Below are 115,343 nucleotides of genomic sequence, written 5' to 3' on the forward strand. Positions count from 1 at the left end.
AGGCGGTGGTTGTGGGGTTGCCCCGATGCTGCATCTTTCACGGGAAATGAAAGCCCGGGGACTATCTCCCGTGGTATTAATCGGAACACGCACGGATAAAGACATTCTTCGTAAAGAAGAATTTGAAAAATACGCTTCGGTATATTATACTACCGAGGATGGTTCTTTCGGGGAAAAAGGATACGTGACTCAACACTCTATACTGAACGAATCGTTTGACCATATTTTCTGTTGCGGTCCAGAAGTGATGATGAGAGCAGTTGCCGGTTATGCCAATTCTAAAAATATAGAATGTGAAGTATCTTTGGAAAACACGATGGCGTGTGGAATCGGGGCTTGCTTGTGTTGCGTGACAGACACGAAGGAAGGTCATAAATGTGTGTGTACGGAAGGTCCTATTTTTAATATAAAAGACTTGAAATGGCAGATTTAAGCATCAATATCAATGGTTTAGCATTAAAGAATCCCGTGTTGACAGCATCCGGGACATTTGGTTACGGGACAGAATTCCAGGATTTTATTGATCTGGAACGTTTAGGTGGGTTTATTGTAAAAGGTACTACGCTTAAACATCGTGAAGGAAATCCTTACCCCCGTATGGCAGAAACTCCTTCCGGTATGCTAAATGCCGTGGGATTGCAAAATAAAGGCGTCGATTATTTTATCGAACACATTTACCCGACGATCAAGGATATCAAGAGTAATATTCTGGTTAATGTTTCTGGTTCCACGGTGAGTGACTATGTCGCAACCGCCGAGAAAATCAACGAATTGGAGAATATTCCCGGAATAGAGTTGAATATATCGTGCCCGAACGTGAAAGAAGGTGGCATGGCATTCGGAACTTCCTGTGCATCAGCTTCAGAAGTCGTGAATGAAGTCCGAAAGGTGTACAAGAAACATCTGATGGTAAAGTTATCGCCGAACGTGACTAGCATACAGGAAATAGCCTTAGCGGCAGAGGGGTCCGGAGCCGATTCCGTTTCCTTGATTAACACGCTGATGGGAATGGCGATTAACACGAAAACGAGGAAACCGGTTTTAAGCACAATCACCGGGGGACTGAGCGGTCCTTGCGTGAAACCCGTGGCTTTGCGGATGGTGTGGCAAGTTGCCAAGGTGGTAAAAATACCGGTAGTCGGTTTGGGTGGAATTTGTAGCGCTACTGATGCGATAGAATTTTTACTTGCTGGGGCGTCTGCCGTTCAGATCGGTACGGCAAACTTCATTGACCCGATGGTAACCGTCAAGGTGATCGACGGGATTAATGACTACTTGGATCAGAATGGTTTCACGTGCGTGCGGGATATTATCGGTCTGATTTAATTTGAAATCTAGTGCCTGGATTTTTTTCATGATGAAAAAATAGAGAAGAGAATACGGTAGGTTCGAGATGAAATGAGGTTTCCCCGGTAAAACTCAGATTCAGGAAAACCTGAATAACAATTGACCATTCCGGTGTTATTCAGGTGGTGGTCTGGAGTTATAATGATGTTGTAGCCTGTTCTCACCTTATTCTCTTCCTATTTTCTTCCCGTTCTAAAGCCCACTCATGTAATCTTCAAAACTCCCATCTTCAAAAAATAGAACAATCCGTTTGATTTTCTTTGTCGGAGATTTGGCAATAGTTCGGCTGATAACCTCTATTTCTGATTTTTTTTCTTTCTCACGATTTTGAGAATCGGAGTGTCCTTGGGGTTCATTAAAATCAAATAAAGTTGGTTCTTCAGGAATTATATTTTTTTCTTTAGGAAGAGAGGATGTATACATAGATCCGTTCCCAGTGATTAACCAACCTAAATCTATATCCGGAAAGGTTTTTGCGATATTATTGATAATGTCGAATCCCGGTTTATTTCTTCCGGCTAGGATATGAGATATGGTCGATGCATTTACGCCGATCAATGCAGCAAATTTAGTTGCTGTCAATCCTTTTTGCTCTATTATTTGATTCAATCGTTCTTGCATAACTCTCTCCTTTTGTAAAATCTTGCATTACAAATGTAATGTTTCTTGTTGAGATTTCAAAATTACATTTGTAATAACATATATTTACAGATGTAATCAGAAAACTTGGATGTAGAAATGTAACATCCAAGCATCACTCCTATTTGTTTAATAGCCAGTCGCTTTTATTGTATTTACAATATTACAGCTTTAATCATCTTTCATTTGATTATAAATATATTAATATACAGTGTTTTAAATAACATCTCTACATTGTGACTATCTTTTACTAAAACTTTACTCAACACTTGTAATACACTGGAGTATAATAATATAAACATTCAAGTTTACATTTATTTACAAGTACTTAGGAATCGATAAAGACGAAAGAAGCGAATTTACTTGAATGGTTACAATAGAATATGTTGTGTAAAATATTGGTTTTTAGTATATTGATTTACATTGTTTATAAAAGTTAATGCGTAATTACCGCCATCATCAAGTACTTTTATTTTCCTACTCGACAAATGCTTGATTTCAACTTTATCAAGTATTTATACATTACAAATGTAATGTTATCGAGCGATGTTATGTCTTTTACAAATGTAACAAACGAGAGCTTTGTTATCTGCATTAAAAACTTTACATTTGAAACAATAAAAAATCTAGTCATGACTATACAAGAAAAAATTACCGAATTAAGGCGGATCATGCGACGCGAGAATATTACCGCATACATCATATCCGGCACAGACCCTCACAATAGTGAATACCTTCCAGCTCCCTGGCAACAGAGAAAATGGATTTCCGGTTTTACCGGATCATTCGGAACCGTGGTTGTAACAACTGATGACGCTGGCTTATGGACGGATACAAGATATTTCATTCAAGCGGAACAAGAATTGGCAGGTTCCGGCATCACGTTGCATAAATTACGTATCCCGGGAGCAGTGGATTACCCACAATGGTTGGCAGAAGTATTGGAACCGGATTCCAAGGTGGGTATAGACGGTTTTTGTATGTCCGTGAGTGATGTCCGTAATTTAAAAAATACCTTGGCTCCTAAAAACATCACGATACAGGAACAAATTGATTTACTCGGGGAAATGTGGCTGGATCGTCCGGCTCTTCCCGTGGGGAAATTATTGCGGCTGGATTTAAAATATGTCGGGGAATCGGCAAGTGAACGTATAGCCCGGGTTCGTCAATTTATTACCGCTCAAGGTGGTGGCGCCATGTTATTTAGTTGCCTGGACGAAATCGCCTGGATGTATAACATTCGTTGCAATGATATATCCTACAACCCGTTGGCGATTGCCTACGCAATTGTCGAGCTGGAGAAATCCCATTTGTTTATAAAGTTAGACAAGATTACCCCGGAAGTACAGAAACAATTGGAAGCCGATGGAATAGAATTGCATGATTATCATCATCTGTTTCTATTCTTGGATGAACAAGATAAAGAGAAGAAATTCCTGGTAGACACGAACACGTGTAATTATGCTGCCTACAATCGATTGGTAAAGCGTTTTGACACGAAAGAAGCGGAATCGCCTATTCCTCTAATGAAATCGGTGAAGAATGAAACCGAATTGGCAGGATTCCGGTTGGCTTGCAAAAAAGACGGCGTGGCGTTAACGAAATTCTTTTACTGGCTAGAAAAAACTCTGGCGGAAAGGACAATTACAGAAATTGAAGCCGCAGAGCAACTCACGAAATTCAGAGCGGAGAATGAAGGATATATGTCCGATAGCTTTGACACGATTTCTGCTTATGGAAAGAATGCAGCCCTTCCTCATTATTCAGCGACTCCTGAACGGCAATCGGAATTGCAACCTAGAGGATTGTATTTGGTGGATTCCGGGGCACAATATATACATGGTACCACGGACGTCACGAGGACTATGCCCCTAGGTGATTTAACTCGCTTGGAAAAAGAGGATTACACCCTGGTATTAAAAGGAATGATAGACCTTAGTATGCTGTATTTTCCTAAAGGTTCAAAAGGATGCAACATTGACATAGTTGCAAGGTTGCCTTTATATATGAATCTTAGAAATTTCGGGCACGGAACCGGGCATGGTGTTGGTTATTTCCTTAACGTGCACGAGGGACCGCAATCTATACGACCGGATCTGAAAAATCAAGAGATGCTTCCGGGCATGGTCACTTCCAATGAACCGGGATTATACCGGGAAGGATCACATGGTATCCGTCACGAGAATTTGATTGTCTGCCAACTGAAAGCAGAGAATGAATTTGGAGAATTCTATCAGTTTGAAACGATCACACTCTGTTATTTTGATACCTCCGCCCTTTTAGTTGAATTGTTGACTAAGGAGGAAATCAAATGGTTGAATGATTATAACGAACGGGTTTATCAAGAAGTGGCACCCCATTTGACGGATAAAGAAAAGAAGTGGCTGAAAGGAAAGACTTCAAAAATATAATCCATAAAAAAACGCCTTACGAATGCAAGGCGTTTTTTCATTAATGCAAATCATTCTCTTGTATAAGATGCAAATTGATCGCCTTCTTGATAGACTAGATTGCCACTATTTGATGAAATAATGGCAACAGTTATCAAATAATAATTCCCGGCTTGTGCTATTTTACTATCAATACTTGACTTTTCTAAAGTGAGTGCTCCCGTAGAAATCTGAGCTTCTGTATACTCCTGGATAGTCGCAAACTCAAAAAAAGTGGCATCTAAAGAACTTTTAGCAACGACTAAATATGCTGTAGCATTTTCCACCTTATTGAATTCAAAAGTAAGTTTATTATTGCTGTAATTAATACTTCCTTCCAATTTATTCTTCATAGTTTGAGAACTTGAACTAAAAGATGCAGAAGTTTGAGCTTGCTCACCTTCAACACTTGTAGCAGTCACCACGTATGTTCCAGTCGGAAAATCTGTAGAAGATGAAATAATAGAAGTTTGCCAAATATAACCATAATCGTCAACTTTCCCCATTATCATAGTTGTTCCTCCGGAAACGGTGCAATTGGTTATTTGCTCGTAATTATATCCTCGAACAAAAATTAATGGTGTAAATTTACTACTGTATGTTGCTTCTTCTCCATCAACTCCAGGAATCTTAGTTACCTCCTGTTTAACACACGCCCCACCATAAATCTGAAAATCAGGATCATCACTCTTCAGGCAAGACGTCAAAGAGAATATTGCTGCAAATAAAATTAAATACTGTTTTAAATTTAGAAATGTTTTCATTTTAGCCGTTTTTTATAGTTTAAAATATTCGTAATCACATTTGGTTTTTGAAATCACACTGCGAATATTCGCAAAAAAACAATAGGATGCAAAAAAAACGACGGCTTTTTAGCTAGTAATGATTTTTTTTTATTTTTTCGCGTAACGAACGCAACCATTCGCGTAATACTGCATCTAAGAAATAAGTTATCAATGTGTAATTTGGACAAAATAGTCGAACGATGTAAAAAAGGAGACAGAAAAGCGGGAGAACAACTTTATCATATGTTCTCTGCTAAAATGTTTGCTATATGCATCCAATATTCCAAATCACGCGAAGAGGCTGAAGATAACTTACAGGATGGTTTTATAAAGATTCTGGAGTCTATTGGACAGTACACGGGGAAAGGATCTTTCGAGGGATGGATGAAACGTATATTCATTAATACCGCACTGGAGAAATACCGGAAAAACCGTTCGTTGCAGGTTGTCGAAGAAGTTCCTGATGTAGTGGACGAAGACGATGTTGGTGACGATTTGAGCATTCCGCCAAACGTGTTGTTTGAGTTTGTCAATCAATTACCGGAAAAGTATCGGTTGGTTTTTAACTTGTATGTCATGGAGAACATGCAGCACAAAGAAATCGCCGCGATGCTGGGTATTTCCGACGGTACGTCAAAATCCAATCTGGCACGGGCAAAAGATATTTTGAAGAAGAAGATAAATGCATACTTGAGAGATGAGTGAGAATTTAGAGAAATTATTTAAGAATGCCTTGGAGCAAGTCTCCGTCGAGCCTCCGGCACGGGTATGGGAAAGGATTGATTCCCATTTCGTGATGAAGCAACGACGCCTGAGGCGTATTTATACATATAGTGGGGTTGCTGCCGCAATCATTTTACTATTATGTATTACTTTTTTAATTCCTGACAAACAAACAGGCATATATCCTCTCGCTCCTGTTGCAACTCTCAATCCAATTGATAACTCTCAGAATGAAAATCAAATATTAGCATTTACTTCTACCCCCCGTTCAATCCCGGCTATCACTCGGAAACGGGAAATTCGCTTCACCGAAACGGATACCAGGATGCTCGTTCCCGTGCAACTTAATATGTCGTCTTTAGATGACTTGAGGGTAGAGCAGCCCGAGAAAGAATTGAAAATGCCGGCTGTTCGCGGTGATTTTATCCCGCTCGTGAATGGAAATGCGTTGGAAAACCAAAAGAAATATTTAGCTTTATTGGGAGGGCATGAAATTGTTGAGAATGCGCCTAAAGTAAAACCCACGAAAGAAGAGAGAATATTTATGGTTGGAGGTTATATCTCTCCCGGATATTCTTCGGGAAGTTATCACGTTAATAACGAGAATGCTCGTTCCGCCCAATATGATAACAGCCAGATGACGGGTATCTTCAATTTAGGTGGAGGGTTGACTTTCGCCGTGAAACCTTCAAAACGTATATCTATTGAAACCGGGTTGGGATATTCTAGAATGGGACAAAAGACATCGGATGCACAAGTGTTCGTGCCTCGTGGAGATATGGTCAGTTACACGACTAATACACACGCTTATACCCCACTTGGTAACGTGAAAAATCAAGCAAAAGCAACCGTTTCGACTTCCGAGAATTATTTGTCTTTAAAGGGTGATCAGGATGAAGAAGGAAGTATTGAGCAGCAATTCGATGCAATCGAGATCCCCTTGGCTTTCCGCTTCCACCTGAACGACAATAAAATCCGATTTAGTATTCTAGGTGGTTTAGGGGCAAGCTTTCTCGTACGCAATCATACTTACGTGAATTACAGCGGTAAGAAAGAATTAATGGGAGAAGCCGAAGATATTCGAACATTCAATATAAGCACAAACGTAGGCTTGGGGATCGAGTATCCATTATCCAAATCAATCCGTCTGAAACTAGAGCCGGGATTCAAGTATTATTTACAATCTCTTAGCAAAAATAGCAATATTGATTTCAAGCCATACTCCTTCACGTTCTCAACAGGTATCGGGATAAATTTCTAAAGTTCGTCTTTGCCGTTGCAGGTTAATATTTCCGATTTAAAATTTCACTGGCTATAATCGCCTGGCGAATATCGAATTCAAAATGATTATCGGTTGTGTTGTTTTGTTGCTTGTTAGACAATTCTTGTTCTGCCTCTTCAAGTAAAATTGAAGCTCTTTTTACGCGGGATTTCCGGCTTTCCTGTTGCATCTTTTCCAGCATGGCGTAACGTTCTTCGTCAGTACGTCCGAAACCGGTGATGCTTTCCTCCTTTTCTTTTTCCATTTTTTCGGAAAGCTCTTCGTTATGCCACACGGGTTGAAAAATCTCTTCCGGCTTGAAGATTTCAGGTTGTTGGGTGATAATAACCGTATCGTCTTCCGATTCATCGAAGAACTCTTCCGGTTGATGTACTTCCGGGTGTGTGCCTTTTGCCTTTTTTTCCTTGGCGGATTTAATTAACCCCAGTGCACTGGCACCCAGAGTCAGTGCTATGTAAATAATTAAGTCAAGACCGTTATCACTCATAATATCAGTATATAATTGGCTTTTTAAGCCTCTCGTGGAACCTAAAATTTTATCAAATATACGTATTTTTTGAACACCCGGAAACGATCGACAGAAAAATATTGCACGAAACCATTTTTTATTTAATAAAATACTATTCTTTTTTTTACCTTTGTCAGCAAAGTAATATTACGTTCATACTTAAAAACAGAATATCCGGATGAGAACGAAAAGAGCATTAATCAGTGTATTTGACAAAAGTGGGATTGTTGATTTTGCTAAATCGCTAAATTCTATGGGTTGGGAAATTATTTCTACCGGAGGCACATCCAAGAAGCTAAAGGAAGAAGGAATAGACGTGAAAGATATTTCAGATATTACCCGATTTCCAGAGTGTTTTGACGGTAGAGTAAAAACTCTCCACCCGAATGTTGAAGGAGGTATTTTAGCCATCAGGGACAACGAAAAGCATCAGCAGCAAATGACCGAGTTAGGAATTGAACCTATCGATATGGTCGTTTGTAATCTATATCCGTTCAAGGAAACTATTTTAAAAGCAGGGGTTTCCCACGAGGAAATCATTGAAAATATTGACATCGGTGGTCCTACCATGATTCGGGCTGCCGCTAAGAACTATCCTTTCGTGACGGTAATTACCGATCCGGAGGACTATGGCAAGGTGATAGAAGAACTTCAAGCACATGGAGATACTTCTCTCGAGATGAAAGAATTATTAGCAGCGAAAGTGTTTATTCATACTTCACACTATGATGCTCTAATTGCCAACTATTTTTCAAAGAGATTGAATATCCAATCTCCGAAGACGCTGACGCTGACTTACGAGAAAAAGCAGGATCTTCGTTACGGGGAGAATCCCCATCAATCTGCCACGTTCTACACGCAAGTGCAGGAAACGGAAGGCACCTTGCCGGGAGCCATCCAATTGCAGGGAAAAGAATTATCTTATAATAATATAGGTGATACCGACGGGGCGTTGGAAACGTTGAAGGAATTTGACGAACCGACTATCGTGGCAGCCAAACACGCCAATCCTTGCGGGGTCGGGAGTGCCGACACGCTGGTGGAGGCTTTCAAAAAAGCGTACGAGGCTGATCCGGTATCTATTTATGGCGGTATTGTTGCCGCGAACCGGGAAATAGACAAGGCTACAGCGGAGGCGATGGCTCCCGTCTTCTTGGAAGTGATTGTAGCACCCTCCTTCTCTGAAGAAGCACGGGCTATATTCGCGAAGAAAAAGAATTTGAGATTATTGCAATTATCCGATATTACCAAGAGGGATTACACGTATCCGAAAGCGAAGACCGTTCTGGGCGGACTGTTAATCCAAGATATGGATTTACAGCTTCTGGGCGGAGAATTGCAGTACGTGACGAACCGTCGTCCGACAGAGAAAGAGTTAGAAGACATGTTGTTCGCGTGGAAAATCGTGAAACACACGAAATCAAACGCTATCGCGATAGCGAAAGACAAATGCTCGACAGGAGTCGGTCCCGGACAAGTCAGCCGGATATGGGCTTTAGAGAATGCTATCCGTCAGGGAGGTGAACGCATCCCGGGCAGCGTGATGGCATCAGATGCCTTCTTCCCGTTCGCTGATTGCGTGGAAGCCGCTCACAAGGCAGGTATCACGGCGATCATTCAACCCGGCGGGTCTATCCACGACCAGGATTCGATCGATGCGGCGAACAAATATAATATTGCGATGATTTTCACAGGAATGAGACACTTCAAACATTAATTTAGACTATGGGTTTGTTTTCTTTTTTAACACAAGATATAGCGATAGACTTGGGAACGGCAAATACCATTATCATCATGAATGATAAGATGGTGGTAAACGAGCCTTCCATCGTGGCTATCGACAAAAAGACTGAAAAAGTAATTGCCATCGGCGAAAGAGCTCGCCAGATGCAGGGTAAGACACACGAGTATATCAAGACCATCCGTCCTCTACGTGACGGAGTGATCGCGGATTTCAACGCCGCGGAACAGATGATCCGGGGAATGATCAAGATGGCAAACGGGAAAAGTAAGTTCTTCTCCCCGTCCCTGCGCATCGTGGTATGTATCCCCTCGGGAAGTACTGAGGTGGAATTGCGTGCCGTTCGCGACTCGGCAGAACACGCCGGGGGACGTGACGTGTACATGATTTACGAACCCATGGCTGCCGCCCTGGGTATCGGCTTGGACGTGGAAGCCCCGGAAGGAAACATGATCGTGGATATAGGTGGTGGTACTACCGAGATTGCCGTGATCTCCTTGGGCGGTATCGTGACGAACAAATCTATCCGCATTGCCGGTGACGATCTAACGGACGATATTCAAGAATACATGAGGCATCAGCACAACATCAAGATCGGTGAGCGTACTGCCGAGGAAATCAAGATCCATGTAGGTTCGGCACTTTCCGAGCTGGACGAACCGCCAGCAGACTTTGTGGTGCAGGGGCCCAACCAGATGACCTCGCTTCCGGTAGAGGTGCCCGTCTCTTATCAAGAAATAGCACATTGTATCGAGAAATCCATTTCCAAGATAGAGATTGCCATTCTTGCCGCGCTGGAACAAACGCCGCCGGAATTGTATGCCGACATCGTGAACAAGGGTATTTATCTTGCCGGAGGTGGAGCATTGCTCCGCGGGTTGGACAAACGGTTGACCGACAAGCTGAATATTCCGTTCCATATTGCCGAGGATCCGCTTCGTGCCGTGGCTCGGGGTACGGGTATTGCGCTGAAGAATGTAGATAGGTTCTCATTCCTTATAAGATAGTGATGTGAAAGAGATTATAAAACTTATATTAAAGTACCATTTTACTATAATTTTTATACTCCTGGAAATCGTAAGTTTCTCTCTGATTATTCGCCATAACGAATATCAGAGAGAAATTTTCTCGCAAAATGCCTCTACTCTATTCGGGAATATCTCGTCGATGACTACCGACGTGAAAGATTATTTCCGGTTAAAGGAGATTAACGAAACCCTTGCAAACGAGAACATTCAATTGAAGAAACGTTTGGAAGCGATCGAGGTGTTAAGGGATACGGTTGTCAGGGGCACGATTGTACAGGATAGTCTACCCGTTTACGATTACACCGGGGCGAAGGTGGTGAACGCTACTTTCAACCGGATGAAAAACTACATCACGATAGACCGGGGGCGAAAAAACTTCATCGAGAAAGAGATGGGCGTGGCTTCACCGGACGGGGTCGTGGGGTTAATTCAGGATATAAGCGAAAACTATTCTATCGTTATCCCATTGGTCAACGTGGCTTCGAGAGTATCAGCCAAGATAAAGAAAAACAATTATTACGGTTCCATGCAATGGGATGGCGATAATTACCGTTATTCTTACTTGAACGATGTCCCCTATCACGTGGAGGTAACCGAGGGAGATACGATCGTGACCTCCGGGCTTTCCAAGATTTTCCCGGAAGGCATTGTCGTGGGTTACGTGGAATCGGTAGACAAGGAAACGGCTAATTTTTTGAAAATAAAAGTGAGATTAGCGGTTGACTTTAAACGCTTGAGTCACGTGTACGTGATCGATAATGACAAGAAGAACGAGCAAAACCTGTTAGAAGCCATAAACTATCATGAATAATGTAAATTATCTGATCCATTTACTGATTTTATCGATTCTTCAGATCGTGATCGTGGATAATATCCACCTTGGCTCTTATTTCTATATCAATATCTACATTCTTGCCATTTTCATTCTGCCATACAAGGTGAAAGGTATACCATTACTTCTATTCGGGTTCCTCTTGGGATTCCTGATGGACTTGGCGGACAACACGGTGGGGATTCACGCGGCAGCCTCTACTTTCTTGGCTTACATCCGCCCTCGCCTGCTGTTACTGACTTCTACACGGGAAGAGTTGGATGAAGCGCACGGGACGTTGCGACTAGAAGATTTCAGGTGGTTTCTAAAATATTCTTTTCTATCCACCCTGTTTTTCAATATAGTCCTAGTCTTCGCCGAGGCTTTCACTTTTAATGATATAGGCATCACGATTATACGGATTATTTTGAGTACCTTTATCTCCATGCTGTTCATTTTGCTTTACTATTTTATAGGAATCAAGAAGGTACAGCAATAAAATCGTATTTTTCAACAGAATAACAGGATATTGGCATGAATAAGTTCGGGTACAGGAAAGAGATCATATCAGGGATCATTATAACGGTGTGTGCCATATATATATTGCGGTTGTTCTACTATCAAGTGATAGACGACACCTACAAAATTATGGGGGACAATAATTCTCAACGCACGGAAACTCTCTATCCGGCACGCGGATTGATTTATGATCGTAACGGCAAACTTTTGGTTGACAACCAGGCAGCCTACGATCTGCTCATTATCCCGGATCAGGTGAAAAAGTTCGACACGTTGGAATTAATTTCAATCTTGGACATCAGTAAGGAATACTTGGAAAAAGGCATACAGAAATGCAGAAGTTATGCCCGCTACAAGCCTTCCATATTGATTTCACAGATCACCGGAGACAAATACGCTATTCTCCAGGAAAAGCTATACCGTTATCCGGGTTTTTATACCCAAACTAGAACATTGCGGAAATATAACGTGAATCACTCCGCGGATGTCTTCGGGTATATCAGTGAGGTTTCGCAGGAACAAATCACCAAGAATCCTTATTACGCTCCCGGGGATTATGTCGGAATGAGCGGGCTGGAACGCACTTACGAGGAACACCTGCGAGGAACTAAAGGCAAGCAGATCGTGCTTGTTGACAATAAAAACAGGAAACAAGGGTCTTTTGCCGACGGGGAATACGACGAAGAAGCTATCGTCGGGGAAAACCTGCATACCACTTTAGATATCGATTTGCAAGAGTACGCGTACCAATTGATGCGGAATAAAAAAGGAGGTATCGTGGCAATAGAACCGAGCACGGGCGAGATTCTGGTAAAAATGTCCAGTCCGGGATATGACCCGCAACTCATGGTCGGGCTGGAACGGGGAAAAAACTATTCCAAATTGCTCAATGACCCTTTGAATCCCTTGTTCGACAGAACGACCATGGCACAATATCCCCCGGGATCTATATTCAAGACGGTTCAAGCCCTTATCGGGTTACAGACAAAAGCCATTACCCCACATACGCAGGCGACGTGTAACGGGGGGGCTTATATCGTGGGAGGCAGATTCATGAAATGCCACCACCATAGTTCGCCCGTGGATTTGGTTGCGTCTATCGAGAACTCTTGCAACCCGTATTACGTGAATGTTTTTAAACGAGTTTTGGAATTACCGGAATACGGCAGCGTGCGCAACGCTTACAATGAATGGAGAAATTACGTGACATCCTTCGGTTTTGGAAGTAAGATATGTCCCGATTTCTCGAATGAGGTTTCGGGAGAGATATACACGCAAGAGAAGTATGACAAGGTGTTCAAGACGCAAAAATGGTACGCCTCGTACATCATTTCCCTTTCCATCGGGCAAGGAGAATTGCTCATCACTCCCATTCAAATGGCAAACCTGGCAGCTGTACTGGCAAACCGGGGATATTATATCACCCCCCATATCGTGCGTCCACTGAATGATTCATTGGCTGGGCGCATCGAGAAACACCAGATTCCTATCGACCGGAAATATTACGAACCGATCGTGGAAGGGATGCAAATGGTTATCAAGGGAGGAACCGGACGCCGGGCACAAGTGGATTCCATCACGATGGCGGGAAAGACCGGGACGGTACAAAATCCTCACGGGGATGACCACTCCGTGTTTATTGCCTTCGCCCCAGTCGAGAATCCCAAGATAGCCTTAATCGTGTACGTGGAGAACGGTGTATGGGGCTCCCGTTACGCGGCGCCCATAGCCGGTTTGATGATCGAGAAATACTTGAAAGGGAAGATTTCCGACAAGAAGAAGCCTCTTGAAAAGGAGATGTTCGAGGCAAATTTAATCAAGAGTGAAAACCTTAAAAATAACGAGAAAGGCGATGAATAGCAGATCCAACAAATTACTGGCAAATCTGGATTGGGTTGCCATCCTTTTATACGTGTTGCTGGTGCTTATCGGATGGATAAACATATATGCTGCCGTTTACGATGAAAATCATAGCAGTATCTTGGATATATCGCAAAAGTATGGCAAGCAACTAATCTGGATCGGGGCGGCTTTCGTGCTTGCATTCCTGGTTCTGCTCACGGACAGTAAATTTTATTCCTCTTTCTCTTTAGTCATTTACGGGTTCATGGTTGCCTTGTTGATAGCCGTTCTGCTATTCGGCAAGGAGGTGAAAGGCTCGCGTTCGTGGTTCGGCTTTGGGGATTTCGGATTCCAACCTGCCGAGTTCGCTAAATTCGCGACCTGCCTGGCTCTTGCCTATATCATGAGTCGCCACAACTTCAAGGTCATGCGTTTTTCTAGCCTGCTCACGATCGGGATTATCATACTCGTTCCGGCAGGACTTATTATCTTGCAAAACGACACGGGGTCGGCACTCGTGTACAGTAGCCTTATCTTCGTGTTGTTCCGGGAAGGATTGTACGGTTCCATCCTGTTACTTTGCTTCGTGGTGGCGGTCATATTCATTATCTCGTTGCTCTACACTCCTTTTACGGTATTGATGATTATTATCGGCGGCACGCTTATTGCATTCTATTATTACCGCCATGACCTCAAGGAACTCTTTTATCTCATGGTCTTTATTGCCGGGGGATTTGGGGTGTTCGCACTGGTGAAATGGGCTTTTCACTTGTCTATTTCAGAATATTATATGCTACTGATCGTGTATATCATCACGAGTATTGCGGTCTTGTACCCGATATACAAGCGGAAAATGAAGCACATGATCACTTTGCTTTTTGTTTCCTGGCTTTGCGTGGGAGCTTCCCCTTCGGTAGATTACGCCTTCAACCATTTGCAACCCCACCAGCAAGACCGTATCAATGAATTATTGGGAATAAAAGTCGACCCTAGGGGTGTCGGCTACAACGTGATTCAGTCTAAGATAACTATCGGTTCCGGTGGATTTGCCGGGAAAGGTTTTTTAGAGGGGACACTGACAAAATTCAATTTCGTACCGGAACAAAGTACCGACTTTATTTTCTGTACTGTGGGCGAAGAATGGGGATTCCTCGGGAGTTCGGCTGTTATATTGTTGTTCATGGCTTTTATCTTGCGTATCATCAATATGGCTGAACGCCAGCGTTCGGCTTTTTCCAGGATATACGGGTACGGGGTCGCCTCCATCCTATTCTTCCACCTTGCCGTGAACATCGGCATGACTATCGGCTTTGCCCCAGTGATCGGGATTCCTCTACCCTTTTTCAGTTACGGGGGATCTTCCCTTTGGTCGTTCACGATATTAATTTTCATCTTCTTGAGATTAGACGCAAACAGATTGCAAGTATTCAGGTAAAATTCTTGCGGATATTCAAGGTTTTTAATACTTTCGTTCCCAAATGAAATAAACACGAAAAGGATGAAAACATTAATTATCAACATAAAGCAACTCGTTCAGGTTGAAGAAGAACCGCGTAAATGGGTGGCTGGTGCCGATATGGCAAAACTAGGTACGATTGACGATGCCTACCTCTTGATTGACGGCGACCGTATCGAGGCTTTCGGGAAAATGAGTGAATTGAACCAGGATGATATATACGAGAATGCCGACACGGTGCAAGAAGTCGATGCCACGGGACGCCTGGTATTGCCCGCCTATTGCGATTCGCACACGCATCTCGTGTATGCCGGAAGCCGCGAAATCGAGTACATCGACAAAATCAAGGGGCTCTCTTATGAAGAAATCGCCAAGAGGGGCGGCGGAATCCTGAATTCAGCCGAACGTATCCGCAAAGCGTCCGAACAGGAACTGTTCGACTCGGCGTATGCTCGCCTGCAAGAAATCGCCTCGCTGGGAACCGGAGCCGTGGAAGTCAAGAGCGGTTACGGTCTGGATACCGAGAGCGAACTCAAGATGTTGAGAGTCATCCGGCGCTTGAAGGAAGAAACTCCTTTAACTATAAAATCCACCTTCCTGGGGGCTCACGCCGTACCGCTGGAATACAAGGGACGGCAAACCGAGTACGTGGATTTAATCATCAATGAAATGATCCCCGCCGTGGCGGCTGAAGATTTAGCCGACTATATCGACGTATTCTGTGACAAGGGATTCTTCACCGTGGAGGATACAGACAGGATGCTGAACGCCGGAATGAAGTACGGAATGCGTGCGAAGATACACGCTAACGAGCTGGATTACTCGGGTGGTATCCAAGTCGGGGTTAAATACAACGCCCTTTCCGTCGATCACCTCGAGTACGTGGGTGAAGAAGAAATAGCCGCCTTGAAGGGAAGCGAAACGATGCCGACCGTGTTGCCGGGAGCCGCGTTCTTCTTGAATATGCCTTATTCTCCCGTGCGCTCCATGATCAATGCCGGGTTACCGGTTGCCTTGGCATCCGATTTTAACCCGGGCTCCTCTCCTTCCGGAAACATGAAGTTCGTGATGTCACTCGGTTGTGTCAATTACAAGATGTTGCCGGAAGAAGTGATAAACGCTACCACGATAAACTCGGCATATGCCATGGGTGTCGAAGACGAACTCGGCAGTATCGCCGTGGGCAAGAAAGCTAATTTCTACATCACAACCCCGATCACGGGTATTGAGTATCTCCCCTACGCTTACGGAAGCGACTTGGTGGAAGCCGTATTTTTGAACGGGGAACAAATCTGACACGCTATGCCGTATTCGCATTACAAGAAAATATGGATCCGGAAGGCGTACAGGATACGCTACCCTTAGTTGATTTTAAATTTAATGATTTTAGATTCGAGTAGTGTAGTATTTAATTTATTGTAAATTTCAATTTAAACAAGGATATGAAAAAATTAATAGAATGCGTTCCGAATTTCAGTGAAGGGAACGATATGCATATTATTGACCAGATTACGGCAGAAATTAAAGCTGTTGAAGGAGTTAGTCTGATTGACGTGGATCCCGGCAAGGCAACGAACCGCACGGTAGTAACCATGGTAGGTACGCCGGAAGAAGTTTGCGAGGCCGCTTTCCGTGCCGTGAAGAAAGCCTCTGAACTGATTGATATGAAAAAACATAAAGGAGCGCATCCTCGTTTCGGGGCTACTGACGTGTGTCCTTTAGTGCCCGTGTCAAACATCACCATGGAGGAAACCGTGGAATACGCCCGTGCTTTGGCAAAACGTATCGGGGAAGAATTGAATATTCCGGTATATTGCTACGAGAACGCCGCTTTCACGCCGGAGAGAAAGAATCTGGCTACTTGCCGTGCCGGAGAATACGAGGCTTTGGGCGAGCGTTTGAGCAGCGAGCAATGGCATCCGGATTTCGGTCCCCGTGAATTGAACGAGTGGACAGCCAAGACCGGGGCAACAGCCGTGGGAGCCCGCAATTTCCTGGTAGCCTACAACGTGAACTTGAATTCCACCTCTACCCGCCGCGCTAATGCCATTGCTTTCGACGTGCGCGAACGCGGACGTGCCAAGAGAGAAGGAAATCCTATTACCGGGAAGATCGTGAAAGACGAGAATGGTAAAAACGTGATGATCCCCGGAACGTTGAAATCAGTAAAAGCTATCGGCTGGTATATCGAGGAGTACGGAATCGCCCAAATCTCCATGAACTTGACGGACATAAGCGTAACCTCCGTGCACGAGGCGTTCGATGAAGTATGCCGCAAGGCGCAAGACCGCGGTATTCGTGTAACGGGTTCCGAGTTGGTGGGTGTAATTCCATTGAAAGCCATGTTGGATGCCGGACGTTACTTCCTGCGCAAGCAACAACGCTCTACCGGGGTTTCCGACAAGGAATTGATTAAAATAGCCGTGAAATCTTTAGGTCTGGATGAACTTTATCCTTTTGAACCGAGAAAGAAAATCATCGAGTATATACTGGAAGACGAGATGAATCAGGGAAAGAAATTCCTGATCGACATGAACCTTCGCGAATTTGCTGACGAAACGGCTTCCGAGTCACCCGCACCCGGAGGTGGTTCTATTTCTGCTTACATGGGGGCTTTGGCTTCTTCCCTCGCCACAATGGTAGCCAACCTTTCCTCGCACAAGCGCGGTTGGGACGAACGCTGGGAAGAATTCAGCAATTGGGCTGAAAGAGGAAAAGCTTACCAGGTTGAGTTAATCAGAATGGTTGACGAGGATACTAACGCCTTCAACCGTATCATGGATGCCTTCAGCTTACCCAAGAAATCGGAAGAAGAAAAGGCTGCACGTCATCAAGCCATTCAGGATGCAACCAAGTTCGCTACCGAAGTGCCTTTCAAAACGATGATGCTCTGTTACGAGTGCATGGAAGTCGTGAAAGCTATGGCTGAAATCGGTAACCCGAATTCCGTAACCGACGCCGGGGTTGGTGCTTTGGCTGCCCGTTCCGGGGTTATCGGAGCATTCCTCAACGTGAAGATCAATGCGGCAGGCTTGGACGACAAAGAGTATGCTAACGATATCATTTCCAGAGCTGAAAGAGTGGTTGAAATGGCAAAACAAATGGAAACCGATATTTTAAATATTGTGAACTCCAAGATTTGATTCAAGTAAATCTATACATAAAAATAGCTAGTTCATTATGAACTAGCTATTTTTATATCAAGCTACCGAGGTAATCCCCGAGAGAACCCGGTGTGATAAGGGAGAAATCCTAAGTTAACTTTGGTACATTTTCGGTACAACTTCGGTGCAAAGACCTTCACGAGCATCCGTGAGGCATCTTTGATTGGCGAGTATTTCGTGAAAGTGAGATTATTTCCCCCTTTCTTCTCCCTCGTTACCCTTTCTTCTCCCTCGGACAAGGACACTTTCCGCTATTCCCGGATCTCGAATTGTTTGCTTAAATCAACCGCTGAAATATACCCTTCGTGGCGGAAATACTCCTTCCCGTTCCTGTCAAGTAGTACTTGAGCCGGGATCGTCACGATGCCAAAATGCTTCACGATATCTTTATTCTCGGGAAGTGTCACGTTAATAAACACGGCATTTACTTTACCCACGTAACGTTCGCGTACTTCATCCAGGACTTTTTCCATAAGTTTGCAGGAATGGCAGGTAGTTGCCCCGAACTCCAGGAAAGTAATCTGGTAATCACTGCCGTTCCGGTTGTAATTGTATCGCCGGGCAATCGTATCGGCTATCGCTTCATTTTTCTCAGTCGTACTATTTTTTACCTGCATCCCCGAGAGGAAACGACTGATATTCCCCCTTAGAAGAAACAAGCTTCCCAGTAACACGAGAATACTGATAACATATATATAACTCTGAACACGTGCTTTCATTATTAATTCATTTAAAGTTCACCTGGCATTCGCTGATTATATCTCCTCTTGATCAAGAACACAGTATAAAGATAGCATCTTCGCTACAACATCGATGATTTCCCATCATGGTACGTTTCAACTCTATATTTACCCCGAAAATAATCAAGACAAGCCATAGCACAAGGGCAAGCTAACGTTTTTCCTCTCCCGTGTATATCGCATCCAGATTATATTCTACCACCGGAAACCATTTTCGGGTTCGGTTTGCTATTCGCACCAAAGCAAGCATAACCGGCACTTCAACAAGCACCCCGACAACAGTCACCAAAGCTGCCCCGGATTGTAAACCGAATAAAGAGATCGCCATCGCAACAGCCAACTCGAAGAAATTGCTCGCCCCGATCATTCCGGCAGGAGCCGCAACCTCGTGCGGGAGTTTCCACCATTTAGCCCAACCGTAAGCGACAAAGAAAATCAATATCGTCTGGATAACCAGGGGAATCGCGATCAATATAATATGAAACGGATTGCCCAAAATGATTTTTCCTTGAAATGAAAAAAGAATAACCAAAGTCAGTAATAAACCTCCCATGGTGAGATTATCGAAACGCTTCACAAAAACATGATTAAAATACGCTGTTCCACGCCTTTTTATAACGGTCACACGGGTGATTATACCTGCCAGAAGCGGGATAACCACGAAAAGGATGACAGAAAACAAAAGCGTATCCCACGGTACGGCGATCCCTCCCACTCCCAGCAAAAAAGCCACAAGCGGGGCAAAGGCAACGAGTATAATCAAGTCATTGACGGCTACTTGAACAAGCGTGTAAGCGGCATCCCCCCGTGTCAGGTAGCTCCACACGAATACCATCGCCGTACAGGGGGCAGCCCCCAGCAACACGGCTCCCGCGAGATACTCACCCGCCAGGTCGGCAGGGATAAAAGTCTTGAAAATCACGTGAAAGAACAAGTAAGCAATAGCAAACATGGTGAATGGTTTGATCAACCAATTCGTCATGCAAGTAATCACGATCCCTCTCGGGCGACGCCCGACATTCCGCACGCTGCGAAAATCGACTTTCAACATCATCGGGTAGATCATCAACCAAATAAGGATAGCCACGGGAATAGAAACATTAGCGTACTCGAAACGGCTTAATGTTGCCGGCACCGCGGGCAGCCATTGCCCGACAGCGATGCCGACCACGATACAGAGGGCGACCCAAAGTGACAGAAATCGCTCGAAAAACTGTATTCCTTCTTTATTTTTCATACGTGCGTATTTATAGATTTTGCCATTCTACCAGGGCGGTGTTATTCCCGGATAATTCATTCACCTTCCCGATCCACCCCAATTCACTCGCCGCCTTCGCCTGCAAGAAAGGATTTGTTGTCCGTGTCAAGGATAAACAGGAGTTCACGACCCACCACTTGTTGTGAATTCCGGCACGATGCAAATCTTGTTGCAGACGTTCCGCCTCGAACACGGGCGTGGCTTCGGGCAAGGTCACGATCACGACTTCCGTTTCGTCCGGGTTACGCAATCTGGGCAGGAGTTTGGCTACTGCCCCGGAAATTTTCCCGTGCTTTGTCACGCACCTCGTTTTTGTAGGCTTCCAATACTTCGGACTCGTCGATTTTGCTGACCTCTATGCCTTCACGTGTCACTATATCGTAATTAAGATGATTCGCCGGGTCGGTCGTCGTTAGATGAACCTTTGCCCCAAAGGAATTTAACCCCATTGCGATTCGGGTCGCCAGAGTTGTTTTACCGACACCGCCTTTCCCCATGGTGAAAATGACCCGCTTACCGGAAGTGTATAAATCATGCACGAGATCATCCAATCTCTTCCCTCCTTCCAAAGGTTTGTAAGGAACCCCGAAGAGGAGGTCGTCTTCGGAAAGCATCCGGCGAATGGCGGCAACATTCGAGAGGTTATAAGACCGGAGTGGCACGCTGTACGCGGGAAAGCCTTTCAACGTTTCGGGCATCCCCTGCAATGCTTCCTGTTGACGGTTTCGTAACTGGCAGGAAATATCATCCCGTTCGTCCGCTTGTTGCAGCACGCCGTTGACAATCAAGAATTGATTCTCGATACCCAACAATTGCAACTCTCGGGAAGAACGTGCCGCCTCCTGCAAAGGCGATTTGTCCGGACGGCTGACAAGCACGAGGAGTGTAGTCCCCGGATCGGCAAGCGTCTTGACGGCTTGTTGATAGACTCCTTTGCGCTCTTCCAACCCGGATAATTGTCCCAGGCAGGATGCCCCGTGAGTACTCTCGTTGATAAAAGTACTCCACGCGGAAGGAAGTTGTAACATTCTCAAGGTGTGACCCGTGGGTGCCGTGTCGAACAGGATATGGTCGTACCTCTCCTGCTTTTCCCGGTCGGTGATAAAATCGGAGAATTGATTGAAAGCCGCAATCTCCACCGTGCATGAGCCGGAGAGTTGTTCCTCCATGTTGCGAATCACGCTTTCCGGTAGCTTTCCCCGGTAAGGAGCGATCACGCTCTCCCTGTATTCGGCGGCAGCTTGCTCCGGGTCGAGGTTTACAACCGTTAATCCCGGAACACCGGAAATGTCCGTGCCGTGACCGTTCAATTCTTGTTCGAAAACATCCTGTAAATTCGACGCAGGATCGGTGCTAATCAGCAATATTCTCTTGCCCCTGTCAGCCAACCCGACGGCAGTGGCACAAGCGATGGACGTCTTTCCCACGCCGCCCTTGCCCGTGAAAAATAAATACTTCGTGAGAGCAATTTTCGTTATATCCAATGTTTCCATAATCAATTGTTTATTTCCGGTATATCGTTCAAATTAATTCCTGTCCATTCACTTAACTGGTCTGTGGTAGGGTAACTGCCCATCACCTCGATCTTGTTATCTACCAGCGTCACGGGCAATCCGTCTACCCCGTGTTCCATCAGGTAATCATTGACGATTTTGTTTGACACGTACAATTGCGGTTCGTCCCTCAAATTATGGCGGGCAACCAGTATTCCTTTCCGTTTCAAAGTTTCAAGAACCACCGCTATCCGGAACAGTTCCGGGTTTATATTCGGACCGCACAATCCCGTGGGACAGCACATGGCTGGGTCAAAAATTTCTATTGTTTTCATATTCTATTGTTTTAAAAATAATACATTACAGCATAATAAATTCCGACAAGAATAAACAGTATCGCCACCACGCGGTTGAACCATTTCTGGAAAACCTGTACCCGGTTGTAGAATTTCCCGAGCCCGGCAACGCTATACGCCAATATCCAAGCCACGGTAATCACGGGCAGACCGGTTGCCACGGCATACACGGCAGGCAAAAGGTAACCGCCCGCCTCGGCGGCAGACAGGGGGATCAACATCCCGAAATAGAAAACCCCGCTCGTGGGACAAAATGCCAGCGAGAAAAGTACACCTAGCAACAACGCTCCGGTTCCCCCCTTTCGTTTCCAGTTGCCTCCACCGGAGAAACCGAATTTAGGCAGATTCAGGCGGTTACCGAAAAGCATGAACAACCCCACGAGTATTAAAGCCGGAGCCACCAACATCTCCCCGTAACGGCTGACCGCTTTTTGGATGGCAAACATACTTGCCCCCTCCCGGAGAATTGATATGAGGACGACACCCAGTGCCGTGTAAGCAATCACCCGCCCCAGCGTGTATAGGATGCCACCCCAGAATATCCGATGGCGGCTCTCGATATCTTTGCTGATGTACCCGATGGCTGTGATATTCGTCGCTAGCGGGCAAGGACTTACAGCGGTTAATAGCCCCAGGATAAATGCCGTGAAGATCGGAACATGACTGTTTTCCAGAAGTGAGTGTAAAAATTCCATACCCTTTTTTATTTGAGTTGTTCTTCAATCTTCTTTTTCACCCTTTCTTTAAATGTCGCGGGCGAACCCGTGGCATGGGTAAATGCAAATTCGGTCATGTTTACCGGCGTTTCTTTGTTCTCTTTCCATTTATTAATAAAGAGCGACGACCAGGTAACCTCGTACTTGTCTGCTAACACTTCATTTTCTTTTTCAGAAATATCGATAGTCTTGTAGATCACTCTGCCCTCTTTCAATTCCTTGGCAAACAGCGAATCCACCACTTCTTTTGAAAGTTTCTCGATCGCATTGCAGGTGAGGCAGCGTTGCTTCCCGTGAAAATAAAGCACCTCCACCCGGTCTTTCCTTTCTTGATGGGGTGAATCGGTTGTCTTCGACTTTTTAGTATTGCCACAGGCAGTGGCAATCAAAACAATACATACATACAATACTGCCTTCATGCCTACTCTTGTTGGGTTAATACTTGTTTTACTTCACTTAGATTCAGTACTTTCCCCACGGAAACTACTTTCCCGTTCACGACTAAAGCCGGAAGTCCCATGACCTTGTATTCCATGATCTTCAAAATGTCTTGCTCTTTCGCCAGTGTTGCTTCCAGCGCCAATTCCGAGATTGCTTTCTCTACCGTCTTGTACAGCGTGGTGCAGTTCGGACACCCTGTTCCTAATACTTTAATTTCCATTTTCATCTTGTTATTGAATTAGCATAAACGTATTTCGTCGAATTACGAACATTGTATTTAAAAAAAGAGTGCAGTTATCCGCAGCACGTCTTTTTTGTCTTGCATTCACAAAAGAAATTCGTGAATAATTTGCTTGCTAACGCCCAGTTTTCCCGATTGATACAATACTTCACCTTGGGTGTTTCAATCTCTCCCTGTATTAAACCCGCCTCTTTCAACTCCTTCAGATGCTGGGAAACTGTCGCTTTCGCGATAGGCAGTTCCTCGTGAATATCTCCAAAATAACAATTCTCCTGACTTGCCAAAAAATCGAGTATCGCCATTCTTGCCGGATGCCCCATCGCTTTGGCAAAGCGGGCAATCTGTGTTTGCTCGTTCGTGTACTTCTTATCTTCCATTCTTTTATATTGTTTGTTGTTCGCAAACTTACGAACAATATATGGAAATTCCAAATAAAAGCGTGGAATATACACTTACCCCCTTTTCATGAAGGTATCGAAAAAGGAATCCCGGTATGTGTTCCCTATCGCAATCTCGTAATTGCGGATAAAGATGTCGTTATTGTCAAAGGAATCAATATGATTGGTATTCACGATATACGACTTGTTCACCCGCAGGAAATCTTTTTTAGGCAGAAGTTCGTAAGTTGTTTTCAGATTCATCCGGGTAATGATACGCTGGTCTTCCAACTGGATAATCACATAATCTTTCAGTCCTTCGATGAAAAGTATACCCTTGAAATTCACCTTAAAGTAACGGCGATCCGACTTCACGAAGAAAAAGTCATTTTCGATAATTTCGATATTTTCCTTTTCCTCCTGCAACAAAAGTGCATGGTATATCATAGCTTTATCGACAGCTTTCTGAAAACGTTCGGATTCCACGGGTTTCACGAGATAATCGATAGCGTCCACCTCGTAACTATCCAGAGCGTACTCCGTGTAAGCCGTCGTGAAAATAACTAAAGTCCTTCGGGGAATGGTTCGGGCAAATTCGATTCCCGTGATTCCCGGCATTTGTATATCCAGGAAGACTAGGGCGACCGGGTTCACCTCCATGAACCGGGAGGCAGCCAAAGCGTTGCTAAACGTCCCCACTTGTTTTAATTGAGGGGTTCCTTCTATCAATAATTCTATGGCTTCCCGTGCTAACGGTTCATCGTCTACTATAATACAATTCATAATGTCAAGTGTAAATTAACGGTGTACGTTTTTTCGTCTTCCTGGATCTTTAGTGAATAGTCACCCGGGAATAGTAGTTCTAAACGGCGACTTATGTTTTTCAGTCCTAACCCTCCCACTCCATCGCATTCCGGAGCTATGGCTGGCTTGGAATTTTGCAGGTTATTGTCTTCCACCTCGAAAGAAAGATAAACGAAGGACTTATTTTCTGCGTCCAAGTTGTGCTTCACGGCATTTTCCACGAAAGGGATAAACAGAAGGGGCGGTAACCAAACTTGATCTGTCTTTCCTTCCTTGAAAATAAAAAACTCGAATTTATCCCGCCGTATCTTCTCCAGATTCAAGTAATCGTTCAAGAATTGAATCTCTGAATTTAGCAATACTTTCTCTTTCGCACTGTCGTTTATCTGGTAGCGTAATAAATCTTTCAAGCGGAATAGTACCCGGGAAGCCTCTTTCGGGTTTTTACGGATCAGCACGTTGGCGTTGTTCAACATATTGAATAGGAAATGAGGATTAATTTGCTTCTTCAAGAATTTCAACTCCGACTGTAAAGTAGAGGAAGCCAATTCATCCACCCTTTGGTTATAACCGATCCAATATTTTATTAGCAGCAAAGTGGATGACCCGAACGTAAGCAACCCGATCGAGATCATCGAAGAAAAGATGTTCAACACGATATACGGTTCTTCTTCGGGATACATCTCATTGAAGTGATAAAAATAGCTCTGCAAAATGGAAATGAAAACGACTGACAACAAGATCAAGCCGACCACGGATAGTATGTAACTGAAAATGCGGTCTTTCATCAGATAGCGAGGTGCCAGAAGGTAAATATTACAATACACGTCTAAATTAAGTATGAAATAAAAACCGATAAAACAGTAAAAACGTTCTCGGGTGGCGCAAATTTCTCCCGACAGATCGGCAAAGACACTTGACGAGATACACATGATCGTCAGTTGTAACAACAAATGCCGATACACCCGGTATCTGGGAGATAACAAGAAATCGGGGATATTTTTATCTATCTTGTTTATCATGATTCGGCTTGTTTTAAAGTCAGTTGAATGGAATGTTCCGTGAAGGATAAAGAATAATTCGTCTTGTACAGGAAAGACAGGCGTTGTCTTATTCTTGAAAAATCGCCTTCCCCGGGAGTCGCTTCATTGTCATGATTACACGAGAATTGCACTTGCTCCCGGTCTGCATTGAATACCAAATGAATAGAGTTCCGCTTGTCCTGTTTGTACACTTGCATCACGCACCATTGGACGAAAGGGATAAACAACAAAGGGGGAATAAACAACCGTTTGACCGCACCCTCCGATGATATTTCATACTCGAATTGTCTGGAATACATTTGTTCGAGCGACAAATAATTCGCCAAGAAATGGATCTCGGCATCGAGCAATACCGTGTTGCGGCTGCAATCGTATAGCTGGTATCTCAATAGTTGACTCAATTTGAATAACATACGAGAAGACTCGTCGGGCTTCTCCTCCGCCAGCCTCCCCGTCTTATCCAAAATATTGAATAATAACTGGGGATTCACTTGTTCTTTCAACTGCTCGACTTCCGATTGGATGTGCATTTTCTCCAGCTGGCTCACGTGTTGGTTTTCCTGCATCCAATGTTTCAACAACACGGTGATCGCCCCTCCTGCCAGACAGAGCGAAATCGTGCAAAAAGAAGAAATATTGTTTACCCAAGTAACCGAACTGAAATAATCTATTCCCGTTTCACCGAGCAACGAACGGGTAATATCTTCGATTGTGTTTTGAACCCACAAAAGCCAAATCACCGAAACGGAAATCCCGATACCATACAACATATATTTCTTTTGAATCAGGTATTTGGGTATCAACACGTAAATATTATAATAGGCAACTACCAGGTACGTGACAAATACCGACAAAGCTATCAAGTATAATTTACCACCCAACACGGGAATCCCGTGTTGGAAAATAACGTATATTTGATTAAAGGAAACTGAAGCGAGAGCCATGATCAGAAGAGTATGCCGCCACACTCGGGCTTTCGGGCTTATCAATAGATAATGCAGCAACTTCTGTCCCCTCGTGTTTATATTCATGGCTCGATATTTCTTCACTTTCATAGGTACAAATGTACGATCTTATTTTTTACAAATTCCTAAAATTCCAATTTATAACTCAGGTTAGGCAAAGAAGTAGCTTCTCTCAACGGCTTGATCTCTCCCGTTTTAAAGTTATAGTCATGCCCGTAAAATTCCTTACAACCGGTCGCATTCAGCCCTTTTAAAGCAAACTCGTGGGACACCTTTTTCTTGTTTATCTTGTAACTGATCGTGTAGTTGACCATGAACATGGGTGAGAATTGCTTGGAGAAAGCCTTCGTTTCATCGTATTGTACCACCTTATCCGAGTCGGCAAGCGTGGATGCCCAGTTTATCGGGCTATAACGGTCGCCTCCTTGTATGGTCATTTTCAAGTTGATACCGAGGATATTCTGCTTGTTCTGCCCTACCATCCATTCCTTGCCTCCCAGGCAATTGACAATGAACAGGCGATTGTACTTCGTGTCCCGCCATTTCCCATCACCCCCTCGGTATTTGGAACTGAAAAGCGAACCGGACACCATGTAATAAACTCCATCATTCAAGTATCTTTCCAGCGTGACGTCTACCCCTAAATTGCGTCCTTTTCCCTTGTTTACCAACGCATCCTCCACGTAGAAGTCCACCCGGTTCAACACGGAATAGGAACTATCGGCAATCACCGGAATGTTGTATAAATATTGAAAATAAGGCTCTACCTTTAAATTCAGATTATCAGATAACCTGCAACCGTATGAAAGCATCACGTGGTGCGCCTTCGAGAAATCTAGATTCTTGTTCACGGACCCCGTTCTCGTGCTTTGGGTACGCACGAAATAAACATCCATTTTCTCCATCCGGCTGTGCATACCGTAAGCCAAGGCAAATGAAGTTTTGGGAGTTGCCTGCCATTTTACCCCCGCACGAGGTTCCAGCGTCCAATGATTATTCAAGGCAAGCACTTGCGCATTAAGTCCCACGTTCAAGGTCATCCGGTCGCTCAACCCGATAGACGAACTCGTGTAACCCGCAATCAGACTCGTGTTCCCGTCCCCCTTGGATATCAATTCCAAAGGTTGCATCACGTGCGGCGACAAGTTCATTTCCATGTCATAATACATCTTCGTGAAGGAAAATCCGGTCTTGCTGGTAAATCGGGCACTGAATTTCCGGTTCAGTACGGTTGAAAAAATCAGATTCGTGTTATTCCGGTTCAGATCGAGGTTCGGATACTTTTCCAGATCGAAATCATAGAAATCGACAAATCCTTCGTGCCTGAAATAGGTGGCGGCAACGGTCGTCTTCAGTTGCGTGTTATCATTAAAGAAATAACCATGCGTGATCCCTCCTGCCGCCATGTATTGTTTCGTGCTACTTTCCATTTGATCGCCGAGATATTCCCATTCTTCCGTGTCTTTCTCGAATTCATTTTCGGATTTGTCCACGAGCCCGGTGCCCCACACGGAGAAAGTACCCGCTTTCCGTGTCGGCAGATTGAACTTAAAGTTCAAGTCCTGGTAATCCAATATTCCCCCGAAATCCACGATACCGGCGTTCTCCAGTATTCCTGTCGTGGAATAACGGTAATTGAATATATAAGAGGAATTATGCCGTTTGGTCAAGGGACCCTCGGAGGCAAAATCCAAACCGAGCAGAGCGACCTGTATCGTGTTCTCCATGTTCTGGTTATTCCCGTTCCGTAATTTCATATCGAAGACTCCCGACACGGCATTACTGAATTCGGCAGGGAAAGCCCCCGAGAAGAAATCCGAGTTACCTAATACCAGGCTGCTCAAACCGGAAAGGATACCTCCCCCCAGAATCGACAAGTCGGCAAAGTGATTGGGATTCGGGATTTCCACGTCCTCCAATCTCCACTGCAATAAATGAGGCGCATTCCCGTGAATCGAAATCCCGTTCGTCGACATTCCGGGCGATACTCCCGCGAAAGAGCTCACCAGCCGTGCCGGATCGTCCATCCCTCCCGCGTAACGGCTTGCCTCTTCCACGCTAAGCATCCGAGCCCCCGTGGTCGCCATCTTATTCAATGGTTGCTCCTTATTTAACCGGGGAAGTACCGTCACTTCGCTCAATTCCTGAATAGCTTCTTTCATGAGTATATTCAGGAATACTCCTTTGGAAGAAGTCACCAGCACTTCCTTGAACACGCTCGATTCATACCCCACGAATGATGCTTGTATATCATGCCGCCCGACAGGTACATTTTTAATTATAAAGTGTCCCAAACTATCCGTGATCGCCCCCATTCCCGGCTTTCCCAAGAGTGCTACCGATGCGTAAGCGATCGGATACCCCGAAGCTGCATCTACAATCATTCCTCGCACGGTCTGGGTCAATACTTTCCCGTTACCCTGCCCGAAAAGGACTGCTGGTGCAATTAAAAATAAAAAGAGTATTGTAAATTTTGTAACTCGTGTAATAACTTTTGTCTTTCTCATAATCGGCTTTTATTAATTCTGCACCAAAAATAAAGACAAGACAAAGGCACTTTCGGAAGAATATACCAAACCTCCCGATTCGGATACCAAACCGGGAGATTTGTATAGATTATATATTTTGTTATTTAAAAATACGCACCCTTTCCTCCAACGGTTTAAACTCTTTTGCCCCGGGTTCTTGCGACGGAACACCAAAAGGCATTTGTGCGATCAACTCCCAATTTTCGGGTAACCCCCATTCTGCGATAACGGCTTCGTCAATCAACGGGTTGTAATGCTGTAACGATACCCCGAATCCGGCATCCTCCAACATAGTCCAAATAGCTAATTGGTGCATGGCAGACGTGTGTTGTGACCAAACGGGGAATTTCTCATGGTATGTCGGGAAGGCTTTTTGCAATCCTTCCACAATTTTCCGGTCTTCAAAAAAGAGTACCGTGCCGTATCCGGCTGCAAATGACGTATCGATTTTCTGTTCGGTTGCCTTGAATGCTCCTTCGGGAACAATCTTACGAAGCGTATCTTTCACGATATTCCATAATTTCAAGTGTTGCTCACCCAAAAGCAAAACAACTCTCGTGGACTGGGAATTAAATGCGGAAGGGACATTCTTCACGGCAAACTTTACTATATCTTCAATCTCGTTATCTGTGATTAACGACTTATTTGTAATAGCGTAATAACTTCTTCTATGTGCTAATGCTTCTTTCAATGTACTCATAACTCTCTTTTATATTGTTTTTCACAATATACGATTTTTTCACAAAAAAGTTAAGCCTTTCATGATTAATCTTTCATTCAAAGTAAACAATATAAAAATTGCCCAAGTATATTCATCACGTATACTTGGGCAAAAATCAACGACTTAAACAAGAAGTCGAAACTTAGAGAAGGCTGTAAGCACAAGTCACTCCCGCCATAACAATAGCAACCATACTCATCAATTTTATCAAAATATTCAAACTCGGTCCGGAAGTATCCTTGAAAGGATCGCCCACGGTATCTCCAATCACAGTAGCCTTGTGATTATCAGAGCCTTTTCCGCCCAGATTACCTTCCTCAATATATTTCTTGGCGTTATCCCATGCGCCTCCTGCATTAGCCATAAAAATAGCAAGCACGAACCCGGAACCCAAACCACCAGCCAATAAACCGATCACTCCCGCAACACCAAAGATAAGTCCCATTGCCACGGGAACAATGATTGCCAGTAACGACGGAAAAATCATCTCGTGCTGTGCCCCTTTCGTGGAAATCTCCACGCATTTAGCGTAATCCGGTTCAGCCTCTCCGGTCATGATTCCTTTAATTTCCCGGAACTGGCGACGTACCTCGTTCACCATCTTTTGGGCGGCACGTCCCACGGCATTCATCGTCAGACCACAGAACACGAACGCCATCATGGAACCGATGAAAATTCCAGCCAGCACGTTCGGATTCATTAAAGTAACATCATAATGAATCATAAAATCCTGTAAAGTTGCATCGGCAGTTCTTACCGTGTTTTCCCCAATCGTAAGTACTTCCTCTCCCATACGCAACAAACCGATTTTGATTTCCTCGATATAAGATGCAATCAATGCCAATCCCGTTAATGCAGCCGAACCGATAGCAAATCCTTTACCTGTTGCGGCGGTCGTGTTACCTAAAGCGTCCAAAGCATCTGTACGGTGGCGCACCTCTTCTCCCAAGTGACTCATTTCCGCATTGCCCCCGGCATTATCGGCAATCGGTCCGTAAGCATCCGTTGCCAAGGTAATCCCCAGCGTAGAAAGCATACCCACTGCCGCAATACCTACACCGTACAACCCCATGGGCATATTGGCGAAATCAAATTGAGCCGCAAACAGGAACGAAAGTACAATGCCCACCACGATCGTGAATACCGGAATAGCTGTCGAAATCATCCCCGTCCCGATACCTTTGATAATCACAGTTGCAGGTCCAGATTCCGAACTCTTGGCTATATCTTGCGTGGGTTTATAAGCGTGTGAAGTGTAATATTCGGTGCCTTTACCGATAATAATACCTGTTATCAACCCTACAATCACGGAACCACAAATCCAATAACTCATTCCTAAAAGGTAAATCACTAGAAAACTGGCACCCACGATCAGAATAGAACTGACATTTATACCCCGGTCAAGAGCCCTCAATAACTGTTGTTGAGAAGCCCCCTCTTTTGTTTTCACCAAAAATATACCCAGCAACGACAAGATAACACCGAAAGCGGCTATCAACATCGGGGCAAGAATGGCATTAAATTGCATATCAGCTTCGAGACGGAAAGCGGCAGCACCCAAGGCAGCCGTGGCTAGGATAGAACCGCAATATGATTCGTAGAGGTCTGCCCCCATTCCGGCAACATCACCCACGTTATCACCCACGTTATCAGCAATCGTGGCAGGATTACGAGGGTCGTCCTCCGGTATTCCGGCTTCCACTTTTCCCACTAGGTCAGCACCCACGTCAGCCGCCTTCGTGAAGATACCTCCACCCACTCTGGCGAACAATGCCTGCGTAGAAGCCCCCATCCCAAAAGTCAACATTGTAGTCGTGATAACAATGGCTTTCTCTGTTGAAGTAGCTTCCTCTACAAAATAATCGAGCAACAACCACCATAATGAAATATCCAATAGCGCCAATCCTACTACTACCAAGCCCATTACCGCACCTGAACGGAAGGCAACCTTCAACCCGTCATTCAAACTTCTGCGAGCCGCATTCGCCGTTCTTGCCGAAGCGTAAGTGGCTGTCTTCATCCCGATATAACCGGCAAGACCGGAAAAGAAACCACCCGTCAGGAATGCACACCATACCCAATGATTTTGCAAGCCTGGACCGTAAGCCATCCAGGCAAAAATCAGACACAATACCAAGAACACGATACCCACGATCCGGTATTGTTGCCGCAGGTAAGCCATAGCCCCTTTGCGGACGTGTCCGGCAATTCGTTTCATCGTATCGGTTCCTTCCGACTCTTTCATCATCCCCTTAAAGAAAATCCTCGCGAACAGGAGGGCGATAATAGCACACGCAGGTACTATCCAAAATAGATTATTCAACATGGTATTTATATTTTGTAGTTAGTATAAATCATACAAAAAATACTCATCAAAATTTCAATGAACCTTGATGAGTAAAAGTACAAATAAAAACCGAAAAATTATTCTTCGGTTTCCGTTTTTTTTACAAAATTTTTAGATCTCGGCGTATAGTTCAAACGGTTCCGCCCCCGTGATTTCTACCTCGTAAAAGTCCCCGATTTGTAATGGATCAATGGAAGTAACAAATACTTCCTGATCCACTTCGGGTGAATCATATTGCGTACGCCCGACAAAATACTCTCCTTCCTGTCTATCAATCAAAACGGTAAGCTTCTTCCCGATCCAATTTTGATTCAATCGAGAGGCTATTTCCAATTGCCGATCCATTAACTCTTCGGCACGTTTGTTTTTAACCTCTTCGGGGACATCATCCTGATAATGTTTGTCACAATAAGTATCGTCCTCGTGCGAATACGGAAATACCCCCAAACGTTCAAATTTCATGGTTTCCACGAAATCAATCAATTCCCGGTAATCCTCTTCTGTTTCTCCCGGGTGTCCTACCATTAACGTCGTCCGTAAGGCAATGCCCGGTACTTCTTCCCGGATTTTACGAATGAGGTCTATGGTTTGTTGTTTCGTCACCCCTCTTCGCATCTGTTTCAGCATATGATCGCTACAATGTTGCAGGGCAATATCCAGATACTTGCAAACATTCTTACGCTCCCGCATCACGGGTAAAATCTCCATCGGGAAACCAGCCGGATAAGCATAATGCAATTTGATCCACTCGATTCCCTTTATATCGGCAATCCGGTCTATTAATTCCGCAAGCCGATTTTTCCCGTATTTATCAATCCCGTAATACGTGATGTCCTGAGCCAGCACCAATAATTCCTTTACACCCTGTTTCGCAAGGCGTTCCGCCTCGTCAACAATCTCTTCAAAAGGACGGGACTTGTACTCTCCTGTCATGATCGGGATGGCACAATAAGAGCATTTACGATTACATCCCTCCGATATTTTCAAATAAGCATAATGTGGCGGGGTTGTCAAATGACGTTCATTCCGTAGTTTGTCGTCATATTCTTTCCCGAGTTCCGTCAAAATGCCTTTCCAATCGAATTTCCCGAAATAAGCATCCACTTCCGGGATCTCTTTTTGTAATTCCGGTTCATACCGTTGCGACAAGCATCCCATAACAAATATCTTGTCTACTTTCCCTTCCTTCTTCAATTCCACCTGCTCCAGTATCGTGTTGACAGATTCCTCCTTGGCGTCCCCGATAAAACCACAAGTATTGATTACAACAACTTTAGCCTTTGAATTTTCAACATCCACTTCAACACTGTACCCCACTTTTTCCAGTTGCTTCATCAGTAATTCCGTATCCACCAAATTCTTGGAACACCCCAGGCTTATAATATTCACTTTCTTCATGCTAGATTCTAAATTTGGACGCAAAGGTAACGTATCCGAACGGAAATCCGAAGACTTTCCGTATCTTTGCCGAAGAATTTAGCAAAACTTTATGAACTACAATATACAACAATGGTTGCCGACCACCAAGAAAGAAGTGGAACTGCGGGGATGGAACAGTATCGATGTCATTCTCTTTTCCGGGGATGCTTACGTGGATCATCCATCGTTCGGGGCGGCTGTTATCGGGCGATTGCTGGAATCATTAGGACTGAAAGTAGCTATCGTGCCACAACCTAACTGGCAGGACGATTTAAGGGATTTCAAGAAGTTAGGTAAACCGAATTTATTCTTTGGTATCAGCCCGGGATGCATGGATTCCATGGTCAACCACTACACGGCAGCCAAACGCCGCCGTTCCGACGATGCTTACACACCCGGCAATCGTAATGGGGCACGTCCCGATATGCCGACGATCGTTTATACACGCGTATTAAAAGAGTTATTTCCGGATACACCCGTTATTATCGGGGGAATAGAAGCATCGTTACGCCGTTTCACGCATTACGATTACTGGAAAGACACGCTCAAACCCTCCATCCTTTTCGAGAGCCGGGCGGATATGCTCGTGTACGGCATGGGGGAAAAACCGATTACCGAAATCTGCCAAATGTTGCAGAAAGGCATTCCGTTTCAAAGCCTCACGAATATTCCCCAAACCTGCGTGTTACGGGGGAAGAAAGAAAAATATGCCACGAACAAAAAATGGCAAACCATCACGTTAGCCTCTCACGAGGAGTGCTTGACGGATAAAAAGAAATACGCCACCAACTTCCGGTACATCGAGGAAGAATCGAACAGTATCCATGCCGCCAAGCTGATACAACCCGTTGCAGACAAACTAATCATCGTGAATCCTCCTTACGCACCCATGACCACGGAAGAAATAGACACCGTTTATGATCTCCCGTTCACACGGCTGCCTCACCCGAAATACAAGGATAAAGAAATTCCGGCATACAACATGATTCGGCATTCGATCACGCTACACCGCGGATGTTTCGGGGGATGTGCTTTCTGCACGATTTCAGCCCATCAAGGGAAATTCATTGCTTCCCGTTCCGAGCAATCCATCATGCGGGAAGTGGAACACGTGTGTGAGATGCCGGATTTCAAGGGAACTATATCCGATCTAGGCGGACCATCGGCAAATATGTATTCCATGCGGGGGAAGGATTCGGGAATCTGCGAGCAATGTAAACGTCCCTCTTGTCTACACCCGGCCGTGTGTAAAAACCTGAACACCGACCATTCGCGGCTTTTAGCCTTATACTCGAAAGTGCGTAAAGTCCCGGCCGTGAAACATTGTTTCGTGGGATCAGGCATCCGTTATGATCTCATCATGCACCGCACGGGCGATCGGAAAATAGACACGGCAAACCGGGAATATCTAGAAGCAGTCATCAAACATCATGTTTCCGGTCGCTTCAAAGTAGCCCCAGAACACAGTTCTGACAACGTGTTACATTTGATGCGCAAACCCTCGTTCAAGCTTTTCCGGGAATTAACTGCCCGCTTCAACGCCATCAACCAGAAGGAACACTTGAAACAACAAATCATACCTTATTTTATATCTTCCCATCCGGGATGCAGCCTCTCGGACATGGCAGAACTTGCGATCGACACGAAGGAATTGGATTTCCGCCTGGAACAGGTACAAGATTTCACCCCGACCCCCATGACCTTAGCCACGGATATGTACTATTCCGGGCTTCACCCCTATTCCCTGCGCAAAATACAATCTGCCAAGACGGAAACTGAAAAGAAACGCCAAAACATCTTCTTTTTCTGGTATAAACGGGAGTTCAAGAATGAAATTATCGGTATTCTAACGAAACTGAAAAGAAATGATCTCGTAAAACGGTTATATTCAAATAAAAATAGATAAATATTTATTATTTCACGATTAATCATTAACTTTGAATCATATAATATAGATAAACGAATATGCGCTATTGTATCTGGATAATGTTATTTTTCATATTCACCTCATGCTCACACCATAAGGCTGTAAAGAGCAATCAAAGGGGAATGGATTACATTACCCGGGAACAACCTAGAAAAGCGTTGGAGGAATTTAATCAGGCGATTACTTTTGACCCCAACTTTTTCCCTGCTTACTACAATCGAGCGGTTGTACTGGCAAACTTGAAACAACCCCGGGAAGCCTTGAAAGACATGAATTACGTGATTGCCAATGTTCCCAACCACGTGATGGCGTATTACAACCGGGGGATCATCCACGAAAATTTGGGGAATGCCACTTTAGCCATTCAAGATTACAGCCACGCGATCAATCTGCAACCTGACTTACTGGAAGCCTACCATTATCGCGGGATTGTACGCTACGGCATGAAGGACTTGGACGGAGCTTTGGCTGATTACGAGAAAGCTATCTCGCTAGGTTTGAAATCTAGTGCCGTGTTCTTTAACCGGGGAGTCATCTTCCACCAGAAAGGGCAGTTAAGCAATGCTATCGAGAGCTATTCTCGTTCGATACAAATAGATCCGTCGAATGCAAGGGCTTACTACAATCGTGCTATATCCAAATTAGTGGTCGACAATTACAAAGAAGCCCTTGAAGACCTGGAAATCTCGAAGCGTTTAGGATACATGAAGGCTGCCGAGATAATTACCCGATATTACAGTAACTAATCCTTACCCCACTCCAGCCTCTCAAAAGCTCTCTCGCAAAGATGCCTTGTTCCATAGGGACATTTTTCAGACGGTCTTTCATTACTTTTTATCTTCAAAAACCAAGGTTTCTTTATTTCCCGCTTCACATCAATCCAGACATCGCTGAATTCTTCCTCGGTAAATCCTAAATTCGAAATCAAAAACTTGTTATTTACCGCTTCTTCTAAATACTCCGCCAACCTATCCAATAAAAGATACTGCACGTAACCTCTCCTTTTCCCTATCGTGTGTTTCAAGTACAGGTAAATAATTTCTCCCCCGTATTTATAACCACCACCGCGTTCTCCTTTAATCAATAAATCTTTAACTACAATCTGAGTTGCTTCCAATAATGACTCATCCCATTCTTCCCGGCGCAATTCTTTCAGCATATTCCCTTGTTCGACACAATCCCACATGATGAGATCCGATGCATAAAATCTCTGGAAACCATGCCTTACACACCATTTGCGAATTTCTTCCCGTTCCGACTCGTAAAGCAGCAGCATCACGGCTAAAGCTCTCCCGAAACCACATAAGGGTTTAATGATATCCACGAGAATAATATCCCATATGGGTGTCATTTGCATCAAAGCCTGACCGACATAATAAGTAAATTCATCGTGCCTACCCATTGTTTTCAGTATCGTCAGGTTCTCGGGGTCACGCATTACACCTAATAAAATAATGCCTAATTTGACAACTTCCCGATCCGGGGCTTTCTCTACCATCCAGTGTACTAATTCCACTCCAGCCTGTTCATACGGCAATTCCCGGGAAGACAATTCATCCAAAAACTCATCCCAGTATCCGACAATAGGATTATCCTTCAACGTGTTGTAAAATTTAATTTTATCCTCCATCTTACCCCGCTGGGAATAACTTGCGAATAAATCTACCAACCGTTTTATAAACTTCGGGTTGACTTCTTTTTCCGGATTGGCATACAGATCCCAATAATCATCACAACCGGGATCATAGTATCCCATATCCATTCGCATGGGAACATTGTCCGGCAAATCTTTGTCGTCACCCAATATAATACCTTTACCCTTTTTCAAATTTTTCTTCACGTACTCGTACAAAGGTTCTCTTCCCTCCCACGGTAATTTTTTATTTTCAAATCCCTGTTTCATAATCCTCCGCAATTAAAATTCACACCCGTTTCAGACATACCTCAAAGTTATAAAAAAGAAACAAAATAACAAAAAAGAGGGCTAAGTAAATCTTAACCCTCTTCCTTCTCGGGGAAATATTTTTTATTGTTGAGGTGTCGTCAACTTAGCCATAGCATCTTTCACCTCCTTTAAAACTTCCGGAGCTTCCACATTTTTCGGGTCAGCACTCATAGCCTCTACCAAAAAACCTTGTGCTTTCTTAAATTCAGCCATTGCTTTTGTTTTCCCTGCCTCGTATTTATCATTCTCCTTGTTCGCGAAAGGAGTAGCTTCTTGAAGGATAGCGGCACCGTTATTGAAATACAAAGTACCTAAACTTACCAATCCTTGAGCTTTAAATCCTTTATCGCTCATGTTGGCAATCTTCTGGTAATTCTCGGCAGCCTTAGCGATATTATTCGCTTTTTGGAACTTTTGTCCTTCTTTCAAGAAATAAACGGCGTATGTTCTCATCAAACCTGAATTTTGCCCGGGCGTAGCTTTAATCCCGGCTTCTAAAGTTTGCAACATTTGTTCAACCTTCCCCTGTTTCTTTTGGGAATCTGCTTTCCCCGCGTAAGAGTCTTTCAATTTATAATTATTTTTGATAGACATATCAAAATACTTCTCGGCTGAAGCATAATCTTTTAATTTGTTAGCACAAACAGCCACGTTATAAACAGTAGCATCATCTTTAAACTCAATTGCTTTCAAATAATTTTCCCAATTCGTGAATGCTTCCTTGTAATTTTTTGCCTTCCACGCTGCATTTCCGGCATTCTTTATTTTACCCGCTTCTTCCACTGTTGTTTGTGCAGCTAGTTCTCCCACAAAAAAGCTTACTAGAACAAATAAAAGTAATTTTTTCATAATCCTCTGAGTTTTGTATTTTACGTGATAAATTTCATTATTTATGCCCCTAAGGTAACACTCTCTTAAGAAAAATCAAAAGCCTCTTAACTTATTTTTCACATTTATGAGTTCATTTTACGCTATCTTGTTGATAAAGAAGCGACAAAATTTTCTTCAATCCGAGCTCATCTTCCCGGTCAAATGCCGCTAACTGGTCGCTATCCACATCCAAACAACCAAAAATCTGCCCGTCCCGATCTCTTAAAGGAATCACGATTTCGCTTTTGGAAGCAGCATTGCAAGCAATATGTCCCGGAAACTCTTCCACGTTATCCACGATAACCGTATCCCCGGAATTGATAGCCGCCCAACAGACTCCCCCCTGCCGCAATTTCTGGCAAGCCACCGGACCTTGATATGAACGCACGATCAATTCGCCATCGATCAACACGTACACTCCCGTCCAAAAGAACGATTGCATCTTATGATGCAACACCGCCTCCATCGTTGCCAGACGAGCCCAAACATCTTCGGTAGTCCGTATATATTGCTGGATTTGATCGTACAGCCGATCATATTTAGCTAGTTTCCTTGATTGTTCCATTATAAATTTATGATTTACGAATTACGATTTATGATTCAGATTTTCAATCGTAAATCTAAAATCATAAATCGTAAATAAAGATAATTTTACAGGTTTTGCAACACATCCACCAGATGGCTCCACCACATTTCCACGGTCTTGATATTTATCTTTTCATCCGGGGAATGTACGCCTCGCAAGGTGGGTCCGAAAGAAACCATATCCATATTCGGGTATTTTTCCAAGAACAGACCGCATTCCAACCCGGCGTGAATAGAACGCACGATAGGTTCTTTACCGAATAGGCGTTTGTATGATTCAACAGCCACCTTAACCACGGGAGAATTCGGGTTCGGAGCCCATCCGGGATACCCCTCGCCATGTTCCACCTCGGCACCCGCCAACGTGAACACGGATTCCACCATATTGGCAATATTGAATTTCTCTGAATTCACGTCACTACGTTGAGAAGTCGTGATCAGGATATTATTCGGTTCGTTAAATCTCACTGCAGCCAGATTAGTTGAAGTTTCCACCAACCCAGGCATTCGGTAACTCATCGAGAATACACCATGAGGACAAGCATACAATGCGTTCAACAAAGCATTACTGCTTTCCGAAGTCAATACCTGTGCGGGAACCTCCTGAGATTCCAGAGTCAATTGCAAACCCGGCTCGGTAATTTTCCACACGTTCTCCATTTCTGCGGCATATACATTCAGATCTACCCGCACGTTTTCACGATACTTGTCGTCAAAAGTAATCACGGCAAAAGCCTCACGAGCAATGGCATTCCGCAAGTTTCCTCCTTCAAGGACAGCTACTCGAACCCCGTATTTCGCGTTCAAATCCCACACGAAACGATTTAATATCTTGATGGCATTTCCTCTGCCTTTATTAATATCGTCGCCGGAGTGACCGCCTTGCAATCCTTTTACCTGGATTTTCACGGCGAAAGAATTTGCCGGAGTTTTCTCCGTGTCATATTTCATATTAATAACGGTGTCGATTCCCCCGGCACAACCGATGAACAACTCTCCTTCATCTTCAGAATCCAGATTCAAAAGGATATTTCCGCTCAGGAATCCCGGTTTTAACGCGAAAGCACCCGTCAATCCGGTTTCTTCATCTACCGTGAACAAGCACTCGATAGGACCGTGAGCTATATCCGTGGAAGTCAAAACAGCCATCTGTGCAGCCATACCGATTCCGTCGTCTGCCCCGAGGGTAGTTCCCTTGGCTCTAACCCATTCTCCATCCACGTAGGGCTGTATCGGGTCTTTGTCAAAATCGTGTACCGTATCGGAATTTTTCTCGCACACCATATCCATATGCGCCTGCAATATCACGGTGGGAGCGTTTTCCCGTCCTTTGGTAGCCGATTTCGTGATTAATACATTTCCGGCATCATCCCTTTTTGCCGATAATCCGTGTTTGCTTGCCCAATCCAACAAATAAGCTATAATCTTCTCTTCCTTCTTGGAAGGACGGGGAACTTGACAGATTTCTTCAAAATATCCCCAAACTGCTTCCGGTTTTAATCCTTGAAAAACACCCATAGTAATTTTAGATTTTAAATTTATGATTTTAATCGCTTTTCTTCATTTTCAATTGTTTCATTGTACATTCAATTTCTTCAACACCCAAATGGCAGACTTCAACTCTTGCGAAGACAGGGTGAAACTCATGTCCGTGTGCACCTGCTCTTCAATCCGCTCCAACGCATGACGAGATTCGAGTCCTTTTTCCGTCAACACGACAAAATTGTTCCGCTTGTCTTCCTTGCACATTTTGCGTTGAACGTATCCCCTTTTTTGCAAAGTATTCAGCAATTTCGTAACATTATACTTGTCTTTTTGCAGTAATTTGGAGATAGTCTGTTGATTCACGTTATCTTTCTTCCACAGCACTTGCAGAAGTTCGTATTGCTCCCGGCTGATGTCAAACCCGGCATTCAAGAAACTGCGATTCAAGATTTTCGTGTAACCCCTTTCCGCCTTGCTCAAGAGAGCTACTAATTCACTAAGTTCCGTCATAGTCGTTGCATTTTATACTATGCACAAACTTAATTATTTTTTTTCGAAAATAAATGCTTCAAGCCATTTAATTCATCGCGAATTACTTGATGATCTTCCCATTCTCGTAATAATGCTCCGGCGACAAGAAAGAAAAACAGACATCGCTATCCGGGTATCCGGCATCCCGCAAGCACTTGTAAATAATCTCTGCCACAGCGTCTTGTTGCTCTCTAGGACGTTCAAAATACTCCACTTTCACGAAAGGATACGCTTCCAGATGGTCATTCCCCGTAACAAATGACGAGTTCATCACTTCCAGCACGACAGTTTCCCTCGGACACCCCAAGGTATTCACAATTTCGGAAATCAACCGCTCGCCCACCCGAGCCAGTTTCTCTTTTTCTATGGCATGAAATCTCAAAAAAGGCATAAAATATCAATCCTCCATTTTCAATTGTTTAAAGAACCATTCCGCCGTGTCCCGTACCTTCTGCACCACCTCGTTCAGCGGCAACGGCATCTGTCCCCCGGCGGCATTCAAATGTCCTCCCCCGTTAAAATATTCCTTTGCCCAGGTATTGACAGGAATATTTCCTTTCGAGCGGAAAGACAGTTTCACCTTATCTTTGCGCTCCGTGATCTGCACGGAAACCAGTACTTCCTCTATGGATAACGGGATATTTACCAACCCTTCCAGATCACCGTCTTTATAATTGTACACGTCCAATTCCTGCAACGTGATCGGAATCACGGCAACCGGGAAGTGCTCGTCTATCGTGAGTTTATTCAAAAGGCAATTCCCCGTAAGCCTCAACCGGGAAAGCGTGTTGCGCTGGTAAAGCTGCTCGTGGACGTAATCTTTGTCCAGTCCCAACGCCAGCAAATCGGCAATCACCCGGTAGGTTTCGGGATGGGAAGAATTATGGCTCAACCCGCCCGTATCCGTGGAGACCCCGGCATAAATAGCGTTAGCTATATCCGTGTCGATCATCTCTTTGCCCCATATCCCGGAGATCACGTTATACAACAATTCGCAGGTAGAAGAAACACTCGTGTCTGAAATCCGGTAAGTCACATCGTCCGGGTCGGGATGATGGTCTATCATAATCGTTTCACCCCTGAATTCCCGCACGAAAGGTTCCAGATCTCCTTCCCTCGCGATGGTGTTGTGGTCAAGCATAAATAATATATCCGCCTTCTTCAGCCATTGTTTACACTCCTTCGGTCTGTTCTGAAAAGAAATGGCGTCGGGAATACGTTTCAACCATTTCAAGTAATCCGGTATATAATCGCACGTCATCAATTGCGCGTGTATTCCCGCTTTATCCAACACTTGCCACAAGGCAGAACATGAACCTGCCGCATCCCCGTCAGGTGAAATATGAGGTATAATAACAACATTCAAATGATCAACTGCCAGTCTTTCTTTTATTTTATCGATAACATCTTCGTGCATTCCATGTAATTTTCTAGTTCTCGCGAAAATACGAAAAAACTGCATTTATTACGTGTAATTCACAAAGAAAAGAAACGGAATGTAACTTTACGATATAGCTATCGGTCACACCCGGGCTGATACGTTCTATCCATTATCGGTAACACGATAGAGGGATATTTTCTAAACATTTCCGGTGTTATTTCATTATTTTCCACATTCTTTACCAATTCAGGAAATTCACGGAAATGAAATTTCATCACTTTTTTCATATTGGGTATAATACCATCTGTATCATCCCAATAAGCTTTAGCAACTCCGAATCTTTCAAAAGATAAAAATAACGCCAAATATAAAGAATCGTAGTCTGTCTTGGAACCATCGTGTGATCTATGTAAGGCATCGCATACCCTTTTATATTGTCTCCTTCGTATATAAGACGAAGAAAAACAGGCTTCTGTACGGCTTTGGATTTTTTTGCAAAAGATTAGGCAATTTCGTTTGATACACAAAAATATATAATTACATGTTATATATTATAATAATGCATAGGTGAAAGCATAAAAAACATTCAATACGGCTTGCTATCCTACCACCTCGGATTTCGTTTCTCACCATTTCACGGAGGCTGTTTTGCTGTTCTTTTTCTTTATAAACATGCAACACTTTCAAACACCCCGATCCTATTATGTCCGACAAACCAATTTGTACGCTATTCCAATAATATTTTTACCTGTTGTAGCTTTATCATACAAAAAAGAAATTTAAGATTTAGAGCAATTGAAAATATTCTGCCTCGCAAGAATATTAATCCAAGTGGTTATAGCTGTTTTTGTGGCTACTCATCAAAAATGAAAAATGGTTAGTCTGCGAAATTTCAAAAGCAAACGAACGCTACAAAGAAACACTTTAAAATAGCCGGAACAAACAGCACCTTTAACCGTGTCTTCTCCGTATTTCATGGCACTCAAGTACTGATTAACTACTGATCAAATATTGATTAACTATTCTCTTGGCAATAGATGATCAATACTTAGTCAATATTCAGTCAATAGATATGTGCCGTGAAACACGGAGATGACATGGTTCAATTCACTATCATTCTCGTCTCGTTTCACGTATTCACTAACTAAAAGTCATAAATAGTTTTCGGCGGAGAGGTTTGGACTACAGAATAACCGCTGAATATGACCGCTTGCCGCCATTTCATTGACGGGAAGATGATGCAATACGCCATCATCGACAAGGGCAATGCCGTCGCACATCCTGAATGCCACCTCAAGTTCGTGGGTGGAGAACAACGCGCATTTATCTTCTTCATGCACAAGTTTGCGCAGCAATGCCACAACCTCATAACGGTTAGGCATATCAAGGAATGAGGTCGGTTCATCAAGCAGGATGATTGGGGTATCTTGTGCCAACGCACGGGCTATCATGATCCGTTGGCATTCGCCGTCGCTCATTTTATCCATTGTGCGGTTGGCATAATCGCTCATGCCGACGGACGCAAGTGATTTCACAACAATCTCCTTATCCCTCTCTTGCAAGCTGCCTATCCAATTGGTGTATGGAGCACGGCCAATGGAAACGACATCCTCGCATCTGAGATTAGCTATGCGTGTGAGCTCTGTGGTGACAAAGGCTATTGTCTTTGCCAGTTCGTTAGGAGTCACTGTTTTTATATTCTTCCCGTCAAGCAGTATTTCTCCCGAATACCGATGGTTAAGTCCAGCAATGGCTCGAAGAAGCGTGGATTTTCCTGTACCATTCCTGCCGATAAGGGCTGTCAGTTGTCCTTTTTTGAAAGTAGCACCGACCTTGTCAAGTAGCACCCTCTCCCCGTAACCGATAGAAAAATGGCTCAATTTTATCATACCGTCATGGATTTATTGCGTAACACCACCCATACCACGATAGGAATGCCTAAAAGTGCGGTGATGGCGTTAATAGGCAAAGTGAATATTTTGGATATCAGGTCGCAGAGTAAAAGTACGGAAGCACCTGTAAGTATGGTACCGGGTACGAGAACCCGGTGGTCGCTGTTGCGGAACAGCATTCTTGTCATATGAGGCATGGCAAGTCCGATGAATCCTATTGGACCGCAAAAGGCGGTTACCGTTCCGGTCAGTAACGTGGTCGACAAGAACAGCATGGTGCGAGAACGTCTGATATTAAGTCCCATCGTGACGGCATATTCCTCACCGAACAGTAGCAGATTGAGCGGTTTGATGATCACTACGGCAAGCAGCAGTCCGGCAAGTACCGAGGACACAAGGACAAGCAGTTGTCCAGAGGTAACATCACCCAATGACCCCATCGTCCAGATGACAAAAGCCTTCAGTGCCTCCTCCCTGCTGAAATACTGCAAGATTTGCACGACAGCTCCCACTCCCGACGAGAACATCATGCCGAGAATCAAAATGACCATAATGTCCTTAATACGATGTCCCACGAAAGCGATTACCATCAGTACGATTCCAGCTCCTATCCATGCGGCTCCGGCAATCCCTACCGCCGAACCGACTCCGGCAAGCACCACAATGGCCACCCCTAGGCTTGCGCCAGAACTGATACCCAGAACGTATGGCCCGGCAAGAGGGTTGCGGAAAAGCGTCTGCATTTGAAGTCCGCTCACTGATAACGCAGCTCCGGAAAGTAAGGCTACAACGGCTTTGATAAGTCGAATGTTCAGAACAATCTTTGCCGTGGCTCGGGAACAGTCGCCCCCCGTCAGTGCGGTCCACACATTCCCCAACGGTATGCTGACTGCCCCCACAGATAGGTCTATGCAAAACAATACAGCTGTGAGGATAATCAGTGCAAAAATCATTATAACTGTTTGTGGATGCATTTATTTTAATTGCTTATAATACACGAAATCTTCCTCCACCAGTTCCGGATGGAATATTTTCACGAGGTCACGCAATAGGATGTCGGGGTTGACAACGGCCGACTCATAATAATCGTTGCCTCCCGCGGCATTGGTGCGGGCATTGTTGTTGTAAACATGTCTATCGCAAAAACAACGTGTGTCGATGAACTTCGGACACATCCGGGCTACATCGTCAAGTGATTCGGCCATCCCGACATTAATCCACATGTCTGCTTTCAATGCCAGCAAATAAGCTTCCTCCAGGTCTATGGGCAACGAGGCGTTACCGGTGTTCTTGCCGTAAATGTAAGCCCCTCCGGCATCTGTGATGAGCTGCACGGCATAATTCTTTGTGGAGGGCATGAACCACGAATCTCCGTAAGGTGTGTTGATCATGACCGAGGGAGCATCAAGAGCGGCATCAGCCACTTTCTTTTTAAGGGTATTGTAGCGGATAGGGATGTCTGCAAAAACTTTTTTACCGATCTCTCGTTTACCAAGGATTTCCGATAGAGCCACCAACCATTCCGCTTTTCCAAGGGGAGATTCTTCGAGATAATCACCGACATACATATAAGGTATACCTAATTCGTTCAGTTTTCCTTCCATAGCGCTTGCCCCCTTTACGCCATAGAGTAAAACTATATCCGGGTCGAGCGATAGCAAAAGTTCATAGTTGATATTGCCTTCAAAATCGACATCTCCCACGCTGTCACGGCGAGACTGGATGTCGGGATTGGAAATATAGTCTAATCCCGATACACCTACCACACTTTTTGCAAAACCAATCGCATCAAGCATGGCGATGTGAGTGGATGACATGGCGACAATACGTTGTGCGTCTTCCTTTAGTACCTGTCCGGCAAATCCATTGGGGATAGATTCTCCGTTACGGGCTATGAACAGCCAGGTATTTACGCTGTCTGCTCCCTGCCATGGATTGGTGGTGGTGATAATAACACTCTCTTTGCCATTTGCCCCCTTGATGTCAAAACCAGAGGCATGCTCGGGGGTATAAACCGTTTTGTTAAAATCCTCGATTTTTGCACTTTGGTTGTTGCATGCTGCAAGTACAATTAACAGTATAATATTCAGATTTTTTAATGCGTTCATATCTTTTGCAATTAAAACTGCACCCCGAAAGTTCTGCTTGGAACTTTGAGGATGCAGTTCACTAAAACGAACCGACAATAAGATTTAATTTATTCCGTCTTTTCCAATTTCCCGTTCTTCACCTCTTCAAGCGTCGGGTTATATGCATTCTCGGAAGTTTTCCACGAGCCTTCTTCAAGTTTGTCGATAATCTTTTCCAACCCCACGTAAGACACCAAACCTGCCTGTTTCTCAATCGTGACATATTCAGCACTCTCCAAAGCCTCAAAACACGTTAAGTCAACAATTATATTGTTATAATCAGTTGCATTCCAAGCATTTGATGTCAATAACAGCCCGCCGACATTTTTTAAACGAGGCACTCGTATCTCTTCCAACATTTTGACAGGTCCATTCTGGTAACTAGTGCTAATCTTGAATTCTCCCTCCACGCTTTCCAACACCGGTAACTCTAATACTGCAATAACTCCCGTGTAGGATAAAGCACCTACTTTTTTCAATACCGGGAATTGTGTGGGTGCAAATTGTGCGCTACCGCTATTACCTTCCGATAAGGTCAATAATCCTTCCACTTCTTCCAGATCAGAGAAATACATGGCAGCAGTATTGCGACTATACCCCAAATTCGTGGAAAGCTTACCGGCTTTCTTCAAGTTCTTGAAGTAATAAACGGTCGATTCTTGCTGTGCCAAACCGGTTGCGCTAAGTGTTTTAACATATTCTATCCCGTCAAAATTAATACCTTGACAGTTATTCAACGTAACTTCCGCATCCAATCTCATGGTCCCATGCAAAGTAAAATCCGGAGCAACCTTATCGATGGTCAACTTGTCCATGGTGAAACCTGAAATATCCAATCCTTGCAATGCAGGAAGGTCACTAAATTGACATTCCGTGAAATGCGCACCTTGCAAATTGCTTAGGAATGAAATCCGCTCAACTTTTGCCATGCTTCTGATCGTTAATGCAGAACCGATAGATTTCAAAGCATCGAATCCGTCTATTGACGTTACATTATTCATTCCGCTTAAAGTCATTGTTCCTTGGATTGATGCCAAAGCTTTAAATCCATTCATCACATTCACGGTGCCACCCAAGGTGAACTTTCCCCCGATGCGGGTTAAATGATCAAATCCGCTGAAGTTTTCCGTATTGACCGTAAAGGAAAAATCACCTCCAACCTCTTTCAATGTATTCAAATCACCGGCAGAAACAGATAATACAAATTTACCCCTCACGATTTCCAAATTCGAAAGATCTACGTCTTTCAAATTATTACAAAACTCTATGTTGAATCCCTGTGTCCCAACCTGGCTTAATTGTTGCAAGTTTATTTTTTCCAAATCTTCAATATAGTACACGTTGAATCCACCTACCGACTGCAACCGGGGGAAATCAAATTCTTTCACCCGGTGAGTCCATTGCAAAGCTAAAGTTTCCACGACTTCTTTCAATTGTCCGAAATCTACTTTCTCTAACGGTCCGGTTTGTTGCAAGGTAATTCCTACAACAGAAGTCAAAGCAGGACATAAAAACTCTTTCATCCGGAGAATATTAACTATCTCCATTTTCCCACCTACCGTGGTCAATTGAGGTAATTCTAAGCGTTCCGGGGAAAGTCCCGAAAAAGAAAAAGTTCCAGCTATCATTTTTAAAGCTGGCAGATTCATCTTCCGAATATCACGGGTCTCAAACTTAATACTTCCACCGACACTCTCTAACGCACTTAAATTTACCGTGTAAAGGGTATCTGCAGCAAGGGTCAATTCAGAACCCACCTTTTTCAAGTTCGGCAAATCAATTTCTTTCAGGTTCAATAACCCTAAAGCCCCGTACTGGGATGCACGAGAAAGCATCACCAAACTGCCGACTTTTTCCAAAGATTGCAACCCTTCAAGAGATCTTCCCCCGTAAGTCGGATTGATGGTAATTTTTCCTGTAACCTCTTTCAAGGAAGCAAGCAAGGCGAGGGAAGTCAAGGTATCCTCCTTCACGCTTCCCATCAATTTCCCAATCACCACATTCCCTTCCACTTTATTGATTCCCCGGGCTGCAAAAGCCTCTATTTCCTCTGGAGTGGTCAACACGACATCACCTTCCTGCGCCAAAAGCGTTCTCACCACCAAATACTTGTACGTACGTTGTGTCTTATTATAAGAAGTCACGGTAAACGTGCGACTCTCGTTCCAATCCGTGATTGTGGAAGGATCGGGAGTCAACGTGGCATTTTCGCTCGCGGTAAATTCCACGATGGCATTCTTGAATGACACGTATTCCGGCACAGCGAGAATCAATGAATCCCCGGCAATCGTACCGGTATAGGTATGTTCCCCCTGCACCAGACGGAAGTTGGTTATGTAGTTCTCGTCACCGGAGAACAAACTGTCGTCATCCTCGCAAGCAACAAATAAGCCAATGAGGAAAACCCATACAAAATATATCAGATTTTTTATTTTCATCTTTTCCATTATTAATTCATAAACTATTCCGGTTTAGTCCATTGTTGTTGGTTTGCCAACTCCTCGTACGTCGGATTGTATCCATTACCCTCTACCTGCCATTTGGATGCCGGACAAGTAGATATGGCCTTTTTCAATCCCTCGTAAGAAACCATTGCCTCGTGGTTTACAAGACGGAAACCACCGATACTTTCAAGTCCGGAAAGAAAATCCAAATTGTCTAACTTTTTATTAAAGGCTGTTTGATTATCACCCCATGGACTGGGTGCAGCAGGACGAATATCCAATATTCCTCCTACTGTCCGCAAGGCGGAATAAAGCACTTTTTCCGGTCCATAAGATCCCCAATTATCCTGATATCCTGTTCCAAAGATCATATTTCCACCCACCGATTGCAACAAGGGGAACGATTCGTTATCGTAATCGTTAATGGAAATGGTTGCATTTCCCCCGATGGTTTTCAATTTAGGAAAATGAAAGGTTTTGATGTTGGAAAAAAGTTCAAAATCCCCGCAAACCTCTTCCAAATCCGTGAGCAATATTCCCGACACGTTAGAGTTTGCCCAGTAAGAGAAATTCTCGTTGATTTTACGTACTCCGGCAATTTCAAGTGTATTGCCACCCATGCTTAAATAGCCAATATTTAGTTCTTTTAATTCTCGAAATCCCTCCAATTTTGGGAAATATCCGCCAAGATTCTGTAAACTAAACGTCCCATTGAAAACATTGTCTCCCACTAAGGTCGTATTTTCCAAACCGGTACCGTTAAATTGGATTTCATTAATTTCAATTCCCCGAATATCCAATCTCTTGATTCCTGAATTAATAACCAACGTACCCAACTTCTTCAATTTCGCTGGAAATTTAAATTCATCAAGCGTGAAGTTTAACGTAAATGTACCTCCCACGCTTTCCAAAGCTGCAAATTGTTCCGGATTGGCCCCGGCAAGTGTAATATCAAAATTATTATCCACCGTTTTCAAGGCAGGAGCGTTAAACTGGTTCACCTGTGGGCAATTCAACATCACGGTGCCGATATGCGTTAACACGGGGAAAGATACCTCGTACAGCGGATTATTTCCCAAGTTTAATTCCGTGGTGATCTCTTCCAACAGGGGAGTGTAGAGTAACGTCAAAGCTCCTGTTCTATTCGTTGATAACTTGTCACAACTTCTCAATACAGGAAATTCCAATTTTTTCAAAGAACTCATAGTGACAGAAATAGCTCCTCCAACACGTTCCAATGACGGGAAAACAATTCCGTTCATGGCAACTTTTCCATTTAAAGTCAAGTCTCCGCTAATTTGTCGCAAAGATGAAAAATCCACCGTTACGGAACCCGATTCGAACGTCAACGCTCCACCAACAGTTTCCAAGTGTGGACAAAGTATTTCACTAATCGCATTACTGGTTACGCTAAAATCTCCACCGACACGTTCCAAATGGTTCAATGTCACGTTCCACAAACTATCCGTAAGATATACTTGGAATTTTCCACCTACATCTTCCAAGTTATCCAATCCAGTTAATTCGTATCCGGAAAACAGACGATTGATTATCACATCGTTTGTCACGCTTTTCAAGGATGATAACGCTTCTAAGGAGTGAATGGTGTCCAACCCGGTCTGACGGCCGATAATCAAACTACCGTTAATTTGGGTCAATCCCTTTGCCCCGAAAGCATCCACCTCTTCTTGCGTGTTCAACATCACGATACCTTCAAAAGAAATGTATTGTTTTTCAGGAATATAGATATACTTTCTTTCCGCTCCGTTGTAAGAAGTTATCACGAAATAGATTTGTTCGTCCCAGTTGGTAATCGTGGAAGGATCCGGTTTTATGGAACAATTTTCACTGCATGCGATTTCCGGGGTAACTTCGCTCAACACGACTCCCTCCGGAGTTGTCAGTATAATCGTATCTCCCCGCAATAAAGCATGGTACGAGTTTTCTCCCTGTCTCAAACTGAAAGAGGTGATAAAATTATCACTTCCCGTGAAAGGATCATCATCATCATCGCAACTGACAAAAAGCGTTAGGATGAAAATAAAAACTCCCCAAAGAATATTTTTCCTCATAATGTATTATTTTAGCTATTATTTTTTATCTTTTAAACGTAAATCCATCGCCGCGGACGACTCCGTGGAAACCTCTCCCACGGCAGCACCTTGTCCCATTTGTGCCGTATGCACTTTCACGAAATCAATATATTTCAGATTTGCCGGGCTTCCGTCTTGTTGGATAGCATTTTCAATCCGGAATCCTGCCGGTTCATTTATGTTATCCACGTATCCCCAATCAAAACCCCAGTTGGTTTCAAGCCCTTCTGTTTTGAATTGATTACCTAAACACGTACCAGTAAGGATATAATACTCTTCTTTCATGAACCAAGGATAATAACCGGAATCGGGATGATAAGCGTTGCGTGCCAAGAAACTTAAATTCCCGTCATTATCAATAGATAATACATCTTGCTTTTCTGCTGTTGGACGGTAATATTTCAAGGCATACCGTTGCGTGATACCTGGTTTACCCGTTTCACTCCCTTTCAATTCATACCACGTGTCATCCGGAATTCCATTGCCATTTTCATCTTGACTTACCCAAACGACGCCACATTCACACCAATATTTACCTAAAGGATTACCCACAATATCAAAATCCGCCTCTCCTAACCCGTCATCTTCCACGCTATGGTCAAATCCCAAGATAAAATAACCGCCCCACGCACCAAGGGATGCGATCCAACTTGTACCACCACCGTTATCTAAAGTATTTTGAATCTGTCTACGCGCATCCTCGGCTGTCTGATTTTGGTTGAAACGAATAAATTGCCCGGGAGCCGGTGTAAACTCGAAACAATGGTTGGAAATATAACTGCTTCTGGAAGTTGTCGGTCTGAAATAGGTTCCTTCTTTCGGGGTACATTGCACGAAAACTTTTGCGGATGCCGTTTTGCCCTTATCCGTCGTGGTGACATCAATTTCATACGTTTTTCCCTCTGCCGACGGAGTAAAATTAAAACAAACGGAAGTTTGTCCACTTTGCACCTGCCCATCCACTTTCCACTCGTACACAGCCTGATCGCTGATGGCAAATTTCACAGGAGCCAACACGACATTTTTACCGATGGGACAAGTCATCGTAATTGCCTTATCCAACATCGAGGGCAACACGTAGCGAGCGTTATCGAAGAATAACAAAGGCTCTTCCTCGGGAATAACCGACACGTTGATGCTTTTCACGTCAACGCCATCCTCGTTCGTAACCTTCAAGGCAAGCGTGTACACGTTGATGTCTTCCTCTTTGAATTTAAGAATAGAATCATGTGACACGACCTTCCCGCCATAACTCCATTCAAATACTGTAGTTTCATCCGTGTACTCCGTTTCGGCGGCAAACTCCCGCTCGATTCCGCAATAAGCCACAGCGGCAGCTTCCGTCTTAATCCGCGGAGTTAAACGATCGACAACATTCACTTTTACCTGTTTCGCTACACTCCCGTTGTCAGCATCCAATTGAAATTTGACAAAACTCTCCCCGATGATTTTCCCCTGAAAATAGTATATCGTATCGTCCGACACAATCTTGCCATCTTGTTTCCAGGCATACACGGGATTCACCGCATCTGCCACGTGGACACTTAGAGGTATCTCTTTCCCGATTCTCACGAAATACTCTCCAGTTTCTGAATTAAAGGTAAAATCAGGATTACCTACATCCAACTTCTCATCATCATCATCACAAGCCATGAAAACACCAGCCATGAGCGCCAGCAATAACATGAACTTAAATTGAACTTTTTTTCTCATAACTACTGATAAAATTAAACTATTATTAATCTTGTAAAACTTTCGTCGTGAACACAATATGTGCCGGAATATCTCCGGTCTGTACGCTCCATTTCTTTTTCCCGTCCGGCGTGAAACAATAAAGAATTCCCGGGGTGACGTAATCCCCCGCGTCTCCCACGAATATTTCCCCCGTCTCAGGATTTACCGCCAACGCATAAGGTGTCTCGATCAACTTATCCGTCCCGTCCTTGATAAATCCGCGAGAAACAACCCGCTTGGCTCTCGTGTCATAAATCGTGTAGTTGATGCTCCACTTCCCCGTAACCTTACTATACTCCGTGCTGTACGAGTAGAGGGAATCCCCACACAAATACAGTTCACTGGCAGGAAAATCTAATTTCCTTTCCACCATATCATTCTTGGAATCGAGCACGTATGTATTTGAATGCACGTCGTAATAATCCCCGCGGGAAGTCACGTAGATCAACCCGTTCTGGTCTACCCGCATCCGGTGAAGGTTAATCGCTACCTTGATTTTCTTCATTTCCGTGAAGGTTTCCAAATCAATCACCGACACCGTATTGTCATAATTTGGCACCCGGTAACCACCCGAGTTTGCCACGTATAATTTATTCCCGACAATTACCATCTCTTCCGGTTGGTAACCCACCGTACAACTTCCCACAACTTGCAACGTCGCTGTATCAATCTTCACCACTTCCCCCAAACGTGCATTCGGGTCTATCTGCACCGGTCCGGCATACGAACTCACGTAAGCATAACCATCTTTGAAAACAATATACCGGCAATTCGTTACCGTTATTTTGGAAATTTCCTTTGCCGTATTCACGTCCATCACCTCGATCAAATGTGAACAATTTATTACGGCATACAGTTTGTTCCCGTAAATCTGAATATCATTCCCCACGTCACCTAATTCTTTCACCACGTTTGGATTACGTTCCGGGAAGATGTTCTTGTGATACTCTCCCGTGGTATAATCAAAATAATCCAACGAGGCTTTATTGCTTCCCATGTTACCTTCATTCAGCAAGAAAAAACCTTTCACGGGACCGGCAACCAAGTCACTTGGTGTCACCTTTGTCACTACCGATGGGATAATCTCGTCATCATCATCCCTGCAGGAAAACGAAAATATCCCCAGCAGGAACGTCAACGCCCAAATTTTCATTCTATTTACACGCATACTTTGTTATTTAGATAGTTATATTGACAATAAACTTCACGTTTGTTCCCGGCATCGGGTAACACTGCACCACCTCGTACTGCTGGTTAAAAATATTATTTATCTCTGCAGTCAATCGGATCGTAGGCCGCCTCCATGAAAAATTCCTGGATAACGAAAAGTCACTCGTGTACCACTCTTTCGCTCTGTTTTCCGGGATATTCGCGCTCGCCTCGTAACGTTTTCCCGTGTAGATAAAGCTATAATTTAAAAACCACTCCTTGTACGTTCCGTTTAAAATCAAGGAACCACTGTGCCACGGGATATAAGGAATCTGGTCCCCGTAGAAAGCACTCTCTTTCTTCGTGAAATCCTGGGCTTTTTGGTAGGTGTAATTCACCCGAGTATCCAGCAACCAATCCTGCCCGAATCGCCAACCGCCCTGCACGGCGACATCAATCCCACGGATTTCGACCTCCCCGAGATTTATCATCGTCCAACGGAATTGGTTGGAAGTCGGCATCGCAATGATTTTATCCGATACCTCATTGTAATACGCATCTACCTGAAATTCCAAACGCTCCAACCATCTATTTTCCGGCATATAGGCATACGTCACCCCTACATTATATTGGTTCGTGTATTCCGGATCCAAGTAAATATTCCCGATAAAAGTATAATACAAGTCATTCAATGTCGGCATCCGGAATACACGTTTATAAAATGCTCTCACGTTAAAATTATCGGCACGAAACGGTTGCCAAGAGGCAACCACCGTTGGGGTGTATTCCTGTACGTCATCTGCCGCCCCATTCTCCACCTTCGTGCGCTCGTGTACGAAAGTTCCCAACACGCTCGCCTGCAACTTGAAGCGTTCAAAATGCAAGGTTGTAGCAGCAGCAACCAAAGTCGTGAAACGCTTGGGATAGACAAAATTCACCAGATCTGCGTTCAACTTATTCCATTGGAAATCCACGGAAAGATTCACGTTCCAAAACGGGAATATCGTGAACATATTGGCAACGGAAAAATAGACTTCATGCTGCCGGAAATGATTGTTCACATACATCGTGCTCACATCTAACCGCGGATCGGATAAATAATGCAAATAATCGTATGCATACTTGCCATTCACGAGCAGGCTATAAAAATTGAAGTGTTTTTGGAAAGTACCTTGCAAGAAGAAATTGGAATCCCATTGCCGGTCTTGATGCTTGAATTTACCGGGTTCCTCCCGCACCGAAGCCCCCGGATACCCTCGCTCCGAATCGTAAAAATAAGCTTTTGCCTTCCAGTCTCCGTTGTTTACCTTCCCGAACAAACCGTATTCCACGCGCAAAGCATTCACATCCCCGTTCCGGCGCACCTCTGTCGTGTCGTACCCGTTTTTCTTTTTATACGAGAACTTGTATTTCCCTGTCGTGTACATATATTCCGCACTCAAAGCCCCGTCCACCTTTTTCCCTAAACGATGTTCCCACAAGAACGAGGGATTTGCTACACCGAAAGATCCGGTCTTGAATGTAAACTTGGCATGATGTTTCTCACCCTTCGCAAATCGAGGTACCCGACTCGTCATATATATGGAACCGGCAGAACCGAAATCTTTTGCCGGTTGGAATATTGCGCTCCGCTGTCCGTTGTAAAGAGTTATCGCTTCCATGTTGTCCAAGGAAAAACGCCCGAGGTCCACCGTACCGTTTTGAGCGTTTCCCAACTCGACCCCATCGTAAAACACCCCTACATGCTGCGTACCCATAGCCCGAATATTCACGGTTTTCAAACCTCCTATTCCTCCGTAATCCTTGATTTGTACCCCGGAAAAATAACGCAACGCATCCGCCACCGAGTGAACGCTTAATTTTTCCAACGCTTTTCCCTCCATGACCTGCACCGGTATCACTTCTTTGCGCACCCTCGGAGCAGACACTTCCACCTCGTTAATACGGTACGTCTTGGTTGAATCCACTTGCTGCGCACTCGAAAAACAAGGGGCAACAAAACATGACGAAATCAGTACTCCTAATACTATTAGTTTCATCTTTAGCCGTTATAAAAATACAACAGCTCCCCAGTACTCGAATAGATACAAATACCTACAATTATCTATTACAACAAAAATATGATAAAAAATACCTGCATCCAAGCTCTAGTCCCAGAAAGCTTTAGATCAACGATATTGGCAGGTCTTCTGACTTACTCCATCTTTAAACGCCCTTCCCATTTCATGTTGAAACAGTGGATTTGAGTCGTGTTCAAAGATTTTAGTAGAGCTTACAGCAGCGGGTCTGTTCAAGATTCTCACTTGATTCCCTTTTCACCACACGCTTGAAACAAGGTGTGACACCAAAATCGCTGCAAAAATATATAATAAAAGCAATACAATCAAATAAAAAAAGGAAAAAGAATTTATTTTCAATATTTAATTTTACAACAACAATAAATTTATCGCTTATCCCTATAAAATTGATCAGAACAAAATAATCCCCCTGAATTATCTGACTGAAATTCAAGGGGATTTTATTTATTTTTAACGAATTATTCCCACTCGATGGTGGCTGGCGGTTTGGAACTGATGTCGTAAACAACACGGTTGATTCCCCGCACGTTATTGATAATCTTGTTAGATACTTTTGCCAAGAATTCGTAAGGTAAATGACACCAGTCGGCAGTCATTCCGTCCGTTGATTCCACGGCACGCAGGGCAACGACGCTCTCGTAAGTACGTTCATCTCCCATCACGCCGACACTCTTGACCGGTAATAAGATTGTACCCGCTTGCCATACTTTGTCGTACAATCCCTCTTCCTGAAGCATAGATATGTAAATATGATCGGCTTCCTGTAACAATCTCACCTTTTCTTTCGTGATCTCGCCCAAGATACGGATAGCAAGCCCGGGACCCGGGAAAGGATGGCGTTTCAGGAATTTATCCGCTAACCCGAGGCTCTTGCCCACCCGACGGACTTCATCCTTGAATAACAGACGTAAAGGCTCTACAATCTTCAATTTCATGTAATCGGGAAGACCGCCCACGTTATGGTGCGATTTAATGGTTTGCGACGGACCGTTTACCGACGATGATTCAATCACGTCCGGGTAAATTGTTCCCTGTCCCAACCATTTGGCATCTTCTATCTTGTGTGATTCCTTGTCAAACACGTCCACAAAAGTAGCCCCGATAATCTTGCGTTTCTTCTCGGGCTCCTCTATTCCGGCAAGACGGGAAAGGAAAAGATCCCCGGCATCCACGCCAACGACATTCAAGCCTAACTCCTTGTAGTTCTCCATCACGGAAGAAAATTCATCTTTCCTGAGCAACCCGTTATCGACAAATATACAAGTCAGATTCCTACCGATAGCCCGGTGCAATAACATAGCAGCCACAGTGGAATCTACTCCCCCCGACAAACCTAAGATTACACGGTCTTCGCCTAATTTTGCTTTCAATTCGGCAACCGTGGTCTCGATAAAAGAATCAGGAGTCCAGTCCTGTTTGCAACCACAAATGTCAACCACGAAATTCTTTAATAATTCGGTTCCTTCCGTGCTATGATATACTTCCGGGTGGAACTGGATACCGTACGTTTCCTCACCCTCGATCCGATAGGCGGCATTCTCCACGTCAGCCGTACTGGCAACAACGGTATAATGTGACGGCAATGTTTCAATCGTATCCCCGTGCGACATCCATACCTGTGAATGTTGGCTGATATGCTTGAAAAGCGGACAACCGTTATCCACGAAGGACAAATTTGCCCTACCGTACTCTCTCTTGTTGGAAGCCTTCACTTCCCCCCCGAAATAATGAGCCAGATATTGTGCCCCGTAACATACTCCCAACAAAGGTAATTTTCCCTTGATGGAAGACAAATCCGGCCGCGGAGCCTTCTCGTCCCGAACGGAGAACGGACTGCCCGAAAGGATGACACCCTTCACGGATACATCAAGTGCCGGATAATGATTAAAGGGATAAATCTCGCAATAGACATTCAGTTCTCGCACGCGTCTCGCGATCAATTGCGTGTATTGAGAACCGAAATCAAGTATTAAAATCTTCTCTTGCATTGTGAATCGCTTATTTTATTTTATCGCGAAGATAACTTTTTTCCCCGTAACTTTATAGATAACAGTTTCAAAAAGTTAGCGGAAAAGAGTTTTAGATTACAAGTTAGCAAGTTACAGACCGCCGGAAAGTTGAAAGTAAAAGCCCCCGGCGTGTAACCTGATGCCGCTGTAAATCGTAATTTTACTTGTAATTTGCAATTTACAATTAAAACCTGTAACCTGTAATCTGTTAATCTATAACTCTTTTTAAGATGCACAACACGAGAGATAGTTTCGGCTCCAAATTCGGGGCAATCGCCGCACTGGCTGGCTCTGCAGTCGGATTGGGTAATATTTGGAAATTTCCTTACGAGGCAGGAAACAACGGCGGCGGAGCCTTTTTGCTCGTGTATGTCTTTTTCACTATCGCAATCGGACTCCCGGTAATGCTCTCGGAGTTCGCCCTCGGCAGATATTCCGGTCGGAACGCTTTCGGGACATTCGACCGTTTGGAACCAAAAACACCCTGGCGCTATTTCGGGATTCTCGTGTTGCTGGCTGCCACGATGATTCTTTCCTTTTACGGCACGGTCGCCGGGTGGACGTTGGAATACGTGGTGAAATCACTTTCGTTCTCGTTTCATGCCGGTTCCGAGGTGAACTTAAACGACCTGTTTAATAATTTTATCTCCAACCCGTACAAGCCCGTGTTCTGGCAAATCATTTTTATGGTTCTCACTGGATTTATCGTGTTGGCAGGCGTAAAGAAAGGGATTGAAAGATACACGAAACTAATGATGCCGTTGTTATTCGTGTTAATCGTGATCCTAGGGATTCGGGCGTGCACGCTGGATGGAGCCATGGAAGGTATAAAATTCCTGTTCTTGCCCAAGTTCTCGGAGTTGACTTCCCAAGGCGTACTTTCCGCCCTCGGGCAAGCGTTTTTCTCTCTATCCATCGGTATGGGAGTTCTGTTAACTTACGCGTCATACATCAAGAAGAACGAAAATCTAACCTCCATATCATTACAAGTCATCTGTGCCGATACCTTGATTGCCTTGTTGGCGGGTATCGCTATATTTCCAGCCGTGTTCGCCTTTAATATCGCCCCGGACTCAGGTCCCGGACTGGTATTCCTCACGCTGCCCCAAGTGTTCCAAAGTATGGCATTCGGGCAATTATGGGCAATCCTGTTTTTCCTTTTACTAACCATGGCTGCTCTGACGTCGTCGATCTCGCTACTGGAAGTGATCGTTGCTTTCTTCGTGGAAGAGAAGCATATCAGCCGGCGCAAAGCAACCATTATTTCAACGGTTATCGTCACCCTGTTCGGCATCCTGTGCACTCTGTCATTCGGTCCCTTGAAGGATGTACATATAGGAAATCTTTCCATATTCGGAATTTTTGATTTTATCAGTTCCAATATCCTGCTTCCCGTTGGGGGAATCCTTATTTCCGTTTACGTGGGATGGCGATTCGATCGTCACTTATTGATCGCCGAGTTGACTAATGACGGTCAATTGAAATTATGGCTGTTAAAACCGCTTATATTCGTGTTGAAATACGTGGCACCCTTGTTTATACTGGTTATACTTTTGCATTCGTTAGGTGTGTTCTAGAACTACCCAAAACCCAATGAAAACCCAATGAGAATCCGAGGTAATAATCTCCCACCGCCGTTCTCCCTACAGTTCCCCTGTTAGGTTGCTATATTCTTTGATATAGCAACAATAGAGCAAGCCTGTAGCCAAAGTGGCAGTGAGAGATGTTTACCTCGGGTCTTCACCGAATTCTCATTGGGTCTTCATCGAATGTTTGGCTCGGGAATAAGCTGTATCAGTTCTCGAGCTGCTTTCTCCGGATCGTCAGACCCGATGATCGCAGAAATCACCGCCACACTATCCGCTCCCGCTTGAAAAATAGAGGCGATATTATCGGGATGAATTCCCCCGATAGCCACCAACGGATGGCGTGACACGGAACGAATCCATTGAACCCCTTCCAATCCCCACTCCACTATTGTGTTTGTTTTCGTCGTGGTAGAAAATACAGGACTGGCGGCAATATAAGTTACGTCGTACCCGTTAGCTTCAAGCACCTGTTCCCGGCTTTCTACCGACAAACCGATTATTTTTCCTTCCGGAAGCAATCGTTTTACCCGCGAATAGGGCATGTCACTCTGTCCAACGTGTACCCCATCCGCATCAGCAGCCAGTGCCACGTCTACCCGGTCGTTGATAATCAAGGGAACATGATAAGGGGCTAACAGTGCTTTCAAACGAATTGCCCGTTCTATAAATTCTCGTGTAGAAGATTCTTTTTCCCGCAATTGCACCATCTTTACCCCTCCTTTCACGGCTGCTTCCACCGTGCGATAAAGATCTTTACCGTGAAGCAAACCTTCATCGGTAACCAGATAAAGCCGAGCATCCATATCATTCAGAAATTCGCACGTATTGCATGAATTGCTCACGTGTCAGATTATACATCACGTCGTATAAATTCAATTGTAAAGTCCCCGGACCTTTTGACATTTCCGCAGCTATCTCCCCGCATATACCCATGAAAGCTGTAGCGCTCACGGCTGCCATAAACTCGTCTTCCACCACGGCGGCAAAAGCGCCTAAAATAGCCGTAGCCGTGCATCCCAACCCGGTAACTTTTTCCATCATCGGGGAACCGTTGTGCAGGTACACCACCCTATCCCCCAAAACCACTAAATCTGTTTCCCCGCTCACGCAAACGACACATCCCACCCGACGGCTCAATACCCGGGCTGCCTCTAGGCTATTTAACGAAGATTCGGTACTATCCACCCCTTTGGAGGTCGTGGATAAACCTGCCATAGTCATAATCTCGGAAGCATTTCCCCGGATATATCGCGGAGTTCCGGCAGACAGTATATCCTGAAGAACTTTATTCCGGAAACTCGTAGCTCCCGCCCCCACGGGGTCGAGTACCACGGGATGATGAATTTCATTAGCTCGCCGAATGGCCGCTTTCATGGATTCCACAGTGAAACGGTCTAACGTCCCGATATTTATCACGGTTGCCCTGCACAAGGCAACCATCTCGTTTATTTCTTCCAAAGCGTGCGCCATGATCGGGGAAGCACCTGCAGCCAGCAAAGCGTTTGCCGTGTTGTTCATGACGACGTCATTCGTGATATTGTGTACCAATGGAGCTTCGGCTCTCATTTGTTCGATGTTCTTCCAAATCTGTTCTTTCATAGCTTATAAAAAATGATGGCACGTGTGGCTGGAATTCAAAATCTTTAAATCTAAAATAAAAGTCCCCGATTGGGGACTTTTTTTAATCTTCTTCTTCCAAATATATCGTGTAACGATCCCAGAAATTCTTGTCTGTCGGCACTTCTTCATAATACACCCGTCCAGCAATAGGAGTTGTCTTGTTCACGCTTACCTTAGTCGTCTGGTATTGCATCTCTCCCTTTACTCGCTCGCCACCATCCAAGTAAGTATATACCACGCTCACCCCGCTCAAAAAGTAATAAGAACTTACTTTTTTGTAATTGGTTGTGATCGTAGCCATAACCTCGTTGCGGGGACTGTCGCCTGCCAATATCAGATTTCTTCCCAAAAGGTTAAACGCGGAAGACGTGATCCGCATCACGTTCTTGATGACAGCATAATTCTTTAGCTCCACGTATATCTCTCCGCTGTATTTCATCACGAAAGCCGTACCGGAATTCGACAGGGAAGGTTTCAAGCATTCGTAAGACACGATCTGCACGGAATCTCCCTCGTACATGAATTTACCTTTGCTTTTCAGTTTGAAGTCCCTGTAATTCTCCAAATCCAAAATATTACGGGTATTGCGCACTATATCCGCCGTGATGATATCATCAAAGAAAATCAACCCGTCAGTAGCGGAAGTCGATTCATCGCTCCGGCGCACTTGCGAGAAATTATAATTTAATGCCTTAAACGCCTGCTCCACGTTAGAACGTTTGTATCCTTCGCTATCATAAATCTCCACGATAGCCTCTTTCGATTTTTTCTCCCCATCATTCACCCGTACTCCATACTCGAAATATCCCTCGTAATTATAAGGGCGAGGAATGTAGTTTCTCCCGATATTGTCCACCACGTTCTGCAATAACCTCTTCAACACCAAGGATTCTGCTGTCACGTCTACCTCATTAATCCCGTAAGTCATCGGTTTCAAAAGTATCTGAACCTCTCCTTTATCCCTTGCCTCGTATAGTTTCATTTCAACGGCAGAGTACCCGACAGCCGAGACTTTCATCGTGTAAGTTGCCAATCTTTCGGAAACGATCAATTCAAACAGCCCGTCCATATCCGAAGCTGCCCCGGCAACCGTACCGAGAATCCCGATATTGGCAAATTCTATCGGCTTGCGTGTAACTTCATCCAACACGACGCCCTTCACCCGTATCTTTCCATCATTCTGAGCCTGAACGGCAAACAATACTCCAAAAAACAAAACGAGTAACGAGAGGATTTTCTTATTCATAGCAATTATATTATTCTGTAATCATTTTCTATCGCGAATATATAAATAAATATGTATTTGACACACGAATTTGACAACTGGTCACGAGTCATTAACAATAAATTAAGATTCTGCCACCTCCTATATTCTTTGTTATACACAAATAATTTACTACTTTTGCCACACAACAATAGAAAAAGTTCAATTTAAACATTTCAGTATGAGAAAAGGGTTATTTTATATATCAGGCATTTTGATCTTCACGTTACTTTTCTCCTCTTGCGTTTCAAAAAAGAAATACGAGGAGTTAGCACGAGCAAAGAGAAGCGTAGACAGAGAAGTGGCAACATTGGCAAATGATAAAAAGACTCTGGAATCCGAAATGCAGAAACTCAAGGCAGACTTCAACGCCGTTCGTTACCAGTTGACCGCAAATAATGCAGCTAAAGACAAGCAAATTGACGATCTTTACGTGCAATTGCGTACTCTGCAAAGCAAGGAATCCGCTTTAAAATCCGAATTGAAAGATGTTTCCGAACAGGTAAAATCAAAGGTAAAGGATAACGAGGGACAATTGAACGGTTTGCAACTTCAATTGAAAAGAACTACCGAAGAACGTGACCTGCTTCAGAAGCAATTGGCAGAATACAAGACCAATGCTGACTGGGATAACCGGAAATTAAAGAACGAGGTGGAAACCATCAAGGCAAATATCAAGTTCAAAGACAGCGAAATTGCCCGTTTGGAAAAAGAAATCGCCGGGGTGAAAAAACAATTGGCTGACGCCAAAAGTATGCTGAACAAGAAGACTCAAGAAGTCGAAAAGTTGACAAACCAGGTAAATCTATTGAAGAAAGAACTTTCCAAGTAATTGAAATGATTTACATTATCATCAGTATAATAGGGCTTCTAGCGATAGTTGCCCTTTTTACATTCCTCTCCAAATCGAAAAAAAAGACAGAAGAGACTCCTATCATAGCCCCTCCTGCCGATTGCTGTGGGGCTCACGCTATCTGTGAAAAAGGATTGAAAAAAGTAGACGAAAAAATAGAATACTTTGATGACGAGGAATTAGACTTGTACAGGGGTATTCCATCCGACCAGTTCAATGATGAACAAATCGACCAGTTTCGGGAAGTATTATATTCCATTCGCCCGGAAGAATTATCCGATTGGTTTATCAGCCTCGAGAAAAGAGGTCTGGAACTCCCCGACGTATTAAAACAAGAGATAAATTGATTCCGCTTTCCCTGATTACTACAGGTTTATTAATAAATAAATTCAACTTGTAACCTGCAAGCCTGTAACTTGCAACATATAGCAGCCTAGCTGTCATATTACATAAAATGCGTTAAATAACATTAGACAACTTGCTTCCATTCATTTTAAAACCTACATTTGCTAGAGAAAATTCTAAAGCAAATTCGTAATGTATAGAGCAGAAATCGAGACTGAAAAAGGTGTTATGAAAGTCCTTTTTTATGAAAAAGATGCACCCAACACGGTTGCTAATTTCGTGAAGTTAGCCAAAGAAGGTTTTTACGATGGTTTGACCTTTCATCGGGTAATCCCGGATTTCGTGATCCAAGGTGGTTGTCCGAAGGGAGATGGAACCGGAGGTCCGGGATACACGATCAAGTGCGAATTGACCGGAGAAAACCAATATCATGACCGTGGTGTTTTGTCTATGGCTCATGCCGGGCGGGATACCGGGGGCTCTCAATTCTTCATTTGCCACAACCGTAGAAATACGGCACACCTGGATAGAAGACATACTTGCTTCGGGCAAGTGTACGAGGGTTTGGAGGTTATTGACGCCATCCGCCAAGGAGATAAAATCATAAAAATTGTGATTACAGAAGAGTAGCCTGTGTTCTTAGTTGTTTTTAAATAATTCAAAGAAATAGCCGGAGTGTTAGTAATGACTTCTTCGGCTATTTTGTTTCTCTCTGCCCAACATATACCCATTTCACGGCATCTGCTACAATAGAATAACCAGGTTCCCCCTTATCACTTAATTTTACACAATAATGCCCGGGCGTGTAATCGTAAATTCCAAGAGAAACCCAACTATTTTCTTGCTTTGCCTGAACAACTACCTGAGCTTCTCCACGTGTGGAAGAAATAACATAATTGAATGGTAGGAATGTTACATCCGGATTTTGATTTTTAGTAAAAACACCAGAATAAATAAATTTAGGAAGATGCGCAAATACCTCGTATCGTCCCTCTCGTTTCAGATCAACATTCCACTCCACGTGAGTTCCTCCTTTACCAGCACGTCGAATAACTGCACTCCTCACAAATTTTCCGAAAGCATTATGGTCAATAAAAAATCGCCAATAGTCATCAGGAATTAAGCAACTTTTCATATTTTCGTATTTATTGACAACACCTTGTTCTTTTTTCGAGAAGAAACGGGAATAATTACCAGAGTTGACCACTAGAAAACCGGGATCTTCATTATCAACAATAATTTCGTTCGTATCTATCGGGGTATTCGCAACATCAAATTCTCGCACATATTGCAAGGTATCGCATTCCCCTGCTATATCCATCAATTCCGTTCCAATACAATTAGGCATATTGCCACAAGCATTTAAGTCTAAGGCATAATAGTGCGGGCTATCGGGTAAAAGGAGTGATACATCTTTTCCTGTTTTAGCCGGAATTTTAAAACAAATATCCACCGGTTTTGTCTCATAAGCGCTCATCCGAGTCGATCCAGAAACAAAAGGAATATTGGACGATTGAAGATTCACCATTCCGTCAACATCGCTATAATTAAATACCCTAAAACGCACATGTGCCAAAGGAGCTTGCCTTCTATCCTCTTCCTCGATCCTCCTGACGTTGAAATCTTCCACGGTATAAACCGGAAGTCCAACATTTCGATATCCATTGGATAAAATACACGAAAAATCTATTCCAAATTTCTCCTGAAAAGCTTGGCAAATATCTTCATATGTCAATCTACTGAAACGATGCTCCTCCATGAAGGAAAAAATAAATGTTTTCAATTGTTCCTTAGTCACCCCTTTATCAATAATGCTCCTCAACAACTCATCGATTTTCACCTCCAATACTTGTGTAAATAATTTAGTATCTATCGCTTTATCAACAAAAGCATCCTCCAGGCTATTCTTTTGCAAGTAATCTTGCACCTCTCTCCCAACTCCCGTATTCCCACGTACAACGATTTGTCTTTCTGGAATATAATTAAGATGTCTTATCAATTCAAAAAAAAGCATTTCCAATTCAGGGTAATCGCCGGAATGTATATCTGCAACTTGCCAATAAAACATGGGAAATATACCGTGATGATTAGGCTCTACATGAATATTCTTAAACATGAAAGCAAAAGCATTCATGCGATGGTCGAACAACCGTTTCCAGGTAAAAATATCCTCATTTTGCCCCTCACTAAATAAGCATGCTTCAAAACAACCGCGTAAAGCTTCAGGAAAATGAAATATTCTATCTCGTTCAAGAATACTTCTGCCACGTTCCTCAAAAAAAACAATTTCAGGCTGTACAAATTCAGATCCGTATTTGTGCATTCTGTAGTAAGAGGTGAATGTCACGGGAGATTCAACCATTCTAAAGTGACGATACGGGTACTTCCCTCCCACTCGTTCTTCTCCAATAGTCTTTACCTCGCTCAAAAACTCAGGCATCACCGTCCCGTATGGTTTCCGGATATCACTTGTTCGAGGAATAAATTTCCCGTTCAACAAATATAACTCGTAAAGAACGGAGTCAACCTGAACAGAACGTACGTCATAATCACCGATACAAATAGAAATGCCCGTTAATGGACAACTATTTCGGAAAAAAATATAACCGTCACCAAGAATACGTTCTCCTTGCGATATAACCACTTTATCCGATTCGCCCAAAACTTTCAACGAATAACGAGTAAAATTCTTGGAAATGCGAGTTTCCTTAACCGTATTCAAGGGAGGTACTGTCACCGGATACCATAAAACCTCCGGTAGCAACAAGGTATAATCATTTTCTAAAAAAGCATACCGTTTTCCCACGGGACAAGTAATATACTTTTCTACATCTTGTATGCGAGAATCTGGAATATCCAAATAGCAAACATTTTCATCAATCTTCCCCGAGTAATTTATATTTACACGAATGGTTTCATCCGGTCTCATTCTTTTTTTTATCTGTACAACTTGGCATTCTCTTTCATAACTTACTTTTTCTCCATTCCATATTATTGATTCGATCCCCAACGCCGGATTTAAATAAAAAATCACTTCACTCAGAGAAGCGTTATTCCTGTTTTGCAATGTGATTTCAGAGGTCGCTTTCATGAGGTCGCTTTCCCTTTGGAAAGTTATATCATGGGAAATTATTGTTACTTTGGGAAGAGCATCAAATTTAGCATATATTTCAGCATATACTTGCCTCTTGGTTTCCACGTCCTGATTCTTTTGATAAAAAAACACCCCTAAAAAGCATCCGCATCCCAAGAATAAACACGCTATAATACCTCGTCCCGCCTTCACGGGGTTATTCGGGATTCGCCCGAATAATAGAACGGCACTTTGCAATAAACCGATTCCCAATAACATCCAACACCCTCTCTGCAACAGATATAACTTCAAGTTTGAATGTCCCGTCGCTTGAGAAAACATATTGGGTAGTTCTATTCCTAAAATATCAAAAACACCCCACCGGCAATTTGCCATATATAAAATGCTCACGAAATAAAGGACCAACAAAAAGAAAACACAACTTCCCCGTTCTCGAGAAAGTAACGTGACACAAAACGAAATCCCCAACCAACACAACAAGGCAGGAATAAACAACGAGAAATAATAAAAAAGGTAATATCCAATCATAAACGGAGCCTGCCCCCATAATAAATGAATAAAACATCCCCCTAATAAACAAACCAATCCTATACCCCCAAAAACCAACAAGAAACCGAATGTTGTACCCCAAACGTATTCCATGTTACTTTCGGCACGAAAACCAATAACTTCCATCGTTCCTTTTTTTGCCCCTTTACACAAAAATGAAACCGAAAAGAATAGAAGTACCATGACCAACAATACCGAAAGCAAATAAACATTCATATATGGCATTAATTCCGGAAATGTATAATTTCTCAATACCTCGGTAAAATCAACAGAAAAAGGATCTGATGCAAAATCACTTTGAAAATATATTTGGAAAAAATTGACACAACAAAAAACAAGCAAAGCACATCCCCATAATGCTTTGCTTCTTAATAATATCTTACACGTAAAACGTATGAATAAGCCCCAATAATATAAATTCATACTTATTTATTTAAACTACTCTTATAAGAAATTTCGCATCTGCAACTTCATTATGATATCCATCTCGAACCTTCAAATGAAAAGTTCCTTGTGTCGTAGGATATGATCGTAAAATATCAACCTTTAAATAAAAGGTTACTTTATCCCCTATACTTGCAGGTAAATTGAATGCCGGTTGAGCTAGAAAAATAACTTTATCTTTTTCATAAGTCTATATTTTAATGATTATTTTAACAAAAATAGTATAATTCTATTTTCCAACAAAATATTTTGATAAAAGAAATGGGACTGTCCAACAAGGTTCAGATTAAAGGGAAACACCGGAGTCTGTATCGACTTCGGGTTGAAAGCGATTGCACATAATATCAAAAAACTTACAGTTAGAACGCAGGAACGACACTTTATGCGGAAAAATGCGCTAAAATCTGCTACTTATTATCAAATAAACACCAAATATTCGAAGAAAAGATTATTGATGGCAGCATAAGCAAGTTTTATCTTGAAAAAAAGAAAAGAATATGAAAAAAAGAGGCTGCAAACTTTTTATTGTTAGACAGCCCCTTTGTCGTGTATTGAGCATATTAAAGTTATTATTTTCAATGGGACATTCCCAAGACTATACCTAAAATATAAGGGATCAGCCAAAATGCCCAAACGAAAACACTGAACTTACTGAAATTTTGTTTAGCTTTCGGACTACCTTTCCAATAGGTTACAATAGCCCATATGGCATGAATAGCCATTAGAATCAAAGCCAACATACCCGTACTGCCATGCAATATATCCATTTTATTCCCGGCAATATCTGCCATCACGGCAGTCCCATACGAATCAGCAGACAATCCTAACAAAAAACACACGATATGCCAAGGTTTCAAAATACCTTGTACCCGTTCCGCCCAAGTCCCTAAAGAGTAGAAAGCGAGAGCTAACGTCATGCTTATAATCGCCACATTTAAAAAAGATGTCATTTCCATAACTATCAAAACTTATGATTTAACTAATCTTACCACGGATAATATCAATAATACGTTCATTGTTGATAATGATCATACCATGTTTATCACTCGTGATACCTTCTCGCAATTTGTAAGTATATGTCGGAACCTTACCTTCCATCACCGTGGGCAGGTAAGCGAAAGTGACATTGTCGCAATCTCTGCCTAAATCCTGCCCCACCTCTATGATATGCGTAGAAATCAAGAAAGAACAGGCTCTCCGTTTCGCCAATGCTTCCGTGACTGCCAGAGTTGCATCGTAAGCATCTTTCACGTTTGTTCCCTTGAACAATTCATCGAAGATCACGACCAAACGTTTAGATTTACTTACTTCTTCGGCAACCTTCTTCACTCGTAGGACTTCCGCGTAAAAGTGACTGTATCCCAAATTTATGTTATCCGGCACATTGATTGAAGTGTACATTCCATCCTGAACGGTAAATTCCATCTCTTTTGCAGCCACAGGGAAACCCATGTGAGCCATATAGACAGCTATGCCGAAAGACTTCATTAAAGTAGATTTACCAGCCATATTAGCTCCCGTCAGGAAAAATATATTTTTACTTTTAGTGATTTCCATGTCATTAGATATAGCGCCCATGATTGCAGGATGACGTACACCTACTAGCTTCATCGAAATTTCATTCTCCCGGCAAGCCACGGGAAAACAAAAATTCCGTTCACTTGCGATACGCCCGACAACTGTACATAGATCCAACTCGTGAAACAGATTCAACAGTTTCAATAATTCTTTGTTTAACTGGCAACGAAGCAATCGGTCAAACTGGAACATTTTATCCATACTCAATTTCCGATCCCCATGCTCCAAAAGATGATTCAATAATTTATTATCTAATAGCGAAATTCCCTCCTTTATCCTTTCTTCCAAAGGATTACCACTCATACCCTTCACGAGTTCCCGCAAATATTGTTTTGCTTTTTCTAAAAAGAGAATGGTTGCCCGCACTTGTTCCTGCCATAATTTATAACGAGGATCATGTCCTATTATTTCCATGAATTTCATCTGTCCCAATAACATGAGATTAAATATCCAGTGTTTTCCACTAGCTCCGCCGATATATTGTTCCACGATGTCATATTCCTCAGGAGTTCCCGGGAATTTCAGTTTACAATCTTTGAAATAACGAAATATAGACACCCGTCTATTAATAGCCTCTGCATCTTTCAGCGGGTGGGTAAACATATTCTCCAACATACGTTCTCCACCCCGGGTCACAATTCCCCCGAAAATACTGTAAACAGAATCGTTCTTGTATTTTCCCAAAATGTTCAAGTCATCCAAGGTTTGCTTGTCTGTTTCAAAACTCATCGCATACCTCCTTCCCCGTTAATAATTTCGATGATCTTCTCGTTATTAATAATAATCATACCGTGTCGGTCATTCGTGATACCTTCTTTCAATTTATACGTGTACACAGGCGTGCTTCCCTCCATGACCGTTGGCAAATAAACAAATTTAATATTCGAGCAACGTTCCTTCAGGACCTGCCCCACTTCGATAATATGAGTAGAAATCATAAAAGTACAATTTCGTATTTCCGAGAATGCTTCGGTAACAGCTAAAGTCGCATCATACGCATCCTTTACGTTCGTTCCCCGGAATAATTCATCAAAGATGATAATCAGGTTAGGTGTTTGCCGTACTTGTTGCGCAACTTTTTTTACACGCAACACTTCCGCGTAGAAGTGGCTATATCCCATACTCAAGTTATCGGGAAGATTAATTGTCGTGAACATCCCGTTACGAACAGAAAATTCCATAGCTTCTGCCGGAACGGGAAATCCCACGTGAGCCAGGAAGATCGAAATAGCAAAAGATTTCATGAAAGTAGATTTACCTGCCATGTTGGCTCCCGTCAAAAAAATCACGTTACTATTCTCGTTGACCTCAATGTCGTTCCCCACGGGTTTCTTCAAAAACGGATGAAAAGCTCCTTTAATTTCCAAAATATTCTTCTCCGCCGGATACGCCCGGGCATACGTGAAATGATTTGTTTTAGCAACTTGTGCCACAGTGATATACACATCTATTAAATAGATGTAATACAATATTTTGTAAATTTTATCCCGTTCCTCGAAACGAAATACCCGATCATAAGTCACCGCTTGCTCGTAATAGACTTTCTTTTTTCCTTTCTCGTTTACGTACCAAGCCCATTTCTCATTTTCCAGTAGTTGTTTTAAACTGGCGGAGGATTCCATAATTTCCTTGCTGTCCGTGTTTATTGATTTTTTCAAGAAATCATCCAATGTGTTTAGTAATTCCAGACATCCGACAATACCATTGTGTATCCAAGTATAATCGGTATCGGACCCGACCAAATTTTTCACCTTTCGTCCTAACGTGTTATCCTGAGCCATCAATTGACTACGCGTATCCGTGTTGCCTAAATAAAATTCAATGGCATCAAAAATCGCTCCCCGGAAAGGAAAAACCATATCACTATTCATATAATAGCAAATAGCTTCGCTACGACTCGTGATTGCTTCGACTTCCGAAAGCGGATACTGGAACATTTCCTCCAGTAAACGTCCCCCACCCCGGGTATGCGTCCGGTTGAATATCTCGTATACCGATTTACTCCTGCCCGAACTAAATACAGCCAAGTCGTTCAGCGTTTGTTTATCTATCTTAAAACTCATCTTTCACTTTATTTTAATGATAACAATTGATCTCAGGAAGAACAATTCGATGAATAAATCATTTCATTGCTCTTCCCAAAAACCTTTCTACAACCAGCTTTTAAGCCTAAACTTTTATTTTAACTTCGAACTTTCTTATCTATCCCCTTCTTCTTTTTAGCCATAAGAATAGACCGGTTCCGAAAAGAAATAGAGGCAATATAATCATAAATCCAGTATAAAGAATATTAAATCCGGTACGATTAATATGTACCAGTGTATCCGTTGACGGACTTCTTCGTACATCTACCGGCATCTCGTTGTAAGACAGATAATGGTAGGTTCCCAATATCATCACGAAGTTTGTTGCCGAACGAGATTGTTCCAGCTCTCCGTTTGAAATACAGTCTGCATCACCCGTGAGCACGATTCTCTGTTCTTTACCATTCACATCTCGTGTCAGCATCAGTGCCGGGTAGTATTCTTTAGCAACCTCTCCGGCAGCCGGATTATATGTTAACGGATCATCTTGGTAATCCAAAGATTCCATTTCGTTCCACACTGTATAAGGTCTTGGTTCTTTCTTTTCGAGCTCCTGCACCAGCGTGTCACTCTTCAACAAGGGCATGACTTTAAATCCACGGTCAGCCACTTTTTCCAAACCGGCAGTAGTCGGCATCATCACGTACCACGCCAACCCGTAATAAAAAGTTTCATTTTTAGCTTCCTCTGTTACCAAACTATATAACGCATCCGGTTGCAACCACTCCCAACGGTATTGTACCAAAGTTCCTTCCGAAAGCTCAACTCCAAATATTTTAGACAGGAACGGATTCATCGTTTCTCTCCTTCGCGGTTCCCCAAGTATATACACATTACCGCCTCGCTTCACGTAATTTTCCAAAGAACGCTCTTCTTCCGGATCGAGAGGTCTTCTCACGTCTGCTATTGTTAAAATATCAATGTCAGCCGGAACTTCCTGATGCAAATCAATTTCTGCTGCATCAAACCCTTGATTTAATAACGAGTGACGGAAATTCTTTTCTCCCGCAATCGTACTGTACCCGCGGGGTGTAAAATCTCGAATGGAACGCATTCCGTACCCCGTGACAAATCCTACCTTGGGCAATTTCATTGTTAGGCGCTTAAATGCCGCAGTCATTTCAGCCTCGCTCGGGAAAGGAGTCTGAGGATCCAGACCATATAATCTCAAAAAGGTACTTTCTCCGGATTCCCGCTCGATATGCCAAGCAAAACTCTTTTCTCCAGTCAAATCAATTATTTTTCGAATTTCATCCGGACTTTTCACCTTATTACTGTCGATATTCCATCCCTCACATTTCTCTTTCGCTAACTCCCAAAGAGTTTTACCCGGGCTTTTCTTCAAAATAGCCTGATATCCTTTGTATGCACTTTCTCCTTCAGCTGGAGTTATTGAATCGTAGTAATATACAATTTTCAATTTCATTTCCGGTTTAAAGCGTTCGTACATTTTAAACAATTCTCTATTGTATTGGATAAAGTTAGGATAAGCGAAATAACCGTACATGGGGCTCATAATATTGGCATAAGCGGTAACCGTTACCCCTCCATCCATTTTAGCTATTACATCTTGGCTGGATTGAGTCAGCGTGTTCCACTTCGTGGAAGTTGCATCATAATAAGCCATTAATTTCGGACGGGAAGATAAATAACCTAAAGTACAAGCCAATAGAATTACCCCCAAATTTCTGCCCAAAGTAACCGAGAATTTTACTTTCTGCCGGATTGCCACCAAACGAATAATGGTCAAAGCCAAGAACAAGGCTGTCACGATAGGGAAATAAAGCAAGTCTTCCGAACAGATCATTCCCATAACGAAAGTAGAGGCTCGTCCATTGATACTCAACCAGTAAGTCACGTCGCGAACAATATCATACTCTTGCCACCATCCACCTATCATACTCAAGAACATCAACACGAGAAAGGTACCAACAGCTGCCACAAACTGATACGAAGTTAAACTGGAAACAAAAATCCCGACAGCAGCATAAGTACAAGTTACTAGAAATATTCCTAACAAACCGGTCAATATCGCAGCCCATTCAAAATCTTGTACCGTGCTCCAGGCAACAATCACGTAAAATAATAAAATAGCACACATCATTGCTGCATAGATCACCATCGAAAAGAATTTTCCCAAGATGATTTGCGCATTTGTTAGCGGCGAAGAGTATAATAACTTAATTGAACCCGTACTTAACTCCCGGCTGACTAATCCCATCGTCAACAACGGAATATAATAATACAAATATCCCAACACGTACCCCCATAACCCACGGATGAATAAACTGGCAGAAGCCATGAATTGAAATCCGTCTCCATATTCATTATTTTTCAGAAAATACTCGTATTTTCCAGTAAACAACATTGCTGCCTGCAAGGCAAAAACGACCAACAAGAACCAGGCTACTGGCGAATAGAACAGCAATTGCAATTCTTTTTTCGCTATTTTTAATATCATTTTCATTGTTTCCTCTTTTTAGTGATTAATCTTTCTATTTGCCTATTTCTTCTTGGACAACTCGGCAAATATGGTATCCAAAGAACTTTTTTCCAACCGAATTTCAACCATCTTCCAGTGATTGACAGCACTTTGTTCCACCAACCGATCCATGGCTAAATCAACATCAGTAAAATGAATCCGGAAGTTGGGTCCCCCAAGTTCTTCCACTTGAGTTATACCCTCTACTTGGCTTAACACGTCCACGGAAGGCGCATCTGCTAATGATACATAAATCGTATTCGGCACGATATAATTATCAAACTCTTCCACGGTACCGGAGAAAACCAATTTTCCTTGTTCTATCATCAAAATATGATCACAGATAGCCTGAACTTCCGACAGAATGTGTGTTGAAAGTATCACAGTACGTTCTTTGGCTATACCCCGAATTAATTCCCGGATCTCAATAATTTGATTCGGATCCAACCCGTTCGTGGGTTCGTCGAATACCACTAATTGTGGTTTATGAATAATAGCCTGCGCTATTCCCACACGTTGTTGATAACCTCCTGACAGATTCTTCACCAAACGTTTACGGAAATGAGATATAGCACATAATTCCAATACTTCACCTACGGCTGCCGCAATTTCGTTATCCGGCATGTGTCTCAACTCTGCCGTGTAGGACAGATATTCCTCTACCGTCAAATCATTATACAATGGAGGCTTTTGAGGCAAAAAACCAATAAACTTTTTTGCTTCTATAGTATTCTCTTTGGTATTAATTCCATTAATAAACGCATTCCCTTGAGTCTGTTTCAAAACTCCACACAAAATATTCATCACGGTCGACTTACCAGCCCCGTTAGAACCAAGCAATCCATATATTCCTTTACAAGGAATCTCGAAACTAATGTCACTTACTGCCCATTGCACACTATAACGATGTGACAAATGTTCTACTTTTACAATTGATTTATTCATATCAAAATATCTTTATAGCTTATCAACTTTCAGCTTTTAATTTTTAACTTTTACCGCCCTCTTCTCCTCAACCACAAGAACAGGTACAACACGAACAACACAAACGGTATGCCCACCCGTAATATCCACGATACCACCGCAAAGGTTGGTACTGTCATATGGACATTGTTATCTGTCGTATCCGGACGTCTCACGTCGATAGGAACCTCGCCATAAGACAACCAATGACAGCTTCCCAGTAATAAAAGATTATTCAATCCTCCAATGCCATAATTCGTGATAAACGCATCATTCGAAAGTACATCCGCATCTCCGACAATCACTATTCGTTGTTCTTTATCCCCGACCTTTTTGGATAATCCAATAGCCGTAGAGTATTTTTTGGCGACCTCTCCGATAACCGGATTTAATTTAACCGTATCGTCAATAAAATCTGTCGTTTCCAATTCCGTCCAGCAAAGAGATTTCGTGGTATCCACTTGCGCTATCGGAAAAATTTCAAAACCCTTATCCTCGATTTGTTCCACCCCGGAAGCAGTTGGCATACTGAACATCCATATCTTTTTTAACTCATACATTTTTTCTTCTGCAACTTTTGTCGGAAGCGGGGCTATAATATCGGGCAACACTTTTTTAAATGCAGAATCCGGTTGCACCAACATCGGGGTCAATTCCAAACCGAACATCCTTCGTAACGTAGGATTCAAGGCATCCCGGTGACGAGGTTCCCCTAACATAAACAAACTTCCTCCCCGATTCAAATATGCCTGCAACACAGCTTCTTCATCCAATGTTAACGGATCCCTGGGGTCGGCAATCAAGATCAAACTAATATCTTCCGGCACCGTTTTATCTAAAGTGATTTCTTCCACATCATATCCCTGATTCCACACAGATGATTGCACCTTTTTATTATTCATTATAAAATTATAACTTAACAAACTCTCATCCTGCATTCCACGTTCACGATGACCGGAGACATATCCGATTTTCGGCAAAGTCATGATCATTCGTTTGAAAGCAACAGTGACTTCTGCTTCTCCAGGATGTCTACCCATACCATAATCATATACGCGCAACCACTCTTTTTGTCCGTTTTCCCGAACAATCTGACGAATAAACGTGTATCCCTCCTCCGACAAATCTACTATTTGGTCGATTTCTTTCTGGTTTTTCAACATCATACTATCCACATCGTATATCTCACAAACTCTTCTTGCTTTCGCCCAAGCTTGTTCTCCTGTGGGATCGGCTGCCCGCAAATCATCGTCCGGCTCCGCATAATAATATACAGTTTTCAACTTTATCTCTGGTTTAAAACGCGTGTACTTACGGAAAAAAACTTGATTTTCCATGATAAAACGTGGATAGGCATACCCTACATAACCACGATCCAACACATTCACGTAAGAAGTAATTGTCATTCCCCCCTCTACTTTTTTAATAATCTCCTGACTCACGGGGGTTAACGTATTTAACTTTGTATGTGTAGCATCATAGTAAGCAAGCAATGACGGACGGGAGGACACAAAAGCTATCACGCAAACAACAACAATAACAATCGTATTTTTACCCGCGGTAATAACAAAACGTTGTTTCTGGCGTACAGCATTCAGACGAATCACGGTCAATGCCAAAAACATAGCAATTACTACTGGAAAATAAATCAAATCTTCACTGCATAACATACCTTGGATGAAAGTAGAAGACCTCCCGTTGATACACAACCAATAAGTAATATCTCGTACAAGATCGTATTGCTGCCCCATCCCTCCGACCATACTCATCAACATAAAAATCAAGAATGTCCCGACAGCTGCAATAATTTGGTAAGAAGTTAGACTGGACATAAAGATTCCTATCACCATATAGGTACAAGTTTGTAAAAATACACCCAAGAATCCGGTCAAAATCCATGCTTCCTCAAAATTCTCTACCGTGCACCAAGCTATAATCAAATAAATGCTTAATATTGCCATCAATATCAAGGCATAAAACACCATACACAGATATTTACCCAAAATGATCTGCAAACTACTAATAGGCGAAGAATACAACAATTTAATTGATCCGCTGCTTAAATCCTTACTTACCATTCCCATGGTCAACAACGGAATATAAAAATACAAGAAACTTTGTACCTGTATCCATAGCCCTTCACCTTGATCTCCGAAAGCAAACAGAGTCTTGGAAGCTCTCCAGGCGTGCCCATATTCATTAGCATCTCTCACCAAACTCCCGAAAAGTTCGGAAAAAATAATCCCAGTCTGAATGGCAAAACACAATAATAATAACCAAGCTATCGGTGAGTAGAAAAGCATTTGCAATTCCCGTTTCGCTATTTTATATATCACTTTCATAATTCTATATACTTTTAGATGAACAACTATTATCTCCGTGCTTTTTTAGATAGCTCGGCAAAAATCGTATCGAGAGAACTTTTTTCCAATCTCATTTCTGTCAAATGCCATTGATTGGCAGCACTCTGTTCCACGATCTGCTCCATAGCCTCTTGGGAATCAGAGAAATGAGCACGGAATGCTCCGTTTTCCAATTTCTCCACGCTCGTTAAACCAGTAATACCTTTCAAGACCTCTATAGCCGGAGCATTTTTCATGGTCAGGTAAATAGTGTTTGGCACGATATAGTTGTCAAATTCATCTACCGTCCCCATAAATACTAATTTTCCTTGCTCGATCATCAATATATTATCGCAAACGGCTTGCACTTCTCGCAAAATATGAGTGGAAAGTAACACGGTACGTTCTTCCGCAATATCCCGAATCAGGTGACGAATTTCCACAATTTGGTTTGGATCCAATCCATTTGTCGGTTCATCAAATACAACTAAATCCGGTTTATGAATAATAGCTTGGGCTATTCCCACGCGCTGTTGATACCCTCCGGACAAATTCTTAATCAAACGTTTGCGAAAATGAGAAATAGCGCATAAATCCAACACTTCATTTACTGCCGTTTTAATATCTTGTTCAGGAACCCAACGAATGTCGGCTGTATGGCTTAAATACTCCTCGACCGTCAGGTCCCCGTACAAGGGCGGTTTCTGTGGTAAGAAACCTATATGAAGCTTCGCACCAATAGGATCTAAACGGGTATCTTTCCCGTCGATAAATACACATCCTTCTGTTTGCTTGATAACCCCGCATATGATATTCATTACCGTTGACTTACCAGCTCCATTGGATCCCAGTAACCCATATATTCCCCGTTGAGGGATCTCGAAACTGATGTCCCGCACCGCCCATTGCACACTATAACGATGCGATACATGTTCCACTTTTACAATCGATTTTTCCATAATACCTTAATTTTACATACAACACTCTCTTAAAGTACCACCCGAAATCCGTTTCCGGGTGATACTTTCATCTACTTTACAATCTTAATACTTACTAATTTAGTATAGACGGATTTTGTATATCTTCTATTTTTATCCCGGCATCTTTAACCGCCTTCACCAGTATATCATATTTTTGTTTGCATTTCATGCCTTCCGGGCGATTAAACAATCCTTGCACTGAGGGCAGAAAACTATCCACATAATCTTCTGGTTCACCCTCCAACACTTCCAAAGGATAACCCAGTAATTTGAAGTAGGAGATTAAATCTTGTTTTTTAAACGTCGATTTTACAGCATTTATATCTTCATAATTCAAATACCCGTTCTCAAACAATCTTACTCCATAATAATTTTTATTTTCATAAACACTCACTTCAAAAAATTCATCGGGGATAACAATTAGTTCTTTATCTGCAATCCTACTCAATAAATAAGAATTTACCCCTTGCGAAAGAGTTAACTTTTCTTCCTGGGTTAATGAATGAATTTTAGCACTGGCACCACTCACTACAATATTGTCGTATCCCTCATATGTCAATATTTCCTCGTAAGTATATTTATATCCTTCTTCTGGTGTCCATGAATAGCGATCTACGGCTGCATACAACAATTTTGAACAAATAAAAACCCGAAAAGGCATCGCTTTAGCAATAAAATTATCAGGATAATGACTTAATAAAATCCGATCAAACATATCACACCATTCCCCCACGTATTTCTGGTCTCCCGGTGTTCCAATCTCATTTCCCGTTATAATTTCAGAATCCATTTGTCCAGTTCCTCCCTCCAACCAGGTTTCATTACTCCAGTATATATCTTTATTTTCAAAGATATACAATGCCGTAAAACCATATTTTTCATACCAGTCTACAATTATATCGTCATAATCATGTGTCCCTTGAGGTATAGAAAGCAAATCCTCAGGATTATTACTTGGAGAAAGTTTCCCGTCTTCTTTGTAGCACCCGGTACACAAAAGTATCGCACTTACGATCCACAAATATTTTAAATTCACTATTTTCATCTCTCGTACTTGTTAAGTTAATATTTATTTTGCTTCAAATCCGGATTCCGGTCAAGTACATTCTGTGGTATTGGTAATACATAACGAGAATCTTCTTTCTGCAGTACATACTCCGATTGGAAACCAGTATTATCTAAATATATATGCGTGATCTGGGGCATTCCCTGGCGTCTTAAATCAAACCAACGATGATTCCCCTCTCCACATAATTCCCGCCGACGTTCCCGCCAGCAAAATTCCAACAAAGCCCACCCGTCCGAGTAATCGGAGAGCATTTTTTCCGTAAACCCATTCGGATCCAAACGATGACGTCTCAAACGATTCAAATCATCTAGTGCCGCCTGAGCATCACTTGTATTTCCTTCCCGAATATATTTTTGAATATAAGCTTCTGCCCGATTCAAATACAACTCGGCTGTTCTCATTCCAGTCCATTTATATCCTTTATATATCACATAGTATTCTACAACTCCAAGTTTTGTATAATTATCACCATAAAGAGTTTCTCCACCAGTCTGCAAGAAAGTCACATTACGCCCATCAAATCCTGGGTAATTCGGATTATCCTCATCTTGTGTCATTACACGAAGGTCTATCTCTCCGACCGCCAAATCTTCATTAAACGTATTTATAAGATCATTTGATGCCGTATAAGGGTACTGTGTTCTTCTTGAACTTACCAAAGGAATATCTGCAGCAAAAGTCGAAGGCATTGCCCATAATATTTCACAATTTCCATACTGGGAATAAATATATTCATTCGGGTTTTCAGAAAACATCAGTAAATCAGGTTGAGCTATTAGTACGGAATCCGCATAATCAATCGTCTTATCCCAATTCTCCATATAAAGATACATACGTGACAATAAAGCGTTTCCTACCAAGTAATCAATTCGTTTTATTTTAGTCGAAGCCTCGTCCCGATTTGCAGACATCAACCGAGTTCCCTCCAACAAATCTTGTTCTATCTGCTTGTAACACTCTGCCACAGAAGATCGTTTCGGATATTCATCTGTCGTTACTCCACTATTGGTTTTTAAAGGCACTCCCAAATTTTGGGTAGGATCACCATAATTGTAAGGCAATCCGAAAAAATTCACCAAGTAAAAATGATATAATCCCCTCAACACGAAGGCTTCTCCCCGAAGATGTTCCCGACGAACTTCCCCTTCCTTCCCGTCTACAATCATATCATCAATATAATCTAAAATCACATTGGCACCCTTAATATATTTATACGGAGTTTGCCATAACTCGATATCCGAGGATCCATCCCCATTATCATTAAACATGGTATTGCTCCAAATATATTTATATTTATCGTGTTCTTTTAAGTTCTGTATTTGAGTATTTTTATCTCTAACAACATTACACATATTATCATCCGTGAATATCTCCGTTTCATCCGTGAATACGGCATCACTTTCCGTCCAATAAGCCTCACCTTCCAGTAATTTTTCCATATCAAAAATCGTTGAAGGACGAACTTCTGTCTGACTCTGTTCTTCCAGAAAACCATCACATCCCGCAAAAGCACAGCTTAGGAATAGAATTAATATTTTAGTTTTCATATTCTTCATCATTACATTTTTAAAAACTTAGACTAACACCCAAAGAAATTGCACGTTGCAAAGGTTGTCCCCCCAATGCTACTTCCGGATCCCGTCCTTTGAAATCCTTACTCCGAATCTGAAAGGGATTGGAAAGGGAAAAACTGAAACTCATATTCTGTAACCCATTGGGTAAGAACTTTTCTGGCATAGTATAAGAACAAGATATACTACCACAACGGATATACCAAGCATCCACAACACGAATATCGGAATAAGCATACATTGCATAGGGATACATTTGTTCCGTACTAGGAGCTTGCCACTTTAAAGCATTCGTTCGTTTGTCCGGCAAAGAGGGGACGTTCGTATACTTCTCATCTCCGGGTTTCCGCCAACGATCCAACCACTCGGTGGACATATTCTCGTACTCACTCGGGATTGAACTAAAGGAGTCCATTGGAGGAGCCATAAACTGTTGATTACCTAGACTCAAATACAAACCGGAAGATAAAGAAAACGTCTTATAACGAATGGAAAATGTTAATCCGGTTGTAAAATCCGGCTCCATTTTTCCTGCATACGCCATATATACCGTGGCGTCTTTCAACCCTTCCTCTGTTTCTATGCCTTCTGTGTCAAATTCCGGTCCCCCATGCTCTGGATTTAATCCAGTAAATTTAAATGCCCAAAAACTGGTAACGGGATAGCCGTCTTTATTTAGATTCCCGGTGGTAGCTTCTTTCCAGGTTTTATTTGGTTCAATTGTAGATTTCAATTTATTATTTACTCTAGAGAAAGTCAATCCCATCGAAAGGACAAAATTCTTCGTACGTACCGGAGTAAAACCAACATTAGCATCCCATCCCGTGTTCGTCATTTTACCTCCATTCACGGGGCGACTATCCACGCCATGCTCGTAAGGAACTTTCAATTCCGTCACCAAATCGGTCGTTTTCTTCCAATACCATTCGAATGAACCGCTAATTTTATTACTAAAAAAACTCCAGTCGATCCCAACATTCAAGTTCGAAGTCTTTTCCCATTTCAAATCCGGTGCCGGCAAATCTTTCAATGCCAATTTATAGTCATAATTCTCTTTATCTTCTACGATGGTTGCAATCAGGTCCGGACTTACATTTTCTGCCACGTTCCCCTGGTACCCGTAAGAAACACGTACACTCATATCGCTTAGGATATTCTGTCCCTGCAACCAAGGTTCATACCCCAAATTCCATCGAAATCCACAAGCCCACACTGGAAGAAAACGTTCCTTTTTATCTTGACCGAAACGATTATTTCCATCTCCCCTGACACTGGCATTAAAAGCGTAACGATTATCATACATATAACTCAAAGTCAAATAATAAGATAAGGTGTTCGATTCTGACTCGGTTAATGTGGGCGTAGTTCGATACATATCGTTTACAGGTGGATCTACGGCATTATGCTGCGTGTAAGCTGGAAGATTTACAAAAATCTTTCCTTTATCCGGTATATACCCGTACGACTGCAATTTATACCCGTTGTTTTGAGTACTTGACATCTCTTGTCCTAACATCACAGAAAAAGAGTGAACTCCATTCAAGACTTTTATCCAATCCAATGAATTCCGCCAATTCCAAGAAGTTGCACTATTATGGCTGCTATTATATTCTCCCCCGTTAGGTAATTTTGAGTTTTCGAATTCTTTGGAACCTGCTTCAAAAGCGCCATAATCATATCCACGCTTTTGAGCAATATAATTTGTTCGTTCCGAATACCAGGAGGAACCATTTGTCTCAGAAGCACTATAAGATACTGAGGTATTAAAAGAAATATCATCCGTAATTCTCCAACGCAAATTTACATTGGCGTTTAATGTACTTACCGTATTTTCAGTACCACTATGTTCCAATTCATTCTCGACATTGAATAAATATCCGTTGTCAGCACTCTTGTAAAAGAACCGACTGCCATCCTCATTATAAGCAGGAATAGCCCGATTCATTTTAGAGGCATACCCAAAAGGATCTGTTCCCACGAAACCTTTCGTTTTACCCACACTACCTGACAAATTCGTACTCAAAGACACGGATTTCCACAAATTAGCAGATACACTCACGTTTCCGGTATACTGCACCTGATCATTACCAATAGCTGTATTTTTAGTTTCCGAGTACCCGAAAGAAGCATGATAAGTGGCTTGCTCCGTTCCACCCGAAATACCCACGTTGTGATTATGGCTAAACGCATTTCGGAACAAAATATCAAACCAATCCGTGTTATTTGATTCCAACTTGGCTGCCTCCGAACGGAACTTCTCCAAAGATATTTCCCTATTTCGGTAAGCCTTTGCTAAAGCCGTGTAACCAAAATCTTGATTACCGCTTAATAATAATCCCCGTTGATACGCCTCCCGAGAAACATCTACACGTTGTTTAGAATTCATCAATTCTAACTTACTATACGTCATTCTCGGAGTCAAAGAAAAATTCCCGGAATAACTTACCGACATACGTCCTATTTTTCCCTTTTTAGTCGTAATCACAATGACCCCGTTGGCTGCCTTTGTCCCGTAAATAGCCGTGGAAGCAGCATCTTTCAGAACGGTTATAGTTTCAATATCATTTGGATTTAACCAGGAAATAGCACTACCCACGAAAGTACGGATCATATCCTGACTATTCAAATCAATATTATTCAAATCATTCGTCTCAAAAGGAAGCGGATCTGTCTGGATTACACCATCTACAACCCAAACCGGTTCCGCATTACCTAACAAAGTAGAAGTACCCCGTACACGAATACGCTGCCGAGTACCAGTCAAGCCACTTCGGTTCATCACCATCATACCGGGAATCTTTCCCTGTAGTGCCTGTTCCAAGGTTTGTGTTCCATTCAACAATAAATCCTCGGCTTTCACGACACTGATAGAACCCGCCTGTGAACGCTTTTTCAAAGTTTGGTATCCCGTTACCACAACTTCGTCCACGATTTTCACGTCTTCTTCCAAGGTGACGTTAATCGTATCTTTTCCCCGGTAACGAACTTCTTTAGTTTCCATGCCGACAAAAGAAAATACCAATACTGTATTGAGCGTATCTGTTATGTACATCTTATAACGCCCGTTAATATCCGTGGATGTACCCATATTTACTCCCTTTAATCTCACGGTTACCCCCGCAAGTGGAATCTTTTTTACATCCTGCACGATTCCGACCACGGTCTTTTGCACGGGTCTCTTCTTTACTTCTTCCGCCTTCTTGATAATTACCGTACCTTCCTGATAAACAAACGTCAATCCCTTGGGATACAGAATGTCCTGTAAAACCAAGCGTAATTCCTTATCCTGCACATGTATACTTACTTTTTCTACATCTTCAACAAGATAAGCATTATACAAGAAATTAATTCCAGTCTGTTGCTGAACTGTTTTTAAAAATTCTTTTACGCTAACCTGTTCCAGATCAAGTGAAACTTTCACATCCTGCGAAAAACTCGTCGCAGACAAATTCATACAGAAAACGAAAAGAAATAAAACATTCCATTTCATAACATTCAAAATTTTTCGATGCCGACACAATAACGGCACCCGAATTGTTTGCCTAATACTGTTTTTTTTCATAAATTTGAAGACTATTAAATTAGTAAATAAAACACGGGAAGCAGGAGTCTAGTCCTAGGAAAACGAAATCTCCTCTTTCCGTCTTATTTTTCAAATAACAATATATTTTTCCCTTCTATTTTGTATTTCAATTCTCCCGTACTCTCTAATAATTTCAAGAAAATATTGATTTTGTCATGCCGTTTCACGTATCCAGTAAAAGGTAACCGTTTCAATTCCGGATGTACGAAGGTAATTGTGACTCCGTACCAACGTTCCAGATCACGTATAATTTCTTCCAGTGGACGATGGTCAAACACGTACATACCGTTTTTCCATCCCACGTACTCATCAACATCCACGACCCGTTTCCCGATTCTCCCCGATAAAGAAGCCACAGCTTGCTCTCCCGGTACCAATTGTACACTATCTCTTCCCCGATAAAGTACACGCCCGGAAACCAACGTAGTCAACATATCCTCCTGTTTATAAACACGCACACCGAAGGAAGTTCCCAATACTTTCACATCACCCATCGAGGTTTGGACAATAAAAGGCTTATTACCCGGTTTTACTTCAAAATAAGCTTCTCCTTCCAATTCGATTCTCCTTTCATCCCCAGTAAAATGGGTCGGATATTTTAAACGGGAATCCGCATTTACCCACACCTTGGAACTATCTTCCAAAATCAAGTAACATTCACCTCCAATCGGAACAAGCAATTCATTATAGACCATTTCTTCGGATTTCTCTTTTGCTATATACGCCAAACCTCCATTTTCAAATTTGATTTGGGCGCCGCCCTTATCCTCTAATACCTTTTTTTCATTCGAAACAGATACGGTATCTCCATTTCCCAAAAGCAAACGCACTTCATTTCCCGCGGGGAATATATCAGTTGAAGTAGCAAACGATACATGTTCATTTTGCCACGAAGACATAAACGAGAAAATAAAATTTATTGCCAAAACACAGACAGCAGCAGAAGTTCCTAACATGACATATAAACGTAACCTGCGTCGTTTATTTCTTCCACGAAGACGTTTAAACTCCGTGAATCCTTTGTAATGAGAAAATAACTTACAATTTTCAATTCCCTCTCGCACCAAATCCCCCCGCTCCAACTCATCATAAAGCTCCCGAAATCGTTTATCTTCCATCAACTGTTGAAACTGTTTATCTTCCTCTGGGGTAAGAATTTCCCCGTAAGATTTTTTTAACAGTCCCAATATATCATCAAATCTTTTTTCCATACATTATTTTTATTGCACATTACATTCTTATAATGCACGAAAGTAAATTTGGTATGGAAAAAAAACTAACTTTTTTATTTATTTCTATGAATAAATATCAAACAATATCATGTAAAGCAATGATACATAATAAGATTTAGACAATTTTTCTCGCAAATATTTAAAGCTCCGATTCTTTTGAGACTTCACGGTATGTAAACTGATACTTAATTTTTCGGCAATCTCGTTCCCGGACATTCCTTCCAGGCTTAATTTTATAATTTTTTGAGATTCTCGAGGCAACTCTTCAATATACAGATGTAATTGCCGAACCAATTCCTCCCGAATCGTTTGGATGAAATCGTCTTCAGGCATCACGACTTCCTCTTCTTGTATATTTTGCAATAAACGCTGATGAAGATTTTGCTTTCGCAAATAATACATTGTATTCGTGTATATAGATTTATATATATACCACGTGAATTCCTTCATTGTTACAAACACTCTATCCGACTCCCAAACCTTTACACACGTATCTTGTACTATATCTTCTGCATCCAACGGAGAATGCAAAAACTTGTTGGCGTAAGCACACAAAGCTGCATAATAATCTGCATAAAATGCTTCCCACGCTTGATCCTTTCGTTGATTTAACTCTTGTAAATAATCGCCACACATAGTACACGTCAATCAAATTTGCTATAGACAAAGATACAAAAATACTCCAAATTTGTAATTAAATTCTTTACATTTTTTAATCCATACCTTCTTTTCTTTCAATTGTTGCCACAAAAGTAAAAGCTATATACAAACAAATAAATCCCAATTAATGACTATTGTACAATTAAAAATCCCCTTCTTTAAGGAGATTTAAACATGAAGATACAAAAAGGAGAAAGGGTGAGAAAAGTATTTAAAACTTTTCTCACCCTTCCCCTACTATTTTTGCTGTCTTACTTTGCAAAAAGAGCAGCCAGTGCGATAGAATTCAATTTCGCATCCACACTATCCCCTCTGGATGACAACACGCTGGGAGCGGTAGCTCCAACAAGGATGGCTCCTTGACGGGCATTTGCCAATTTTGTGTTGGTCTTGTAGAACACGTTACCGGCTTCAATGTTCGGGAATACCAAACAATCGGCATCACCGGCAACCGGAGACATGATCTTCTTGATCTCAGCAGCTTCTTTATCAATAGCCACGTCCAATGCCAACGGTCCATCGATATCGATATTACCTAATTGACCTCTCTCTCCCATTTTAGCTATAATAGCAGCTTCGGTCGTGGAAGGTACTTTTGGTAACACTTGCTCGGTAGCAGAAATCATAGCCACTTTCGGACGTTTGATACCTAGAGCATTAGCCGTTTGGGTCACGTATCTCACGATAGCTAATTTCTGATCCATATCGGGAGCCGGGATAATAGCAGCATCGCTGGCAATCAACAATTTATGATAGTTCGGACATTCCATCACGGCAACGTGTGACAAGGTTGCTTTCGGGGGTAATAATCCGCGCTCTTTATTCAAGATAGCACGCATATATTTATCCGTACTTACCAATCCTTTCATGATAAAGTCTGCTTCCTTATTACGTACCATTTCTACGGCACGGGCTGCAGCAACCGTATCTACCGGCTCATGAATGATCGTGAAACGGGAAATATCAAAACCGTGCTCCGCACACACTTTTTTAATTTCGTTCTCGTCTCCACACAATGTAGCTTCAACGATCCCCATTTCAACAGCTTTGTTTACAGCCTCTATCGAGTGGCTGTCATTTGCATATGCCACAACCAAGCGTTTCTTTTGGGTGTTAGCTTTTAATGCCTCGTAAATGTCATCAATTTTTTGTATTGCCATGACAAACTCTTTTTACTAAATTAGTGATTTATGTTTTTAATTTGGAAGCAAAAATAACGCTTTTTGAGTAAAACAGAAACAAAAATCAGCTTTTTGATTGTAAATTCTAAATTTATCAATTAAATATGCCAACGTTTTCGATTTAAATCATAAAATCTCCTGACTTTTCATTTTTAATTCTCCATTTTCAATTTTCAATTAATTACTTTTGCTCTTGAAATAAAAAAAGAAATAGCGTGTCATTTAAAAAGAATATCACCGCCTTGTACTTAATTAAGGTTTCCAAATGGTTTACCTTGGTTATGCCTATCATTGTCCTATTTTACAATGAATGCGGATTGGATTTAGCGGATATATTCATATTAAAAAGCGTCTACTCTATCGCCATGGTATCTTTAGAAATTCCAACGGGATATCTTGCTGACGTTTGGGGAAGAAGAAATTGCTTGATTGCCGGGTGTATTTTCTGTTTCTTCGGTTTCACAAACTATTCCTTATCGGACACGTTCCTTGCTTTTTTCATGTCGGAAATATTACTCGGTTTCGGACAAAGCCTGGTATCAGGAGCCGATTCGGCATTACTCTATGACACGATGATTCATTACCGCAAGGAAGAAAGTTACTTGAAATACGAGGGACGGGTAACTATGGTCGGTAACTTTTCAGAAGCTTTCGCTGGAATCTTCAGTGGTTTGCTTGCCGCTTATTCTTTACGCCTCCCTTTCTACGTGCAAAGTGGGATCGCTTTTATCGGTATTCCAGCAGCCTTTACTCTCACGGAATATGCGGCAAAAACAAAAATCGAGAACTCATTCGCCAATATCGTGAAGATCATCAAGTATTCCCTTTTCACGAACAAGAAACTGTGTTACAATATCATGTTCTCCGGTGTTATCGGGGCTGCCACACTCACGATGGCATGGTTCGTGCAACCTTTATTGATTGAATTGGATACCCCGACGACCTGGTTCGGCATTATCTGGACGATATTAAACCTGACCGTGGGTATCTCGGCACTGTATTCAGACCTGCTGGATCAGAAACTGGGAAGCAACAAGATGTACGCTTTCATCCTGTTCTTCATTGTCGGGGGATACGTGGCGGTATCATTTAATATATCCTACATAGGATTGGTTGTTCTTTTCTTCTTCTATATCGTGAGAGGTTTTGCAACCCCGATCTTGAAAGGCTATATCAATCAAATCACCTTCTCTGAAATGCGGGCAACCGTCCTTTCTATTCGCAATTTTATCATCCGGTTGATGTTTGCAGCCATGGCTCCGTTGGTAGGTTGGCTACATGACCTATATTCCCTTTCCGTGGCACTTCAAGCAACTGCTGCCATTATTTTTATTCCAGGATTATTATTCTTAATCTTACAATGGAGTAAAAGAGAAAAATAAAATAGAGGTGGAAATTCCACCTCTATGCATTCATATCTTACCTACTTATTTTATCCCTTCTAAAATATTCGTGATTGCTTGAAACACGTCTTCAACCGCACCAAAGCCATTTACCGTGTGATGTTTCTTTTGAGCCTTATAATGGTCAGCAACAGGCAAAGTCTTTGCTTTGTATTCCCGAAAACGATTCTCGATAACTTCTTCGTTATCATCAGAACGCCCTTCAATCTTGGCACGTTCTAACATACGGCGCATCAACTCATCGTGAGGGACATCGATACTAACCAACGCACTCAACGGATGCCCTGTCTTGGCAAGCATTTCGTCAAGTATCTCGGCTTGTCTTACCGTTCTGGGAAAACCGTCAAACAAGAACCCGTCAACATCTTTATGATGTTCTATACTATTCTCGATTAACGCTACCACAAACTCGTCGGATAATAATTCCCCTTTATTGATTATTCCGGCAGCCATTTTACCAAAATCCGAACCTTCGGCTATTTCTTTACGAATCATATCTCCAGTGGAAAGGTGTGCCAAATTGTACTTCTCTACAATTTTTTTCGCCTGAGTTCCTTTCCCGGCTCCCGGAGGGCCAAACAATGCGATATTCAGCATGACAATTAGTTTTGTTTCGTTTTATGTATTAATTATTTGTTTCGTTTTTGTAAACTGTGCCACAAAGATATACTTAAATCTCAACCAAAAAAGCGAAACGACGAAATATTTTTATCGTAACATTCCTTACTTTTTTCTACTCAAAATTCTAAAATTTAAATTCTAAACTCATAAATATATTTCCTATTTTTACACCGCAAATCAAACACCATGAACACGAAAAGAAAAGTACCTGCAAAAAAATCCAAGAAACAGAAAAAGAGCTTTTTGAAACAAGTCTTTAAGACGCTGTTCCTAACAGCTTTACTATGCATTTTTTTGCTCGGCTTATTCGTGTGTTGTGTTTATTACGGGATGTGGGGAAAGATTCCGGATTACAGGGAATTGAAAGAAATTCGGAACTTCGAGGCTTCTTCATTATATAGTTCCGATGGAGAACTACTTGGAAAATATTACGTGGAAAACCGCACGAATGTCATGTTCGGGGGAATCTCCCGCAATGCCATCAATGCTTTGATTGCCACGGAAGATGTACGTTTTTACGAGCACAAGGGATTTGATAAGGTCAGTATGCTCCGGGTGTTAGGCAAAACGCTGTTGCTAGGCGATAGAAGTTCCGGAGGAGGAAGTACCATCAGTCAACAACTAGCCAAAAACCTTTTTCCTCGCAAATACAGCAGCAGGCTAATGATCCCGATTATAAAAATCAAAGAGATCATCACGGCTCACAGGCTGGAAAAACTCTATTCAAAAGATGAAATCCTCACCTTATACCTGAACACGGTGTCATTCGGGGAAGGTACATTCGGTATCGAAAGTGCCGCCCAAAAATACTTCTCCACGACAGCGACCCAACTTACAATCCCAGAAGCAGCTACATTGATCGGTTTGCTAAAAGGTCCCTCCTACTACAATCCCCGGGTACATCCCGACCGTACGTTGCAACGACGCAACACGGTAATCGCCCAAATGGTGAAATACGATTATCTCACCGAGGAAGAAGGCGAAAAACTCAAGCAAGAAAAACTGGAACTCCGTTATAAACCGTTGAATCATTATTCGGGATTAGCACCTTATTTGCGGGAACAAATCAGACAAGACGCGATGAAACTCATCGCCCGCTACAACGAAGCCAACAGCACCAACTACGATCTATATAAAGACGGCTTGATCTTAACCACAACCATCGATGCCGAAATGCAGCGCTATGCCGAAGATGCCATGCGCAAACACATGAAGTCCCTGCAAAACTCATTCTACACGCATTGGGACAAAAAAGAGCCTTGGCAAAAAGATCCCGACATACTGAATAAAGCTATCCGTGAAAGCGAGGCTTACAAAACTCTAAAGAAACAGGGATTAAGCGAAAAAGCCATTCTTGCCGCCTTGAACGAGAAAAAGTTAATGACAATTTACAGCGCTTACCAGGGGGAAACAGAAATAGAGATGTCCCCGATCGATTCCATCAAGCACTATCTAAAAATTCTACACCCGGGAATGATCGCTATTGAACCGCATACCGGAAAAATTAAAGTATGGATCGGTGGATTAGACTTCAAATATTTCCAATACGATCAAGTCTTAGCCCCTCGCCAAGTCGGCTCTGTATTCAAACCTGTTGTTTACAGTGCTGCGGTCCGGCACGGTGCTCGGGTAGACGCTTATTACAAAAACGAACAAAAAAGCTATCCCAAGTATGACAATTGGACTCCCCGTAACTCGAATAACCAATACGGTGGATTTTACACGCTAAAAGGAGCGTTAAGCCAATCGGTCAACACGATAGCGGTAGAAGTACTCTTGCAAACAGGGATTGATACCACGATCGCCCACGCCCACCGTTTAGGCATACAGAGCGATCTTCCTTCTGTCCCCTCTATTGCATTAGGAGCGGCAAATATACCCTTGAAAGAGATGGTACTCCCCTATATGTGTTACGCGAATAACGGAATCCTTACACGACCCTATTACTTGATTTCCATCAAAGACCGGGAAGGGCGTATTATACACGAAGCCGATCCCCCGCTCCAGGAAAGGATATTACCTTCGGATGAAGCACACTTGATGTCATCCATGCTCACTGCCGTCATTCAGGAAGGCACCGGAAAACGATTAATCAATAATTACGGGCTAAACACGGCTATCGCGGGAAAGACAGGAACCACGCAAAATCAAGCTGACGGATGGTTTATCGGTTATAATCCTCGTATTGTCGTCGGTATTCGGGTAGGTGCGAATAATTCCCGAATTCATTTTAACTCCACGTCATTGGGTCAAGGAGCTAACATGGCACTTCCCATTTTCGGGTTATTCATGCAGGAATGCTTGCAAAGCAGCACATACGACTATTGGGCAAATCTCTCCTTCCCAGTGCCGCCCGTCGATGTACAAAAAGAATTGGAAGTACCCACGTTCAAAGAAAATATAAATATATTGGATAGATTAACCAATCAGAAACTTGAAAAGGTAAAGCATAAAGAAACCGACTCGGAAACAGATCAACCGAAAAAGAAAGGTTTTTTCCGAAAAATCGGGGATCTCTTCAAGAAGAAAGATAAAAAATAAACGAAAATGAAAAGTATTGACAGAACCTCCCTAATTATATCATTTATCGCACTTGTTGTTGTATTCAGTATCGTATCAATCATCGGCTCCCCGGCAGAGATTCGTTTCTCCTGGCAAGGGATAAACCCGTGGAACACGGTAAGTGCCGTTCCCTTGATGTTCAAGCGGTTTATCAGTCTGAGCGACGGGATTATTTACACGCTATCCGTGTTACTCATCGCTTATTTGTGGTGGCGTATTTATGCCTTGATCAACAAGATAAAGAATCGCCCCAACCGACAAAAAGAATATTAAGAAGTTTATTCCTTTACCCCGTACACGCTTTGAGAAATACGTTTCACGGCAATCACAAAGAATCCGGTCAATACAAGATTCAGCACTAAACTCAGGATTGAAATAATCAGAGCCGGACCTCCTAACTGATAGCCCATGGCAATCACGATAATCCCCGCTCCCACTTCACCACGGGTAAACATACCGATGGACAATGCCAAACGTTCCTGTATCTTCCGGTCCCGGTAGAAAAACAAGGGAAACATCTTACCCAAATTAGAAAGCAACGTGACAACAATCACGTGGAAAACAAGAATTCCCCAACCGGGCATATTCTCACCCGCGGTATCTAAACCTATAAAAATCGGTGTGCTCAATCCCACGAGGAACATAAACAAATACGAGATAAAACTGGAAGCTCTCTCTTCCTCCCGGGAATGATTGTGCACGGTCTTCATCACCATCCCCAACACGAAAGCAGGTAACAAAACCTCGATATGAATCGCCCCGTCTTGTCCCATGAGTGACTTTGTGATTAAATACACGCTCTCGAATGTTGCCACGATACACACGGAATAAAGTACTATCGCTTTCCAAGATTGTGGCAGATTCAGCGAACTCAATCGCTTCCACCCGAAGATCAAAAGAAGGCAAACCACTAGTATAATCACGAATAATTGCCATTTGAAACCGATCATCAGTATCTGCAAAGGAATCATCAAAAGAATTGTATCCAAATCATCGAATATAGCCAACACCTGCGTCTTTTTATAGATCCACTCCCTTTTCAGCCCGGCAGCCGCCAGCATCGTGAATAAAATCCCCGCTGAAGTCGGTGCCGCAAACCGGCTTATCAGCAGATTATTCTCCCATGAAAGCCCCGTGTCCAAAAAGAATATATAATAAAAAGCGATCAACAACCAAGGTACGGCAGCAGTAGCCATCGCGATAAAATAATCAGTGGTATACGATTTCCATTTCGTCTTATCCAGCTCAAATTCCCGCCCGACGTTAATCATGATAAATGCAAGGCAAATAAACATCAACCATTTGCATACACTATAAAATGAACCATACGCTCCCCCCAAAGCAGACGGGAGTATCTGGGACAAAAACAAACCACAAAGTAAAAATATAGAAAATAGAAAAACCTTCTTCATCCTCTCCGAATTAATTTGCCGCAAAGATACAATATTCTCGGGAATTATGGAGGACTATTTAAAACGAATCTAGTTAAAAAATGTAACCCAAAAGCGTTGATCTACTCGTATTTAATCGCATCCGGTTTATACACACGGTAATCATAAAACCCTGTTTTCCTTCGACTCGAAACATTTACCTCAATACGGTGAATATCAGGTGGAACTTTCGGATAGAAAGCAAATCGTATGCTCAAGTTTTTTAAAATCAAATTGTCATTACGAATGTTTAAGCTAAAACCAACACCCCAGTAGGTCTGACTCTTAAATAACGATTTATCATCTCTGGCGAGCACGCCCCAATCCACGAATCCAGTAACGGATGCCCGAAACCCCCGCTTGATATATGGCAAGAAAAGAGTCGCCGACATCGAACCGGAAAGCCGCTGTGTACCTCGAATCGTATCCGTATCGAATCCCCTGATATTCGCATCTTCAAAATAAATAAAATCATCCGGATTCCGCTTGGTTCCCAACACATAATCCAGATTAGTATAGAAACGCATACGATGCCTGGACAACTCGTACAAGGGACTGATATATTGCGCACCAGCCTTAAACACGCCACTTTCTGCCGTGTAACCGTTCAGGAAAGTTCCAAATGCGGCATACCACGAATAAAATTTATCGGCATGCTTGTCAAACCACGAGTAATGCCATTCCGTACCGAGATAACCGTATTCCGTGAAATCACTTTTCTCGTAACCGAAAAGCAACGTACCAGACAGCCCAGAAGGAATATCCTCCGTACGACCGAAATCATAAATCAAGTTCGCCTTAAAATATTTTATCTTTGTGAATGTCAACGCCCCCATAATTCGATTACGGTCATAGTAAAAATGATTCGAATCACTCGTCACCTGCGGACGATCTACAAAACTCGTCCCCGTGTAACGTCCCGTCAGATATAATATCCGGTTATAACTGAATTTCTCGTTCAAGAAGAAAGACTTTCCTCCCCAAAAATCCCACAACCGATAATTGAACAACTCTATCGGCTTCGTAATATCCCGGTCTACCAATGTCTTAGAAGAATACACCCGGCTATAAGCTGCTCCTCCCGCCCATTTTGTCTTGTAAGTTAAAAAACGTTTATCCATCTGCACACGCAAAACCTCTTGCTCATAAGTATTCTCGTACATTCCATAGAAATCCATATGCGAACCCATGACATTCGCAGCTTCATATTCAATCAAGTTTCCCCACTTTTGATCTTTACGCCCACGGTAACTAGCCTCATAATGCAAGGTATGCCCTAACTTGAACAGATTCTTGGTTTCAATACCCAAGTCAACGGCATTCAAGAAATTACTCCAAACCTCTCCCGTCCACGAGAACTCATCCTTACAAATAACAACCAAGTCAACCAACGACGAATCACCTGGTACTTCTTTTATCCCGATCAAAGCATCATCGACATTGGACATATCTTTCAACAATTGCTCGTTCTGTACCAACTCGAACGGATCGACAGACATTCCCGACCTCACCGTCATTTGTTTTTTGATTACCCGTTCGGCAGACCTTTGATGCACGGAATTTGCCAAAGTCAGAAGCCATTGTAAACTATCCTGCTGAAGGGAAGCCGTATCATTAACACTGGTCCCGAAAGGAGGCAACACCTTCACGTGGATATCCCGGATAATCTTTCCCCGATACGGTTGATAACGGTCTTCACTATTTTCTGTTTCAACAATATCAATATTATACTTCCGGGGATTAATAAATATCATTTTATAAAGTTCCTTCGTCCATTTCCGGCGCTCGGCAACTTGCTTAATCTTGGAAAACTCATATTTCAATGTATCTTGTATTAGGCTGTCAGGCATAAAGACCACATCATTCTGCTTGATCGTATCCCGGACATTTTCTTTCTTATGTTTTTTCTTTCGGCACATGTCTTCTGATAAAGGTCTTGCGCTAGCTTGACTTTCCACGAGTAGCACCCATGCTAAAACCAATATCAACCAACGAATTATCAACTTCACCTCCACCTGATAAAATTATTCTTCCAATATCAACGTTTTCATTTTTTCGGATACCCACACTTCTCGTTCTCCCTGCTCATTCTGATATATAAAACAAGCCTCCACACGAGGATTAGCTTCTACAATCTCTTTTGCCTTCTCGGTTCCCAGCACCATAAAAGCCGTGGCATACGCATCCGCTTCCATACACGTGGGAGCATACACGGAAGCTCCCAGCATATCCTGTTGGACAGGATAACCGGTCTTAGGGTTTATCGTGTGGGAATATTTTTTTCCGTCCACAACATAAAATCTCCGGTAATTACCGGAAGTAGCCAACGCACCCTCTCCCATTTCCAACACAAACTGCAACTCCCGGCGAGAAGCCGTTTCATCATCGATCGGTTTGTCTATGCCGATATGCCAAGGGCGTGATTTATCACTCTGCCCCTTCACCCGAACCTCACCACCGATCTCTACCATGTAATCGTGAATCCCTTTACTCTCGAAAAAGTCCGCCACGAGATCCACTCCCAAACCTTTAGCTATCGAGCTTGCATCCATCTGAATCCCTTGCACAGCTTTAGCAAGCTTCTCCCCCTCGATCTTCACTTTATCCATTCCGACGTATTGCAATAACGAATCCACCTTTTCCGGCGACGGGAGTCTTTCATTTCTAAACCCGAATCCCCATGCGTTCACCAACGGGGCTACCGTGATATCAAAAGCACCCCCTGTTTCTTTATATACTTCCCCCGCCTTCGTAAACATTCTCACGAACAACGAATCTACCTGATCCGTTTCCCCCCGGTTCAAACGGGCAATCACGGATTTCTTGTTAAACATCGAAAGCGACTGGTTCACCCGCTCCATCTCCTGCCTGATCTCCGCGGAATAATCCGTGGTACTCCGGTAAGACACGTGATACGTCGTCCCGTACACGCTTCCCTCCGTAAATTGGTACATCTTCCGTTGACATCCCACACCCAATATCAACACACAAATAATAATCCCCAACCTTTTCATACAAATCCATTAAAAATAATATCCCAAATTGAAATAGAATCCCAATTTCTTCGACCAATCTGAAAGAGAAAACATAACATCGATAGGTCCCACGAAACTATCGTACGAGTATCCCACACCTCCACCGAAAATATCCTTTCCTCCTAATATATCAAAGAAACTAGCCTCCTGTTTCGCGTAATTTCCTGCCAAAGATATATAATGATTTCGTCCCAAATTGTAACGTAACATTATTTTAGCTACAACCAACGAATTGTCAAATATCTCTAAATGCTGAATTCCCAAAAATGGCAATTGCTGATCCACATATCGTCCGGCAACATCCCCTCCCATGCAATTCAAGTACGGGTAAGGAATATTACGCCCGATCAACACCCTTCCGTATATGGAAGGTATAAACTTCACCCGCCGGGTAATAGACACCACACTCTCAAAATCCAACCCGATAGCCGAGAAAGGAGCACCATCATTATAAGTCAACAAATTATCCGTGTAAAGCGAGTAGTCGACTTTCAGCGACATACCTCTCGTCGGGTAATAACGTTTGTCAAATGTTTCCAAGTGAGCCAGACCATGATAACTAAAGAAACCTTCCGGCTTCACGTTTATATTGTGGTCGCGATCTGAAAACATAAACGATTCGTAATTAAAATACTCGTACCGGGCACCTATCTGCAACTTGAAATTCCGGAAATAAATATCCGAACCACCCAGCTCCACCTTGTGATAGGCATACTCCACGTTATCCTGTTTCTTGTTTTTATTGTAAATATCCAGATTATTATACTTGAACGTGTATCCCAGTTCGAATCGCCGCAAGAAAGTATTCCCCAAAGAATAATTCAACTTCACGTAAGGATTCATACTCAATCGTCCGGTCAACGAAAGGCGGGAACCTCTCAACTCTTTATGCGAAATAGTCGTATTCAACAATATCGCCGCCATCTCCTCCGAATCAAAACGGAAGCCTAGATTCAAAGAACTCATGGGTTTCTGTTTCAAGGTCAATTCCAAGTCATAAACCGGACCTCCGCTCAACTTGTAACTCACGCTCGAAAAAGCTCCGATACCATATAATTCGGCGATAGCATGATGCAAATCATTCAAAGTAATCCGGCTGTAATCCTTAATCCGTATTTTCTTCCGCAACCATTTCTCGTCCCGATCGTCAATTCCCGACAGACGCACGCGCTCAATCATCAGCGTATCGTTCGAAAGCACCACCCGATCTTCCACGTTCGCATCATTCCGATCCTCCGGGATACCCAACTCCCGTTTCAATTCCATCAGTTCATCCCACTGGCTCCGGGCGATCTCCTCTCCCCGGGCAATCAAAGTGTCGATAGCCGATGACGAAAAACTGGCAGCCGAATAAGGATACACGTCCGGCTTGATATATATATTCACCATCTTCTTGTTTTCCTCGTACTTCTGGATTCCCAGGAATGAAGTCATCTGATCGATAATCCCGGTCACCGATTCCAGACCCGAGGCATCTTTCAATTCGGCTTGCACATCCACCCCGATAATAATATCCGCCCCCATCTGTTTCGCTATATCTACCGGAAAATTATTTGAAATCCCTCCGTCGACTAGCACCATTCCGTCCCTTCTCACCGGGGCAAATACCCCGGGTATCGCCATACTAGCACGCATGGCAAGTGGCAACACGCCGTGATCCTGCACAACTTCTTGCCCGTCCACCAAATTACTCGCCACGCAAGCAAACGGAATCTGCAATTTATGGAAATCCAACGTGTCATGGTACCCGATCGTCAAATCGGAAAATAAATTGTATATATTCTGCCCGCTAATAAACCCGGAAGGGATCTTGATCTCCCGGTTATTCTTGATCGGCACGGAAACGAGATATTTCTCCGTTTCCTCCTTCTCCGAAAAAGGCAAATTATAACGATACACCTTATCACTCAACAAAAACATCCAATCCTGGGCACGCACCAGACTATCCATCGTGCGCGAATCGTACCCGATCGCATATAAAGCTCCGACAATAGACCCCATACTCGTTCCGGCAATATAGTCTATCGGAATACCGGCTTCCTCCAACACTTTCAGAACACCAATATGCGCCACGCCCTTCGCCCCACCTCCACTTAACACCAATCCCACCTTTTTACGCTGAGCCTGCACATCCAACACGAGAAACAAAACAAGAAGAAAAACCCAAGACCGTTTCATAAATATTAATTTAGAATATATACCTTCAAAAATACGAATTTCCCGCAAATACACAAAGAAACTCAAAGGTTAAAATCAAATTCCATACCATACCCCGAAAATTTTAGATTTAATGATAAATCATCAACCACTGAATATATTATTCTTTTCTCTTTGCATTTTTAAATCTCGATTATCAATTGTAAATTTGCGGTAGACAAAAAAATGTAGTATGACAAAAATATTAGTGATTGACGACGAGCGCAGCATCCGCAACTCCATGAAAGACATTCTCCAATACGAGGGACACGAGATCATCTTAGCCGAAAACGGTATGGAAGGTCTTGTAGCCGTGAAGTCTGAAAAACCGGATATTGTATTTTGCGACATAAAAATGCCCAAAATGGAAGGGATCGAAGTACTGGAACGTATCAAGGAATTTTCAGCTGATACCCCCGTTATCATGATTTCCGGACATGGAACCATTGATACGGCAATCGAGGCTATTCGGAAAGGAGCTTATGACTTTATCGAAAAGCCATTAGATCTCAATCGACTGTTAATCACGATAAAAAATGCAACCGACAAGCATTTGCTGATACACGAAACCAAAACGCTAAAAAACAAGGTCAGCAAAAAATACGAGATAATCGGTCAGTCCGAGGCTATCGACCACGTGCGTTCCATGATCGACAAAGTAGCGGCATCTGATGCCCGTGTGCTCATTACCGGTCCAAACGGTTCCGGAAAAGAATTAGTCGCACACCAGTTACACGAACTAAGCCACCGGAAAGAAAGCACCTTCGTGGAAGTCAACTGCGCTGCCATACCTTCCGAATTAATCGAAAGCGAATTATTCGGACACGAGAAAGGTTCCTTCACTTCGGCTATCAAGCAAAAGAAAGGAAAATTCGAGTTAGCCAACAACGGTACCCTCTTTTTGGACGAGATCGGTGACATGAGCCTGAGCGCCCAGGCAAAAGTGTTAAGGGCATTGCAGGAGCAAAAAATAACCCGTGTCGGCGGGGATGCCGATATAAACGTGGACGTACGCATTATTGCCGCCACGAACAAAAACTTGAAAGAAGAAATTAAAAAAGGAAACTTCAGGGAAGACCTCTACCATCGTTTGAGCGTCATCATCATTGACGTACCACCATTGAATCAGCGGTTGGAAGATATTGATGTCCTAGCCCCCTATTTCTTGACAGACATTTGCACCGAAATGGGCATCGCTCCCAAGTCACTGGATTCGGATGCGATCAATGCGCTCAAGGAATGCGAATGGACGGGTAATATTCGTGAACTGCGTAACGTCGTAGAACGGCTGGTAATTCTTTGTGGAAATACAATCACCAGGGAAGACGTGAAAATGTATCGTTAAACAACAATTTCATGGGTAAAGACAACAAACTACATATCATACTATTAGGGAGAAGAAACAGCGGGAAAAGCTCATTAATCAACACCCTCACCGGACAAAATATTGCCATTGTTTCGGATATTGCCGGAACCACAACCGACCTTGTCAAGAGAAGTTACGAGATTCCCGATTTCGCATCGGTCATATTCATTGATACCGCAGGTATCGACGACATCGGCACACTCGGGGAAATGCGTGTTGAAAAAACACGCAATGCCATCTCGCAAGCCGACATCGCCATTCTAGTCATCACGGGCAACCAATTCGGAAAACACGAACGGGAACTTGCCGAACGTTTCAGGAAACAAGAACTCCCATTCCTGATCATTCATAACAAACGGGATGAAAAACCGCTTACCCCCGTGCTAAAAGATCAACTTACAGGGGAATACCATTGTCCGGTTATCGATTTCTCGACAAGAGACACCGACACCACTCCCGTGCTGGATGCTATCAAAAGCGTGTGGCAAAAAGAGAATGACAAACCCAAATCCTTGATCGGCGACATACTCACCCCGGGTGACATCGTACTATTAATCACCCCGATAGACTCCGAGGCTCCCGCGGGACGCATGATCTTACCGCAGGTACAAATGCTTCGGGATATTCTGGATAATCATTGCTCGGCTATCGTCCTGCAACCGGAAGAAATCACCGGTTTCCTGGAAAAGACCGGCATTCGTCCACGGCTGGCAATAACAGACAGCCAAGTGTTCAAAAAAGTGGCAGCAATCATTCCTCCCGAAATACCTTTGACAAGCTTCAGCATCGTGCTAGCACGTCACAAAGGTAACTTCGAGGCTTACTTGAAAGGGACTGCCAAAATAGAAACCTTGCAGGAAGGCGACCGTGTACTCATGCTTGAATCTTGTTCCCACCACGTGTCATGCGAAGACATCGGACGACATAAAATTCCCCGTTGGTTGCAAGACTACACGGGCAAAAACTTTCAGTTCGACTTTATCGTGGGATTGGACGCCATCACTCGCCCGATCACCGACTACGCCATGGTCATCCAATGCGGTGGTTGCATGATTACAGGCAAACAACTGAAGAATCGGCTTCAACCAGCCATCGAAGCTGGAATCCCCGTCAGCAACTACGGCATGACAATCGCTTACCTGCACGGTATATTCAACCGGGTAACCGAAATCTTCAAGAACTAGAAAAACAATTTACCCTTACATATAAATATTCTTCCACCCGTTCTTTTTGAGGAACGGGTGGAAGAATATTTTATTTCATGAAAAACAACTTACAATGTCGGTAAAACTTAAACCATTTCAGAACGTAAACCCGACCCCTATCGTGTAAGGATGCAATTCCGGGGCTTTACTCTTTTTAAACATATTTGTTAACGTATAGTTTCCCCAAAGGCACATCCCTCGATAGCCCATGTGAACCGTCCAATCAGCCTTCAACGGAATCATGCCGTAGCTGTCCGAATTCTTTTTACGGCGCTTATCCCCGTCTTCATCCCGATAAACGACCTTCGTTTTTGAATGAAGCCGTACGCCCCCGACAACACCGGTAGATATATAGGCTTGCCTAACCATCGACGCCGGGAACTGCCATTCCACAAGAAGCGGTATCGTCATGTAAAATGTTTTAAACACACTTCTTTTCACACGGTCTATACCCAAATCGCTCAAAAGTTCCGCACGTAACATTCCATTCTCGTCTTTCTTTAAAGTTATATCCCTGTCAAAACGAAACCGTTGATACTCGAAACCGATTCCTGTCACCAACCCGATCGTTCGGCTCGGATTCAGCGTGATGCCATGCTCGAAAAGATTAATTTGCACGGCAAAAGAATTAGCCCAATCCAATTCCATGAAATCTTTATCATCCGTTTCGGAATAACTCGAATAACTCGTGTTCCCGAAATTCACGAACCCAAGATAGAACCCGCTCCAGTGTCCCCCGAAATGAGGTGATCGCCCCCTTCTTCTCTCCTCTCTCACCGTTTTCATTGGAACATCCGAATGACGCATAGACCTTCGTTCCGATTCCCTCACCGTATTATCCCAGATAATCATTTCCGACTCCTGCACCACCGTGTCCCGGGTTCCACTCTTTTGACGTATTGTATCTTTATGCCAACTATCACGCACGACAACAGTGTCCTTTTGTGCTACTACCGACAACACGCACATCATAAACATTACATAAACAACCACCTTTTTCATATATTCATATTTTAATTTAGTACATGACGTTTAACCACCCCGATTAGTTACAGATTATCTTCATCTTTTGTATCCCTGCTCCTCAAGTGGTTTACCACGTTCCTTCCGGCGTTCACGATAGAACTCAATATATTATTAGAACTTTCTAAATCGGGAGCAATAATCCGGAAAGAACGTGCACGGGGTTCTTCCGTTTCCACCCGGAAACTCACCCCCTCGTATGGGGAAACAAGCCTTTCATCCGGGCGGGGAGCCAGGATTTCAGCCACCACCCCTACCTTCTTTTTACCCTCTATCAAACTAACAGGTTCCATGCGTTTTGCAACAACTTCTACCGCCACATCACGAGCAACAACAACCTGCGTTTTTTCCTTTTCCTGCACCTCTGCCGGTTCTACCATCATTTCCTTTACAGGCACATTCTGTAAAGAAGGCATCTCCGCTTTAACGGTCTGTTGCGGCAAATCATAAACCGGAAATTCCTTTTCTCTCGTCAGGAACATTACTAACACCACCGCGAAAAGCACGACTGCCGCCACCCCGGCGTAACGCTTCATGAAAACAATTACCGCCGGTCTACGTCGCAACACATCCTTTCCCTCGAACACACATCCGGATTCCGGTTTCATCCGCACCGCCTTGAAAGCCTTGGTTTCCCGCTCGAACTCGTCCTTTCCCACATTTTCCTCCACCCATTGCCTTTCCTCGTCAGTAATAACACCTTCGGCTTCTGCAATCGCATAATAAGCCAGTTCTTTCCCGTTCACTTGCTGCTTCAACCTCTCCTTTCTCTTGAATACTTCCTCACCCGGCTGCAAACGCACCTCGTTCATGCCTTCCAGCAATTCCCGTAAGTCGGGATGAACCAGCAGAAAAGCCCTCAACTCCGCCTCGTACTCGTCCGGCAAAACACCGTCCAGGTAATCCATGAAATATATCTCGTAATTATCTCTTGTTATCATATTTCCTCCCGTTTAAACAACAACATCCGGACGACGGATAAACTCTTTCATAAATGCCCTCGCCCGGAAAATGTAAACTTTTACCTGCGATTCGTTCAGACCCGTGATCTCCGCTATCTCGTGATAAGAATACGCCTCGTAATCCCGCAACAAAACAACCGTTTTCTGTATCGAAGGTAACTTCGCCAAGGCAAACTCCAACACCTCCTGCAACCCCGTGTATCCCGGTGAAGCTACCTCCACACGATCGCCAACAGCCTCGATATCCCCGTATTTATTTTCTCGGCGCAAAACATCGATCATCCGGTGATAGGAAGTACTGAAAAGAAAAGCCTTTGCCTTCCCGTAGTCGATTTGCGAAACGTCCTCCCACAACTTCATGTAACTGTCCTGCACGATGTCTTCCGCCATCTCTTTCGACCTGCACATTTTATAAATAAAACGGTACACGTCATCGGAAAACGCATCTACAGTCCGGTTATATTCCACTCTATTCATTTCCCATCCCTTTCGTCCATAAAGAAATCCGCTTCACGTCACGCCAAGTAACATATTTAACTTTATCCCCCCCGCCGAATACAAGAATCCCGCTATTACTGAACGTCACGTCACGATCTCCCCCCAACACCAACTCTCCCCCATTACGCAACTTCAACCACGTGTACTTGTGATTCTTCGGTTCAATTGCCTGAATATACTTGAAAGGAATCCGGTACATCACGTTCCCGTTCTCCCCATCCAGCAACTCGAAATCCATCGCCTCGTCCAGATCATACACCAACACGCCTTCCAACACCTCTCCCCGTTTTGTTTCCACCGTACCCAAAAGCCGACGGGGATTCATGAAATCATCATACTTCAATAAGTTGATCTGATTCATGGGAACACTCCTAAACTCCCGGAAATCTTTCCACGCCACGATAACCTGTCCCACGGAAGGCATATTCACGATAATACCCCGATTCCTCGCGTCCACATCACTCTCTCCCCACAAAGCGAACTCCCGCCCGCTATTCAACGCCACCCGACAAAAACTACCGGACGAATTGATACTCCGAATATTTTTAAACGCGATAGACATCCCGCTTGACCCCGAACGCCCGTCCAACAAATGCGATAACGAATTCTCGTCAGAATCCCATTGCACGATACCCTTATATCTCCCGTAAGGAGTTTCCACGGTACCCGTGATTGGCACGTCTTCCGGTTCCCGTATCGTGTCGGGAGCCGCACTAAAAACGATCTCGCTGATATGGTCCCATTCTACCACGCTATTTCCAGCCGTTTCTATCGTTAAACTATTCCGATTTCCCCGGGGCAACCAATCTTCCAGTTCGATAATATGTCCGTCCCGCACCTCCAATTCTATCCGGTTATCCCCGATCACCCGAATTCGCTTTATATCGCCGAAACGGCAAGTAAAAGCATGAACAAGCGGCTCAATCCCATCCACGTAACGCATGTAAGGATTATCCGTATTGGACGCATAAAAAATATCCGTCCAATACAGATTTTTTCCCCAGTAAATATAACCGCTAACCTTCGTGTTCATCACGGTATAAACATCCCCATAAATCCGGTAATCCTTAGCTTGTGCCCGAGTTTCCAACACCACGGCACAACAAATAACGCATGCTATCAATACTTTTTTCAACATACAAACCTTATTGTTTATTCATACGACGAACGAACACCACGAAAAGTTACAAAGAAAATAATCACAAATTTAACGAACACCACGATTATAACATGAAAACTGACATAAAAATAATTACCTTTGGTAAATTATTACAGAACAAGCCCAAAATAAACCAGAAACGGGTATATCATTCCTACCTTATTTACAGTTCACTGGAACCAATTCCTATTCAACTCCCATCAATTCCCCATCCAACTCCTATCATGATAGATAAATTATAACTTTTACATAGAAAATAAAAATATTTTGCTACCAATTAAATGCAAGGCATATTTATCAATAAACTTAACACGTGATAGGAACAAGGCTAATTTCACCCCCGTTCAAGCATGAAAAAAGAGTGTTCCACGGATGGAACACTCTCCCGTATCTTTTTTTAATACTATTTCCTATGAATCGGTTTCCAGCCTTTTAAAACCTTTACCCAGTATCTGATTAGCATCAAAGATCGTGACGAATGCGTTCGGGTCGATCTTGTAAATCGCTTGCTGCAAAGTTGCCATCTGGCGGCGATTAATCATTGTCATAATCATCTCTTTTTCCACCCGATTATACATTCCTTGTATCGGCAGGATGGAACCTCCCCGATGTAGATCGTTCAATATATAAGTTCGGATTTCTTCCACTTTATCGGAAATAATGAAGAAACTCTTTTCATTATTGAATCCTAGCAGGATCATATCGATCGTTTTTCCCATGAGGAATATGGATAACCAAGAATACATCGGTACTTTCCAATCTTGAAACATCAAAAAACCGAATATCACGATACAGGAATCGACAGACATCTGTAACTGCCCCAGCGGACGATGCGTCCACTTGTGCAAGATGTTCGACAACACGTCTGTTCCCCCGCTGGACGCACGAGTTTTCAATATCATTCCTACACCGGTACCCATCACCACACCACCGAAAATACAGGCGAGCAACACTTCATCCCCCAGCCGGAATGGATCAAGAGCCACCATAGGATCGGTCGGGATAGGTTCGCCCATCATTGTCAATAAAATAGCCGGAATACTATCGGAGAATACGGCAACCAAGATAAAACAAATAAATGTCTTTACCCCGAAGTCGGAACCCAATACTTTCAATCCCAACAAACTCAACGGCAAATTAAAGCACAACGCCGCCATACCAATCGGGAATCCCCACTTGTGCTGTAAAACAATCGTGATACCATATATTCCCCCGGGGACAATCTTGTACGGTGCCATGAAACAACTATACCCTAACGCTAACACAAAAGCCCCGCCGATCAACAAGGCATATGTCTTGAACCACTCTCGGGTAAACGGCTTTTCTTTTAATAATATATTCACCATTGATTCTAATTTTAATTTCGGGCGCAAATATACCCTCCCCCGAAGCACAAAAACATGACATTTGTCATATCTTCTATTAAAAATATAATTTAACATTTGACGAGAACTTCAGGCATTGATTTTGCATATCCCGAATTATTGATTATAATTGCACACTTTTTCCAAATTGTGAAATTAAAATGAGAACAAGCCTACGAATTACAAAAGAAAAAATACTCAACGTGGCACAAAAATTGTTCATCGAAATGAGTTTTTACGGCACAACGATGAAGGATATTGCCAACGCTGCTAAAATTAGCAGGCGCACGTTGTACACTCATTTTAACAGTAAGGAAGCAATTTTTAACCACATCGTGAACCAAAAGATAGAATTAATCGATCAAAAACTGAAACAGGCAGTACAAACGGCCTTGCCCGCCGACAAACGGTTGAAGTTATATATAAAGGAGCGGTTCAATTTAATAGCGGAACTCATGGGGGGAAGCCAACCCATCAAGGAAACTTTTTTACACAACAACAGTAGAATCGATGTCTTGAGAAAGAATATAGACACGCAGGAAATAGAACTTTTGTACGCCATATTGAAGGACGGGGTGACCAAAGGAATTTTCTCGATCAAACAACCTCGGCGTCTTGCAAATTCGTTACAATCCGTTTTTAAAAGCCTTGAATTCGGTTTTATCCGGGAATATGACCATAAACCCAATCCACAGATTATCAACGAGTATATTAATATATTATTTCACGGGATTATCAAGAAGTAATCAAGAAGTAATCAAAATACATTATAAAAATGGAACTATATATCAACGCTTTTGCACATTACATACCGGAAACAAGAGTTCCTAATTCCTATTTCAAGGAGGTAAACGGCTTGGACGACGAATGGATATTCAGCAGAACGGGAATTAAAACCAGAAGCAAAGCGGGAGAAAACGAAAACACGAATACCATGGCTCTCGAAGCCGTGGAAAGACTAAAAGATAAATTACCTTTCGCCATGGAAGAAGTCGATCTCGTGGTGGCTGCCACCTACTCGCCACACGACACTGTGGCGACTGCGGCTCATGCTATTCAACGCAAATACACGATGAGAGCGGCAAAATGCTTGAGTGTTTCCTCGGCTTGTTCCTCGTTTATCAACGCCATAGAAATCGTACAGGGATATTTTGCCATGAACAAGGCTACCCAAGCCATCGTGGTCGCTTCCGAGCATAACACGGAATATAGCAACGAAAACTGTCCCCAAAGCGGACACTTGTGGGGGGACGGTGCCATTGCTATCGCCATATCGGCTTCCCCGAAAGGAGAAAAGCCAGCAAAAATACTTGATATTTTCACCCGGGGACTGGGGCATATCGGCAAAGCGGATACCGCCGTGTATCTCCGCCCGCATCACGGGGGTATCGGAATGCCCGAGGGACGCGACGTGTTTATCAATGCTTGCCACTACATGATAGAAGGTTTGCAAGTCGTGACGGAAAGTAACGGCAAAACACTGGGCGATTTGAAATACATCGCACCCCATCAGGCAAACAAGCGCATCATGGCTACCATCGCCCGGCAAATCGATTTCCCGGAAGACCGTATTCTCGCAAACATCGGGGAAGTTGGCAACACGGGATGTCCCAGTTGCGGTATCGCCCTCTCGCAAAACCTCGAACGTGTAGAACGAGGCGACCTCGTCGGGTTAACCGTTTTCGGCGGGGGATACTCCTGCGGTGCAGTGCTATTACAGTTTTGACAAAAAGTCAATTTCACTCGGGTACGTTTGTCCCAGAGAAAGGAAAAGATCCCTAGCCCATAGCGGTGCCCAGGGATCTTTTCCTTTATTCAGGATATTTTTATAAATATCTTATTTATATTTATGGAATTTTTGGAACGATAGCATCTGAATAAGAAAACCAATACCATAATGCTTATGAAAACAACCTGTATTACCGTAATATTATTACTCGAAAGCCTTTTAGGAATGGGGCAAAAATTAGATAAGGAATTCCTTTTGCTGGGTACCCTGGACGAATACATGGGAAGACGCCTCACCGGAGAGGATGACGTAAAAGTGGACAGATATTATCCCTACGAGGGAGGTATTGCAAGTGTTATCTATACACTTTTCAAAAAGAAATACCCGGATTTGGAATACACGATGGAAGCTTCGGGACACAAGAAACTATTATCGAAGAAATTATCCGTTAAAGTGAATAACTATTTTCTGTTAGAACAAAAGAATGGATCGAGAACCTTAATCAACAATCAGTGGGTGCCTATTTACAATGGAAACCTAAAAGAAGATGTATTCAAATCAGACAAACAAAGATGCTCCTACCTGGCAGGTGCTTTTCTCCGGTACGGACGAGTGCAAGGAGATTCCGTCCGGATCATTCATTTTGCAAATTCCGGCGGGAAAGTAGAAGTGTGCGAGAAACTACTCAAACAACTCGGGTGTAAGGATATTAAATTCGTAAGTGAAGACAGAATTCCCCGTTCAAACACGTTTTCTTTCGTTCCCACGAAAAAATTGGAAGCTTTTTTGCAGAAAGCTATGAAGTTAAGAAAGGAAACGCCAATCCAGAAACCTTACCAACTGACTTACCCGATACGATAGCCAGCAAGACCATTTACACGAGAGAATGTCCGTGTTTTTCAAATGACGGCAGCCTCTCGTGCTAAAAAACAAATTGCTTCAAACATTTGAAGATTTATCATGCCAATTTTTCCACGTAAACTTGTCCCGCTTGATATTTTATAACTTTTACCCTCGTGCCCTTTTGGATAAATGCACCCGTGTTGGAAACAGCGTCATAGACATCATCGTTAATCTCTACCTTACCCGCCGGGCGCAAATCAGTAAACGCAACACCCTCTTTCCCGACTTCTTCTTTCACGGTCATGTCTACTCCCACGAATCCCTCCTCCACCTTCTGTTCCGCATGAAGGGCAAAATTCAACCGGCGAGAACCGAATAATTTACGACTCAACCAGATACTCGCAAAAACAGAGATCAACGAACAACTAATCACGAAGAACAGGGAACGAATGATAGCCCCCACGAAATCGGGCAGGAACTCGAACGTGAAATCATCAATCCCCGACAACGCAAGGGATGTCACGATACAAACAATCCCGAGAATCCCGGCAACCCCGAATCCCGGTATAACGAATATTTCCAGCAATAGCAAGATAAGCCCCACACCAAACAAGATAATTTCCACGTAATTAGCAAATCCTTCCAAGTACAAAGGGGCAAAATAAAGCAAGCAAGCCGTCACGGCTGCCGCTAACGGGAATCCGATGCCCGGTGTTTGCAATTCAAAATAAATACCCCCGATAATTACCATAATCAGAAGCCCCTGCATGATTGGACTGATGAGAAAACCGATGACTTTATCCATCGTGGTAGGTCGATACTCGTGCAATTCATAATTCGTGATTCCCTCTTTCTGTATCACTTCCGGCACGTTCTCGGCAATCCCGTCACAATACCCGTGCTGCATTGCCTCGTGGGGCGTGAACGTCAATATCTTGCCACTATCCGAAACGCCTTTGACCGCAATACGCTCGTCTACCATTGCCTCAGCAATACGGGGATCCCGGTGCCAACGGACGATTGTTTTACCATTCTCTACCACAGTGTCCTTCCCGTGGGCTTGTGCCGTGGCTCGGATCATGGAACGCATATACGATTGATATTTATCGGGCATCGCCTCCCCCGTTTGGTTGACTACGGTAGCGGCACCGATATTTGCCCCTTCCCGCATATATATCTTATCACAGGCGATGGAAATCAACGCCCCTGCGGAAGCCGCGTTATTATCAATAAACACCCACACGGGTTTCGGGTAATTCAAGATCAAGCTACGCAAAGAATCGGCATAAACAACCATTCCTCCATACGTGTTCATATGGATTAATATGTAATCGGCACGCCCTTCCGTCGCCCGGTCAAATGACTTTTTCACCAACCGCCAAATACTAGGACCAATTTCATCTTTCATATCCACCTTATACACAATCGCTTTTTCGTTCTCCGCACGCACGGAAAAAAGACAAAACAACAAACCGATACAAAGCAACCATCTTTTCATCTCTCGTTCTTTTTATTTAATGATTCATCCACGACAACCGTTCCGGCTATCACGGACAACAAAGATACAAAACAACACACTATCACCCGTATAAACGGGATCATTAATGCCAAAGTAAACACCGTCCCTATCGCCACGACCATTCCCGCGTTATGCCGCATATACCGCACGCTCTCCTTCACCCGGAAACGCTTCCTTTCCACGGCATAATCCATAAAAGCAAACCCGTAAAAATAGGCACTCACCCCAAAAGTCAGCACCGGGGTCACCAACCCGACCAACGGAATAAATGAAAGGAAGAACAATATCACGGTCAATATAAACTGAAAAATCATGCAACGCAGGGAAATGACAATCCCTCGCCCGATCTCCCACATCAATTGCCCGAAATTGAACGGGTACTCCTTACCGGAGAGATGCGCTTCCGTCCGTTCGGAAAGCCACGAATACACGGGTGACATAACTACCATCACCACGTATCCCCCGAAAGAGATAAACAGGATATAATACAAGGCTCTCACGAGCAATCGCACGATAAAACCCACCGTGCCGGACAGCCAGCTCAACCAGGAAATCCCGGATATCCATTCCATGATCTGTTGCTCAACCGTTTCGGAAAGCCCGCCCCCGATGCAAGACACGGCATAATTCCCCGCGATAAACAGCACCACGATAATAAAAACCGGAAACAGAAGGAAATAGCTGAAATGCCCGGAAAACAAGAGCCTTGCGGCTTTGCCGTATGCTTTTATTCCTTTTGAAAATCCTTGGAAAAAATTCATATTCCGAACATCTTTAAAAATTCGTGTAAATCTAATCCATTTTTTCGATTATTCCTACGATTATAAACTTTACAAACCTTCTAAACTTTATAAACCCAAAGCCGAAGGCTTTATAAACTTTTTTGTACTTTCGCGGAGGAAGATTTTTCCGATAAAATAAACAAGTACGTGTAATTCATAAAATTAAAGTATAATTATGCAAGCATTAACAGCAATTTCTCCGATCGACGGTCGATACAGAGATAAAGTCGAAGGGTTGGCAAACTACTTTTCAGAAAGCGCCCTCATTCGTTACAGAGTCATGGTTGAGGTGGAATATTTTATCGCTCTTTGCGAGCTTCCGTTGCCGCAATTGAAAGGATTCGATCATTCGCTGTTTGATAGTTTGAAAGACATTTATCTGGATTTCACCGTGGAAGACGCACAAAAGGTGAAAGACATCGAGAAAGTCACGAACCATGACGTGAAAGCGGTTGAATACTTCATCAAAGAGAAATTCGACCAGCTGAATTTACATGAATACAAAGAGTTCATCCACTTCGGACTGACCTCTCAAGATATAAACAATACTTCCGTACCTTGTTCTTTCAGGGATGCCATCCACGACGTTTATTACCCGTTGATAGATGAATTGATAGCCAAACTCGAGGAACTTGCAGAGGAATGGAAAGACGTCCCCATGCTGGCGAAGACTCACGGGCAACCGGCATCTCCCACCCGCTTGGGCAAAGAGATCAAAGTATTTGTTTACCGTTTGAGCAAACAACTGGAATTATTGAAAAAAGTAGCTTGCTCCGGGAAGTTCGGGGGAGCAACCGGAAACTTTAACGCCCACAACGTGGCATACCCGGAAATAGACTGGACGGAATTCGCCAATCATTTCCTGACTCAAAAACTGAAAATAGAACGGGAACAATATACCACGCAGATCTCGAACTACGACAACTTTGCCGCTGTTTTCGATAACCTGCGCCGTATCAACACGATCGTGGTTGATTTGGATCGTGACTTCTGGACCTATATTTCCATGACTTATTTCAAGCAAAAGATCAAAGCGGGCGAAGTAGGTTCATCCGCGATGCCCCACAAGGTGAACCCGATTGATTTCGAGAACTCGGAAGGTAACCTCGGTATGGCAAACGCTATTCTCGACCACTTAAGCAACAAATTGCCAATCTCCCGCCTGCAACGGGATCTGACGGATTCCACCGTGTTGCGTAACATCGGTGTACCCTTGGCACACACGGTTATTGCCTTCAAGTCAACCTTGAAAGGGTTGAACAAACTTATCATCAATAAAGCCGCTATCGAGGCAGACCTGGAAGAAAACTGGGCTGTCGTGGCTGAGGCAATCCAAACCATCCTGCGACGGGAGTCTTACCCGAACCCTTACGAGGCGTTGAAGGCACTCACACGCACCAACAGCAAAGTGACACAACAATCCATCGCCGAATTTATCGACACGCTGGATGTATCACCCGAGTTAAAAAATGAACTGAAACAAATTACTCCCTTGAATTACACGGGAAAACTATAAACGGAATATATGCGCGATTTTATCCAAATTCTGAAAAGATTTATCCCTCCTTACAGGGCAAGGTTAGGTAAGAATATATTTTACAACATTTTGCACGCTATATTCGGCTCAATGTCATTCGTGATATTGATACCCGTTTTAGGCATCCTTTTCAAGACAGAATCCGACGTGAAAGAATTGCCGGAATTTGCTTTGAACATGAGCACGTTGAAAAATATACTTTACTACTACGTCACTTTGGGACGGGACACCATAGGACCAGTCACGACACTCCTTGTTGCCGGTGGCTTTTTCGCTTTGGCGGCTCTTTTCAAAACCGGATTCTCCTATATGGCTTCTTACGAAATCATCTTTATCCGAAACGGAGTAGTCCGGGATATTCGCCGCATGATATACCGTAAAATCTTATCCCTTCCCCTTCCCTTCTTCTCTGAAGAACGCAAGGGGGATATTATTTCCCGCATGACAGGCGACGTGCAGGAAGTGGAGAACTCGATCATGAACTCCCTGGAAATGTTTTTCCAGAACCCGATACTAATCCTGATCTATCTAAGCACGATGATTTTCATGAGTTGGCAATTGACCCTGTTCGTGTTAGTCCTGTTGCCTGTCATGGGGCTTCTGATCGGTAAAGTCGGCAAATCGCTAAAAAAAAGATCTAAGGAAGGGCAGGATAAAATGGGTGAAATTCTATCGAATATAGAAGAAACTCTTTCCGGCTTGCGCATTATCAAAGCTTTCAACGCCGAGAAAAAAGTCGATCGATCGTTCTCGAACCTGAATGAAGCCTACCGGCAGATCATGAATCGTCTGATGCGGCGGCGTTCTCTCGCCCACCCCATGAGTGAATTCCTCGGGACGGTAGTTGTAGTTATCGTGGTTTGGTTCGGTGGTTTCCTTATTTTAAGAGATACCCCGATCATGGATGCACAAGACTTTATCGCCTATATCGCGTTATTCTACTCCATCATCAACCCGGCGAAACAATTCTCCACAGCTCTGTACAGCATACAGAAGGGACAAGCTGCCATGGATCGTATCGATCAGATACTCACGGCGGAATCCTCGATAAAAGAACCGGTGAACCCGAAACCCTTGAAAGAATTCAACGACCGGATTGAATATAAGCACGTGGACTTTGCTTACCGGGCAGACCATCTGGTACTGAAAGATATATCCTTGACTATCCCCAAAGGCAAGACGATTGCCCTCGTGGGTCAATCCGGTTCGGGCAAGAGTACGTTTGTCGATCTTCTCCCCCGTTTCTATGACGTGGTGAAAGGAGAAATCACGATCGACGGCATTAACATCAAAGACACCTCTACCCAAAACCTCCGGGCATTGATGGGGAACGTGAACCAAGACCCGATTCTGTTCAACGACACGATATTCAATAACATCGCCTTCGGTGTAGAATCCGCCACGCAAGAGGAAGTGGAAAGAGCGGCTAAAATCGCCAACGCCCACGACTTTATCATGCAAACGGAACAAGGCTATCAAACCAACATCGGCGACCGCGGAGGCAAGCTAAGCGGCGGGCAACGCCAACGCTTGAGCATAGCCCGTGCCGTATTGAAAAATCCCCCGATCATGATTCTCGACGAGGCGACCTCGGCATTGGATACCGAATCGGAGAAACTCGTGCAGGAAGCGCTAGATAACCTGATGAAGAACAGAACGTCGATTGTCGTGGCACACCGTTTGTCAACCATCCGGAACGCCGACTTGATCTGCGTGTTCCATGAGGGTGAAATTGTAGAACAGGGACGCCACGAGGAATTGCTGGCACTCAACGGTATATATACCAAATTGTATAATATGCAAAACTTCTAACCATGGGAATTGAAGCCAAGGTACTCGGGCAACAAGTTGCCTACCCCACGGACTATTGCCCGTTGATTCTCGTTCCGGTACCCCGTAGCTTGAACCGGGTAACCTACGACATCCACTTTCCGGAAGGATTGTTCCGGGGATATGACACTTGGCACGCTTACGAGGCTGGTTTCTTGACTAATAAAGGACTTCCCGTGTGCGGGGTATTGAAGATCGTGTATTCGGCAAGCAGCCCGAACATCGTGGAAAGCAAGTCTTTGAAACTTTATCTCAATTCACTCAACATGACCCGCCTCGGGGAAAATGCCACAGAAGGCATCGCCCTGTTTACCAAAATCGTGAAATCCGATCTGGAACAAATTCTCGATACTCGCGTAGAGGTTTCCTTTTTTCACCGGGAACCGGAAGAATTGTTTTTTGACTTTAAAGAGTATACTTTACTCGAGGACGACGAAAGTGTTGAAGATATATTCTTCTCGGAATACAGCGAAGCCCCTTCTCTTCTGGACGAGAGCACGGGATGCGGGGGCGAAATTAAAGTTTGTAGCCATTTACTACGCAGTAATTGTAAGATCACGAAACAACCGGATTGGGGAAGTATCTATATCCGGATGAAAGCCTCCAACCTGCCAGGTGATGCTTCCTTACTAAAATACATCGTTTCCTTGCGAAGCGAAAACCATTTCCATGAAGAAATCTGCGAGATGATCTACAAACGTTTATGGGACAAATTCAAACCGGAAATACTTGCCATCACCTGTATTTACACTCGCCGCGGCGGTATCGATATTTGCCCGTCGAGAGCGAATCAGATCGAATACCTTCCCGAATTTATCCTT

The 115,343-nt window shown here is 43.1% G+C and carries 92 protein-coding genes, 1 pseudogene and 1 riboswitch (2 of these 94 cut by a window edge); of the genes and pseudogenes, 30 read left to right on the forward strand and 63 right to left on the reverse strand.

Features of this window, described 5'->3' with window-relative positions; translation table 11 throughout:
- On the forward strand, window positions 1-433 hold the 3' portion of the coding sequence (locus tag BN8899_RS16920; protein ID WP_018336354.1) for a dihydroorotate dehydrogenase electron transfer subunit. It extends 329 nt beyond the left edge of the window; only the last 433 of its 762 coding nucleotides appear in the window; the start codon falls outside the window, past its left edge; it ends in the stop codon at window positions 431-433.
- Window positions 421-1,326: a dihydroorotate dehydrogenase gene (locus BN8899_RS16925; RefSeq protein ID WP_018336353.1), complete on the forward strand. Its 906-nt coding sequence runs from the start codon at window positions 421-423 to the stop codon at window positions 1,324-1,326. The genes BN8899_RS16920 and BN8899_RS16925 overlap by 13 nt, the downstream gene beginning before the upstream one ends.
- A gap of 213 nt (window positions 1,327-1,539) precedes the next feature.
- On the opposite strand, the gene BN8899_RS16930 is transcribed toward BN8899_RS16925, so the two are convergent.
- Window positions 1,540-1,968, reverse strand: coding sequence for a helix-turn-helix domain-containing protein (locus BN8899_RS16930; protein WP_018336352.1), 429 nt, complete (start codon window positions 1,966-1,968; stop codon window positions 1,540-1,542).
- Window positions 1,969-2,618: 650 nt separating this feature from the next.
- Here BN8899_RS16930 and BN8899_RS16935 point away from each other — a divergent pair.
- Complete coding sequence (locus BN8899_RS16935; protein WP_065220277.1) at window positions 2,619-4,397, forward strand: aminopeptidase P family protein; 1,779 nt, start codon at window positions 2,619-2,621, stop codon at window positions 4,395-4,397.
- Window positions 4,398-4,447: 50 nt separating this feature from the next.
- Here the strand turns inward: BN8899_RS16935 and BN8899_RS16940 are convergent, their stop codons facing one another.
- Window positions 4,448-5,179, reverse strand: a complete 732-nt coding sequence (locus BN8899_RS16940) for a hypothetical protein (protein ID WP_018336350.1) — start codon at window positions 5,177-5,179, stop codon at window positions 4,448-4,450.
- A 192-nt stretch (window positions 5,180-5,371) separates the two neighbouring features.
- On the opposite strand from BN8899_RS16940, the gene BN8899_RS16945 reads away from it, so the two are divergent.
- A complete protein-coding gene (locus BN8899_RS16945) occupies window positions 5,372-5,905 on the forward strand; it encodes an RNA polymerase sigma factor (RefSeq protein WP_018336349.1) in 534 nt (177 codons plus the stop codon).
- A complete protein-coding gene (locus BN8899_RS16950; RefSeq protein ID WP_065220278.1) occupies window positions 5,898-7,184 on the forward strand; it encodes an outer membrane beta-barrel protein in 1,287 nt (428 codons plus the stop codon). Before BN8899_RS16945 ends, BN8899_RS16950 begins: the two co-directional genes overlap by 8 nt.
- Window positions 7,185-7,206: 22 nt before the next feature.
- Here BN8899_RS16950 and BN8899_RS16955 read toward each other — a convergent pair whose 3' ends face one another.
- A complete protein-coding gene (locus tag BN8899_RS16955; RefSeq protein ID WP_065220279.1) occupies window positions 7,207-7,692 on the reverse strand; it encodes a hypothetical protein in 486 nt (161 codons plus the stop codon).
- A 199-nt stretch (window positions 7,693-7,891) separates the two neighbouring features.
- On the opposite strand from BN8899_RS16955, the gene purH reads away from it, so the two are divergent.
- The 8 genes from purH to ftcD all read left to right on the forward strand — a co-directional run bounded on the left by purH (window position 7,892) and on the right by ftcD (window position 18,253).
- Window positions 7,892-9,430, forward strand: coding sequence for a bifunctional phosphoribosylaminoimidazolecarboxamide formyltransferase/IMP cyclohydrolase (gene purH / locus BN8899_RS16960; RefSeq protein ID WP_018336346.1), 1,539 nt, complete (start codon window positions 7,892-7,894; stop codon window positions 9,428-9,430).
- Between the two features lie 8 nt (window positions 9,431-9,438).
- Window positions 9,439-10,461, forward strand: a complete 1,023-nt coding sequence (locus BN8899_RS16965) for a rod shape-determining protein (RefSeq protein ID WP_018336345.1) — start codon at window positions 9,439-9,441, stop codon at window positions 10,459-10,461.
- A gap of 4 nt (window positions 10,462-10,465) precedes the next feature.
- Window positions 10,466-11,293, forward strand: a complete 828-nt coding sequence (gene mreC, locus BN8899_RS16970; RefSeq protein ID WP_065220280.1) for a rod shape-determining protein MreC — start codon at window positions 10,466-10,468, stop codon at window positions 11,291-11,293.
- The gene (locus BN8899_RS16975; RefSeq protein WP_018336343.1) at window positions 11,286-11,792 is read left to right on the forward strand and encodes a hypothetical protein; all 507 of its coding nucleotides are present in this window, start codon (window positions 11,286-11,288) and stop codon (window positions 11,790-11,792) included. The genes mreC and BN8899_RS16975 overlap by 8 nt, the downstream gene beginning before the upstream one ends.
- A 35-nt stretch (window positions 11,793-11,827) precedes the next feature.
- Window positions 11,828-13,672, forward strand: coding sequence for a penicillin-binding protein 2 (gene mrdA, locus BN8899_RS16980; protein WP_018336342.1), 1,845 nt, complete (start codon window positions 11,828-11,830; stop codon window positions 13,670-13,672).
- A complete protein-coding gene (rodA, locus tag BN8899_RS16985; protein ID WP_018336341.1) occupies window positions 13,665-15,089 on the forward strand; it encodes a rod shape-determining protein RodA in 1,425 nt (474 codons plus the stop codon). The genes mrdA and rodA overlap by 8 nt, the downstream gene beginning before the upstream one ends.
- Before the next feature lie 63 nt (window positions 15,090-15,152).
- On the forward strand, window positions 15,153-16,406 hold the full coding sequence (gene hutI / locus BN8899_RS16990; RefSeq protein WP_065220281.1) for an imidazolonepropionase: 1,254 nt from the start codon (window positions 15,153-15,155) through the stop codon (window positions 16,404-16,406).
- Window positions 16,407-16,552: 146 nt separating this feature from the next.
- A complete protein-coding gene (gene ftcD / locus BN8899_RS16995; RefSeq protein ID WP_065220282.1) occupies window positions 16,553-18,253 on the forward strand; it encodes a glutamate formimidoyltransferase in 1,701 nt (566 codons plus the stop codon).
- 272 nt (window positions 18,254-18,525) lie between these two features.
- Here ftcD and BN8899_RS17005 read toward each other — a convergent pair whose 3' ends face one another.
- From BN8899_RS17005 to rimO, 15 genes and pseudogenes are all read right to left on the reverse strand, one after another.
- On the reverse strand, window positions 18,526-18,993 hold the full coding sequence (locus tag BN8899_RS17005) for a thioredoxin family protein (protein WP_018336337.1): 468 nt from the start codon (window positions 18,991-18,993) through the stop codon (window positions 18,526-18,528).
- A gap of 172 nt (window positions 18,994-19,165) precedes the next feature.
- Complete coding sequence (arsB, locus tag BN8899_RS17010; protein ID WP_065220283.1) at window positions 19,166-20,251, reverse strand: ACR3 family arsenite efflux transporter; 1,086 nt, start codon at window positions 20,249-20,251, stop codon at window positions 19,166-19,168.
- Between the two features lie 10 nt (window positions 20,252-20,261).
- Window positions 20,262-21,765, reverse strand: a pseudogene (locus BN8899_RS17015) (TRC40/GET3/ArsA family transport-energizing ATPase).
- 2 nt (window positions 21,766-21,767) lie between these two features.
- Window positions 21,768-22,100 (reverse strand): arsenite efflux transporter metallochaperone ArsD, encoded by a 333-nt coding sequence (gene arsD / locus BN8899_RS17020; protein WP_026207225.1) that lies wholly within the window; start codon window positions 22,098-22,100, stop codon window positions 21,768-21,770.
- Window positions 22,101-22,111: 11 nt separating this feature from the next.
- The gene (locus BN8899_RS17025; RefSeq protein WP_065220284.1) at window positions 22,112-22,816 is read right to left on the reverse strand and encodes an aromatic aminobenezylarsenical efflux permease ArsG family transporter; all 705 of its coding nucleotides are present in this window, start codon (window positions 22,814-22,816) and stop codon (window positions 22,112-22,114) included.
- Window positions 22,817-22,824: 8 nt separating this feature from the next.
- On the reverse strand, window positions 22,825-23,256 hold the full coding sequence (locus BN8899_RS17030; RefSeq protein ID WP_065220285.1) for a nitrophenyl compound nitroreductase subunit ArsF family protein: 432 nt from the start codon (window positions 23,254-23,256) through the stop codon (window positions 22,825-22,827).
- 2 nt (window positions 23,257-23,258) lie between these two features.
- A complete protein-coding gene (locus BN8899_RS17035) occupies window positions 23,259-23,498 on the reverse strand; it encodes a thioredoxin family protein (protein WP_018336331.1) in 240 nt (79 codons plus the stop codon).
- Between the two features lie 74 nt (window positions 23,499-23,572).
- Window positions 23,573-23,896, reverse strand: coding sequence for an ArsR/SmtB family transcription factor (locus BN8899_RS17040; protein ID WP_065220793.1), 324 nt, complete (start codon window positions 23,894-23,896; stop codon window positions 23,573-23,575).
- Window positions 23,897-23,971: 75 nt separating this feature from the next.
- Window positions 23,972-24,679: a LytR/AlgR family response regulator transcription factor gene (locus BN8899_RS17045; protein ID WP_018336329.1), complete on the reverse strand. Its 708-nt coding sequence runs from the start codon at window positions 24,677-24,679 to the stop codon at window positions 23,972-23,974.
- A complete protein-coding gene (locus BN8899_RS17050; protein ID WP_065220286.1) occupies window positions 24,676-25,722 on the reverse strand; it encodes a sensor histidine kinase in 1,047 nt (348 codons plus the stop codon). The genes BN8899_RS17045 and BN8899_RS17050 overlap by 4 nt, the downstream gene beginning before the upstream one ends.
- A complete protein-coding gene (locus tag BN8899_RS17055; RefSeq protein WP_082987109.1) occupies window positions 25,719-26,798 on the reverse strand; it encodes a sensor histidine kinase in 1,080 nt (359 codons plus the stop codon). The genes BN8899_RS17050 and BN8899_RS17055 overlap by 4 nt, the downstream gene beginning before the upstream one ends.
- A 35-nt stretch (window positions 26,799-26,833) precedes the next feature.
- Complete coding sequence (locus BN8899_RS17060) at window positions 26,834-29,215, reverse strand: TonB-dependent receptor (protein ID WP_065220287.1); 2,382 nt, start codon at window positions 29,213-29,215, stop codon at window positions 26,834-26,836.
- A gap of 121 nt (window positions 29,216-29,336) precedes the next feature.
- On the reverse strand, window positions 29,337-29,936 hold the full coding sequence (locus tag BN8899_RS17065; protein WP_065220288.1) for a nitroreductase family protein: 600 nt from the start codon (window positions 29,934-29,936) through the stop codon (window positions 29,337-29,339).
- Between the two features lie 163 nt (window positions 29,937-30,099).
- Window positions 30,100-32,283 (reverse strand): sodium-translocating pyrophosphatase, encoded by a 2,184-nt coding sequence (locus BN8899_RS17070; RefSeq protein ID WP_065220289.1) that lies wholly within the window; start codon window positions 32,281-32,283, stop codon window positions 30,100-30,102.
- Between the two features lie 132 nt (window positions 32,284-32,415).
- Window positions 32,416-33,702, reverse strand: a complete 1,287-nt coding sequence (rimO, locus tag BN8899_RS17075; RefSeq protein WP_018336323.1) for a 30S ribosomal protein S12 methylthiotransferase RimO — start codon at window positions 33,700-33,702, stop codon at window positions 32,416-32,418.
- A 91-nt stretch (window positions 33,703-33,793) separates the two neighbouring features.
- Between rimO and BN8899_RS17080 the strand changes: the two genes are divergently transcribed.
- Together BN8899_RS17080 and BN8899_RS17085 are read left to right on the forward strand one after the other, a co-directional pair.
- A complete protein-coding gene (locus tag BN8899_RS17080) occupies window positions 33,794-35,629 on the forward strand; it encodes a YgiQ family radical SAM protein (protein WP_065220290.1) in 1,836 nt (611 codons plus the stop codon).
- A 143-nt stretch (window positions 35,630-35,772) separates the two neighbouring features.
- Window positions 35,773-36,396: a tetratricopeptide repeat protein gene (locus BN8899_RS17085; protein WP_018336321.1), complete on the forward strand. Its 624-nt coding sequence runs from the start codon at window positions 35,773-35,775 to the stop codon at window positions 36,394-36,396.
- Here BN8899_RS17085 and BN8899_RS17090 read toward each other — a convergent pair.
- The 16 genes from BN8899_RS17090 to guaA all read right to left on the reverse strand — a co-directional run bounded on the left by BN8899_RS17090 (window position 36,393) and on the right by guaA (window position 57,954).
- Window positions 36,393-37,553 (reverse strand): hypothetical protein, encoded by a 1,161-nt coding sequence (locus BN8899_RS17090; RefSeq protein ID WP_065220291.1) that lies wholly within the window; start codon window positions 37,551-37,553, stop codon window positions 36,393-36,395. The two genes, BN8899_RS17085 and BN8899_RS17090, sit on opposite strands and share 4 nt — an antisense overlap.
- A 123-nt stretch (window positions 37,554-37,676) precedes the next feature.
- On the reverse strand, window positions 37,677-38,444 hold the full coding sequence (locus BN8899_RS17095; protein ID WP_018336319.1) for a hypothetical protein: 768 nt from the start codon (window positions 38,442-38,444) through the stop codon (window positions 37,677-37,679).
- A gap of 112 nt (window positions 38,445-38,556) precedes the next feature.
- Complete coding sequence (locus tag BN8899_RS17100; protein ID WP_018336318.1) at window positions 38,557-39,030, reverse strand: GAF domain-containing protein; 474 nt, start codon at window positions 39,028-39,030, stop codon at window positions 38,557-38,559.
- An 86-nt stretch (window positions 39,031-39,116) separates the two neighbouring features.
- Window positions 39,117-40,568 (reverse strand): aminoacyl-histidine dipeptidase, encoded by a 1,452-nt coding sequence (locus tag BN8899_RS17105; protein ID WP_065220292.1) that lies wholly within the window; start codon window positions 40,566-40,568, stop codon window positions 39,117-39,119.
- 57 nt (window positions 40,569-40,625) lie between these two features.
- Window positions 40,626-41,045: a MarR family winged helix-turn-helix transcriptional regulator gene (locus BN8899_RS17110; RefSeq protein ID WP_018336316.1), complete on the reverse strand. Its 420-nt coding sequence runs from the start codon at window positions 41,043-41,045 to the stop codon at window positions 40,626-40,628.
- Window positions 41,046-41,127: 82 nt separating this feature from the next.
- The gene (locus BN8899_RS17115; RefSeq protein ID WP_065220293.1) at window positions 41,128-41,457 is read right to left on the reverse strand and encodes a DUF1904 family protein; all 330 of its coding nucleotides are present in this window, start codon (window positions 41,455-41,457) and stop codon (window positions 41,128-41,130) included.
- 6 nt (window positions 41,458-41,463) lie between these two features.
- On the reverse strand, window positions 41,464-42,483 hold the full coding sequence (locus tag BN8899_RS17120) for a DHH family phosphoesterase (RefSeq protein WP_065220294.1): 1,020 nt from the start codon (window positions 42,481-42,483) through the stop codon (window positions 41,464-41,466).
- 1,115 nt (window positions 42,484-43,598) lie between these two features.
- A complete protein-coding gene (locus BN8899_RS17130; protein WP_065220296.1) occupies window positions 43,599-44,336 on the reverse strand; it encodes an ABC transporter ATP-binding protein in 738 nt (245 codons plus the stop codon).
- On the reverse strand, window positions 44,333-45,313 hold the full coding sequence (locus BN8899_RS17135) for an iron ABC transporter permease (protein ID WP_065220297.1): 981 nt from the start codon (window positions 45,311-45,313) through the stop codon (window positions 44,333-44,335). The genes BN8899_RS17130 and BN8899_RS17135 overlap by 4 nt, the downstream gene beginning before the upstream one ends.
- Window positions 45,314-46,447 carry an ABC transporter substrate-binding protein gene (locus BN8899_RS17140; RefSeq protein WP_065220298.1) on the reverse strand — a complete coding sequence of 378 codons (1,134 nt, stop codon included), beginning with the start codon at window positions 46,445-46,447 and terminating at the stop codon, window positions 45,314-45,316.
- An 89-nt stretch (window positions 46,448-46,536) separates the two neighbouring features.
- Window positions 46,537-48,906: a DUF5018 domain-containing protein gene (locus tag BN8899_RS17145; protein ID WP_065220299.1), complete on the reverse strand. Its 2,370-nt coding sequence runs from the start codon at window positions 48,904-48,906 to the stop codon at window positions 46,537-46,539.
- Window positions 48,907-48,929: 23 nt separating this feature from the next.
- On the reverse strand, window positions 48,930-50,984 hold the full coding sequence (locus BN8899_RS17150) for a hypothetical protein (protein ID WP_065220300.1): 2,055 nt from the start codon (window positions 50,982-50,984) through the stop codon (window positions 48,930-48,932).
- A gap of 18 nt (window positions 50,985-51,002) precedes the next feature.
- Entirely contained in the window at window positions 51,003-52,718 is a 1,716-nt protein-coding gene (locus BN8899_RS17155; RefSeq protein WP_065220301.1) for a PKD-like domain-containing protein, read from the reverse strand.
- A 25-nt stretch (window positions 52,719-52,743) separates the two neighbouring features.
- Window positions 52,744-53,907: a YncE family protein gene (locus BN8899_RS17160; protein ID WP_187376939.1), complete on the reverse strand. Its 1,164-nt coding sequence runs from the start codon at window positions 53,905-53,907 to the stop codon at window positions 52,744-52,746.
- A gap of 10 nt (window positions 53,908-53,917) precedes the next feature.
- The gene (locus tag BN8899_RS17165) at window positions 53,918-55,927 is read right to left on the reverse strand and encodes a TonB-dependent receptor (RefSeq protein WP_082987110.1); all 2,010 of its coding nucleotides are present in this window, start codon (window positions 55,925-55,927) and stop codon (window positions 53,918-53,920) included.
- A 122-nt stretch (window positions 55,928-56,049) separates the two neighbouring features.
- Window positions 56,050-56,252, reverse strand: a riboswitch (cobalamin riboswitch).
- Between the two features lie 172 nt (window positions 56,253-56,424).
- Window positions 56,425-57,954, reverse strand: a complete 1,530-nt coding sequence (gene guaA, locus BN8899_RS17170) for a glutamine-hydrolyzing GMP synthase (RefSeq protein ID WP_065220303.1) — start codon at window positions 57,952-57,954, stop codon at window positions 56,425-56,427.
- A gap of 251 nt (window positions 57,955-58,205) precedes the next feature.
- Here guaA and BN8899_RS17175 point away from each other — a divergent pair, with 251 nt between their 5' ends.
- Window positions 58,206-59,552, forward strand: a complete 1,347-nt coding sequence (locus tag BN8899_RS17175; protein ID WP_065220304.1) for a sodium-dependent transporter — start codon at window positions 58,206-58,208, stop codon at window positions 59,550-59,552.
- Window positions 59,553-59,737: 185 nt separating this feature from the next.
- Here BN8899_RS17175 and thiE read toward each other — a convergent pair whose 3' ends face one another.
- The 3 genes from thiE to BN8899_RS17190 form a co-directional block, all read right to left on the reverse strand.
- Complete coding sequence (gene thiE, locus BN8899_RS17180) at window positions 59,738-60,367, reverse strand: thiamine phosphate synthase (RefSeq protein ID WP_018336306.1); 630 nt, start codon at window positions 60,365-60,367, stop codon at window positions 59,738-59,740.
- A gap of 1 nt (window position 60,368) precedes the next feature.
- Window positions 60,369-61,163: a hydroxyethylthiazole kinase gene (gene thiM / locus BN8899_RS17185; protein WP_018336305.1), complete on the reverse strand. Its 795-nt coding sequence runs from the start codon at window positions 61,161-61,163 to the stop codon at window positions 60,369-60,371.
- 82 nt (window positions 61,164-61,245) lie between these two features.
- Window positions 61,246-62,430: a carboxypeptidase-like regulatory domain-containing protein gene (locus tag BN8899_RS17190; RefSeq protein WP_065220305.1), complete on the reverse strand. Its 1,185-nt coding sequence runs from the start codon at window positions 62,428-62,430 to the stop codon at window positions 61,246-61,248.
- Between the two features lie 199 nt (window positions 62,431-62,629).
- Between BN8899_RS17190 and BN8899_RS17195 the strand changes: the two genes are divergently transcribed.
- The 3 genes from BN8899_RS17195 to BN8899_RS17205 all read left to right on the forward strand — a co-directional run bounded on the left by BN8899_RS17195 (window position 62,630) and on the right by BN8899_RS17205 (window position 64,276).
- Window positions 62,630-63,280 (forward strand): hypothetical protein, encoded by a 651-nt coding sequence (locus BN8899_RS17195; protein WP_018336303.1) that lies wholly within the window; start codon window positions 62,630-62,632, stop codon window positions 63,278-63,280.
- A gap of 5 nt (window positions 63,281-63,285) precedes the next feature.
- Window positions 63,286-63,648, forward strand: coding sequence for a hypothetical protein (locus tag BN8899_RS17200; protein ID WP_018336302.1), 363 nt, complete (start codon window positions 63,286-63,288; stop codon window positions 63,646-63,648).
- Between the two features lie 190 nt (window positions 63,649-63,838).
- Window positions 63,839-64,276: a peptidylprolyl isomerase gene (locus tag BN8899_RS17205; protein ID WP_018336301.1), complete on the forward strand. Its 438-nt coding sequence runs from the start codon at window positions 63,839-63,841 to the stop codon at window positions 64,274-64,276.
- Window positions 64,277-64,343: 67 nt separating this feature from the next.
- Here BN8899_RS17205 and BN8899_RS17210 read toward each other — a convergent pair whose 3' ends face one another.
- The 14 genes from BN8899_RS17210 to BN8899_RS17275 all read right to left on the reverse strand — a co-directional run bounded on the left by BN8899_RS17210 (window position 64,344) and on the right by BN8899_RS17275 (window position 87,437).
- Window positions 64,344-67,415 (reverse strand): golvesin C-terminal-like domain-containing protein, encoded by a 3,072-nt coding sequence (locus BN8899_RS17210; protein ID WP_148375509.1) that lies wholly within the window; start codon window positions 67,413-67,415, stop codon window positions 64,344-64,346.
- An 893-nt stretch (window positions 67,416-68,308) separates the two neighbouring features.
- On the reverse strand, window positions 68,309-68,689 hold the full coding sequence (locus BN8899_RS17215; protein WP_026207219.1) for an HsmA family protein: 381 nt from the start codon (window positions 68,687-68,689) through the stop codon (window positions 68,309-68,311).
- A gap of 19 nt (window positions 68,690-68,708) precedes the next feature.
- Window positions 68,709-70,040: a MutS-related protein gene (locus BN8899_RS17220; protein ID WP_018336298.1), complete on the reverse strand. Its 1,332-nt coding sequence runs from the start codon at window positions 70,038-70,040 to the stop codon at window positions 68,709-68,711.
- Window positions 70,037-71,374 (reverse strand): MutS-related protein, encoded by a 1,338-nt coding sequence (locus tag BN8899_RS17225; RefSeq protein ID WP_018336297.1) that lies wholly within the window; start codon window positions 71,372-71,374, stop codon window positions 70,037-70,039. Before BN8899_RS17225 ends, BN8899_RS17220 begins: the two co-directional genes overlap by 4 nt.
- A gap of 139 nt (window positions 71,375-71,513) precedes the next feature.
- The gene (locus BN8899_RS17230; protein WP_065220307.1) at window positions 71,514-73,862 is read right to left on the reverse strand and encodes an ABC transporter permease subunit; all 2,349 of its coding nucleotides are present in this window, start codon (window positions 73,860-73,862) and stop codon (window positions 71,514-71,516) included.
- A gap of 36 nt (window positions 73,863-73,898) precedes the next feature.
- A complete protein-coding gene (locus BN8899_RS17235) occupies window positions 73,899-74,822 on the reverse strand; it encodes an ABC transporter ATP-binding protein (protein ID WP_018336295.1) in 924 nt (307 codons plus the stop codon).
- A 50-nt stretch (window positions 74,823-74,872) separates the two neighbouring features.
- A complete protein-coding gene (locus BN8899_RS17240) occupies window positions 74,873-77,182 on the reverse strand; it encodes a Gldg family protein (protein ID WP_065220308.1) in 2,310 nt (769 codons plus the stop codon).
- 29 nt (window positions 77,183-77,211) lie between these two features.
- On the reverse strand, window positions 77,212-78,141 hold the full coding sequence (locus tag BN8899_RS17245) for an ABC transporter ATP-binding protein (protein WP_018336294.1): 930 nt from the start codon (window positions 78,139-78,141) through the stop codon (window positions 77,212-77,214).
- 94 nt (window positions 78,142-78,235) lie between these two features.
- The gene (locus BN8899_RS17250) at window positions 78,236-79,207 is read right to left on the reverse strand and encodes a hypothetical protein (protein WP_018336293.1); all 972 of its coding nucleotides are present in this window, start codon (window positions 79,205-79,207) and stop codon (window positions 78,236-78,238) included.
- A 17-nt stretch (window positions 79,208-79,224) separates the two neighbouring features.
- Entirely contained in the window at window positions 79,225-80,778 is a 1,554-nt protein-coding gene (locus BN8899_RS17255) for a RagB/SusD family nutrient uptake outer membrane protein (RefSeq protein ID WP_222860561.1), read from the reverse strand.
- A gap of 19 nt (window positions 80,779-80,797) precedes the next feature.
- Window positions 80,798-84,292: a SusC/RagA family TonB-linked outer membrane protein gene (locus BN8899_RS17260; RefSeq protein ID WP_187376941.1), complete on the reverse strand. Its 3,495-nt coding sequence runs from the start codon at window positions 84,290-84,292 to the stop codon at window positions 80,798-80,800.
- Between the two features lie 155 nt (window positions 84,293-84,447).
- The gene (locus tag BN8899_RS17265; RefSeq protein ID WP_065220311.1) at window positions 84,448-85,596 is read right to left on the reverse strand and encodes a FecR family protein; all 1,149 of its coding nucleotides are present in this window, start codon (window positions 85,594-85,596) and stop codon (window positions 84,448-84,450) included.
- 84 nt (window positions 85,597-85,680) lie between these two features.
- Window positions 85,681-86,253, reverse strand: coding sequence for a sigma-70 family RNA polymerase sigma factor (locus tag BN8899_RS17270; protein WP_018336290.1), 573 nt, complete (start codon window positions 86,251-86,253; stop codon window positions 85,681-85,683).
- Between the two features lie 275 nt (window positions 86,254-86,528).
- Entirely contained in the window at window positions 86,529-87,437 is a 909-nt protein-coding gene (locus BN8899_RS17275) for a phosphate acyltransferase (protein WP_018336289.1), read from the reverse strand.
- Between the two features lie 302 nt (window positions 87,438-87,739).
- Here BN8899_RS17275 and BN8899_RS17280 point away from each other — a divergent pair, with 302 nt between their 5' ends.
- Entirely contained in the window at window positions 87,740-88,840 is a 1,101-nt protein-coding gene (locus BN8899_RS17280; protein ID WP_065220796.1) for an MFS transporter, read from the forward strand.
- 45 nt (window positions 88,841-88,885) lie between these two features.
- Here the strand turns inward: BN8899_RS17280 and BN8899_RS17285 are convergent, their stop codons facing one another.
- Window positions 88,886-89,458: an adenylate kinase gene (locus BN8899_RS17285; protein ID WP_018336287.1), complete on the reverse strand. Its 573-nt coding sequence runs from the start codon at window positions 89,456-89,458 to the stop codon at window positions 88,886-88,888.
- Window positions 89,459-89,668: 210 nt separating this feature from the next.
- Between BN8899_RS17285 and BN8899_RS17290 the strand changes: the two genes are divergently transcribed.
- Window positions 89,669-92,023, forward strand: coding sequence for a transglycosylase domain-containing protein (locus tag BN8899_RS17290; protein WP_065220312.1), 2,355 nt, complete (start codon window positions 89,669-89,671; stop codon window positions 92,021-92,023).
- A 6-nt stretch (window positions 92,024-92,029) separates the two neighbouring features.
- Entirely contained in the window at window positions 92,030-92,317 is a 288-nt protein-coding gene (locus BN8899_RS17295; protein WP_065220313.1) for a hypothetical protein, read from the forward strand.
- 5 nt (window positions 92,318-92,322) lie between these two features.
- Here BN8899_RS17295 and BN8899_RS17300 read toward each other — a convergent pair whose 3' ends face one another.
- The 4 genes from BN8899_RS17300 to BN8899_RS17315 all read right to left on the reverse strand — a co-directional run bounded on the left by BN8899_RS17300 (window position 92,323) and on the right by BN8899_RS17315 (window position 98,687).
- Complete coding sequence (locus BN8899_RS17300) at window positions 92,323-93,456, reverse strand: cation:proton antiporter domain-containing protein (protein WP_065220314.1); 1,134 nt, start codon at window positions 93,454-93,456, stop codon at window positions 92,323-92,325.
- 101 nt (window positions 93,457-93,557) lie between these two features.
- The gene (locus BN8899_RS17305; protein WP_148375511.1) at window positions 93,558-95,483 is read right to left on the reverse strand and encodes a BamA/TamA family outer membrane protein; all 1,926 of its coding nucleotides are present in this window, start codon (window positions 95,481-95,483) and stop codon (window positions 93,558-93,560) included.
- Between the two features lie 15 nt (window positions 95,484-95,498).
- Window positions 95,499-96,488 carry an FAD:protein FMN transferase gene (locus BN8899_RS17310; RefSeq protein WP_065220315.1) on the reverse strand — a complete coding sequence of 330 codons (990 nt, stop codon included), beginning with the start codon at window positions 96,486-96,488 and terminating at the stop codon, window positions 95,499-95,501.
- 9 nt (window positions 96,489-96,497) lie between these two features.
- Window positions 96,498-98,687 carry a patatin-like phospholipase family protein gene (locus tag BN8899_RS17315; protein ID WP_065220797.1) on the reverse strand — a complete coding sequence of 730 codons (2,190 nt, stop codon included), beginning with the start codon at window positions 98,685-98,687 and terminating at the stop codon, window positions 96,498-96,500.
- Window positions 98,688-98,898: 211 nt separating this feature from the next.
- Between BN8899_RS17315 and BN8899_RS17320 the strand changes: the two genes are divergently transcribed.
- Together BN8899_RS17320 and hydF are read left to right on the forward strand one after the other, a co-directional pair.
- A complete protein-coding gene (locus tag BN8899_RS17320) occupies window positions 98,899-100,050 on the forward strand; it encodes a sigma-54-dependent transcriptional regulator (protein ID WP_018336280.1) in 1,152 nt (383 codons plus the stop codon).
- Window positions 100,051-100,061: 11 nt separating this feature from the next.
- Window positions 100,062-101,255, forward strand: coding sequence for a [FeFe] hydrogenase H-cluster maturation GTPase HydF (gene hydF / locus BN8899_RS17325; RefSeq protein ID WP_065220316.1), 1,194 nt, complete (start codon window positions 100,062-100,064; stop codon window positions 101,253-101,255).
- A gap of 117 nt (window positions 101,256-101,372) precedes the next feature.
- Here the strand turns inward: hydF and BN8899_RS17330 are convergent, their stop codons facing one another.
- From BN8899_RS17330 to BN8899_RS17350, 5 genes are all read right to left on the reverse strand, one after another.
- On the reverse strand, window positions 101,373-102,278 hold the full coding sequence (locus BN8899_RS17330) for an outer membrane beta-barrel protein (RefSeq protein ID WP_065220317.1): 906 nt from the start codon (window positions 102,276-102,278) through the stop codon (window positions 101,373-101,375).
- 47 nt (window positions 102,279-102,325) lie between these two features.
- On the reverse strand, window positions 102,326-103,240 hold the full coding sequence (locus tag BN8899_RS17335) for a hypothetical protein (RefSeq protein WP_065220318.1): 915 nt from the start codon (window positions 103,238-103,240) through the stop codon (window positions 102,326-102,328).
- 12 nt (window positions 103,241-103,252) lie between these two features.
- The gene (locus BN8899_RS17340; RefSeq protein ID WP_018336276.1) at window positions 103,253-103,738 is read right to left on the reverse strand and encodes an RNA polymerase sigma factor; all 486 of its coding nucleotides are present in this window, start codon (window positions 103,736-103,738) and stop codon (window positions 103,253-103,255) included.
- Window positions 103,731-104,897, reverse strand: coding sequence for a hypothetical protein (locus tag BN8899_RS17345; RefSeq protein WP_065220319.1), 1,167 nt, complete (start codon window positions 104,895-104,897; stop codon window positions 103,731-103,733). Before BN8899_RS17345 ends, BN8899_RS17340 begins: the two co-directional genes overlap by 8 nt.
- Window positions 104,898-105,328: 431 nt before the next feature.
- Window positions 105,329-106,264, reverse strand: a complete 936-nt coding sequence (locus tag BN8899_RS17350) for a YitT family protein (RefSeq protein ID WP_065220320.1) — start codon at window positions 106,262-106,264, stop codon at window positions 105,329-105,331.
- 179 nt (window positions 106,265-106,443) lie between these two features.
- On the opposite strand from BN8899_RS17350, the gene BN8899_RS17355 reads away from it, so the two are divergent.
- From BN8899_RS17355 to BN8899_RS17365, 3 genes are all read left to right on the forward strand, one after another.
- Entirely contained in the window at window positions 106,444-107,028 is a 585-nt protein-coding gene (locus BN8899_RS17355) for a TetR/AcrR family transcriptional regulator (RefSeq protein WP_018336273.1), read from the forward strand.
- A 29-nt stretch (window positions 107,029-107,057) separates the two neighbouring features.
- The gene (locus BN8899_RS17360) at window positions 107,058-108,008 is read left to right on the forward strand and encodes a 3-oxoacyl-ACP synthase III family protein (protein WP_065220321.1); all 951 of its coding nucleotides are present in this window, start codon (window positions 107,058-107,060) and stop codon (window positions 108,006-108,008) included.
- A gap of 177 nt (window positions 108,009-108,185) precedes the next feature.
- Window positions 108,186-108,872 (forward strand): hypothetical protein, encoded by a 687-nt coding sequence (locus BN8899_RS17365; RefSeq protein ID WP_148375513.1) that lies wholly within the window; start codon window positions 108,186-108,188, stop codon window positions 108,870-108,872.
- Between the two features lie 97 nt (window positions 108,873-108,969).
- Here BN8899_RS17365 and BN8899_RS17370 read toward each other — a convergent pair whose 3' ends face one another.
- Together BN8899_RS17370 and BN8899_RS17375 are read right to left on the reverse strand one after the other, a co-directional pair.
- The gene (locus tag BN8899_RS17370; RefSeq protein WP_065220323.1) at window positions 108,970-110,352 is read right to left on the reverse strand and encodes an NfeD family protein; all 1,383 of its coding nucleotides are present in this window, start codon (window positions 110,350-110,352) and stop codon (window positions 108,970-108,972) included.
- The gene (locus BN8899_RS17375; RefSeq protein ID WP_065220324.1) at window positions 110,349-111,134 is read right to left on the reverse strand and encodes an EI24 domain-containing protein; all 786 of its coding nucleotides are present in this window, start codon (window positions 111,132-111,134) and stop codon (window positions 110,349-110,351) included. Before BN8899_RS17375 ends, BN8899_RS17370 begins: the two co-directional genes overlap by 4 nt.
- A gap of 196 nt (window positions 111,135-111,330) precedes the next feature.
- On the opposite strand from BN8899_RS17375, the gene purB reads away from it, so the two are divergent.
- The 3 genes in view from purB to BN8899_RS17390 are tightly spaced (at most 9 nt apart) and all read left to right on the forward strand, a layout consistent with a single transcriptional unit that may run on beyond the window.
- Window positions 111,331-112,671 carry an adenylosuccinate lyase gene (gene purB, locus BN8899_RS17380; RefSeq protein ID WP_065220325.1) on the forward strand — a complete coding sequence of 447 codons (1,341 nt, stop codon included), beginning with the start codon at window positions 111,331-111,333 and terminating at the stop codon, window positions 112,669-112,671.
- Between the two features lie 9 nt (window positions 112,672-112,680).
- Window positions 112,681-114,504, forward strand: a complete 1,824-nt coding sequence (locus BN8899_RS17385) for an ABC transporter ATP-binding protein (protein ID WP_065220326.1) — start codon at window positions 112,681-112,683, stop codon at window positions 114,502-114,504.
- A gap of 2 nt (window positions 114,505-114,506) precedes the next feature.
- Window positions 114,507-115,343 carry the 5' portion of an NADPH-dependent 7-cyano-7-deazaguanine reductase QueF gene (locus tag BN8899_RS17390; RefSeq protein WP_065220327.1) on the forward strand. Its footprint extends 39 nt past the window's final position, so 837 of the gene's 876 nt are visible here — the first part of the coding sequence; its start codon is at window positions 114,507-114,509; the stop codon falls past the right edge of the window.

The organism is Butyricimonas sp. Marseille-P2440 (assembly GCF_900091675.1).
Taxonomy (GTDB): domain Bacteria; phylum Bacteroidota; class Bacteroidia; order Bacteroidales; family Marinifilaceae; genus Butyricimonas; species Butyricimonas synergistica.

Coding starts and splice junctions, on each gene's coding strand:
- BN8899_RS17040 (WP_065220793.1), bottom strand. CDS start 23,896: ATGGAAGATAAGAAGTACACGAACGAGCAAACACAGATTGCCCGCTTT.
- thiE (WP_018336306.1), bottom strand. CDS start 60,367: ATGGATGCTCGGCTTTATCTGGTTACCGATGAAGGTTTGCTTCACGGT.
- BN8899_RS17250 (WP_018336293.1), bottom strand. CDS start 79,207: ATGAAAATAGTGAATTTAAAATATTTGTGGATCGTAAGTGCGATACTT.
- BN8899_RS17045 (WP_018336329.1), bottom strand. CDS start 24,679: ATGAATTGTATTATAGTAGACGATGAACCGTTAGCACGGGAAGCCATA.
- rodA (WP_018336341.1), top strand. CDS start 13,665: ATGAATAGCAGATCCAACAAATTACTGGCAAATCTGGATTGGGTTGCC.
- BN8899_RS17315 (WP_065220797.1), bottom strand. CDS start 98,687: ATGAAACGGTCTTGGGTTTTTCTTCTTGTTTTGTTTCTCGTGTTGGAT.
- BN8899_RS17275 (WP_018336289.1), bottom strand. CDS start 87,437: ATGGCAATACAAAAAATTGATGACATTTACGAGGCATTAAAAGCTAAC.
- BN8899_RS16945 (WP_018336349.1), top strand. CDS start 5,372: ATGTGTAATTTGGACAAAATAGTCGAACGATGTAAAAAAGGAGACAGA.
- arsD (WP_026207225.1), bottom strand. CDS start 22,100: ATGAAAACAATAGAAATTTTTGACCCAGCCATGTGCTGTCCCACGGGA.
- BN8899_RS17285 (WP_018336287.1), bottom strand. CDS start 89,458: ATGCTGAATATCGCATTGTTTGGCCCTCCGGGAGCCGGGAAAGGAACT.
- BN8899_RS17350 (WP_065220320.1), bottom strand. CDS start 106,264: ATGGTGAATATATTATTAAAAGAAAAGCCGTTTACCCGAGAGTGGTTC.
- BN8899_RS17105 (WP_065220292.1), bottom strand. CDS start 40,568: ATGGGTGTTTTTCAAGGATTAAAACCGGAAGCAGTTTGGGGATATTTT.
- BN8899_RS17385 (WP_065220326.1), top strand. CDS start 112,681: ATGCGCGATTTTATCCAAATTCTGAAAAGATTTATCCCTCCTTACAGG.
- BN8899_RS16975 (WP_018336343.1), top strand. CDS start 11,286: ATGAATAATGTAAATTATCTGATCCATTTACTGATTTTATCGATTCTT.
- BN8899_RS17340 (WP_018336276.1), bottom strand. CDS start 103,738: ATGAATAGAGTGGAATATAACCGGACTGTAGATGCGTTTTCCGATGAC.
- thiM (WP_018336305.1), bottom strand. CDS start 61,163: ATGAAAGAACAGATTTGGAAGAACATCGAACAAATGAGAGCCGAAGCT.
- BN8899_RS17205 (WP_018336301.1), top strand. CDS start 63,839: ATGTATAGAGCAGAAATCGAGACTGAAAAAGGTGTTATGAAAGTCCTT.
- BN8899_RS17195 (WP_018336303.1), top strand. CDS start 62,630: ATGAGAAAAGGGTTATTTTATATATCAGGCATTTTGATCTTCACGTTA.
- BN8899_RS16935 (WP_065220277.1), top strand. CDS start 2,619: ATGACTATACAAGAAAAAATTACCGAATTAAGGCGGATCATGCGACGC.
- BN8899_RS17025 (WP_065220284.1), bottom strand. CDS start 22,816: ATGGAATTTTTACACTCACTTCTGGAAAACAGTCATGTTCCGATCTTC.
- BN8899_RS17360 (WP_065220321.1), top strand. CDS start 107,058: ATGGAACTATATATCAACGCTTTTGCACATTACATACCGGAAACAAGA.
- BN8899_RS17330 (WP_065220317.1), bottom strand. CDS start 102,278: ATGAAAAAGGTGGTTGTTTATGTAATGTTTATGATGTGCGTGTTGTCG.
- BN8899_RS17190 (WP_065220305.1), bottom strand. CDS start 62,430: ATGAATAAGAAAATCCTCTCGTTACTCGTTTTGTTTTTTGGAGTATTG.
- BN8899_RS17135 (WP_065220297.1), bottom strand. CDS start 45,313: ATGCATCCACAAACAGTTATAATGATTTTTGCACTGATTATCCTCACA.
- BN8899_RS17050 (WP_065220286.1), bottom strand. CDS start 25,722: ATGATAAACAAGATAGATAAAAATATCCCCGATTTCTTGTTATCTCCC.
- BN8899_RS17145 (WP_065220299.1), bottom strand. CDS start 48,906: ATGAAAATAAAAAATCTGATATATTTTGTATGGGTTTTCCTCATTGGC.
- BN8899_RS17080 (WP_065220290.1), top strand. CDS start 33,794: ATGAACTACAATATACAACAATGGTTGCCGACCACCAAGAAAGAAGTG.
- BN8899_RS17235 (WP_018336295.1), bottom strand. CDS start 74,822: ATGAATAAATCAATTGTAAAAGTAGAACATTTGTCACATCGTTATAGT.
- BN8899_RS17320 (WP_018336280.1), top strand. CDS start 98,899: ATGACAAAAATATTAGTGATTGACGACGAGCGCAGCATCCGCAACTCC.
- purB (WP_065220325.1), top strand. CDS start 111,331: ATGCAAGCATTAACAGCAATTTCTCCGATCGACGGTCGATACAGAGAT.
- BN8899_RS17270 (WP_018336290.1), bottom strand. CDS start 86,253: ATGTGTGGCGATTATTTACAAGAGTTAAATCAACGAAAGGATCAAGCG.
- guaA (WP_065220303.1), bottom strand. CDS start 57,954: ATGCAAGAGAAGATTTTAATACTTGATTTCGGTTCTCAATACACGCAA.
- hydF (WP_065220316.1), top strand. CDS start 100,062: ATGGGTAAAGACAACAAACTACATATCATACTATTAGGGAGAAGAAAC.
- BN8899_RS17060 (WP_065220287.1), bottom strand. CDS start 29,215: ATGAGAAAGACAAAAGTTATTACACGAGTTACAAAATTTACAATACTC.
- BN8899_RS17255 (WP_222860561.1), bottom strand. CDS start 80,778: ATGAAAACTAAAATATTAATTCTATTCCTAAGCTGTGCTTTTGCGGGA.
- BN8899_RS17225 (WP_018336297.1), bottom strand. CDS start 71,374: ATGAGTTTTAAGATAGATAAACAAACGCTGAACGACTTGGCTGTATTT.
- BN8899_RS16965 (WP_018336345.1), top strand. CDS start 9,439: ATGGGTTTGTTTTCTTTTTTAACACAAGATATAGCGATAGACTTGGGA.
- BN8899_RS17100 (WP_018336318.1), bottom strand. CDS start 39,030: ATGGAACAATCAAGGAAACTAGCTAAATATGATCGGCTGTACGATCAA.
- BN8899_RS17210 (WP_148375509.1), bottom strand. CDS start 67,415: ATGGAAGTTATTGGTTTTCGTGCCGAAAGTAACATGGAATACGTTTGG.
- BN8899_RS17370 (WP_065220323.1), bottom strand. CDS start 110,352: ATGAAAAGATGGTTGCTTTGTATCGGTTTGTTGTTTTGTCTTTTTTCC.
- BN8899_RS17295 (WP_065220313.1), top strand. CDS start 92,030: ATGAAAAGTATTGACAGAACCTCCCTAATTATATCATTTATCGCACTT.
- BN8899_RS17155 (WP_065220301.1), bottom strand. CDS start 52,718: ATGAGAAAAAAAGTTCAATTTAAGTTCATGTTATTGCTGGCGCTCATG.
- BN8899_RS17375 (WP_065220324.1), bottom strand. CDS start 111,134: ATGAATTTTTTCCAAGGATTTTCAAAAGGAATAAAAGCATACGGCAAA.
- BN8899_RS17245 (WP_018336294.1), bottom strand. CDS start 78,141: ATGGAAAAATCGATTGTAAAAGTGGAACATGTATCGCATCGTTATAGT.
- rimO (WP_018336323.1), bottom strand. CDS start 33,702: ATGAAGAAAGTGAATATTATAAGCCTGGGGTGTTCCAAGAATTTGGTG.
- BN8899_RS17200 (WP_018336302.1), top strand. CDS start 63,286: ATGATTTACATTATCATCAGTATAATAGGGCTTCTAGCGATAGTTGCC.
- BN8899_RS16925 (WP_018336353.1), top strand. CDS start 421: ATGGCAGATTTAAGCATCAATATCAATGGTTTAGCATTAAAGAATCCC.
- BN8899_RS16955 (WP_065220279.1), bottom strand. CDS start 7,692: ATGAGTGATAACGGTCTTGACTTAATTATTTACATAGCACTGACTCTG.
- BN8899_RS17365 (WP_148375513.1), top strand. CDS start 108,186: ATGAAAACAACCTGTATTACCGTAATATTATTACTCGAAAGCCTTTTA.
- BN8899_RS17095 (WP_018336319.1), bottom strand. CDS start 38,444: ATGAAAAAATTACTTTTATTTGTTCTAGTAAGCTTTTTTGTGGGAGAA.
- BN8899_RS17085 (WP_018336321.1), top strand. CDS start 35,773: ATGGATTACATTACCCGGGAACAACCTAGAAAAGCGTTGGAGGAATTT.
- BN8899_RS17055 (WP_082987109.1), bottom strand. CDS start 26,798: ATGAAAGTGAAGAAATATCGAGCCATGAATATAAACACGAGGGGACAG.
- BN8899_RS16930 (WP_018336352.1), bottom strand. CDS start 1,968: ATGCAAGAACGATTGAATCAAATAATAGAGCAAAAAGGATTGACAGCA.
- BN8899_RS17260 (WP_187376941.1), bottom strand. CDS start 84,292: ATGAAATGGAATGTTTTATTTCTTTTCGTTTTCTGTATGAATTTGTCT.
- BN8899_RS17150 (WP_065220300.1), bottom strand. CDS start 50,984: ATGAGGAAAAATATTCTTTGGGGAGTTTTTATTTTCATCCTAACGCTT.
- BN8899_RS17030 (WP_065220285.1), bottom strand. CDS start 23,256: ATGAAGGCAGTATTGTATGTATGTATTGTTTTGATTGCCACTGCCTGT.
- BN8899_RS16940 (WP_018336350.1), bottom strand. CDS start 5,179: ATGAAAACATTTCTAAATTTAAAACAGTATTTAATTTTATTTGCAGCA.
- ftcD (WP_065220282.1), top strand. CDS start 16,553: ATGAAAAAATTAATAGAATGCGTTCCGAATTTCAGTGAAGGGAACGAT.
- BN8899_RS17230 (WP_065220307.1), bottom strand. CDS start 73,862: ATGAAAATGATATTAAAAATAGCGAAAAAAGAATTGCAATTGCTGTTC.
- BN8899_RS16950 (WP_065220278.1), top strand. CDS start 5,898: ATGAGTGAGAATTTAGAGAAATTATTTAAGAATGCCTTGGAGCAAGTC.
- BN8899_RS17160 (WP_187376939.1), bottom strand. CDS start 53,907: ATGCGTGTAAATAGAATGAAAATTTGGGCGTTGACGTTCCTGCTGGGG.
- BN8899_RS17335 (WP_065220318.1), bottom strand. CDS start 103,240: ATGATAACAAGAGATAATTACGAGATATATTTCATGGATTACCTGGAC.
- BN8899_RS17110 (WP_018336316.1), bottom strand. CDS start 41,045: ATGACGGAACTTAGTGAATTAGTAGCTCTCTTGAGCAAGGCGGAAAGG.
- BN8899_RS17300 (WP_065220314.1), bottom strand. CDS start 93,456: ATGAAGAAGGTTTTTCTATTTTCTATATTTTTACTTTGTGGTTTGTTT.
- BN8899_RS17140 (WP_065220298.1), bottom strand. CDS start 46,447: ATGAACGCATTAAAAAATCTGAATATTATACTGTTAATTGTACTTGCA.
- BN8899_RS17265 (WP_065220311.1), bottom strand. CDS start 85,596: ATGGAAAAAAGATTTGATGATATATTGGGACTGTTAAAAAAATCTTAC.
- BN8899_RS17355 (WP_018336273.1), top strand. CDS start 106,444: ATGAGAACAAGCCTACGAATTACAAAAGAAAAAATACTCAACGTGGCA.
- BN8899_RS17005 (WP_018336337.1), bottom strand. CDS start 18,993: ATGAAAGCACGTGTTCAGAGTTATATATATGTTATCAGTATTCTCGTG.
- arsB (WP_065220283.1), bottom strand. CDS start 20,251: ATGAAAAATAAAGAAGGAATACAGTTTTTCGAGCGATTTCTGTCACTT.
- BN8899_RS17115 (WP_065220293.1), bottom strand. CDS start 41,457: ATGCCTTTTTTGAGATTTCATGCCATAGAAAAAGAGAAACTGGCTCGG.
- hutI (WP_065220281.1), top strand. CDS start 15,153: ATGAAAACATTAATTATCAACATAAAGCAACTCGTTCAGGTTGAAGAA.
- BN8899_RS17310 (WP_065220315.1), bottom strand. CDS start 96,488: ATGAAAAGGTTGGGGATTATTATTTGTGTGTTGATATTGGGTGTGGGA.
- BN8899_RS17280 (WP_065220796.1), top strand. CDS start 87,740: ATGCCTATCATTGTCCTATTTTACAATGAATGCGGATTGGATTTAGCG.
- BN8899_RS17130 (WP_065220296.1), bottom strand. CDS start 44,336: ATGATAAAATTGAGCCATTTTTCTATCGGTTACGGGGAGAGGGTGCTA.
- BN8899_RS17070 (WP_065220289.1), bottom strand. CDS start 32,283: ATGTTGAATAATCTATTTTGGATAGTACCTGCGTGTGCTATTATCGCC.
- BN8899_RS17065 (WP_065220288.1), bottom strand. CDS start 29,936: ATGAGTACATTGAAAGAAGCATTAGCACATAGAAGAAGTTATTACGCT.
- BN8899_RS17120 (WP_065220294.1), bottom strand. CDS start 42,483: ATGCACGAAGATGTTATCGATAAAATAAAAGAAAGACTGGCAGTTGAT.
- BN8899_RS17290 (WP_065220312.1), top strand. CDS start 89,669: ATGAACACGAAAAGAAAAGTACCTGCAAAAAAATCCAAGAAACAGAAA.
- BN8899_RS17220 (WP_018336298.1), bottom strand. CDS start 70,040: ATGAGTTTTGAAACAGACAAGCAAACCTTGGATGACTTGAACATTTTG.
- BN8899_RS17175 (WP_065220304.1), top strand. CDS start 58,206: ATGCACAACACGAGAGATAGTTTCGGCTCCAAATTCGGGGCAATCGCC.
- BN8899_RS17240 (WP_065220308.1), bottom strand. CDS start 77,182: ATGAAAGTGATATATAAAATAGCGAAACGGGAATTGCAAATGCTTTTC.
- purH (WP_018336346.1), top strand. CDS start 7,892: ATGAGAACGAAAAGAGCATTAATCAGTGTATTTGACAAAAGTGGGATT.
- BN8899_RS17090 (WP_065220291.1), bottom strand. CDS start 37,553: ATGAAACAGGGATTTGAAAATAAAAAATTACCGTGGGAGGGAAGAGAA.
- BN8899_RS17035 (WP_018336331.1), bottom strand. CDS start 23,498: ATGGAAATTAAAGTATTAGGAACAGGGTGTCCGAACTGCACCACGCTG.
- BN8899_RS17345 (WP_065220319.1), bottom strand. CDS start 104,897: ATGTTGAAAAAAGTATTGATAGCATGCGTTATTTGTTGTGCCGTGGTG.
- BN8899_RS17165 (WP_082987110.1), bottom strand. CDS start 55,927: ATGAAACTAATAGTATTAGGAGTACTGATTTCGTCATGTTTTGTTGCC.
- mrdA (WP_018336342.1), top strand. CDS start 11,828: ATGAATAAGTTCGGGTACAGGAAAGAGATCATATCAGGGATCATTATA.
- BN8899_RS17215 (WP_026207219.1), bottom strand. CDS start 68,689: ATGGAAATGACATCTTTTTTAAATGTGGCGATTATAAGCATGACGTTA.